The organism is Microcella putealis (genome assembly GCF_004216575.1).
Classification (GTDB): domain Bacteria; phylum Actinomycetota; class Actinomycetes; order Actinomycetales; family Microbacteriaceae; genus Microcella; species Microcella putealis.
Genome location: NZ_SGWW01000001.1, coordinates 678,152 through 791,799 on the forward strand (window position 1 = coordinate 678,152; position 113,648 = coordinate 791,799).

113 protein-coding genes, 2 tRNA genes and 2 riboswitches (2 of these 117 running past the window's edge) are annotated in these 113,648 nt (G+C 68.5%); of the genes, 27 read left to right on the forward strand and 88 right to left on the reverse strand.

The window, feature by feature from the left end:
* Nucleotides 1–457 carry the 3' end of a GNAT family N-acetyltransferase gene (locus EV141_RS03305; protein WP_130484524.1) on the forward strand. Its footprint begins 629 nt before the window's first position, so 457 of the gene's 1,086 nt are visible here — the last part of the coding sequence; the start codon falls outside the window, past its left edge; its stop codon occupies nt 455–457.
* Between the two features lie 400 nt (nt 458–857).
* Here EV141_RS03305 and mutM read toward each other — a convergent pair whose 3' ends face one another.
* The 6 genes from mutM to EV141_RS03335 all read right to left on the reverse strand — a co-directional run bounded on the left by mutM (nt 858) and on the right by EV141_RS03335 (nt 6,185).
* Nucleotides 858–1,787, reverse strand: coding sequence for a bifunctional DNA-formamidopyrimidine glycosylase/DNA-(apurinic or apyrimidinic site) lyase (gene mutM / locus EV141_RS03310; protein WP_130484525.1), 930 nt, complete (start codon nt 1,785–1,787; stop codon nt 858–860).
* Between the two features lie 30 nt (nt 1,788–1,817).
* Entirely contained in the window at nt 1,818–2,531 is a 714-nt protein-coding gene (gene rnc / locus EV141_RS03315; RefSeq protein WP_130484526.1) for a ribonuclease III, read from the reverse strand.
* Between the two features lie 20 nt (nt 2,532–2,551).
* Complete coding sequence (rpmF, locus tag EV141_RS03320) at nt 2,552–2,755, reverse strand: 50S ribosomal protein L32 (RefSeq protein ID WP_096421009.1); 204 nt, start codon at nt 2,753–2,755, stop codon at nt 2,552–2,554.
* A 74-nt stretch (nt 2,756–2,829) separates the two neighbouring features.
* Nucleotides 2,830–3,366 (reverse strand): YceD family protein, encoded by a 537-nt coding sequence (locus EV141_RS03325; RefSeq protein ID WP_130484527.1) that lies wholly within the window; start codon nt 3,364–3,366, stop codon nt 2,830–2,832.
* 119 nt (nt 3,367–3,485) lie between these two features.
* Nucleotides 3,486–4,859, reverse strand: coding sequence for an aspartate aminotransferase family protein (locus EV141_RS03330; protein ID WP_375880265.1), 1,374 nt, complete (start codon nt 4,857–4,859; stop codon nt 3,486–3,488).
* A 90-nt stretch (nt 4,860–4,949) separates the two neighbouring features.
* Nucleotides 4,950–6,185 carry an FAD-binding domain-containing protein gene (locus tag EV141_RS03335; protein ID WP_241968985.1) on the reverse strand — a complete coding sequence of 412 codons (1,236 nt, stop codon included), beginning with the start codon at nt 6,183–6,185 and terminating at the stop codon, nt 4,950–4,952.
* Between the two features lie 62 nt (nt 6,186–6,247).
* Between EV141_RS03335 and EV141_RS03340 the strand changes: the two genes are divergently transcribed.
* On the forward strand, nt 6,248–6,769 hold the full coding sequence (locus EV141_RS03340; RefSeq protein ID WP_130484528.1) for a ribonuclease FAU-1 family protein: 522 nt from the start codon (nt 6,248–6,250) through the stop codon (nt 6,767–6,769).
* Here EV141_RS03340 and EV141_RS03345 read toward each other — a convergent pair.
* From EV141_RS03345 to EV141_RS03360, 4 genes are all read right to left on the reverse strand, one after another.
* Nucleotides 6,756–9,104: a transglutaminase TgpA family protein gene (locus EV141_RS03345; protein ID WP_130484529.1), complete on the reverse strand. Its 2,349-nt coding sequence runs from the start codon at nt 9,102–9,104 to the stop codon at nt 6,756–6,758. The two genes, EV141_RS03340 and EV141_RS03345, sit on opposite strands and share 14 nt — an antisense overlap.
* The gene (locus EV141_RS03350; RefSeq protein WP_130484530.1) at nt 9,101–10,345 is read right to left on the reverse strand and encodes a DUF58 domain-containing protein; all 1,245 of its coding nucleotides are present in this window, start codon (nt 10,343–10,345) and stop codon (nt 9,101–9,103) included. The genes EV141_RS03345 and EV141_RS03350 overlap by 4 nt, the downstream gene beginning before the upstream one ends.
* A gap of 40 nt (nt 10,346–10,385) precedes the next feature.
* On the reverse strand, nt 10,386–11,393 hold the full coding sequence (locus tag EV141_RS03355) for an AAA family ATPase (protein ID WP_375880266.1): 1,008 nt from the start codon (nt 11,391–11,393) through the stop codon (nt 10,386–10,388).
* A 114-nt stretch (nt 11,394–11,507) separates the two neighbouring features.
* Nucleotides 11,508–11,732 carry a PLDc N-terminal domain-containing protein gene (locus tag EV141_RS03360; RefSeq protein ID WP_130484531.1) on the reverse strand — a complete coding sequence of 75 codons (225 nt, stop codon included), beginning with the start codon at nt 11,730–11,732 and terminating at the stop codon, nt 11,508–11,510.
* A 441-nt stretch (nt 11,733–12,173) separates the two neighbouring features.
* Here EV141_RS03360 and EV141_RS03365 point away from each other — a divergent pair, with 441 nt between their 5' ends.
* Both EV141_RS03365 and EV141_RS03370 read left to right on the forward strand, forming a co-directional pair.
* Nucleotides 12,174–12,476, forward strand: coding sequence for a hypothetical protein (locus tag EV141_RS03365; RefSeq protein ID WP_130484532.1), 303 nt, complete (start codon nt 12,174–12,176; stop codon nt 12,474–12,476).
* A 125-nt stretch (nt 12,477–12,601) separates the two neighbouring features.
* Nucleotides 12,602–13,081 (forward strand): DoxX family membrane protein, encoded by a 480-nt coding sequence (locus EV141_RS03370; protein ID WP_130484533.1) that lies wholly within the window; start codon nt 12,602–12,604, stop codon nt 13,079–13,081.
* Between the two features lie 72 nt (nt 13,082–13,153).
* Here the strand turns inward: EV141_RS03370 and EV141_RS12305 are convergent, their stop codons facing one another.
* From EV141_RS12305 to EV141_RS03385, 4 genes are all read right to left on the reverse strand, one after another.
* Complete coding sequence (locus EV141_RS12305) at nt 13,154–13,312, reverse strand: hypothetical protein (RefSeq protein WP_185740164.1); 159 nt, start codon at nt 13,310–13,312, stop codon at nt 13,154–13,156.
* A gap of 50 nt (nt 13,313–13,362) precedes the next feature.
* The gene (gene coaD / locus EV141_RS03375) at nt 13,363–13,854 is read right to left on the reverse strand and encodes a pantetheine-phosphate adenylyltransferase (RefSeq protein ID WP_130484534.1); all 492 of its coding nucleotides are present in this window, start codon (nt 13,852–13,854) and stop codon (nt 13,363–13,365) included.
* Between the two features lie 70 nt (nt 13,855–13,924).
* Nucleotides 13,925–14,611, reverse strand: a complete 687-nt coding sequence (locus tag EV141_RS03380; protein ID WP_130484535.1) for an endonuclease/exonuclease/phosphatase family protein — start codon at nt 14,609–14,611, stop codon at nt 13,925–13,927.
* Between the two features lie 3 nt (nt 14,612–14,614).
* Complete coding sequence (locus tag EV141_RS03385) at nt 14,615–16,861, reverse strand: ATP-dependent DNA helicase RecG (protein WP_130484536.1); 2,247 nt, start codon at nt 16,859–16,861, stop codon at nt 14,615–14,617.
* 43 nt (nt 16,862–16,904) lie between these two features.
* Here EV141_RS03385 and EV141_RS03390 point away from each other — a divergent pair, with 43 nt between their 5' ends.
* Nucleotides 16,905–17,486, forward strand: a complete 582-nt coding sequence (locus EV141_RS03390; protein ID WP_130484537.1) for an RsmD family RNA methyltransferase — start codon at nt 16,905–16,907, stop codon at nt 17,484–17,486.
* Here EV141_RS03390 and thiL read toward each other — a convergent pair.
* Nucleotides 17,483–18,523, reverse strand: a complete 1,041-nt coding sequence (gene thiL, locus EV141_RS03395) for a thiamine-phosphate kinase (protein ID WP_130484538.1) — start codon at nt 18,521–18,523, stop codon at nt 17,483–17,485. The genes EV141_RS03390 and thiL overlap by 4 nt on opposite strands.
* Nucleotides 18,524–18,586: 63 nt before the next feature.
* On the opposite strand from thiL, the gene EV141_RS03400 reads away from it, so the two are divergent.
* Nucleotides 18,587–19,132, forward strand: coding sequence for a DUF3515 family protein (locus tag EV141_RS03400; RefSeq protein WP_130484539.1), 546 nt, complete (start codon nt 18,587–18,589; stop codon nt 19,130–19,132).
* 264 nt (nt 19,133–19,396) lie between these two features.
* Here the strand turns inward: EV141_RS03400 and EV141_RS03405 are convergent, their stop codons facing one another.
* The 28 genes from EV141_RS03405 to EV141_RS03540 all read right to left on the reverse strand — a co-directional run bounded on the left by EV141_RS03405 (nt 19,397) and on the right by EV141_RS03540 (nt 54,991).
* Nucleotides 19,397–20,560: a D-alanine--D-alanine ligase family protein gene (locus tag EV141_RS03405; RefSeq protein ID WP_130484540.1), complete on the reverse strand. Its 1,164-nt coding sequence runs from the start codon at nt 20,558–20,560 to the stop codon at nt 19,397–19,399.
* 37 nt (nt 20,561–20,597) lie between these two features.
* Complete coding sequence (locus EV141_RS03410) at nt 20,598–22,160, reverse strand: Mur ligase family protein (RefSeq protein WP_130484541.1); 1,563 nt, start codon at nt 22,158–22,160, stop codon at nt 20,598–20,600.
* The gene (locus EV141_RS03415) at nt 22,157–22,900 is read right to left on the reverse strand and encodes an alpha/beta fold hydrolase (protein WP_130484542.1); all 744 of its coding nucleotides are present in this window, start codon (nt 22,898–22,900) and stop codon (nt 22,157–22,159) included. Before EV141_RS03415 ends, EV141_RS03410 begins: the two co-directional genes overlap by 4 nt.
* A 51-nt stretch (nt 22,901–22,951) precedes the next feature.
* Nucleotides 22,952–23,974: an NAD(P)H-dependent glycerol-3-phosphate dehydrogenase gene (locus tag EV141_RS03420; protein ID WP_130484859.1), complete on the reverse strand. Its 1,023-nt coding sequence runs from the start codon at nt 23,972–23,974 to the stop codon at nt 22,952–22,954.
* A gap of 58 nt (nt 23,975–24,032) precedes the next feature.
* Nucleotides 24,033–24,803 carry a lysophospholipid acyltransferase family protein gene (locus tag EV141_RS03425; protein ID WP_241968987.1) on the reverse strand — a complete coding sequence of 257 codons (771 nt, stop codon included), beginning with the start codon at nt 24,801–24,803 and terminating at the stop codon, nt 24,033–24,035.
* Between the two features lie 85 nt (nt 24,804–24,888).
* Nucleotides 24,889–26,265, reverse strand: a complete 1,377-nt coding sequence (gene murA, locus EV141_RS03430; RefSeq protein WP_130484544.1) for a UDP-N-acetylglucosamine 1-carboxyvinyltransferase — start codon at nt 26,263–26,265, stop codon at nt 24,889–24,891.
* Nucleotides 26,266–26,287: 22 nt separating this feature from the next.
* The gene (gene leuD, locus EV141_RS03435; RefSeq protein ID WP_130484545.1) at nt 26,288–26,884 is read right to left on the reverse strand and encodes a 3-isopropylmalate dehydratase small subunit; all 597 of its coding nucleotides are present in this window, start codon (nt 26,882–26,884) and stop codon (nt 26,288–26,290) included.
* Entirely contained in the window at nt 26,884–28,344 is a 1,461-nt protein-coding gene (leuC, locus tag EV141_RS03440; RefSeq protein WP_130484546.1) for a 3-isopropylmalate dehydratase large subunit, read from the reverse strand. The genes leuD and leuC overlap by 1 nt, the downstream gene beginning before the upstream one ends.
* Before the next feature lie 179 nt (nt 28,345–28,523).
* On the reverse strand, nt 28,524–29,015 hold the full coding sequence (locus EV141_RS03445; RefSeq protein ID WP_130484547.1) for an FHA domain-containing protein: 492 nt from the start codon (nt 29,013–29,015) through the stop codon (nt 28,524–28,526).
* Between the two features lie 68 nt (nt 29,016–29,083).
* Complete coding sequence (locus tag EV141_RS03450) at nt 29,084–29,749, reverse strand: hypothetical protein (RefSeq protein WP_130484548.1); 666 nt, start codon at nt 29,747–29,749, stop codon at nt 29,084–29,086.
* Nucleotides 29,746–30,219, reverse strand: a complete 474-nt coding sequence (locus tag EV141_RS03455) for a hypothetical protein (RefSeq protein ID WP_130484549.1) — start codon at nt 30,217–30,219, stop codon at nt 29,746–29,748. The genes EV141_RS03450 and EV141_RS03455 overlap by 4 nt, the downstream gene beginning before the upstream one ends.
* Entirely contained in the window at nt 30,216–31,880 is a 1,665-nt protein-coding gene (locus tag EV141_RS03460) for a hypothetical protein (protein ID WP_130484550.1), read from the reverse strand. The genes EV141_RS03455 and EV141_RS03460 overlap by 4 nt, the downstream gene beginning before the upstream one ends.
* Nucleotides 31,877–32,185: a hypothetical protein gene (locus EV141_RS03465; protein WP_130484551.1), complete on the reverse strand. Its 309-nt coding sequence runs from the start codon at nt 32,183–32,185 to the stop codon at nt 31,877–31,879. Before EV141_RS03465 ends, EV141_RS03460 begins: the two co-directional genes overlap by 4 nt.
* Nucleotides 32,186–32,191: 6 nt before the next feature.
* Entirely contained in the window at nt 32,192–32,800 is a 609-nt protein-coding gene (locus EV141_RS03470; RefSeq protein ID WP_130484552.1) for a hypothetical protein, read from the reverse strand.
* Complete coding sequence (locus EV141_RS03475; protein ID WP_130484553.1) at nt 32,797–33,393, reverse strand: hypothetical protein; 597 nt, start codon at nt 33,391–33,393, stop codon at nt 32,797–32,799. Before EV141_RS03475 ends, EV141_RS03470 begins: the two co-directional genes overlap by 4 nt.
* Nucleotides 33,390–33,932 carry a hypothetical protein gene (locus tag EV141_RS03480; protein ID WP_130484554.1) on the reverse strand — a complete coding sequence of 181 codons (543 nt, stop codon included), beginning with the start codon at nt 33,930–33,932 and terminating at the stop codon, nt 33,390–33,392. Before EV141_RS03480 ends, EV141_RS03475 begins: the two co-directional genes overlap by 4 nt.
* Complete coding sequence (locus EV141_RS03485; RefSeq protein WP_130484555.1) at nt 33,911–35,089, reverse strand: hypothetical protein; 1,179 nt, start codon at nt 35,087–35,089, stop codon at nt 33,911–33,913. The genes EV141_RS03480 and EV141_RS03485 overlap by 22 nt, the downstream gene beginning before the upstream one ends.
* Before the next feature lie 65 nt (nt 35,090–35,154).
* Nucleotides 35,155–35,442: a hypothetical protein gene (locus tag EV141_RS03490; RefSeq protein ID WP_130484556.1), complete on the reverse strand. Its 288-nt coding sequence runs from the start codon at nt 35,440–35,442 to the stop codon at nt 35,155–35,157.
* 65 nt (nt 35,443–35,507) lie between these two features.
* Nucleotides 35,508–35,804, reverse strand: a complete 297-nt coding sequence (locus tag EV141_RS03495; RefSeq protein WP_130484557.1) for a WXG100 family type VII secretion target — start codon at nt 35,802–35,804, stop codon at nt 35,508–35,510.
* Between the two features lie 54 nt (nt 35,805–35,858).
* Entirely contained in the window at nt 35,859–40,394 is a 4,536-nt protein-coding gene (locus tag EV141_RS03500) for an FtsK/SpoIIIE domain-containing protein (RefSeq protein ID WP_130484558.1), read from the reverse strand.
* Entirely contained in the window at nt 40,391–42,763 is a 2,373-nt protein-coding gene (locus EV141_RS03505) for a transglutaminase-like domain-containing protein (protein WP_130484559.1), read from the reverse strand. Before EV141_RS03505 ends, EV141_RS03500 begins: the two co-directional genes overlap by 4 nt.
* Nucleotides 42,760–43,941, reverse strand: coding sequence for a DUF58 domain-containing protein (locus EV141_RS03510; protein ID WP_130484560.1), 1,182 nt, complete (start codon nt 43,939–43,941; stop codon nt 42,760–42,762). The genes EV141_RS03505 and EV141_RS03510 overlap by 4 nt, the downstream gene beginning before the upstream one ends.
* A 4-nt stretch (nt 43,942–43,945) precedes the next feature.
* Nucleotides 43,946–44,914 (reverse strand): AAA family ATPase, encoded by a 969-nt coding sequence (locus EV141_RS03515; protein WP_130484561.1) that lies wholly within the window; start codon nt 44,912–44,914, stop codon nt 43,946–43,948.
* A 19-nt stretch (nt 44,915–44,933) separates the two neighbouring features.
* On the reverse strand, nt 44,934–50,483 hold the full coding sequence (locus EV141_RS03520; RefSeq protein ID WP_130484562.1) for an Ig-like domain-containing protein: 5,550 nt from the start codon (nt 50,481–50,483) through the stop codon (nt 44,934–44,936).
* Nucleotides 50,484–50,570: 87 nt separating this feature from the next.
* Nucleotides 50,571–51,296: an FHA domain-containing protein gene (locus tag EV141_RS03525; protein WP_130484563.1), complete on the reverse strand. Its 726-nt coding sequence runs from the start codon at nt 51,294–51,296 to the stop codon at nt 50,571–50,573.
* Nucleotides 51,293–52,927, reverse strand: a complete 1,635-nt coding sequence (locus tag EV141_RS03530) for a serine/threonine-protein kinase (RefSeq protein WP_130484564.1) — start codon at nt 52,925–52,927, stop codon at nt 51,293–51,295. The genes EV141_RS03525 and EV141_RS03530 overlap by 4 nt, the downstream gene beginning before the upstream one ends.
* Nucleotides 52,927–54,132 (reverse strand): FHA domain-containing protein, encoded by a 1,206-nt coding sequence (locus tag EV141_RS03535; protein ID WP_130484565.1) that lies wholly within the window; start codon nt 54,130–54,132, stop codon nt 52,927–52,929. The genes EV141_RS03530 and EV141_RS03535 overlap by 1 nt, the downstream gene beginning before the upstream one ends.
* Before the next feature lies 1 nt (nt 54,133).
* Nucleotides 54,134–54,991: a PP2C family protein-serine/threonine phosphatase gene (locus tag EV141_RS03540; RefSeq protein ID WP_241968990.1), complete on the reverse strand. Its 858-nt coding sequence runs from the start codon at nt 54,989–54,991 to the stop codon at nt 54,134–54,136.
* Nucleotides 54,992–55,140: 149 nt separating this feature from the next.
* Here EV141_RS03540 and EV141_RS03545 point away from each other — a divergent pair, with 149 nt between their 5' ends.
* A complete protein-coding gene (locus tag EV141_RS03545) occupies nt 55,141–55,482 on the forward strand; it encodes a DUF2200 domain-containing protein (protein ID WP_130484566.1) in 342 nt (113 codons plus the stop codon).
* Nucleotides 55,479–56,201 (forward strand): hypothetical protein, encoded by a 723-nt coding sequence (locus tag EV141_RS03550; protein WP_130484567.1) that lies wholly within the window; start codon nt 55,479–55,481, stop codon nt 56,199–56,201. Before EV141_RS03545 ends, EV141_RS03550 begins: the two co-directional genes overlap by 4 nt.
* A 56-nt stretch (nt 56,202–56,257) precedes the next feature.
* Here EV141_RS03550 and EV141_RS03555 read toward each other — a convergent pair.
* The 3 genes from EV141_RS03555 to EV141_RS03565 form a co-directional block, all read right to left on the reverse strand.
* Nucleotides 56,258–56,333, reverse strand: a tRNA-Glu gene (locus tag EV141_RS03555).
* Nucleotides 56,334–56,433: 100 nt separating this feature from the next.
* Complete coding sequence (locus EV141_RS03560) at nt 56,434–57,342, reverse strand: diacylglycerol/lipid kinase family protein (protein ID WP_130484568.1); 909 nt, start codon at nt 57,340–57,342, stop codon at nt 56,434–56,436.
* Between the two features lie 4 nt (nt 57,343–57,346).
* The gene (locus EV141_RS03565; RefSeq protein ID WP_130484569.1) at nt 57,347–57,628 is read right to left on the reverse strand and encodes a metal-sensitive transcriptional regulator; all 282 of its coding nucleotides are present in this window, start codon (nt 57,626–57,628) and stop codon (nt 57,347–57,349) included.
* A 69-nt stretch (nt 57,629–57,697) separates the two neighbouring features.
* On the opposite strand from EV141_RS03565, the gene EV141_RS03570 reads away from it, so the two are divergent.
* Together EV141_RS03570 and EV141_RS03575 are read left to right on the forward strand one after the other, a co-directional pair.
* Entirely contained in the window at nt 57,698–58,333 is a 636-nt protein-coding gene (locus EV141_RS03570) for an MBL fold metallo-hydrolase (RefSeq protein WP_130484570.1), read from the forward strand.
* Complete coding sequence (locus EV141_RS03575; protein WP_130484571.1) at nt 58,326–58,631, forward strand: hypothetical protein; 306 nt, start codon at nt 58,326–58,328, stop codon at nt 58,629–58,631. Before EV141_RS03570 ends, EV141_RS03575 begins: the two co-directional genes overlap by 8 nt.
* On the opposite strand, the gene EV141_RS03580 is transcribed toward EV141_RS03575, so the two are convergent.
* From EV141_RS03580 to EV141_RS03600, 5 genes are all read right to left on the reverse strand, one after another.
* Nucleotides 58,628–58,840: a hypothetical protein gene (locus EV141_RS03580; RefSeq protein ID WP_130484572.1), complete on the reverse strand. Its 213-nt coding sequence runs from the start codon at nt 58,838–58,840 to the stop codon at nt 58,628–58,630. The two genes, EV141_RS03575 and EV141_RS03580, sit on opposite strands and share 4 nt — an antisense overlap.
* Nucleotides 58,833–59,360, reverse strand: coding sequence for an ASCH domain-containing protein (locus EV141_RS03585; protein ID WP_130484573.1), 528 nt, complete (start codon nt 59,358–59,360; stop codon nt 58,833–58,835). Before EV141_RS03585 ends, EV141_RS03580 begins: the two co-directional genes overlap by 8 nt.
* Nucleotides 59,361–59,366: 6 nt before the next feature.
* Complete coding sequence (locus EV141_RS03590) at nt 59,367–59,672, reverse strand: type II toxin-antitoxin system RelE/ParE family toxin (RefSeq protein WP_157985492.1); 306 nt, start codon at nt 59,670–59,672, stop codon at nt 59,367–59,369.
* Between the two features lie 26 nt (nt 59,673–59,698).
* Nucleotides 59,699–59,917 carry a hypothetical protein gene (locus tag EV141_RS03595; RefSeq protein WP_130484575.1) on the reverse strand — a complete coding sequence of 73 codons (219 nt, stop codon included), beginning with the start codon at nt 59,915–59,917 and terminating at the stop codon, nt 59,699–59,701.
* 70 nt (nt 59,918–59,987) lie between these two features.
* Nucleotides 59,988–60,914, reverse strand: coding sequence for a Ppx/GppA phosphatase family protein (locus EV141_RS03600; protein ID WP_130484576.1), 927 nt, complete (start codon nt 60,912–60,914; stop codon nt 59,988–59,990).
* Nucleotides 60,915–61,472: 558 nt separating this feature from the next.
* Here EV141_RS03600 and EV141_RS03605 point away from each other — a divergent pair.
* Entirely contained in the window at nt 61,473–62,804 is a 1,332-nt protein-coding gene (locus EV141_RS03605; protein ID WP_130484577.1) for a hypothetical protein, read from the forward strand.
* Nucleotides 62,805–62,899: 95 nt separating this feature from the next.
* Here the strand turns inward: EV141_RS03605 and EV141_RS03610 are convergent, their stop codons facing one another.
* The 4 genes from EV141_RS03610 to EV141_RS03625 form a co-directional block, all read right to left on the reverse strand.
* Nucleotides 62,900–63,289 carry a hypothetical protein gene (locus tag EV141_RS03610; RefSeq protein WP_130484578.1) on the reverse strand — a complete coding sequence of 130 codons (390 nt, stop codon included), beginning with the start codon at nt 63,287–63,289 and terminating at the stop codon, nt 62,900–62,902.
* A 54-nt stretch (nt 63,290–63,343) separates the two neighbouring features.
* On the reverse strand, nt 63,344–63,988 hold the full coding sequence (locus EV141_RS03615; protein ID WP_130484579.1) for a Cap15 family cyclic dinucleotide receptor domain-containing protein: 645 nt from the start codon (nt 63,986–63,988) through the stop codon (nt 63,344–63,346).
* Entirely contained in the window at nt 63,988–64,878 is an 891-nt protein-coding gene (locus EV141_RS03620) for a nucleotidyltransferase domain-containing protein (protein ID WP_130484580.1), read from the reverse strand. The genes EV141_RS03615 and EV141_RS03620 overlap by 1 nt, the downstream gene beginning before the upstream one ends.
* A 282-nt stretch (nt 64,879–65,160) precedes the next feature.
* A tRNA-Gln gene (locus EV141_RS03625) sits at nt 65,161–65,232 on the reverse strand.
* 164 nt (nt 65,233–65,396) lie between these two features.
* Here EV141_RS03625 and EV141_RS03630 point away from each other — a divergent pair.
* On the forward strand, nt 65,397–66,326 hold the full coding sequence (locus EV141_RS03630) for a cytochrome b/b6 domain-containing protein (RefSeq protein WP_130484581.1): 930 nt from the start codon (nt 65,397–65,399) through the stop codon (nt 66,324–66,326).
* Here EV141_RS03630 and gltX read toward each other — a convergent pair.
* The 6 genes from gltX to EV141_RS03660 form a co-directional block, all read right to left on the reverse strand.
* A complete protein-coding gene (gene gltX, locus EV141_RS03635) occupies nt 66,323–67,822 on the reverse strand; it encodes a glutamate--tRNA ligase (RefSeq protein WP_130484582.1) in 1,500 nt (499 codons plus the stop codon). The two genes, EV141_RS03630 and gltX, sit on opposite strands and share 4 nt — an antisense overlap.
* A gap of 12 nt (nt 67,823–67,834) precedes the next feature.
* Nucleotides 67,835–69,148, reverse strand: a complete 1,314-nt coding sequence (locus EV141_RS03640; protein ID WP_241968992.1) for an MFS transporter — start codon at nt 69,146–69,148, stop codon at nt 67,835–67,837.
* Nucleotides 69,149–69,242: 94 nt separating this feature from the next.
* A complete protein-coding gene (locus tag EV141_RS03645; RefSeq protein ID WP_130484583.1) occupies nt 69,243–70,031 on the reverse strand; it encodes a fumarylacetoacetate hydrolase family protein in 789 nt (262 codons plus the stop codon).
* Nucleotides 70,032–70,090: 59 nt separating this feature from the next.
* The gene (locus EV141_RS03650) at nt 70,091–70,591 is read right to left on the reverse strand and encodes a hypothetical protein (RefSeq protein ID WP_130484584.1); all 501 of its coding nucleotides are present in this window, start codon (nt 70,589–70,591) and stop codon (nt 70,091–70,093) included.
* A gap of 22 nt (nt 70,592–70,613) precedes the next feature.
* The gene (gene typA / locus EV141_RS03655) at nt 70,614–72,521 is read right to left on the reverse strand and encodes a translational GTPase TypA (protein WP_130484585.1); all 1,908 of its coding nucleotides are present in this window, start codon (nt 72,519–72,521) and stop codon (nt 70,614–70,616) included.
* A gap of 122 nt (nt 72,522–72,643) precedes the next feature.
* The gene (locus EV141_RS03660; RefSeq protein WP_130484586.1) at nt 72,644–74,464 is read right to left on the reverse strand and encodes an ABC transporter ATP-binding protein; all 1,821 of its coding nucleotides are present in this window, start codon (nt 74,462–74,464) and stop codon (nt 72,644–72,646) included.
* Between the two features lie 83 nt (nt 74,465–74,547).
* On the opposite strand from EV141_RS03660, the gene EV141_RS03665 reads away from it, so the two are divergent.
* On the forward strand, nt 74,548–75,174 hold the full coding sequence (locus tag EV141_RS03665) for a PH domain-containing protein (RefSeq protein ID WP_130484587.1): 627 nt from the start codon (nt 74,548–74,550) through the stop codon (nt 75,172–75,174).
* A 12-nt stretch (nt 75,175–75,186) separates the two neighbouring features.
* Here the strand turns inward: EV141_RS03665 and EV141_RS03670 are convergent, their stop codons facing one another.
* From EV141_RS03670 to EV141_RS03680, 3 genes are all read right to left on the reverse strand, one after another.
* Nucleotides 75,187–76,281: an ABC transporter permease gene (locus EV141_RS03670; protein WP_130484588.1), complete on the reverse strand. Its 1,095-nt coding sequence runs from the start codon at nt 76,279–76,281 to the stop codon at nt 75,187–75,189.
* Nucleotides 76,278–77,753, reverse strand: a complete 1,476-nt coding sequence (locus tag EV141_RS03675) for an ABC transporter permease (RefSeq protein WP_311768245.1) — start codon at nt 77,751–77,753, stop codon at nt 76,278–76,280. The genes EV141_RS03670 and EV141_RS03675 overlap by 4 nt, the downstream gene beginning before the upstream one ends.
* Nucleotides 77,754–77,961: 208 nt before the next feature.
* Nucleotides 77,962–79,758 (reverse strand): ABC transporter family substrate-binding protein, encoded by a 1,797-nt coding sequence (locus tag EV141_RS03680; protein ID WP_130484590.1) that lies wholly within the window; start codon nt 79,756–79,758, stop codon nt 77,962–77,964.
* Between the two features lie 429 nt (nt 79,759–80,187).
* Between EV141_RS03680 and EV141_RS03685 the strand changes: the two genes are divergently transcribed.
* Together EV141_RS03685 and EV141_RS03690 are read left to right on the forward strand one after the other, a co-directional pair.
* Nucleotides 80,188–80,889 (forward strand): CPBP family intramembrane glutamic endopeptidase, encoded by a 702-nt coding sequence (locus EV141_RS03685; RefSeq protein WP_241969046.1) that lies wholly within the window; start codon nt 80,188–80,190, stop codon nt 80,887–80,889.
* 10 nt (nt 80,890–80,899) lie between these two features.
* Nucleotides 80,900–81,418: a peroxiredoxin gene (locus tag EV141_RS03690; RefSeq protein ID WP_130484592.1), complete on the forward strand. Its 519-nt coding sequence runs from the start codon at nt 80,900–80,902 to the stop codon at nt 81,416–81,418.
* Nucleotides 81,419–81,504: 86 nt separating this feature from the next.
* Here the strand turns inward: EV141_RS03690 and gcvP are convergent, their stop codons facing one another.
* The 5 genes from gcvP to EV141_RS03715 all read right to left on the reverse strand — a co-directional run bounded on the left by gcvP (nt 81,505) and on the right by EV141_RS03715 (nt 87,122).
* The gene (gene gcvP, locus EV141_RS03695) at nt 81,505–84,447 is read right to left on the reverse strand and encodes an aminomethyl-transferring glycine dehydrogenase (protein WP_130484593.1); all 2,943 of its coding nucleotides are present in this window, start codon (nt 84,445–84,447) and stop codon (nt 81,505–81,507) included.
* A 38-nt stretch (nt 84,448–84,485) separates the two neighbouring features.
* The gene (gcvH, locus tag EV141_RS03700; RefSeq protein ID WP_130484594.1) at nt 84,486–84,857 is read right to left on the reverse strand and encodes a glycine cleavage system protein GcvH; all 372 of its coding nucleotides are present in this window, start codon (nt 84,855–84,857) and stop codon (nt 84,486–84,488) included.
* 3 nt (nt 84,858–84,860) lie between these two features.
* Entirely contained in the window at nt 84,861–86,000 is a 1,140-nt protein-coding gene (gene gcvT / locus EV141_RS03705) for a glycine cleavage system aminomethyltransferase GcvT (RefSeq protein ID WP_130484595.1), read from the reverse strand.
* A gap of 38 nt (nt 86,001–86,038) precedes the next feature.
* Nucleotides 86,039–86,154, reverse strand: a riboswitch (glycine riboswitch).
* A gap of 1 nt (nt 86,155) precedes the next feature.
* Nucleotides 86,156–86,248: riboswitch (glycine riboswitch) on the reverse strand.
* A 53-nt stretch (nt 86,249–86,301) separates the two neighbouring features.
* Nucleotides 86,302–86,484: a hypothetical protein gene (locus EV141_RS03710; protein ID WP_130484596.1), complete on the reverse strand. Its 183-nt coding sequence runs from the start codon at nt 86,482–86,484 to the stop codon at nt 86,302–86,304.
* Nucleotides 86,481–87,122, reverse strand: a complete 642-nt coding sequence (locus EV141_RS03715) for an LON peptidase substrate-binding domain-containing protein (RefSeq protein WP_130484597.1) — start codon at nt 87,120–87,122, stop codon at nt 86,481–86,483. Before EV141_RS03715 ends, EV141_RS03710 begins: the two co-directional genes overlap by 4 nt.
* 83 nt (nt 87,123–87,205) lie before the next feature.
* On the opposite strand from EV141_RS03715, the gene EV141_RS03720 reads away from it, so the two are divergent.
* Both EV141_RS03720 and EV141_RS03725 read left to right on the forward strand, forming a co-directional pair.
* Nucleotides 87,206–87,811 (forward strand): DUF4395 domain-containing protein, encoded by a 606-nt coding sequence (locus tag EV141_RS03720; protein ID WP_130484598.1) that lies wholly within the window; start codon nt 87,206–87,208, stop codon nt 87,809–87,811.
* A gap of 46 nt (nt 87,812–87,857) precedes the next feature.
* Nucleotides 87,858–88,724: an SDR family NAD(P)-dependent oxidoreductase gene (locus EV141_RS03725; RefSeq protein ID WP_130484599.1), complete on the forward strand. Its 867-nt coding sequence runs from the start codon at nt 87,858–87,860 to the stop codon at nt 88,722–88,724.
* Here the strand turns inward: EV141_RS03725 and EV141_RS03730 are convergent.
* Entirely contained in the window at nt 88,642–89,796 is a 1,155-nt protein-coding gene (locus tag EV141_RS03730) for a calcium/sodium antiporter (protein WP_130484600.1), read from the reverse strand. The genes EV141_RS03725 and EV141_RS03730 overlap by 83 nt on opposite strands.
* Before the next feature lie 24 nt (nt 89,797–89,820).
* Complete coding sequence (locus EV141_RS03735; RefSeq protein ID WP_241969048.1) at nt 89,821–90,324, reverse strand: MarR family winged helix-turn-helix transcriptional regulator; 504 nt, start codon at nt 90,322–90,324, stop codon at nt 89,821–89,823.
* Between the two features lie 175 nt (nt 90,325–90,499).
* On the opposite strand from EV141_RS03735, the gene EV141_RS03740 reads away from it, so the two are divergent.
* Nucleotides 90,500–91,474, forward strand: coding sequence for an EamA family transporter (locus EV141_RS03740; protein ID WP_130484602.1), 975 nt, complete (start codon nt 90,500–90,502; stop codon nt 91,472–91,474).
* Here the strand turns inward: EV141_RS03740 and EV141_RS12245 are convergent.
* The 6 genes from EV141_RS12245 to EV141_RS03765 form a co-directional block, all read right to left on the reverse strand.
* Nucleotides 91,376–92,035, reverse strand: coding sequence for a DUF2461 domain-containing protein (locus EV141_RS12245; RefSeq protein ID WP_157985494.1), 660 nt, complete (start codon nt 92,033–92,035; stop codon nt 91,376–91,378). The two genes, EV141_RS03740 and EV141_RS12245, sit on opposite strands and share 99 nt — an antisense overlap.
* Nucleotides 92,032–92,610, reverse strand: a complete 579-nt coding sequence (locus EV141_RS12250) for a hypothetical protein (protein ID WP_157985495.1) — start codon at nt 92,608–92,610, stop codon at nt 92,032–92,034. The genes EV141_RS12245 and EV141_RS12250 overlap by 4 nt, the downstream gene beginning before the upstream one ends.
* A gap of 10 nt (nt 92,611–92,620) precedes the next feature.
* Nucleotides 92,621–93,049, reverse strand: coding sequence for a DUF1761 domain-containing protein (locus EV141_RS03750; RefSeq protein WP_130484604.1), 429 nt, complete (start codon nt 93,047–93,049; stop codon nt 92,621–92,623).
* A 314-nt stretch (nt 93,050–93,363) separates the two neighbouring features.
* On the reverse strand, nt 93,364–94,188 hold the full coding sequence (gene heR / locus EV141_RS03755; protein WP_130484605.1) for a heliorhodopsin HeR: 825 nt from the start codon (nt 94,186–94,188) through the stop codon (nt 93,364–93,366).
* Between the two features lie 75 nt (nt 94,189–94,263).
* Complete coding sequence (locus EV141_RS03760; RefSeq protein WP_157985496.1) at nt 94,264–94,767, reverse strand: GNAT family N-acetyltransferase; 504 nt, start codon at nt 94,765–94,767, stop codon at nt 94,264–94,266.
* Nucleotides 94,764–95,240, reverse strand: a complete 477-nt coding sequence (locus EV141_RS03765; protein ID WP_221625038.1) for a luciferase domain-containing protein — start codon at nt 95,238–95,240, stop codon at nt 94,764–94,766. The genes EV141_RS03760 and EV141_RS03765 overlap by 4 nt, the downstream gene beginning before the upstream one ends.
* 15 nt (nt 95,241–95,255) lie before the next feature.
* On the opposite strand from EV141_RS03765, the gene EV141_RS03770 reads away from it, so the two are divergent.
* Both EV141_RS03770 and EV141_RS03775 read left to right on the forward strand, forming a co-directional pair.
* Nucleotides 95,256–95,909, forward strand: a complete 654-nt coding sequence (locus tag EV141_RS03770; RefSeq protein WP_157985497.1) for an alpha/beta fold hydrolase — start codon at nt 95,256–95,258, stop codon at nt 95,907–95,909.
* A gap of 60 nt (nt 95,910–95,969) precedes the next feature.
* On the forward strand, nt 95,970–96,347 hold the full coding sequence (locus tag EV141_RS03775; protein ID WP_130484608.1) for a VOC family protein: 378 nt from the start codon (nt 95,970–95,972) through the stop codon (nt 96,345–96,347).
* Here the strand turns inward: EV141_RS03775 and EV141_RS03780 are convergent.
* Nucleotides 96,344–96,646 carry a DUF4190 domain-containing protein gene (locus EV141_RS03780; RefSeq protein WP_130484609.1) on the reverse strand — a complete coding sequence of 101 codons (303 nt, stop codon included), beginning with the start codon at nt 96,644–96,646 and terminating at the stop codon, nt 96,344–96,346. The two genes, EV141_RS03775 and EV141_RS03780, sit on opposite strands and share 4 nt — an antisense overlap.
* 73 nt (nt 96,647–96,719) lie before the next feature.
* On the opposite strand from EV141_RS03780, the gene EV141_RS03785 reads away from it, so the two are divergent.
* A complete protein-coding gene (locus tag EV141_RS03785) occupies nt 96,720–97,298 on the forward strand; it encodes a 1-acyl-sn-glycerol-3-phosphate acyltransferase (RefSeq protein WP_130484610.1) in 579 nt (192 codons plus the stop codon).
* Between the two features lie 3 nt (nt 97,299–97,301).
* Here the strand turns inward: EV141_RS03785 and ychF are convergent, their stop codons facing one another.
* Nucleotides 97,302–98,375, reverse strand: a complete 1,074-nt coding sequence (ychF, locus tag EV141_RS03790; RefSeq protein ID WP_130484611.1) for a redox-regulated ATPase YchF — start codon at nt 98,373–98,375, stop codon at nt 97,302–97,304.
* 55 nt (nt 98,376–98,430) lie between these two features.
* Between ychF and EV141_RS03795 the strand changes: the two genes are divergently transcribed.
* Nucleotides 98,431–100,272 (forward strand): gamma-glutamyltransferase family protein, encoded by a 1,842-nt coding sequence (locus EV141_RS03795; protein ID WP_130484612.1) that lies wholly within the window; start codon nt 98,431–98,433, stop codon nt 100,270–100,272.
* On the opposite strand, the gene EV141_RS03800 is transcribed toward EV141_RS03795, so the two are convergent.
* A complete protein-coding gene (locus tag EV141_RS03800; protein WP_130484613.1) occupies nt 100,269–101,033 on the reverse strand; it encodes an SDR family oxidoreductase in 765 nt (254 codons plus the stop codon). The genes EV141_RS03795 and EV141_RS03800 overlap by 4 nt on opposite strands.
* A gap of 4 nt (nt 101,034–101,037) precedes the next feature.
* Nucleotides 101,038–101,577, reverse strand: a complete 540-nt coding sequence (locus tag EV141_RS03805; RefSeq protein WP_130484614.1) for a DUF2087 domain-containing protein — start codon at nt 101,575–101,577, stop codon at nt 101,038–101,040.
* Nucleotides 101,578–101,661: 84 nt separating this feature from the next.
* Between EV141_RS03805 and EV141_RS03810 the strand changes: the two genes are divergently transcribed.
* Nucleotides 101,662–102,009: a VOC family protein gene (locus tag EV141_RS03810; protein WP_130484615.1), complete on the forward strand. Its 348-nt coding sequence runs from the start codon at nt 101,662–101,664 to the stop codon at nt 102,007–102,009.
* A 24-nt stretch (nt 102,010–102,033) separates the two neighbouring features.
* Here EV141_RS03810 and EV141_RS03815 read toward each other — a convergent pair whose 3' ends face one another.
* Genes EV141_RS03815 through EV141_RS03830 form a run of 4 tightly spaced genes read right to left on the reverse strand, consistent with a single transcriptional unit; the run spans nt 102,034 to nt 105,531 of the window.
* Nucleotides 102,034–102,546, reverse strand: coding sequence for a metallophosphoesterase family protein (locus tag EV141_RS03815; RefSeq protein WP_130484616.1), 513 nt, complete (start codon nt 102,544–102,546; stop codon nt 102,034–102,036).
* A complete protein-coding gene (locus tag EV141_RS12415; RefSeq protein WP_130484617.1) occupies nt 102,543–103,445 on the reverse strand; it encodes a GNAT family acetyltransferase in 903 nt (300 codons plus the stop codon). Before EV141_RS12415 ends, EV141_RS03815 begins: the two co-directional genes overlap by 4 nt.
* Nucleotides 103,446–103,499: 54 nt before the next feature.
* Entirely contained in the window at nt 103,500–104,552 is a 1,053-nt protein-coding gene (locus EV141_RS03825; RefSeq protein WP_130484618.1) for an LLM class flavin-dependent oxidoreductase, read from the reverse strand.
* 28 nt (nt 104,553–104,580) lie between these two features.
* A complete protein-coding gene (locus EV141_RS03830) occupies nt 104,581–105,531 on the reverse strand; it encodes a DMT family transporter (RefSeq protein ID WP_185740085.1) in 951 nt (316 codons plus the stop codon).
* Nucleotides 105,532–105,600: 69 nt separating this feature from the next.
* On the opposite strand from EV141_RS03830, the gene EV141_RS03835 reads away from it, so the two are divergent.
* Nucleotides 105,601–106,215, forward strand: a complete 615-nt coding sequence (locus tag EV141_RS03835) for a 3'-5' exonuclease (RefSeq protein WP_130484620.1) — start codon at nt 105,601–105,603, stop codon at nt 106,213–106,215.
* Between the two features lie 26 nt (nt 106,216–106,241).
* Here the strand turns inward: EV141_RS03835 and EV141_RS03840 are convergent, their stop codons facing one another.
* The 3 genes from EV141_RS03840 to EV141_RS03850 form a co-directional block, all read right to left on the reverse strand.
* Nucleotides 106,242–106,841, reverse strand: coding sequence for an OsmC family protein (locus EV141_RS03840; protein WP_130484621.1), 600 nt, complete (start codon nt 106,839–106,841; stop codon nt 106,242–106,244).
* Nucleotides 106,842–106,963: 122 nt separating this feature from the next.
* Complete coding sequence (locus tag EV141_RS03845) at nt 106,964–108,451, reverse strand: CoA-acylating methylmalonate-semialdehyde dehydrogenase (protein WP_130484622.1); 1,488 nt, start codon at nt 108,449–108,451, stop codon at nt 106,964–106,966.
* Between the two features lie 147 nt (nt 108,452–108,598).
* Nucleotides 108,599–109,513 carry a LysR family transcriptional regulator gene (locus EV141_RS03850; protein WP_130484623.1) on the reverse strand — a complete coding sequence of 305 codons (915 nt, stop codon included), beginning with the start codon at nt 109,511–109,513 and terminating at the stop codon, nt 108,599–108,601.
* A gap of 66 nt (nt 109,514–109,579) precedes the next feature.
* Here EV141_RS03850 and EV141_RS03855 point away from each other — a divergent pair, with 66 nt between their 5' ends.
* The 3 genes from EV141_RS03855 to EV141_RS03865 form a co-directional block, all read left to right on the forward strand.
* A complete protein-coding gene (locus tag EV141_RS03855) occupies nt 109,580–110,911 on the forward strand; it encodes a DNA recombination protein RmuC (protein ID WP_130484624.1) in 1,332 nt (443 codons plus the stop codon).
* 83 nt (nt 110,912–110,994) lie between these two features.
* Complete coding sequence (locus EV141_RS03860) at nt 110,995–112,731, forward strand: AMP-binding protein (RefSeq protein WP_130484625.1); 1,737 nt, start codon at nt 110,995–110,997, stop codon at nt 112,729–112,731.
* Nucleotides 112,728–113,648: the 5' portion of a bile acid:sodium symporter family protein gene (locus EV141_RS03865; protein WP_198675492.1), read on the forward strand. It continues 48 nt past the right edge of the window; 921 of the gene's 969 nt are visible here — the first part of the coding sequence; the start codon lies at nt 112,728–112,730; its stop codon lies beyond the right edge, outside the window. The genes EV141_RS03860 and EV141_RS03865 overlap by 4 nt, the downstream gene beginning before the upstream one ends.

The window sequence follows — 113,648 nt, forward strand, 5'->3', positions numbered from 1 at the left end:
CTGGCGCGAGGACATGGCGCAGCTGATCACTCGCATGAGCACCGACGCTCCGTCGGCGGGGCTCGAAGAGGAGGAGGACGTCTGGACGGTCGAGCGGCTCATCGCCGACGAGACGATCACCGCCGAGGGCCCCTCGACCGAGTTCACGACGGTCGTCGAGCACGTGCCCTCGGGCCGGCTGGCGGGGTTCACGACCCTGATCGCGCCCGATGACATGTCGCGCCCGATCGACCAGGACGACACGATCGTCGTGCGCGAGCACCGCGGGCACCGGCTGGGGATGCTGCTGAAGGTCGCCAACATCGCGTACGTGCAGGATGCGCGCCCTGGGCATCCGCGCATCGTCACCTACAACGCCGAAGAAAACCGCCACATGCTGAGCGTCAACGAGGCCCTGGGCTTCGAGCCGTTCGTGTACGAGGGGGCGTGGAGGAAGGACGTGGTGGGCGAGGTGTAAGGCGCGTCGTGCGGTGGCCGCCGCTCGTCGGCGCCGAGAGCGCTTGCACGCGGTGGCCTGCTTCCACAACAGCGGGAAGCAGAATCGCTGTCACGATCCCGCGGTTGTGGAAGGTGGCGGGCGGGTGGACCCCTCGCGGCTGTTCACGGCGATCCACCGGAGGCACAAAGTGCGGCGAAACGTCAGTTGTGGGGGTGTCTCCGCGTGGAGTGCCCCACTACTGACGTTTCGAGGCGGGTTTGGGCGGTCTCGTCCGGAGCGGTGAGTCTCGCGCGTTGCACGAGCGTGACATGAGGCACAGGCATAGCGGGGCGGGCGGGGCTGGTCGACCGCGGCGGCGCGACTCGGCCAGGACTATTCGGGCAGGACGACTCAGGCAGCGCGACTCAGGCTGCGCGCCTCAGGCCGCGCGGCGACGGGGGCGCGGCTGGCAGCGGGGGCAGAAGTGCGAGCCGCGGTTCATGAACTGCTCGCGCACGATCAGACCACCGCACCGCGAGCACCCCTTGCCCTGCTGCCCGTAGGCGCGCAGCGAGTGGCTGAAGTACCCGCTCGCCCCGTTCACGTTGACGTACTGCGCGTCGAATGAGGTGCCGCCCTCCTCGAGCGCCCGCGCCAAGACGATTCGCACCTCGGTCAGCAGCTCGCGCACCCGAGCGACGGGCAGCGTCGCCGTCGGCCGGTCGTAGTGCAGGCGCGCCGCCCACAGCGCCTCGTCGGCGTAAATGTTGCCGATGCCCGAGATCAGCGTCTGGTCGAGCAGCGCCCGCTTGATGCCGGTGCGCCTCCTTCGCAGCGCCGCGATGAACGCCGCGTCGTCGAACGCCGGGTCGAGCGGGTCACGCGCGATGTGCGCGACCTGGCCCGGCACCAACGCGAGCGCTGAACCGAACCCGCCGGCCGCCCCGTCAGGCGTCGCCTGCAACGGGTCAAGTGCCATCGACCCGAAGATGCGCTGGTCGACGAAGTTAACGAGCAACTCGCCGTGCTCGGGGTGCACGATCTCGAAGCGGATCCGCGTCAGCGGCCCGTCATCCGCACCCCGGTCGCGCAGCAACACCTGACCGCTCATGCCGAGATGCACGACGAGGGCCTCGACGGGGTCGCCGAAGCCTCCCTCGCCGACGGCCACGGGCATCCACAAGAACTTGCCGCGCCGAACGGGCGCGACGAGGCGCGCCCCGGTGAGCCGGTCAATGAAGTCTTCGGCGGGCCCGTCGTGGCGCTTCAGCGAGCGCTCGTCGAGCACCTCGACGCGCTCGATCGTCGCGCCGGTGACGGCGGGCGCGAGGCCGTGACGCACGACCTCAACCTCGGGTAATTCGGGCACGGATGCTCGCCTCGCGTCAGAAAAAGCGGCTTACGCCGACTGCGCCGACAGCACCGTCCACGCCTCCAGCGCGGCGGCCATCTCGGCCTGCTTCTTGCTGGTGCCGGTGCCCGTGGAGACGGCCTCACCGTCGACGATGACGGTGGCGGTGAACACCTTCGAGTGGTCGGGCCCGGCGTCGACGACCTCGTACGCGGGGGCGCCGCGACCGAGGCGGGCGACCATCTCTTGCAGCGAGGTCTTTGGGTCCATCGCCGCCCCGAAGCGGGCGGGGTCAGCGAGCAGCGGGTCAATCAAGCGCAGCACGAGCGCGGTCGCGTCGTCACCACCGCGGTCGAGGTAGACGGCGCCGATGATCGCCTCGACGGTGTCGGCGAGAATCGACGACTTGTCGCGGCCGCCGGTGAGCTCTTCACCCTTGCCGAGCTTGAGGTGGTCGCCGAGCCCGATCGAGCGCGCGACCTCCGCGAGCGCCACCGCCGAGACGAGAGACGCGCGGCGCTTCGCCAGCTCGCCCTCGTCGAGGTCGGGGTAGCTCGTGTAGAGCATGACCGTCACGGCCTGGCCGAGAATCGCGTCGCCCAGAAACTCGAGACGCTCGTTGTTTGCCGCGCCGCCGTGCTCGTACGCCCACGAGCGGTGGGTTAGAGCGAGCTCGAGCAGCTCAGGAACGAGCGTGACTCCAAGCGCGCGAACGAGCGCCGAACGGTCGGGCGTGTGCCCGACCTCAGCGCTCGCCGCCACGGATGGTTACCCGTCGCCGATCAGACGTCAGCGACCTTGCGGCCCTTGTACTCGAGGAACAGCGGGGTGCCGGCCGAGTCTTCAACGACCTTCGCGCGGTGCGGGAGGCTGTAGACGACCTTGCCGTTCTCAACGGTCTTGACGAGCGTGGGGACCTCGGCCTTCCACTGCGAGCGGCGGGCGTGGGTGTTGGCGCGCGACTTCTTCCGCTTCGGAACAGCCATGGTGTCTCTCTTCTCTCTCAGCCGCGGCGCGCGGGCGCACGCGGTTCAGTCTCTGGTTGGTGTGGGTGCCGGTGTCAGTCGGTGTCGGGGCCTGTGTCGCCCGCCCGGAATCCTTCCAGGGCGGCCCACCGCGGGTCGGTGACCTCACGTTGCTTCTGTTCGGCGTGGCCGCTCAACTTCTCGCCGGTCTCGGGGTCGAGGCCGGGGCAGTCATCGCGACACACGGGTTGGAACGGAAGCGCAAGCACAACCGCGTCCCGAACTACGGGTTCACAATCCACGTGATCATCGTGAACCGTGTAGTCGACAGCGTCCTCAGGAGAATACGCGAAAAGCTCCTGGAATTCGACTTCGAGGGGCCGGGAGACCGGTTCGAGGCAGCGCACGCACTCCCCCGACATGGTCGTCTCGAGCTCGCCGGTGACGAGGATGCCGTCGTGCAGGCCCTCGAGCCGCAGGTCGAGGGCGAGCTCGGTGCCCTCGGCGACGTAGGCCGCTCCGACGCCCAGCTGCTCGGGCACATCGAAATCGAGCGTGCGCTCACGCATCTCGCCGGGGCGGTGCATGAGGTCACGCACCAGAACGAGGTAGGGAGAGGTGGCTGCGGGCATAACCGTTAAGTGTAAGCGCCGCGACATCCACCCCCGATCAAACGGTGGATGCCGCGGCCTGATCAGGTTAGGCGGCGTCGCCTCCGCGTAACCCCCGACGACACTGGGAGGGCGCCTGATCAGCCCTGCGTAACCGCCGTGAACGCCTCATCGAGTGCGACGAGCGCTCGCTCGACCTCAGCAGGCGTCACGACGCACGGCGGCACCACGTGGATGCGGTTCTCGGCGGCGAACGGCAGCACGTGGCGGGCCATCAGCTCTTTCTTGAGAGCCCCGATGACGGATGCTGCCACCGGCTCGCGCGTCGCCCGGTCGGTCACGAGGTCAAGCGCCCAGAACACGCCGAGGCCGCGCACGTCACCGATCATCGCGTGCTTCTCAGCGAGGGCACGGAGGCCCGGGCCGAGGTGCTGCTCGCCGATCATCTTGGCGTTCGCGACGATTCCCTCGTCCTCCATCGCGTCGATCGACGCGACGATCGACGCCATGGCCAGCGGGTGCCCCGAGTAGGTGAGGCCGCCGGGGAAGACGCGCTCGTCGAACGCGGCAGCGATCTTCGGCGAGATCACGACGCCCCCGACGGGCACGTAGCCCGAGTTCACACCCTTCGCGAACGCGATGAGGTCAGGCACGACACCCTCGGGGTTGACGCCCTGACCCTGCCAGGCGAACCATTCGCCGGTGCGGCCGAAGCCGGCCATCACCTCGTCGGCGATCCACACGATGTTGTACTTGTCAGCAATTGCGCGCACCCCGGCGAGGTACCCGGCGGGCGGCGCGAAGATACCGGCGGTGCCGGGCACCGACTCGAGCACGAGCGCCGCGATCGTGTCGGGGCCTTCGGCCTGAATGGTGCGCTCGAGGTGCTGCAGGGCGCGCTCGCACTCTTCCGCCTCGGTCGTGGAGTGAAACTCGCTTCGGTACAGGAACGGCCCGAACACGCGCAGGTGACCCCACGCGTACTCGTTCGGCATGCGCCGCCAGTCGCCGGTCGCGGCGATCGAGGCGCCCGTGTTGCCGTGGTAGCTGCGGAAGGTCGAGATGACCTTGTGCTTGCGCGTCGTCAGGCGTGCCATGCGGATGGCGTTCTCGATGGCGTCAGCGCCGCCGTTCGTGAAGAACACCTTCGCAAAGCCCGGGCCCGCCTTCTCGACGATGCGCTTCGCAGCCTCACCGCGGGCGAGGTTCGCGTGCGCGGGAGCGACCGTGGCGAGCTCGGCCGCCTGCTTCTGAATGGCCGCGACGACCTTCGGGTGCGAGTGGCCGATGTTGGTGTTGACGAGTTGGCTCGAGATGTCGAGGTAGCGCACGCCGTCGTAGCCCCACACCTCGCTGCCGGAGCCGCCGGCGATCACGAACGGGTCGAGCGTGGCCTGCGCGCTCCACGAGTGGAACACGTACTGACGGTCGAGCTCGTAGGCCCGCGCGCCATCGGCGGGGTCGAGCTCGGAGTGGGCGGGGGCAGTGGTTGACCGGTTCATCGTGTCGGTCATGGTTATCGGTTCCTTGAACGCGAGGGATGGGAAGTGCGCCGGTGGGCACCGACGCCGCTATCGCTCATTATGACGCGACTTTTCGCCCCGTCACGCCCCGATTCCAGCGTCGCGCACGAGGCCCGCGATGCGCTCCTTGAACGGGAAGAAGCCGCGCGTCGCGTGGGGCCAGGCACGGGCATCCCACCCGCGCAGCGTGGTCTCGATCGTGACCCCCTGTGCGGCGGCCTCCGCGCGCGCCGCCGCCAGCGCGTCGGCGGCGTAGCCGACCGGCGCGTAGGCGGTCACGATGCGGTCGACGTCGTGCTCGTTCGCGAGGGCGACGAGGGCGGATGCGGTGACCTCCTCGATCACGGATTCCGCGCATCCGAATCGCTCGCTCGCGCGCTGACCCGCGTCGGCGAGCGCGCCACGCTGGAACGCCTGCACACCCGACGCCGCACCCCCGGGACCGCGGGGCGCGCCCCGCTCCGGCCGCACCACCCCCACCACCTCGACGCCACCGAGGGGCAGCGATTCGGGGTGCAGGTCATCCTCGCCGAGCAGCAGCAGTGCCCGCCCGGCGGTCACCGGCCGCGGCTCGGGGGCCGCGCTTGCGGGCGGCGGAGGCGGCCCGTCGAGGGCCTCGGCCGTGGTTGCGAGGCCGCGGGGCCGGTAGCGCCCGTCGGTGTAGCGCGCGATGTTCTCGGCGCTCGCCTGGTACGTCTTGCCGCGGGTCTGCAGGCCGGCGACCCACCGCCAGCTGAGCGTGTTCGAGGCGGGGTCGCCGTCGAGCAGGTGCCGCAGGAAGAAGTCGGCGCCGAGCTGCCAGGGCAGGCGCAGCGTAAAGATCCAGATGCTCGCGAACCACATGCGCACGTGGTTGTGCAGCCAGCCGTCGGCGACGAGCTCGCGCGCCCAGTCGTCGAATCCGTCGATGCCGGTGCGCCCCTCGATCGCGGCGAGGTACCGCTCGCGCACCCCGGCATCGACCGGCAGCGGATGCTCGCCGTCGTCCATGAGGCGCGTCACGTCGGCGTTATAGTCGCGCCACACCCCCGGCCGCAGTTCGAGCCAGCCCTTCCAGTAGGTGCGCCAGAACACCTCCTGCACGAACTTCTCGGGGGCACGCGTGCCGTGCCGCTCGATGACGGCGGCGACGAGCTCGCGCTCGGTGATGAGCCGGTGCCGCACGTAGGGCGACAGCGCGCTGACCGTGGTCTCGGCGCCGAGGCCCCTGTCGTGGTTGCGGTCGCGAGCGTAGGCGGCGCCGAGGCGCGGCACGGCGTCCATGGCTCGGCGGAGGCCCGCGACGCGGGTGGGGGAAAAGAGCTCGGCACTCGTCACGTCTCACAGTGTCAGCGAGCGCGCCGGGCGTTCGCTGAGGGGCGATCGCTAGCCTTCCGGGCATGACGCTTGAGCCCGGCTCCCCCGCCGAACTGCGCTGGCGCAAGTGGGACGGCTCGCCGCACTGGGTGCACCCCGTCATCGTGCTCGGCGAGGACGACACGGGCGTGTGGTTCGGGCAGCAGCAGGGCACCGTGAGCCGCCGGCCGGGCGCCGACTTTCACGCCTACCGGCCGAACGTGAAGGTGCTGATGCCGGGCGCGCAGTGGATGCCCGCGTTCTTTCCCGATCGCGACGGCGCCCGCATCGGGCTGTACGTCGACATCGCGGCCGAGCTGCGGCTCGAACCCTTTGGCGCTTCTGCCATCGATATGGACCTCGACGTCATCGTGCGCGCGCCGCGCCCCGCGCCCTACATCGACGACGTCGACGAGTTCTCGCATCACCGCCGCGCGATGAACTACCCGAACGCCGTGGCGGCGCGGGCTCTCACCGACGCGCGCCGCGTGCGTGAGCTGGCGGCGCGACGCGAGGGTGTCTTCGACGGGCGCGCCGAGGCGTGGCTCGCGCTTATGGAGCGCTAAGCCGCTCGAGCGCGGGCAGGGCGACGCGGGCGTCGTCGGGCTCGCGGTCGGTAAGCGACCGCGGTGCCATGACCGCGAGCACCCGGCGCCACCACGGACGCGCCGCCCGCAGGGCCGCCAACACGCCGTCGATGGGCGGAGCCTCAACGGTGCGTCGCGGATCGTCGTACGCGCGAGCCTCGAGCGCCGTCACGAGCGGGGCCAGCACGGCCACGTCGACGCTCCACCGCACCGCGAGCTCGCGCACCGTGCGGGTGGCCTCGGCGGGCAGGCCGAGGTCGCGGGCGGTGTCGCGCACCTCGCGCCAGGCGTCCAGCGGATCGCGGGCGTGCATCCGCCGCCTGCGCCGAACGGCCCGCCACACGGCGGGCGTGACGAGCAGGCCGCCGAGAACGATCACGAGGGCCGCGACAATCAGCGTCGAGCGGATCACGGGGTCGGCGAGCACGGCAGCGATGCCGGTCGCGTCGTCTCCGCCGTCAACGCTGCCGTCGACGAGTCCGGGAATGTCGCCGTCGGTGATCTCTTCGCCGGGGTCGGTGACCTCGGGGTCGACCGGGTCGATGCTCTCGGTGGGCGTGTCGGGGTCGGGTAGCGGCTCGTCCTCGCCCGGCGGCAGAGGAGCGTCTTCGCCGATCGGCACCTCGTCGAGCGCGTAGTCGGGAATCGTGCCGAGGCTCGGAGTCGGCTCGAAGCGCACCCAGCCCAGCCCGTCGAAATGCAGCTCGGGCCAGGCGTGCAGGCTGTCGGAGCTCACGATGAACTGGCCGGGTGCCTGCGGGTTCGGCACGCCGGGCAGGAAGCCCACCGCGATGCGCGACGGAATGTCGAGGGTGCGCGCCATGAGGGCCATCGCGCTCGAGAAGTGCACGCAGTAGCCGCTGCGCTCGACCAAGAACTGCGCGACGATGTCGGCGCCCGTGCCGTCGTAGCCGCCCTCGACGGGCGCGTCCTCCGAGTATTGGAAGGCCCCTCCCGTGAAGAAGCGCTGCAGCGCGAGGGCCTGCTCGTACGGCGTGCGCGCCTCGGCCGTCGCCTCGAGCGCCGCCTCTTGGATGCTCGGGTCGAGCGCGTCGGGCAGCTGACGGTACGCCGCCAACTCGGCCTCCGTCACGGTGGCCGCGCGCAACTGCTCGGTGGTCGGCGCGGCCTCGAGGCTCACGACCGTGTACACGTCGGCACGGCTGACGCCCGCGGCCGCGCGCACGGTCACGCCCTCGGGGTCGACGATCCAGCCGTCGTCGAGACCCGCGACCGTCGTGGGGGCGCTCGGCAGCGGCAGCCACTGGGTGCGCAGCGACGCCACCTCGATGCGCGTGCGCAGCTCTCGCGTCTCGACCGAGTCGGGCAGCCAGAGCGGGCCCTCGAGGGTCGACAGGGGCTCCTCCCCCGGCGCGTCGTCGAGCGGCTGCACCTCTTGCCCCTCGAAGACCGCGAGGTGCGAGAGCGTGAGGTAGACGCCGCTCTCGGCGTCGGTCGAGTAGCGCAGCGCCTCGACGGGGTTCGAGCGGCGCAGGTCGTCGCCGAGCTCGATGACCGGGTTGACGCCGGTGACGAGGCTCGCCGGCCCGGTGCCGGCGGGCGTGTCGCCGGTGACCGCGGTCGGCAAGAGCCCGGGCACCACGACGGCGGCAACGAGCACCGCGCCCACGGCGGCCGCGAGACGCGCCGTCGCCGCCCCGCCCGTGCTCGATGCTGGCCGGTGCAGGGCGAGCACAACGAGGAACGCGGCGGCCGTCGCCAGCACACTGCCGAGCGGCAGCGCCCCCGGCACGACGATCACCGGAATCGCGAACAGCCCGAGCAGGGGAATCGCGAGCAGGGCCGGCCGGCGCGTACCGGCGACGACCGCGTCGGCAATTACCGCGAGCAGGCCGACGCCCGTGACGAGCAGAAACCTGAGGCCCTCATCGGCGATCGCCGGCACCGCCTGCTCGACGATTGAGAGCTCGCCGTCACGAATCAGCACCGAAAAGCGGGCAAAGGTTTCGGGGGTCGGCACCACGAGCAGCACGGTCGTGTCGAGCGCAAACCGCACGAGCACCGCCACGAACAGCGCGACGAGCCCCGCCGTCAGGGCCCAAAAGCCCCGCCACACCGGCACGACGCGGCGAACGACGGCGGAGGCCGCCACCGCAATCGCCGAGACGATCATCGTGAGGCCGTACCAGCCGCCCTCGGCCAGCAGCACGCTGAGGCTGCTGAGCGCCGCGCCGATGGCGACGAGCACCGCGACGCTCAGCCACCACGCGGTCGGGGCCGGCCGCGCCGAGCGCGGAGGGCGACCGGCGCGCGACGTCGCTGACGGGCGCATTTCGGGCGCGAGGGCGGTCACGCGCGCGCTCCGCGCAAGATCGCCGTGGCGTCCGGGCCGACGCTCGAGCCGTCGATGAGGCGCTGCCAGGCGGCGTCCACCGAGTCGGCGGCGTGAGCAACGGCGACCCTCCACCCGGCGCGCGTGAACACCTCGGCCGTGGCGAGAAGCTCGGCCGACTCGGCGGAGGCGTGCGGGGTGACCAGCAGCAGCGAGGCGGCGGTTCCGGGGGCGCGCTGGGCGAGCATCCAGTCGATCGTCGCGCCCGAGGGCTGCGACGCGAGCGCGACGATCGGAACCGACGGATGCGCATCCAGCGGCAACGGGGACCCGTCGCTTGGCGAGGCCCGCAGCATCGCCAGCTCACCCAGCACCGCGGCGAGCGCCGCGGGAATGCCGGGGGCGTCGCCGAGCGGAGGCTGCTCGGGCTGCACCGTCGACGTGCGCAGGTCGACGGCGTAGCCGCGCTCGACGAGGTGGCCGGCGGCCGACGCCGCCATGCGCACGCCCCACTCGAACGACGGACCGCTGGGCGGGCCGTGCCGGAGCGGCCGCATGTCAATGTCGCGGTACGCGTCACGAGCGGTGTCGATCAGCAGCCGGGCGCGCGGGCCGGCCTGCGGCTCGTCTTGCCGCACCATGAGCTCACCGTGGCGCGCCGTCACCCGCCAGTGCACGCGGCGCAGCGCGTCGCCTGAGCGGTACTCGCGCGTGACGACATCGTCGTCGGCTCGTTCGCGCGAGCGGCTCGTGCGCGGCCCGGCGTCGGACGAGGGGTCGGGCACGGGCCCGGCAGCGAGCGGCACGACCACGGGCACGATCAACTGGGCGGCCTCGGCGACGGTGTCGGTGACCCGCACCGCCAGACCGATGGGGTCGCGCTCTTCGATCAGCAGCGAGCCGACGGTGACCACGCCGCGCTCGGCCGGCCAGTAGCGGTAGCTGAAGGTGGCGGGGCGCGTGCGACGCACGTCGGGCAGCCGACCCGGCCCCGCGTATCCCGGCCGCATCGGAACCCGCTCGATCCACTCGGCGGCCCGCGCGCGGCCCGACACCGTGACGGTCACTGTGACCGGCTCACCGACGGTCGCGACGACCGGGTCGAGGTGGCGCCCCACGCGCAGCCGGGGTCGCGACGAGGCCACGAACACGATCGCCACTAAGGGTGCGACGATCGCGATCACGCCGACGGCGAGCAGCTCAGGGCGCTCGAGCAGATAGGCGAGGGTCGTGATGGCGGCACCGACGAGCACGAACAGCACGCCACGGAGGGTGGGGCGGGGCACGGAACGCGACGCCCGCTCAGCCGTCAGCCTGCGGCACCGGCACCGGCGTCGTCGCGATGATGCGCTCGATCACCTCGTCGACGTGGCCGACGGGGCGGCCGTCCGGATGCTGCGCTCGCGGCACCAGGATCACCCGGTGCGACAAGACGGTCGTCGCGAGCGCATCGATGTCGTCGGGGACCACGAAGTCGCGCCCGTCGAGGGCGGCGCGGGCGCGGGCTGCACGCACGAGCTGCAGCGTTGAGCGCGGACTCGCCCCGAGACGCAACGCTGTGTCGTTGCGGGTGGCCGCGGCGATCAGCACGGCGTAGCGCTCAACCGCCGGGCTCACGTACACCTCGCGCACGGTGCGAATCATGCGGGCGAGCCCCGCGACATCGACCACGGGGCGAAGGTCATCGAGAGGGCTTGTGCGCTCGCGGTCGCGCAGCATGCGCTGCTCGTCGTCGATCGCCGGGTACCCGATCGAGATGCGCGCCATGAAGCGGTCGCGCTGAGCCTCAGGCAGGGCGTAGGTGCCCTCCATCTCGATGGGGTTCTGCGTCGCGACGACGAGGAACGGCTTCTCGAGGGGGTGGGTGTGACCGTCGACGGTGACCTGCCCCTCCTCCATGCACTCGAGCAGTGCCGACTGGGTCTTGGGGCTCGCCCGGTTGATCTCATCGCCGATGACGATGTGGGCGAAAACCGGCCCCGGGGTGAACTCGAAGGTGCCCGTCTGCTGGCGGTAGACGCTCACGCCGGTGATGTCGGCGGGCAGCAGGTCGGGGGTGAACTGGATGCGGCTGACGCGGCCGTCAACGCAGCGCGCGAGCGCGCGGGCGAGCACGGTCTTGCCGACGCCCGGCACGTCTTCGATGAGCAGGTGCCCCTCGGCCAGCAGCACGGTCAGAGCGATGTCGACGGCATCGGGCTTGCCGTCAATGACCCCGTTCATGGCCCGCCGGATGGCATCGCCCGCCTCGCGGAATTCATCGAGGGTCATGGGTCGCACGGCGTCGTGCGGGGTGGTGGTGTCGCTCATCGTCGTGCTCACTCTGCGTACTCTGCCACGCGAAAGCGACGAAACGCCCGAGATCTGCGTGTCGAGCTGAGGAAATCCCGTCTCAGCGGTGGCCGGATGCGCGGATCGGCGTGGTCAGCGCCGGAACGGGTCGCCGATGCGGCGCCCCAGCACGAACCACGCGAGGGTTCCGACGATCGGGAAGAAGAACACGATCACGACCCAGAGCACCTTCATCGGGGTGCTGAGCTCGGACGAGCGAGCAATCTGCAGCAGCGCGACCACGACCAGCACGATCCACAGCAGGCCGAGCACAAGAAAGACGACGGCGAGGCCGGTGAACCCTGAGATTGACTCCATGGCCTTGACCCTGGCACAGACGCACAGACGTGTCGAGGATGCGACGAGACGGCGCCGCACACGGGGCTCTGCGGCTCGGTCGTTCGGCGCGAATCGTGAACGAATCGCCGTATTCCTCTTGCGGGATGCGTCGAGAGCGCGCTACGGTCTAGGTCGCTCACACGCCGAAAGGAGGCCGCGCATGTTTATCACCACCACGGGAAAGACCCGTTTCACCGCCGGCTTCGTCGGCGTCCTCACCGCATAGGCGGGTAGCGCTCTCGCCACCCGATCTGCCGGTGGCGACGCTCACGAAGCTCGATTCCTCGCTCGGTGCCCCGCGCATCCGACGCGTCAGCGAATCATCGCCGCGCCTCCGCGCGCGGCGCCGATGGCGTGTGCCTTTAGCCGCGCCTCGGCTCCCCCGCAACACCCGTCTTTCTCGCAGTGAGGAACCCCCTCGTGACCATCACGACCCACACCCCGTCCCCGGTGTCGACGCAGCCGCGTCGGCCCGAAACTGAACCGATACGCCCGAGCGTTCGGCACCCGCGTAGCCGCGCCGGTCGCCAGCTCACCCTGATCGACCGCGCCGCCCTCACCATCGGCGTCGGGCTCGTGATGTGGAGCAGGCGCCCGCGCACCGTCGCGAGCACGCGTCGGGCAACGAGCACCCGAGCCCTGCGGCTCGCCGCGGTGCTCGCGAGCGGTCAGAGCGCGCGGTACGAGTACCACGCGCTCGCGCAGAGCGCACCCCCGCGATGAGTGCGCTGCCCGCCCGGGCTATCATGCTCGGGCGGGCTTACCCGCGCTTCCGTGGCTCTGCTCAGATGAGCAACCTAGCCTGAGGTCACGGAATCGTCGTCGTTAGGCTAGGAGAATCCCACAGGATGCGCGCACTCATCACCCGAGGAATCGAACTGTTTGACCGCTTCGTCGTCTGGACGATGGACAACTTCGGGGTGAAGTTTGCCCGACTCGCGATTGGCGTCGTCTTCATCTGGTTCGGCGCGCTCAAGATCATGGGCGACCTCAGCCCCGCCTACGACCTGGTCGCGGCGACCGTCTACTTCCTGACGCCCGAGATCATCGTTCCCCTGCTCGGCGTCTGGGAGGTCGCGATCGGGCTGGCGATCCTCTTCCCACCGACGACCCGACTGGCGCTGCTCATGCTGATTCCTCAGATGCCGGGCACGTTCCTGCCGCTGGTGCTGCTGCCCGAGGTCACCTTCACGGTGATTCCTTTCGGGCTGACGATTGAGGGGCAGTACATCGTCAAGAACCTCGTCATCATCGCCTGCGCGCTCATCATCGGCGGTCACGCGCTGCGCAAGCACAAAGCCGACACCGAGAGCATCGCCGTGCCTTAGCGGGTGGACGCGTAACTCCGCTCCGCGCTCCCCAGCGGGCGCGGGCGCCATGGTGCGAGCGCGCGGGCCTCACTACCTACGGCTGAAGAGTCGCGCGAAGAAGCCTGGCTCGTTCTCGTGGCCTTGGCAACGCTGCGACTGCGGGATGCCGCGCATCACCTGGGTGACGTGCTGGCCGCACCCGGTCCAGGTGGCCTTGCCGCACTTGCGGCAGGTGATCTGCTGGCACATGACTGACTCCTCGTGGGCGAGTGAACACCTCCACTATACCCCCGGGGGTATCAGCCTTCACGCGACTGCTCCAAAAACTCGGCGACCGCACGCGGTACGTACGGCGCAACGTCGCCGCCGAGGCTCGCAACCTGGCGCACGAGCGAGCTCGACACGTGCGCGTGTGCGGGGTCGGGCAGCATGAACACCGTCTCGACGCCCGCGAGGTTGCGGTTCACGATCGCCATGGGAGTTTCGTACGCGACGTCAACCTGGCTGCGCACGCCCTTGATGAGCACCTGTGCGCCGACCTCGGTGCAGTAGTCGACGAGCAGCCCGACGCTCCAGCCCGTCACACGAATCGTCGACGGCAGGGCCCGATCGGCAACGGCCTGCTCGATGAGTGAGACCCGCTGTGCAATGGGCAGCATCGCGGTCTTCCCGGGGTTGTGCACGACGACGACGTGGATCTCGTCGAAGATGTTGGCCGCGCGCTCGATGACATCGAGGTGGCCCAGGGTGATCGGGTCAAACGACCCAGGAACGACGGCGATCCTGCTCATGCCCCTCAGCCTAGCGAGGTGACGTTACCTATTCGTGACGAAACCGGTGCGAGCATCCTCAGAATCGACGTTACGCCGCCTCGACGCGCTCGGCGTACTCGGCGTTGACGAGGATCGGCATGTGGTCACTGACCCCCTGCGGGAGAGCCTTCACGGTGGTGAGCGACATACCGATCGAGGTCGCGAAGTCGAAGTGGCCGCGGAAGAACTTGTAGCGCGTGTAGGTGCGCGAGTCGGCGAGGGTGACCTCGTGGCCTGAGCGCTGCACCGTCGACGATAAGAACTCTTGGAACCACGGGTAGTTGAAGTCGCCCACCATCAGCGTCGGCAGGTGCGCGCCAAACGAGTCGAGCGCCTCGTGCGCGGCGTGAATCTGCGTGCGGCGCAGCGAGTTGAGCGCGGTCAAGGGAGCTGCGTGGAAGGAGCCGATCACCACCTCGCGCTCGTGCTTGCGGTCGTACAGCAGCGAGCCGAGCAGCCGCTCGTGCGCGGGCTTCGCGATGACGTCGTGCAGCGACCGCTTCAGCGAGAACGCCTTGGTCTCGGGGGCCGCGAACCGCTCGTGGTGGTAGTAGATGGCGAGCCCCAGCCTGTTGCCGCGCGTCGCGTCGGCCAGGTGCATGGGCCCCAAGTCGTTGGGAATTCGGTCGGTGTCGATCTCTTGCAGGCACAACAGGTTCGGCTCGTGCTCGGCGATCAAGTCGGCGAGCTCACCGATCGCCGCGTGCTTGCGCAGGTTGTAGCTGATGACACGCATCGTCTAATTCTTCGCCATGAACTCTCGGGCCGACTCATCGAGTCGGCGGGCCAGCGCCTCGGCGAGCGCGGGGTGCTCGTCGAGGGACGGATCTGCCTCCAGTATCGCCCCGGCCGCCTGGCGCGCGTCGATGATCACGTCAGAATCGGTCACGACCCGCAGAAGCTTCAGGCTTGAGCGGCCGCCCGACTGGTTTGCCCCGAGCACATCGCCCTCGCGGCGCAGCTCGAGGTCGACCTGGGCGAGCTCGAATCCGTCGAGCGTCGCGGCGACCGCGTCGACCCGCTCACGGGCGGTCGTCTCGGGCAGGGCGGCCGTGACGAAAAGGCAGAGGCCCGGATGCGCGCCGCGCCCCACGCGCCCGCGCAGCTGGTGCAGCTGGCTGACCCCGAAGCGGTCGGCATCGATCACGGCCATGAACGTCGCGTTCGGCACGTCGACGCCCACCTCGATGACGGTCGTCGCGACGAGTACATCGATATCGCCGGCCGCAAACGACCGCATGACGGCGTCCTTTTCCTCCGCGGGCATCCGGCCGTGGAGCGCGGCGATGCGGCGGCCCGCAAGCGGCGGCGCCTGCTGCAGGATCGGCAGCAGCTCGACGATCGTGCCGGGCGGGCGGTCGACGACCGGCGGCTCCGTCGCGTCGTCGGCGAGCGCATCCGGGTCGTCTTCGACGGTGGTCGGATCGATCGCGGGCACCACGACAAAGCCCTGGCGACCCGCCTCGAGCTCTTCGCCGAGGCGCTGCCAGACGCGCGGCCACCAGCCGGGCTTGTCGGCGAGCGGCACGACGTGGCTCACGATCGGGATGCGCCCCGCCGGCAGGGTGCGGATCGTCGAGACGTCAAGGTCGCCAAAGACGGTCATCGCGACCGTGCGCGGAATCGGGGTCGCCGTGAGCACCAGCACGTGCGGCGGCACGGCACCCTTGCGGCGTAGCGTCTCGCGCTGCTCGACACCGAAACGGTGCTGCTCGTCGACGACGACGAGCCCCAGGTCGACGAACTGAACCTTGTCGCCGAGCAGGGCGTGCGTGCCGACGACGACGCGCGATTGGCCGCTCGCGATCGCGAGCAGCGTCTTGCGCCGCTCGGCCGCCCCCAGCTGCCCGGTGAGCAGCACGGGGCGCAGGCGCGCGGCGCGGTCGGGGCCGAGGGTGGCGACGATCGAGCGGAAGTGCTGGGCGGCGAGCACCTCGGTGGGGGCGAGCAGCGCGCTCTGGCCGCCGTTCTCGGCGACCGCGAGCATCGCGCGCACGGCGACGAGCGTCTTGCCCGAACCGACCTCGCCCTGCACGAGCCGGTTCATGGGCACGGCGGCGGCGAGGTCGCGGAAGATCTCGTCGCCGACCGTCTGCTGGTCGGGCGTGAGCGCGAACGGCAGCTCGGCGTCAAAGCCGGCGAGCTCGGCGCCCGGCAGGCGCGGCTCGGCCGGCGAGGCGCGCAAGGCGTTGCGCTGCTGCAAGAGTGCCGCCTGCAGCAGGAACGCCTCGTGGAAGCGCAGGGTGTCGCGGCCGCGGCGCCACTGCTGGTCGTCTTCGGGCTGGTGGGTGAAGCGCAGCGCACGGCGCAGGTCGAGCAGTTTGCGCTCGGCGCGCACCTCGAGCGGCACTGGGTCGTCGAGCCCGTCGAGGCTGTCGAGCACGACCCCCATGGCCTTCTGCACGTGCCAGCTCGACACGGTCGAGGTCGCCGGATAGATGGGAATCGGTGCGGTCGCCCACTTCTGCGCCTCGGCGTCGGGGGCGCCGGGCACGAGCTCGAGGTCGTCGAACAGCTGGAAGTCGGGGTGGGCGAGCTGGCGGGCGCCACGGTACTCGCCGACCTTGCCCGCGAAGATGCCGCGCACGCCGGGCTTCAGCGTTTCTTTGCGCCACGCCTGGTTGAAGAAGGTCAAGGTGACGATGCCGCGCCCGTCGGTGATCTGCACCTCGAGGATCGAGCCGCGGCGGTTCTTCATCGTGCGCTCCGACACGGTCAGCACCTCGGCGACGATCGTGACTTCTTCGCCGACCGTCAGCTCGGTCAGCGCCGTCAGCTCGCCGCGCTTCGCGTATCGGCGCGGGTAGTGCGCGAGCAGGTCGCCGGCCGTCACGACGCCGAACGCCCGCTCGAACGCCTTCGCCGTGCGGTCGCCGAGCAGCGTCACGAGCTTGACGTCGAGCGGGCCGGTCACGGCACCAACGCTACCCGCGGCCGCTGACGCGCAGCGCGCATCCGATCCGGTGGCGGCGAGCGCTTCGCTCATCGCGCATCCGAGCCGAACGGATGCTGCCGGTAGCGTTGATCGCGTGACCCGCCTGATTGCCGGATTCGCCGGTTCGCTCAGCCTCAGCGTGCCGAAGTCGGGCACGCGCCCGACGAGCGACCGCGTGCGGGAGGCGATCTTCTCGGCGCTCGAGGCCCGCGATCTCGTCGATGGGGCGCGGGTGCTCGACCTGTATGCCGGCTCGGGGGCGCTCGGGCTCGAGGCGGCGAGCCGCGGCGCCGTCGAGGTGACGCTCGTCGAGAAGGCGGCGAGCGCGGCCCGGGTGTGCCAGGCGAACGCCCGACTCGTGGAGCAGCAGGCGGCGCGGTTCGGCGTCAACCCGGCACCGCGCATCCGCGTGGTTACGCGGGCGGCGCATCCCGCCGTCGCGGGCCTGAGCGGCGAACTCGACCTCGTCTTCATCGACCCGCCGTACGACGTCGCTGACGCGGAGGTCACCGAGCTGCTCGTGGCTCTCGTGCCGCATCTCGCCGAGGATGCGGTGGTCGCGCTCGAACGCTCGTCGCGCAGCCCCGCCCCCGCTGTCGTCGCCGGGCTTGCGCAGGACCGCACCGCCACCTACGGCGAGACCGCCGTGCACTGGCTGTCGCGGGACGCCGACTAGCTTCCGGGCGCCTCGAACGAGTCCCAGCCGCCGAGCGCGGCGAAGGGGCGACCGCCGACGCGCAGTTCGGGGCCGTCGTCGCCGGGCTCGACGACGCGGCCGATGACGCGGAACCCGCCCGGCAGCCCCGGCCCGCCGTCGGCGACGAGCTCGGCGGGAAAGGTGGCGAAGAGGCTGTGGTCTTCACCGCCGGTGAGCACGACGGGCAGGAACATCGCGTCGACGCCCGCGGCGATGCAGACGGCGGCCGCGTCGAGGTCGATCGTGACCGCGCTGGCGCGGGCAATGCGGCGGGCGTCGAGGGCGAGGCCGTCGCTGAGGTCGAGCATGGCCGTGGCTCCGGCGAGCGCGGCGGCTGGCCCGTCTGCAAGCGGCGGCCGCGGCGCGAGCTGTGCCTCGATGATGCGTGGCTCATCGGCCCGCAGCTCGGCAGCACGGGCGGCATCGGGTACGCCGTCAGCGTTGACTCCCTCGTCGAAGAGCATGCGCAGTCCGCGGGCGGCGAGCCCGAGCCCGCCCGACACGGCGACGACGTCGCCGGGTCGAGCACCCGAGCGTGTCACGGGTGCGCGAGCCTCGAGGTCGCCGAAGGCGGTGACCGCGATCGTCAAGGTGTCGCCCACGGTTAGGTCGCCGCCCACGACCCCGCAGCCCGGCGCGAGGGCCGCACAGGCATCGGCCAGCCCATCGGCCAGCTGCTCGAGCTCGGCGACAGGAGTGTCGGCGGGCGCAATCAGCGCGACGACGAGTGACGTCGGCACGGCACCCATCGCGGCGATGTCGCTGAGGTTCGTCGCGGCGGCCTTCCAGCCGAGGTCGTGCGGTGTCGACCAGGCTCGGCGAAAGTCGGGGCCCTCGACCATGACGTCGGTCGTGACGACGAAGCGGCCGTCGGGCGCGGCGACCACGGCGGCGTCATCACCCGGGCCGAGCACGGTGGCGCCGCCGCGCGGGAGGCGCGGCACGATGCGAGCGAGGGCCGCGATTTCCCCGACCGTGTGCAGGGTGTCGGGGCGGGCATCCGGGTCGTCGCTCACCCGCCCCACGCTAGCGCGCCGCGCACAGCGCGAACCGACGAAGCGGCGGTAGCGTGAGCGGTGATGTCTCGGTCACGTCTTTCTCGCCTGCTGCCGGCCGCCTCGGCCGTGGGCCTCGCCGTCGTTCTTGCCGGATGCGCGGGCACGGTCGCGCTGGAACCCGCCGAACTCGCCAATGAGGTCGACTGCGCCGAGATTAGCGTGCGCATGCCCGACACCGTTGCGGGCCTTGAGCGCCGCACGACGAACGCGCAGGCGACGGCGGCGTGGGGCGAGCCGACCGCGGTGATCTACCGCTGCGGGCTGCCGCCGATCGGGGTGACGAGCCTGCCGTGCTTCACGGTCGAGGGCGTCGACTGGCTGCTCGACGAGTCGAACGCTCCGCAGTTCGTGTTCTTGTCGTACGGGCGGTCGCCGGTAACGGAGATCATCGTCGACCCCGAACTCGCCGGAGTCGCGGGCGTCGACGTGCTGCGCGAGCTGTCGCCGGCCGTCGCCGCGATCGAGCCGACCCAGCAGTGCCTGGCCGCGACCGATGTGTTCGGCGGCGGGCAGGTGCAGGAGCCTGCTGAGGGCGACGTCGGTGAACCAGCCGACAGTAACGGTTAGCAGAACGACGCCCACTCTGTTCGTCGAGTTGCCCGTTGCGGGCTTTTCAGCGCGCGCCAGACGCACACAACCGCCCGTTCAGCGCCGCGGGTGAACCGTCGGGTCGAGGGCTGTGTGGTGGCTCCCCATCGCGTGCGCCCCTTCCACAACAGCGGAAGGTCGAAAAGTCGTCAGCTCCCCGCTGTTGTGGAAGCACACACGGGGTGTTGGGGAGTTCCGGCGCAGCGAAGCACGCGGGCGACAGCTCGCCGCCGCCGGGGAGCCCTAGGCGCGCGGGCCGTCGAGGCCGACGAGCTTGCCGGCGATGCCGCCCGCGGCGCGCAGGGCCGCTCCCCCGCCGAAGCCCGCCTGCGGGAACACGACGCGCTTGTCGCGCGCCTCGACCAGCGCGTCGAGCAGCACGGTCGCGGCCGGCTGAGTCGGGGCCCACAGGTACAGCGACATGGCGCCGGGGATCGAGTTCACCTCGTTGACGAACAGCTCGCCGCTCGCCTCGTCGAGCAGCAGGTCGACGCGCACGACGCCGGTCAGGCGCGTGACGTCGGCGACGCGAGCCGCCAGATCGCGGGCCGCCTCGTGGATGCGCGCATCCACCTTCGCGGGGAACTCGCGCGGGGCGTTCGTCAGCCCCGCGTCTGAGCCGGCACCGCCGGCCAGGTACTTCTCGGCGTACGAGTAGAGGGCGCTACCGCCCTCGCCGCGCAGGGGCTTCTCGAGCTCGGTGATCTCGAGCTCGGGGTGCGTACGGAAGCTGATGTTCAGGTCGACCAGCTCAGGGCGGTACGGCTCGAGCACGGCGCCGGTGCGCAGGTGCACGCTCGAGGCGGCGAGCGCCCACGCGGCCTCGATGTCGTCGGCAATCTCGATGCCGATCGACGACCCGCCGAAGCGCGGCTTCACGATGTAGGGGCCGGCGAACGACGGCTCGCGCAGGGTCGAGACAGCCTCGCGCGGCAGCGAGGGGATGCCCGCCGACGCCATGAGGCCGCCGAAGGCGAGCTTGTCCATGCCGACGGCGCCGGCGAACAGCGTCGAGCCGGTGGCGGGCACGCCGAGGAACGAAAACAGCGCTGCCGCGCCGCCACCCTCACCGGCGCCGCCGTGCAGGCAGAGCAGCGCGGCGTCGAGCTCGAGGCGCTCGGCGCCGAGACGCTTACGGCGGTAGAGGCCCGGCTCACCCGACAGGCGCACTTCGAGCGGCTGCGAGTCGCGCGGCGCCCCCTCGAGGTAGTCCTTCGCCTCGGTCCCGTCCGGCACGCGGAACCACTCGCCCGTCGGCGACCAGTAGATCGGCACGACCTTCTGGCCCGCGCTCGTCAGCACCCGCTCGGCCTGCAGACCCGTGAGGATCGAGATCTCGTGTTCGGGGCTGGGGCCGCCAAAAACGACCGCCCACGGGTGGGTCTGAGCCGAAGCGTGCTGCGTCATGGGCACCTATCGTCGAGAGTCGGGAGCCCGCCCACACTCACGGATAGTGGTCGGGCAGGTCGTTCTCGTAGAGGATAACGCCCCGGTCACCGGCCTTCGCGACCGCGGCCGCAACCGCCTGCTCGCGTCGGGCAACCGTCTCGGCGCCGGTGCCGAAGCCCCGAACGAGTGCCGCACGGTTCGTGCGCCCGACCGCGTACAGCACGCCACCGGCCTGCTTGATCGCCTCGCCAAACGCGCGATTGCGCTCGGCCTGCACGGGGCCCAGCTCGACCATGCCGGGGGTGACCACGACGAGCGGGCCACCCGATTCGGCGGCGAGCGCCGCAGCACCCTCGAGCGCGCGGTGGGCGCCCACCGGGTTCGAGTTATAGGTGTCGTCGATGATGCGCGCACCGCTCGGAGCGGTCTGCACCTCGGCGCGGTGGGCCGAACCGGGCAGCTCGCCGAGGCGGCCCGCGATCGTGTCCACCGGAACACCCGAGGCGAGGGCAATGCCCGCCGCGACGGCCACGTTCACCGCGTGGCCCGTGCCCGAGACGGAAACCGGCACCGGCTGGGTCGCGCGCCCGATGCGGATCGTGCCGGCCACAGCATCCAGCACGACGTCGGCGTCGGCACCCGCGGTCGAGACCGTGACCACTGTCTTCCCCTGCGCGACGCACGCGTCGGCGTGTGCGGCGAGACGCGGGTCATCGATGGGAATCACGACCGTCTTCGCGTTCTCGGTGATCTGCGCCTTCTCTCGGAAGATCGCGTCGGTCGTGCGCATCCGCTCGAGGTGTGCCTCGCCGATGACGGTGATCGCGGCGATGTCGGGCGGGAACGCCTGGCACAGCTCGCGAATCTGCCCCTCACCCGCCATGCCCATCTCGGCCACGAAGATCTCGGTGCCCGGCACCAGCTTGTCGTTCACCGCGCGCGACAGGCCCAGGCGGTTATTGAAGGATGCGGGACTCGCCACGGTCGGATACGTCGCGCTCACCAGGTGCGCCACGTAATTCTTCGTGCTCGTCTTGCCGTACGAGCCGGTGATCGCGACGATGCGCGGCTTCACCTGCTGCAGGCGCTTCTGTGCCTGTACCACGTACTTCTTGCTGAGCGCCTTCTCGATCGGCGCCATGATCGCGAGCGCCAGGTCGGTGAGCGGCGCGCTCGCGAGCAGCACGAGGGCCGGCGCGATGGCGGCCGCCTCCGCGAAGAGGGCCACCAGAATGATGACGGCGGCGACGTGCAGGGTGATCCACGCGACGGTGAGGCGCTTCATGCGCACGGTGAAGGCGAACTTCGCCGAGCGACCGCGCACGGGCAGGCCGAGCGGCGTGAAAGCCAGCGCGACGATCGCGACGATCGCCCAGTACGGCCCGAGCGGTGGCACGCCACTCGGCACGGCGACAGCCGTGAAGGCGAGCGCGATGACGAGCAGCACGGCCGTGGCGGGCTCGCGCGTGACCCACAGCCACGCCATGCGGGTGACCCCACCCGGCACGTAGTGGTCGCGCTGGGCAACGCGCAGCCAGCGGGCGGCGGTCGGCACCGCGGCGATGAGGCCGATGACGAGCGCCGCGAGCGTCGGCGGGTACGTCAGGAGGTCGATCATGCGGGGCGGTCCTGTTCGTCGAGGAGGGTCAGCAGCTCTTCACGCACGGCGAGTTCGAGGTCGCCGGTCATCAAGTGTGCCGCACCGTCCACGACGCGAAAACGCGCGCCCGGGATGCGCTCAGAGGCCACGCGGCCCGCGTCGGTGGGCGCCGCCGTGTCGTTCTCGCCCCACACCATGCGCACGGGGCAGGAAATGGCCGCCAAGTCGTCGTCGTAGTTCTCGCTGACGGCCGTCACGAGCACGTCGCGCATGACGCCCTGGGCCGCCCGGTAGTCGGCGGAGCCGCGCTGACGTCGGAGCGCCTCCATGCGCTGATCGCTCAGAATGCCGCGGGCGTTCGCCCACTTCGCCACGCGAAAGCTCAGCGGTGGCGGCGCGGCCGCCGTGAGCCGCACGAGCGGGGCGCCCGTGATGACCATGCCGCGCACGAGCTCGGGGTGCCGGGCGGCGAGGCGCACGGCCACGCGGCCGCCGAACGAGTGCCCGACGATCGTCACGGGAGCGTGCGGGGCGATCGCCTCCGCGACGAGCTCGGCGTACTGCTCGGTGCTCCAGGCGGTGTCGGGTGCGGGCGCCGGCCCGAATCCGGGCAAGTGGATGCTCACCGCATCGAGCCCCGACAGCACCGTCTCGAAATCGGTTCCGTCGCGCCCCCAGCCGTGCAGGGCGACGACCCGAGGGGGGATGGATCCGTGCTTCTCGGCCAGGACGCGGCCGCCGGCGAGAGTTGTGATCACTCCCCAACCCTAACGCGGGCTGTGCCCCGTCTGAGGGCCAAGCGCCGTCGTCTACTCGCCCTGGGGTTCGTCGCTGTCGGTCGCGAGGTGCGGCGCGAGTTCGCGCGGGTCGAGGGTGCCGTCGAGCACCTGGGCGACCTGCGAAACGATCGGCATCGAGACCCCGCGCTGGGCGGCAAGCTCAAGGATCGGCCCGACCGAGGCGAGGCCCTCGGCCGTCTGGTTCATCTGAGCGATGACCTCGGTGAAGGCGTAGCCCTGGCCGAGCAATCGCCCGGCCGTGTTGTTGCGCGACAGCGGCGACTCACAGGTGGCAATGAGGTCGCCGAGGCCGGCGAGCCCGCTCATCGTCTCGGGCCGCGCGCCGAAGGCGACCGCGAAGTGGGTGAGCTCGACGAGCCCCCGGGTGATGATCGACGCCTTGGTGTTCTCGCCGTAGCCGACCCCGTCGGCGATACCCACGGCGACGGCGATGAGGTTCTTCAGCACGCCCCCGAACTCGGTGCCGATGACGTCAGAGTTCACGAACGACTTGAAGTAGTCGTTGCTCGCGGCGGCGGCCACGTGCCGTGCGGTGTCGGGGTCGATGCTCGAGACGACGGCTGCGGTGGGCTCACGCTTCGCGATCTCGAGGGCGAGGTTGGGGCCGCTGACGACGGCGATGCGCCCCTCGTCGATGCCCAGCTCGGTGCGAATTACCTCGCTCATGCGCAGCCCCGTGCCGCGCTCGACGCCCTTCATGAGGCTCACAACCGGAACGCCCGCCGGCACGATGTCGCGAATCGAGTGCAGGTTCGAGCGCAGCGTCTGGCTCGGCACTGAGAGGTACACCTGGTCGGCACCGTCGAGCACCTTCTCGAGTGAGTCGTGGGCGCGGAGGGTGCGCGGCAGGTTGATGCCCGGCAGGTAGTCGCTGTTGCGGTGCGACTCGGTGATCTCGTGGGCGACCTCGCGGCGCCTCGCCCACAGCATCACGTCAGAGCCACCGTCGGCGAGCACCTTCGCGAAGGTGGTGCCCCACGAGCCCGCGCCGAGCACCGCGATGCGGTGGGCGCTGTCGTCGAGGCCGGGGATCGGCACGCGGATCGCCTCGGTCAGGGTCGGATGCTCGTCGCGCGACGAGCCTGTCACATCAGTGCTCAAAACGCCCCGTTTCGGCTTGGCCGTGCTTCGACGGATCCCACCGGTCGGCAGGAGGCTCCTCACCGCGCAGATCGCCGAGGAGCGCCGCGATGGCGTCCATGAGACGCGCGGTTCCCTCAGACAGCACCGCAGCATCCAGGGGGCGACCGGCGAGGTCGCTCAAGTCGATCGGGTCACCGATCTTGCAGACGATGCGTTTGCGCGGGAAGACGCTGAGCTTCTTCGAGTAGCGCCCCATCACGTGCTGGGTTCCCCAGTGCGCCGCGGGGATCAGCGGCACACCGGCGGTGAGGGCCATGCGCACGGCGCCCGACTTGCCGCGCATGGGCCACAGCTCGGGGTCACGCGTCAGCGTGCCCTCGGGGTAGATGATGACGGCAAGCTCATTGTCGACGAGCAGCTGGGCGGCCTTCAGCGGCGCGTCGGAGCGGCCGCGACCCTCGCGCTCGACGGGAATCTGGCCGGATGCGCGCAGCACCGCTCCGAGGAATTTGTTACGGAACAGGCTCGCCTTCGCCAAGAACCGCGGCACCCGCTTCAGCTTCCAGACGAAGCGACCCATGATCACCGGGTCGATCTCGCTGTAGTGGTTCGGCGACAGGATGAACGCCCCGCGCTTCGGCAGCTTGTGCCCGTCGATCACGTCGTAGCGCGCGATGACGGTAAGCGGCGGAATGAGGATGGCGGCGATCAGCCACCAGAGGGGCGTGCGCTCAGGGCCGCGGCGTCGGCGGGTGAGCGGGGTGGGTGCGGACGTCACGGCGTACAGGCTAGACCCGAACGCATGCCGGGCGGGCGATGGCTCCCCGCGCATCCGAATCGATCTGCGGATGCGCGGGGCGCGATCACGCGCTCGGCGCGACGACCTCGTATTCGGCCCCCAGCTGCGCCAGCTTGTCGAGGAAGAGCTCGTAGCCGCGCGCGATGATGCCCACGTTCGAGATCGTGGAGCTTCCGTCGGCGGCGAGCGCCGCAATGAGGTGGCTGAAGCCGCCCCGCAGGTCGGGAACCCGCACGTCGGCGGCGTGCAGCGGAGTCGGGCCAGTCACGACTGCGGCCTGCTCGAGCTTGCGGCGCGGCACGCGGCGGGTGATCGACGCGATGCCGTCCTTGTGCACGACGATGTGGGCGCCCATCTCGTTGAGCGCGTCGGTGAAGCCGAAACGGTTCTCGTACACCGTCTCGTGCACGACCGACACGCCGTCGGCCTGCGTCAGCGCGACCACCATCGGCTGCTGCCAATCGGTCATGAAGCCGGGGTGCACATCCGTCTCGATCTGCACGGGCGCGAGGGGCCCACCGGGGTGCCAGAAGCGGATGCCGTCCTCCAGCACATCGAACTCGCCCCCGACCTTGCGGTAGACGTTCAAGAACGTCATCAGCTCTTGCTGCTCGGCGCCGCCGACGGTGATGTCACCGCCGGTCGCGAGAGCGGCTGCGGCCCAGCTCGCGGCCTCATTGCGGTCAAAGATCGCGGTGTGCAGGTAGCCGCGCAGCTTCTCGACGCCCTCGATCACGATGACGCGGTTCGGCTCGACCGAGATGATCGCGCCCATCTTCTGCAGAATCGCGATGAGGTCCATGATCTCGGGCTCGATCGCGGCGTTCTTCAGCTCGGTCGTGCCGCGCGCCCGCACCGCCGACAGCAGCACCTGCTCGGTCGCGCCGACGCTCGGGAAGGGCAATTCGATGTGCGCGCCCGTGAGTCCGTTGGGGGCGGTGAGGTGGATGCCGTCGTCGAGCTTCTCGACCGTCGCGCCCAGGGCGCGCAGCGCGTCGAGGTGGAAGTCGATCGGCCGGTCGCCGATCTTGCAGCCGCCGAGGTCGGGAATGAAGGCCTCGCCCAGCTGGTGCAGCAGCGGCCCGCAGAACAGGATCGGGATGCGGCTGGAGCCGGCGTGCGCGTTGATCTCGGCGAAGTGCGCACTCACGACGTTGGTCGGGTCGAGCTGCAGAACGCCCGGCTCGGAGGCGTCGACGCGCACACCGTGCGCTTCGAGCAGACCCTTGACGACGTGCACGTCGCTGATCTCGGGAACACCCTTCAGCGTGCTGGGGCTGTCGCCCAGCAGCGCGGCGACCATCGCCTTGGTGACGAGGTTCTTCGCGCCGCGCACTTCGATGCGGCCGCGCAGCGGCTTTCCGCCGTGGATGCGCAACGTATCGCTCGTGAGCCCGACGCGGGCGGCCGACTTCTGGGAGTCCTGATCGAGGGAGGTCATGCAGCTCGTTTCTGGCCCGGGGTTACCGGGCGGGAAGGGTGGTCGGGCGCCAGGCTTCGCGGCGCCCTTCGAAGTCGGTGATCGCCTGCTCGTCGCGAAGGGTCAGCCCGATGTCATCGAGCCCCTCCAGCAAGCGCCACCGGGTGTAGTCATCAATCTCGAACTCGACGGTCACATTCCCGACCGTGACGGTGCGGGCAACCAGGTCGACCGTCGCCTCCATGCCGGGCTCGGCCTCCAGCGCTTGCCACAGCCGCTCGACGGTCTCTTCGTCAACGACACCGGTCAACAGGCCCTGTTTGCCCGCGTTGCCGCGAAAGATGTCGGCGAACTTGGGGCTGATGACCGCGCGGAACCCGAAGTCACGCAGCGCCCACACCGCGTGTTCGCGACTCGAGCCGGTGCCGAAGTCGGAACCGGCAATGAGGATGCGCGGGTTCTGGTACGCAGGCTGGTTCAGGATGAAATCCGGGTCTTGTCGCCAGGACGAGAACAGCCCGTCGTCGTAGCCCGTCTTCGTGACCCGCTTCAGGTACACGGCGGGGATGATCTGGTCGGTGTCGACGTTGGAGCGCCGAAACGGCACGGCGACGCCGGTGACCTGCGTGATCTTCTCCATTACGCGCTCACTCCCTCGATGCCGGTGTAGGCCGGGTCGACCTCGATGCCCATGGCGATGAGGTCGGCGGGGCTCGACAGCGTGCCGCGAATGGCGGTCGCGGCGGCGACCAGCGGCGACACGAGGTGCGTGCGCCCGCCCTTGCCCTGGCGGCCCTCGAAATTGCGGTTGCTGGTCGAGGCGCAACGTTCGCCCGGCGCCAGCTGGTCGGGATTCATGCCGAGGCACATCGAGCAGCCGGCGAAGCGCCACTCGGCGCCGAACTCTTCGATGATCTGGTGCAGGCCCTCGGCCTCGGCCTCGAGGCGCACGCGCGCCGAGCCCGGCACGACCATGACGCGCACGCCGTCGGCCTTCTTCTGGCCCTTGATGATTGAGGCGAACGCGCGCAGGTCGTCGAGGCGGCTGTTCGTGCACGACCCCATGAAAACCGCATCGACCGCGATCTCCTTCATGGGCGTGCCCGCCGGGAGGTCCATGTATTCGAGCGCACGCTCGGCAGCGGCACGCTCATTGGCATCGATGATCGTTGTGGGGTCTGGCACGGTCTGGCTGAGCGAGACGCCCTGGCCGGGGTTCGTGCCCCAGGTGACGAACGGCTCGAGCTCGTTCGCGTCGAGGAATACCTCGGCGTCGAAGACGGCGTCATCGTCGGTCTTCAGCGTCTCCCAGTGGGCGACGGCGGCATCCCAGTCGGCGCCGGTCGGCGCGTGCGGGCGCCCGTTCAGGTAGGCATAGGTCGTCTCATCGGGGGCGACCATGCCGGCCCGCGCACCCGCCTCGATCGACATGTTGCAGATCGTCATGCGGCCATCCATCGAGAGCGATCGGATGGCGCTGCCGCGGTATTCGAGCACGTAGCCCTGGCCGCCACCGGTGCCGATCTTGGCGATGACCGCGAGGATGATGTCTTTGGCGGTGACGCCCGGCTTCAGCTCACCCTCGACCGTGATCGCCATTGTTTTGAACGGCTTCAGCGGCAGCGTCTGTGTGGCGAGCACGTGCTCGACCTCGCTCGTGCCGATACCCATCGCGAGGGCGCCGAACGCGCCGTGCGTCGAGGTGTGCGAGTCGCCGCACACCACGGTGATGCCCGGCATGGTGAGGCCGAGCTGCGGGCCGACGACGTGCACGATGCCCTGCTCGACGTCGCCCAGCGAGTGCAGGCGAATGCCGAACTCTGCGGCGTTCTTCCGCAGCGTCTCGATCTGGATGCGGCTGGTCGGCTCGGCGATCGGCTTGTGGATCTCGAGGGTCGGAGTGTTGTGGTCTTCCGTCGCGATCGTCAGATCGGGGCGACGGACGGGGCGACCGGCCATGCGCAAGCCGTCGAAGGCCTGGGGGCTCGTGACCTCGTGAACGAGGTGCAGGTCGATGTACAGCAGGTCGGGCTCGCCGTTCTCACCCTTGGCGACGAGGTGCGATTCCCAGACCTTCTCGGCGAGAGTCTTTCCGCTCATGCGTTTTCGGTTCCTTCTGCGTAGTGACGTATCGGCCGACTGTCGGTCATCGACGGACTCCGCGACGAGGGAGGCCGGTGCGTGACTAGGCCTCGTCGCGGCGACGAAGGAGAAGGAGCCGGTCGAGTTGCACGGGTCGACGATATCACTCGCGGCTTAGCCGGTTTTCGGTGCGGACGTCAGCGACGGTCGACGCGGATGACGTAATCGCCGAGCTCGATGGATGCGCCAACAGGCACCCCCGCGCGGCGACCGGGGGCGACATCGGTGGCGTCCTCCCCCACGACAACCCAGACGCCGTTCGTCGAGTCGAGGTCGTGCACCCACAGTCCCGACCCGTCGAGCTCGATGAGTGCGTGGGTCTTCGACACCGACTTTGTGGTGTCGGCGACGGCGAGCGGGCGGGCGTTCGGCCAGTGTGTCGGCGCCTCCGGGTTGCGCCCGATGACGACGGCGCCGGTCACCGTCTCGGCCGACCCATCGGGCAGGGTCAGCACCCACTGCTGTTCTGCTGCTGGCGCCTCGACGGGCATGCCAGGAACGGTCGGCACGAAGACAACGTCGGGCTTCTCGGCGCGCGGCCGCTCGGTGCGGGCCGGGGTGCGGAAGGTGCCCGAGTCGACCATGCCGGGCGGCAGCCCAATGAAGCCGTCGTCCTCGTCGTCACCCACGATGCGCACCCCTCCCCCAGCTGTCGGCCAGGGCCGATGCTAGTGGACGGCACCGCCGCGGGGTCAGGTCAGCCGTGACCCTCGGCGGACTGCCAGTAGCTCGCGCGCAGGATCGCGTCGAAGAACTGCAGCATCGCCTCCTGCAGCTGCGCGAAGGGGGTGGAGACGCTCACGAGCACGACGCGCTTACGGGCGGGAACCGGTAGCCAGTAGTCGGCGACAAGCGTCTCGATTGTGCCGCGGTCGCTGTCGGCGCCCGCCTCAACGACGCGGATGCGGTGCTCACGAATCGCGGGAGCGCCCGCCGCGTCGACACGCGTGCGGTCCGCATCGGAGCCCTCGCGTGCATCCAACCCCTGCTCAAGCACGTCGAGTACGGCCTCGGCGCGCGTGCCGATCGCGGGGACGAGGTCGAGGTCGGGCAGGTACACGGCGATCGTGATCGGCAGCGGCACCGTCTCGACGATCTGGATGGCAATGAGGAGCTGCTGCCCTCCGCCGGTGATGGCCTCGTCGATCGCGAGACCGAAGTCCCGGACGAGGCGCGCGCGCAACGCCGCCCGATCGTCCTGCGTGCCCACGCGGTGACGCACGAGGCGCTTCGCGGAGGCGAGCGCCGCATCCCGATCGCGCAGCGACACGGCCCACCAGTCGCCCGGCAGTCGAAAGCGCAGCGTCGGGAGGGCGAAGGTCTCGGGTTGTGGGGTGGTGACGCCTGCTGTGGCGGAGATCACGGGCGCAGGTCCTCCCAGCGGCCGTAGCGCTCCTCCATGTAGTCGATGGATGCGCTGATCACGCCGTTGCTGTACCGGTCGAACAACTGCATCTCGGTCACGACGTCGGTGATGTCGAGGGGTTGCGCGGCGAGGTTCGGGTCAGAGGGCATGGGCGCGAGGGCGAGATCGAGCCCGAGGCTCGGCGGGCGGTCGGGCGAGCCGGCGATCATCGCGGTAAGCGCGGCATCGATGACCCGCTCAATGGTCTCCTCGTCCGTGTCCGTCACGTAGACGCGCGCCCGAATGTCGACGCCCGCGGGGCCCGTCGCGCCGGTCACGTAGGCATCTTCGATCGCCGGGTCGGCGGCCACCACGGCCGTTCGCACCTCGCTCCACACCTCGTCGGGGTGCGCCGTGCAGCCGGCGAGCAGGGCGGGTGCCGCGATTGCGGCCACGAGCGCGGCGACGTGTCGAGGGCGGGAGGTCATGGGATGGCCGTTTCTGCCTCGGCGAACTCATACCGGTAGGCGAGCTCGAGTTCGGAAAAGAACAGGGACTGACGGTCGATCACGCGCGCAAGGTCGGGGTACTCCGCCGTGATGGCGGGATCCGTGAAGCGGTCGGCCGAGTCGGCGTAGAACTCGGAACCGTGCGGGTAGTGCGAGGTGCCGCTCTGCACGCCCACGGTCACCCAATCTGGGTCTTGCCTCGGGGGGACCCCGTCGAGCCGCGGCACATGATCGCCGTCGTGTTGGAGCGCGATGACCGACACGTCGGACGGGATCGGCATGTGATGGATCGGTGAGCCCGCGACCGCGATCGCGCGGATGTCGAACGGGAGGGTGGGGTCGGACGCGAGCGCCCCGGCAAGAATGCCGCCCTGACTCCACCCAGCGAGCATGACGGCATCATTCGGCCCGATGCCGGCCTGGTGCATCGCCTCGATGACGGCGCGCTCGTACGCGGCACGCTGGTCGGGCGTGAGAATCAGTGCGAGGTTCGACCCCAGGTCGTTGACAGCCCCCGCATCCCCGCCCGGGATCTGCCAATCCTGTGTGCTCGGCAGCGTGACGCGCCAAACAGGGTTTCCGTTCTCGTCGACGGCCGGAGAACCGTCCACATCGAGCACCCGCACGATCTCGACAACGGTCGAGTGCGCGCCACCGGCACGATCCACCTCGCCGTTGCGGGAGAACAGGGCACCGTAGTCGGATCGGCCGCCGCGCGTTTCCAGCCGACCACCGAGGTACTCCTGTTGCGGGCGCACGCGCGGCGTCGGCGCGTTCGCTTCGCGCGCGAGCATAAGCCAGAGGGCGGGGACGAGAACCGGGATGGCGACGAGGAGAACGCTCACGAGCTGCTCGGCGATCTCGTCGAGGGTCAGCACCCCGTCGGCGAGCAGGACGGCGTACACGGGGAAGGCCGCGAGAAGGAACCCGACCGCGACGACGATTGCCGTCACGGCGACCGCGATGAGGATCAGCCCGTCGAGAACGGTGACGAGGAAATCCTCGACCCACTGCGCGACCGCGGCGATGAACGCGCCGAGGTCACTGAGCGCAGCGCCGACCCGATCGAGCACCGAATCATTGAGCGTGCCGAGCGCGGGTCGGATGCGATCAGCCGCGCGGGTCGCCGCGTCGTCCCAGTCATCGACGGCGGCGCGAGCGCGAGCGAGTGCGGCATCACGCACCGCACGGGCCTCGCTCAGCTGCGTACCGAGCCACTGGATGCGCTGCTGGCGATCGGCCACCTCGGCGGGGTCGGGCAGGCTCACCGCAAGCATCATCGACTCACGGCGAATGTCGCCCAGCTCGTACTCGAGACGGCGAATCTCGGTCTCTGCCGTGTCGATATCTGCCTGCGCGTCGTCGTACCGACGCTGAACGTCGGCGAGCTCGACGGCGTAGTCCGTGAGCGCCCCGGCCGCCGCCTCGTAGCGCTCGTGCGCGTCGCGGAGGCCGCTCGTGGCATCGACCGTGCGCGAGCGGATGGCGTCGACCGAGTCGCCCGCCGTCTCGCCGACGTCGGCGATCTGGTCGAGGGTTACCGACAGTGCGCGCAGGGTCTCGGCGATGCGCGCGAGGTCGTCGGCGCCGGCGCTGACGGCTGCCGCATCACCCATCGGAGCGATCAGCAGCGTGCTCACTGGGCCGACTCCTCGGTCGACGTGAACGCGGTGACCCGCTGCGCCAGTTCCGCGTCGAGCGCCTGGAACGTGTCGTGAATAGCGACCACCGCCTCCCTGACGGCGGCGATCTCGTCCGTCAGTTGTTCGCGGCGCACGCTCCACGCGTCGCGAAAGTCAGCGACCGCGAACTGCAGGCGGTAGTGCCCGGTCGCCTCGGGAAGTCCGGCGTGGATGCTGCGCGCGCCCTCGAATTCCGTAATGACGCTCGCGAGGCGGTCACGTGCATCCGCCAGTCGCTCGAAATCGAGGCGCAGGTCGCTCATCACGCTTTACAGCCCATCTCTCGACCGGGCGCTCACCGAGGCAGGACTCGCAGACACCGTGGCGGCGAGCCTCTCAATGCGGGGCTTGAGCTTCTCGAAATCAACGAGGTCGATCTCGCCTCCGCTCAGGATCAACAGCTCGTCGTCATCAGCAAACGCGTAGTCAACCCTGCCGTACACGACCCCGTGATCGTTGAGCGGCAAGTAGCGGACGCAGACCGCACCAACCGTGCCGTCTTCCGTCGTGAAGTCAGCGGAGTACGGTGCCCCCAATTGCGTCGGATCATCGGCACCAGCCGCGTCGGCGAGTGACCCGGCCCCCATACGTGAGCGTTCGTACGCGACGGCCTCGACGATGTACGCCGGTCCGTCCCACGCCTCGAAGGCCACGAATACTCGGGAGCGCGCGCTCTGGCCGCGCTGCGCGGCCATCGCCAGGAGTTCATGCACCCGCGCTCGCACCTCGGGCGCGAAATCGTGGAGAAGAGTGAGCTCATCAACAAGCGCGGTCAGCCACTCATCGACGGTGGCGTACTCGCCACCGTGCGCTGCGGGAAACGGCCACCGTTCGGGTACGCCGATCCACTCGTCCGGATGCCGAATGAAGAAACTCACGCGTCCCCCTCCTCTCGACGGAAGCGAACGGTGGACATCATGGCGTCGATGAGAGACTCGAGCGCGTTCAACACCTCGTCGAATCCCGGCTCATCGCTCGTCAGGATGCTGGCACCGAACAACAGCCACTCCTCGAGCCAGGGAACATGGCACACATACGACACGGTCCGGTAAGCGGGGGCATCGTCCGTCGCCGGCACATCGACGGAGCGCCGGATTGCCGCGAGTCCATCGATCTCGATAGCTCGAGAGCCCGCATTCGCGAGCCCTACCAACATTTCTAACGGCGAGCGGCCGTCGGAAGCGGGAGGTGGCACGGAAAAGGTAGCGATCGACACCGGGATGGGGAGATCGTCGACGCTCGCGAGCGAGACGATGACATCGAGCGCACCGCGGTCGCGGGCTGTGTCGATTGCATGCTGTGCGGTCCGCCCCAGCAGAGAGCGCAGCGGTGTTTGTCGATCTTTCGGTGCACGACGTGCGACATCGTCGATCAACGCATCGAAGCGTTCCTGAATCGACTCATCCACCCGCATTCGCACCCAACCGGGCGGCAGCAAGATCGTGTAGGGCGCCGCGGTGTCGGAGATCACGAGTCCCCCGCTCGCACGCCGCGGGCACGCGCTCGGCCAGTGGGGCGCCCGCGGTTGAGCTGAACTGCGCGAGTCCCAGCGACGACAGCCACGATCACAAGCAGGACAACGGGAATGAGGTACAACTCCCACCCGTCTCGGAAGTACCAGCGCGCCCACGTCCCCCCGACGACGGCGGTCACGCCCGACAACAGCGCGACGATGGAGGCCCCGGCTAGCAAAAAGATCGGCCCGACCCTGCGCACGTAATGGCGTTCGGGGCGCCACACCATGCGCAATACAACGATCCATCCGGCCGCGGCCACGAGGAACAGCCACCAGGGAACCTCGATCGGGAATCGCCCACGCCATTGAAGCCACGCGGTCTGACGCGCAGTCTCAAGCTCGTTGGGCTGTGCACCCGTCACCAGGAGTATCGCGAGGTTCGCCGCAAGCAAGAGAAGAGCGACCACGACAAACAAAGCGAGGCCGAGCGTTACATAGGCCGCGCGTCGCCCGACAACCTCGTCGTCGTGCATCACCAGTCCGCGTTCTGCCACGAATTCACTCCAGCGTCATCGGGCACGACGAGATCGGTGATCAGGTCATCCGCCATCCCGCCGAAAGCTTGGTAGCCAAAATCAGCGGCAAATGTCGACACAGCCCGCGGCATCGTTGCCGCAACGGCCGCCGACGTGTTCCCCGACAGAAGGATGGGGGTCTTTGCAAGCGCGGCGACGTTCAGCAACTCACCAAAACTCGTCGTGGCGAACGCCCCTCCTGGGTTTCGCGTCATGAATTGCGTTATGACGTTGCTCGCGATTGGCCGAGTGATGCCTGAGATGCCCGAACCAGCCGCGCTCCCCATGATCGCGTTCGTCGCCGTAGTCGTCACCGCACCGCGCGAGGCTGCCGCCACGTTGCCGAGGACTTTTCCAACCCCGAAGGGAATGATGGCGAGCGCTGTCGTCACGATCGCCTCAAGAACCGAACTTCGCCCAGTACCCGCCTTCGCCCAGGCGTTCGCGATAACCGCAGCAGCAACGACAACGCTCACGGCAAGCACGACCAGGTTGAGCCCGGGAACGAATAGAGCGATCACCGCCAGGGCGGCTGCGACATAACCCGCGATCTCGATAACGGTGTCGATCCACGGGTTATCGGTCAGAAATTGATCAACCTTGTCCCAGAAGTCATCGTTGATGTTGCCGGTGTTTTCGACCTCCTCGATGCGCCCCGCCGCATACTCAGCCGCCTGATCTCGCGCTTCGATGATCCCGTTCAGTGCCTGGATGGCCGACGAAATGTCACCGTGTGCCTCGGTGGCGCGGCTGTTCCACACCTGCCACTGCCGGAGCGCCTCGTCTGCGTCAGGCTCGCCCATCATGGCCCGGCGTTGATGCTCGTCCTGCCAGTACCGCGTTTGCTGATCGGAATTCGCCGCGGACTCGCGCGACTCCAGCGCACGCTGCAGCAGGGTGAGCGATTCGGACTGCGCAGAGCGAAGTGGCTCAACGTAGCCACGAAGGGCATCGGCCACTCCGTCGTATCGCTGTGCTGCACGGCCGATGCGCTCGGCAACCTCCACCGCCACCTCACGCATGGCGTCAATCGCTTCGCCCCGCATGTCATCGCCGTCGAACGCATTCGTCAAGTCAACTTCCGCCCGCGCGATCGCTGCGGCAACGGCCGCGTAGCGACCGGAGGCGCGGCTCACCTCAGCCCAGTCTCCGGGCACGGGGTCCGTGGACCACTGGAGCGGCGACCAGTCTGACGGGCGACTCATGATTCACCTCTTACCGAGTTGGCGAGCCCACCGTCGACGTCCGTGAACGACTGATCGAGGTGCGCAAAGTGCTCTTCGAGAGTCTGCAACTGTTCGACGAGGTCGCCGCGACGGTTCGTCCAATTGTGCGTAAAGGCGCGAACGCGTTCGGCCAAGCCGCGATGACCGACCGCCTCAGCGACGTCGCTACTGGTGTCGTCCGCCGACTCGAATTCGCGTCGGATGCGCGCCAAGTCAGTCCGCAGTCGGGCGACCGTGTCGCCGTCGTGGATCAGGTCACTCACGTCTCGAATCTCCTCATCTCGCAGAGAGCGCCGGTGGCTCGCAGGGAGCCACCGGCGCGGGACAACTAGCCGCGAATCGCGTTCGCGAGACCCTCGTCGGTCTGCTGCAGAGCGTCGGCAGCCGAGACCAGGAAGGTCGCGAGACCCTCAAGGCCGTCGACGGCCTGCGAGGTGCCGGTGCGGAACTGCTCGAACGAGTCGCGGTACGCCGCCGACGACTGCTCGGCCTGGAAGCCGCTCGCGGTCAGGTTCTGGACGAGCGTCGAGAGCTCAGCAAGCTTCTGCTGCATCTCGTCGCGGCCCATCCGCAGTCGGTTCGCCGCGTCGCGCAGCTCGTCGTAGGTGACGTTCAGATTCGCCATGGTGTGCTCCTTTTTCTCTGACTCCGCCGCGCTGGCGGGCTGGCATGCTCAACGCTAAAACGCTGAGTATCCATCGGTCGATGGGGAGGCCTCCCCATTCGGTCCCCCCACGAGGGGAAGCTGGACGCGCACGGCCTTGCCGCGCGCGATGAGGTAACCGCGGCCGGGCGGGAACTCGGCACGCGAGACGCGCGGCAGCGAGGTCTTGAGGATGGTGTCGCCCTCGATCGACTCGGGCTGCAGCAAGAAGCCCGTGCGCGCGGCCTTCACCTCCGCGAGCAGTGGCCACGACGAGCCCCACGTACCGGTCTCGGAGTCGGCGATGACGAGGTGATCGCTGCGCTTGATCGCCTTGATCAGCTCCACGAGCGGTGCGTCAGCCGTGCTGCTCAGGAAGTCGGCGAGCTGCTCGATCGCGACCACGACGCGGCCGGTGGTGGCCGGGTCGGCGATGAGCGCCGTGATCTCCTTCGCGAGGGCCGCCGCATCCTCAACCGTGACCGCCGTCGCCTCCCAGCCGGGCATCCGCCCGATCGGTGAGCGAGGCGAGCCAAAGTAGAAGCGCGTGACGGCGGGAACCGCTGCCTCGACCGACTGCACGAGCCAGGCGAGCGCGTTCGTGCGCCCGGATGCGGGTGGCCCGGCAAGCAGGAACGCTCCGCTCGGCTCAAACGCAATCGGAGCAAGCGTGTCCTCGGCGATGCCGAGAACCGGCCTGCCGTCGACCGCCGGCGGAAGGACGGAGGGGGCGAACTCGGTCGCCAGAGACCCAATGGTCTCAGCGGGCTGCCGGCCCGTGCGTTCGATCGCGCGGCCGAGTTCGATGAGGGCGGCGGCCTGCTCGGCCGTGCCCGTGTGACCGCCCACCACCGCGACCTGCGTCTCGACACCGTCGACGATCGCGCGCCCAGGGGGCGACGTCGCGGAGAGGATGTCGGCGGGCGCGTCGACCATCATGTAGCCGCCCTCGTCGGCGAGACGGTGCACGATGCGCCGCTGGAAGGCGGACGCGACTCCCGAGGGAACGCTCGCCGGCCGGTCGGCGGTCATCGCCACGTGCATGCCGAGCGCTCGGCCCTCGCTGATCAGCTGCTGGAACACCTGGTACCAGGGCGCCCGGCCCGCCCCGACCTCCCAGTCAGTGCGGAAGGACGGGAAGTTGTCGACGAGCAACAGGATGCGGCGCTCGTCGGGCGCACCGGCGATGCGGCGGAAGTCAACGATGCTCCCCGCATCGACGGCGGCGTAGCGGGCCGCGCGGTCCTCGAGAAGGCCGCGCAGCATCCGGAAAAGGCGAATGACCCGCTCCGGGTCATCGCCGCTGACGACCGAGCCGACGTGCGGAAGCGTTTCGAGCATCCGCAAGCCACCCGTGCCGAAATCGAGCGCGTACACGTCGACGGGGCCACCGCGCGGCGTGACGCCCGCGGCCGCCGCAAGCGAGCGCAGCGTGACGGTCTTGCCGCTGCCGCCCGCGCCGAAGATGACGACGTTGCCGTCGACGTCGGGGCGGAAATAGGTTTCGGCCTGGCGCTGCTGCTGCGGAAGGTCACTGACGCCGAGCACCAGCTCAGAATCGGTGCGCTGGCGCAGGCGGGTCAGGTCGTAGGCGGGGGCCAGCTCGTCGAGCCACGGGCGGCGCGGCGGAGGAATCGCGGCCGTCGACGCCGCCTGGATGAGGTTGGCGACGAGGCGCGCCTGGTCGGTGGGCCCCTCCTCATCGGCAACGGGGCTCGCCACGTCTAAGCCACCCGGGCGCTCCCAGGGCTGCTCGGTGCCGAAACGCAGCTCGGCAATATCGACGCTCGGCGGAGCGGGGGTGTCGCTGGTGTAGCCACCCGCGTACGCCGACTGGAACGGCGTGAGACGACCCGGACCGGTCTTCGCGATGCCGCGGCCCGGGATCGACGGGTCGAATGTGCCTGCGACGGGATCGCCGACGACGTCCATCGAGTCAGACTCGTCGGCCATGCGCAGTGCGATGCGGAGGTTTGTGTTCGCGCGCAGATTGTCTTTGATGACGCCGGCCGGCCGCTGCGTTGCCATGATCAGGTGGATGCCCAGCGAGCGACCGCGCTGCGCGATATCGACAACGCCGTCGACGAACTCTGGAACGTCACTGGCAAGTGCCGCGAACTCGTCGATCACGATGACGAGCGCGGGGGGCGCATCGGGATCGCCGCGCTTTTCGAGCTCGATCAGGTCTTTCGCCTTCTTGCGGTTGAAGAGGTGCTCGCGGTGGTGCAGCTCGGCACGCAAGCTCGTCAGTGCACGGCGCACGAGGTGAGGGCTCAGGTCGGTCACGAGGCCGACGCAGTGCGGCAGATCCACGCAGTCGGCGAATGCCGAGCCGCCCTTGTAGTCGACGAAGAGGAAGGTCACGCGGTCGGGGCTGTACTCGGCGGCCATGCCGAGCACCCACGCCTGCAGAAATTCGCTCTTGCCCGAACCCGTGGTTCCGCCGACGAGGGCGTGCGGACCCTGCGTGCGCAGGTCAAGGTGCATCGCGTCGAGCCCGGCCGAACCCACAATCGCGCGCAGTTTGCCAGCGCGTCGACGAGCGGGAGCTGCCCCGGAGCGGTCGTGGATCGAGTCGTTTTCGCGCCAGCGGCCCACTGCCACGCCGGGAGTCGTGGCGAGCTCGGGGCCGAGCAGCGACAGCAGCATCGCCGTGCGCGGGAGGTCACTTTCATCGCTGATCGCCGCACCCGCATCACTGACCGGCGCGAGGCGCCGCGCCACCCGAAGAGCCTCGTCGCGGGAGACCGACTCGGTGCGCACGTCGACGAGTTCGTTGCCCAGGCGGACGAGCCCGACGCGCGCGGCCGTGGGCGAGCTCGGTTCGACGAAAGTGCGCGCGACGGCGGGAAGCTCGCGCACACCGGCGGCGACCCAGATCGGATACACGCCAGCGTCGGCACCGCGCTCTGCCATCTGCACGAGGCGCGCACGGTCGACCGGCGCATCATCGGCGACCAGCACGACAACCGCGGGCGTGGCCGCCGGCGGCGGCGTGGCGATCTTCTCGGCGCCATCTCCCGCGGAGGCCCCGGCCACGAGCGCCGATCGCTCCTCGAGCGCCGCACCGCGCACCTCGGCCTTGCGCGTGCGTGCGGTGATCAGGTCTTCGAGCGCCGACAGCAGCGCGGTGCCGGTGGCCTGACTGTTCGCCAGATGCACCGCCGAGATCGGGCTGTGCGGCGAGCCCGTGTGGGGTAGCCACTTCAGCCACTCGAACTCCGGGGTCCACGCCGAGCCGACGATGGCCGACACCACGAGCTCGGCCGGCGAGTGCAGCCCGGCGAGCTGCGTGAGCACACCGCGCGCACAGTCGGCGGCGAGTGACCGCTCTCCCGCGATGCCGAGCGCGCCCGCAAAGAACAGGTTCTCGGTCACGGGCACGCCCTCGATCTGGGCGTAGGCCTCGCGGGCGCGCGTGACGCGCTCGAGGTATTCGGGCATCCCCGTGTCTTCGTTGGTGATGCGCACGGTGTTGCGCGACGCCATCGTGCCCACGCCGAGATTCACCGAGAGGAATTGCCAGTGCTCGGGCCGACGCGTCCAAACGAGGGGGCCGAGGGCGAGAACGTGATCCGAGACCTCGCGAGTCGACGGCGCTTCCCGCAGGCGGATGTCGCGCTCCCGCGTCACCTCCGCTTCGAGCTCTTCCTCGAGGCGCGCCGCCCGCGATTCAAAGCGCTCGACGTCGAGCTTGTGCTTGCGCTTTCTTTGCGCCCGCGCGGTCAGCCACGTACCGATCATGAGCAGCGGTGCGGCCGCGACGAAAATCAGCAGCTGAGCGCCACGCTGCGGGAAGAGCAGAATCATGGCCGCGCCGATAAACACCGGCGCGATCAGAATCAGCCACGGGAAGGGCTGCGCATCCTGCTCCGTCGGCGGCGCCGGGGCGATGAACTCGCGCCCCGGATACCGTGGCTCGACTCGCGGCGAGCGGTTAAAGGCCACCGGCTCGCTCGGGTCGGCGTCGTCGCGTGCAGCGGTGCCCGCGAAGTCGGCACGGATCACCGTGTCCCCGAGGCGCACGCTCGACCCGTCCTCAAGGTCAACGCGCGAGACGACGCCGCCGTCGACCTCGATGCCGTTTGCCGAATTGAGGTCAACGAGCCGCGCGGTTGTGCCGATCACATCGACGCGCGCGTGACGCTTCGAGACGAGCGGGTCGCTCACGGTCACATCGTTGTCGGCATCACGGCCGACCGTGTACGAACCAGCGGCAAGCTCGACGGTCGACCCCGCATCGGGTCCCTCAACCACACGCAGCGTCACCACCGTCGCGCTGCGTTTGTGCTCAGGCGCGCCGGCCGAGGTCACCGCGATGGTGGCGCCAGAGCCGAGGCGCGCCTCCGCGAGCGGCACGTCTCGCGTGAGCGTGCGCCGGCGCGCACCACTCGCCGCGTCGACAACGGCGAGCGTCGGATCGCCGGGGGCGACCGCGCCAACCTTCGCACGAAACGGGTCGCGCTCGGCGAGCGATTCGGCCACGTCGGCGACGGTCGCGGCAGCGTCGGCGGTGATGACGACGTCGGATGAGGGCCCGCCAGAGCGAGCAAGAGTGAGCTTGACCTTCATCGCGAGCGTCTCCGTGGGGTGCGGCGGGCGGAACTGGCCGCGCGGGCCGCGCGGCGGATGCGGTATCGGCTGAGGATGCGCCGCGACCGCGGCAGACCCTCCTCAGTGCGCGACACGATGTCGAGCGCGGAACGCCACACCTCGTCGCTCTCGTCGAACGCGACCAGACGACCCGAGAAGACCGCGTCGTCAGCGATCGTCGCCAACCCCGTGAGCCGGGCAGCATCGGCCGCCGTCGGCAGATCGGCGGCCTGCTCAACAAGGTGGGATGCGGCGCGGGGACGCGTCACGCGTTCGGGCACGGCGAACCCGAGCTCGGCGTAGCGGTCGACCACTTCCTCCCATGCGCCGGCCACGCGGTGGTGGCCCTCAGCCTGGTGTCGACGCCGACGCGCGCGGCGCGCCTTGAGCCCGGCAACGATGAGCAGCGGCAGCAGCACGAGAGCGAGCGGGATCAGGATCGACAGCGCGAGCGTAACCACCCAGCCCGGCACGACGAACGGCACCTCACGCTCGTCGTCTTCGAGCTCATCGAGTTCCACGGGAGACAGCAGCTCATCCTCGGGGTTGTCAGCGGTCGGCGGCTGACGCACCTGTGGCTGCGGCTGACTCTGAGGTGCCGGCTCCTGGTCCTGCGGGATATCGGTCTCATCGGGAGTCGGTTCGAATGCCACCCATCCGACGCCGTCGAAGGCGACCTCCACCCAGGCGCTGACATCGTCACCGGTCACCGCAACCGACTCGGCCCCCTCGGGAACGTCGGGGGCGAACCCCATCACGACGCGCGCGGGGTACCCGAGACTGCGGGCCATGAGGGCGAACGCCGAGGCGTACTGCTCCTCGTCCCCCACCATCTGCGGTCGTTCCAACAGCTCGATCATGCGATCGGCGCCGTGGCCGGCACGCGATGGCACCGAATCGGATGCGCGTCCCCGGGAGAAGAATCCGTCGCGAACCAAAGCCCCCCTGATCGACTCGAGCTGCGTAATCGGATCAACCGCGTCGGCCGCGAGGTCTTGGGCAGTCGCGGCAACGATGTCGGGCACGCTCTCGACCGGGGGCAATTCGACGGTCGCGACGGGCACACCGTCGAGGTCTTCGAGTGCGGGGGCGATCTGCACCGCGGGGTCGAGTTGGTAGGCGTCGCCGGCCGCTAGCCCGCTCGTCAGCACGAGTGATCCCGTGCCCGCGTTGTACCGCAGGTCGTCTGATCGCTCCGCCGTCTCACCCAGCAACTGGAAGTCGTCGGGGTAGCCCACGCCCGGCACCCACACATCGTCGTAGCCGACGACGGTGACCGTGATCGGCTCGCGCGGCTCCGTGGTCGCCAGAGGCGGGGCGGGAAGCGAGCGACCGACGAGCGCGAAGCTGCCCGAACCGTCGACACTCGTGTCGGCGCCAGCGACGTTCCAGAGGGTGCCGGAGTAACTATCGAGGACCGCCATACGAAGTCTGTCGCCAGGGCGTATCCCGTCGACTTCCAGGAGGACATCGTCGGTGACCTGCTTTGAGAAGTACCGGAAGCCGGCGAGCGGGCTCGGATAATCGAGCGGGTCAAACGGCGGCGTGATTTCGTCGCGCAGGACGAATCGTTGCTCAGCATCCGGAGCCAAGAGCGCTCCCGCTGCCCCGCCGGCCACCACCGCGACGACGACCAGTACGGTCGTGCCGGCCAACTTGCGCGAGCGAAGCGCCGCGGTCGACCCGGCGGCGACGCCTCCGGCTGGCGCGCGCCAGCCCAACCACACCAGCAGGATGACCGCGAAGACGACGCCCCGCACCCCCGCCTGAAACGCCTCGTCGGTGCCGAGCAGAATGGCTGCGAGGTACAGCGCAACCGGCCCCAGTGCCACGAGCGCGAGGCGCCAGCTTGTCCGTGGCCGGAACGGCAACCACCGCACGGCAAGGAGAACGGCGACCAGCGTCACGATCCAACTTGCGGCATACGGCACAACACCGATGTAGACCGGCGCCCCCACCGGGGTTCCGAGCGTCACGATGTCGGCCCAGCCGTAGACGGAACCGATGGCGACGTTGGCGAGCCCCTGCAGGGTCGGCAGGAAGCCGAGGAACGCCAGGGCTGGAACCGCGAATGCCGGGCCAGCCAGCAGGTACGCGAACAGAGCGATTGCCGCCGTCGGCAAAGCCGTCAGCCGCCACAGCGTCGACGTGACGGCGGTCGCGGCGGCGATGAGCATGCCGCCCACCCCTGCGACAAGAAACGCTGCCCCGCCAAAACTCGGCGCGAAGCCGATGATTCCGAGGCTAGTAAGGCCGAGCAGCACGGCGACATCCGCCCACGCGCGAGCCGTCGGGACGGTCTGCGCGCGACGTCGTCGCGTGGGCGCTGCGGTGTCGGTGCCGCTCACGACGCGACCCCCGCGAGCATGCCGGGCAGGTCGTCGAGCGCGCCGACGGTCAGCATCGTGGCGCCGCCGAGCGACCCGATGCGGGCCTGCTCACCCGACACCGCGCGCACGGCGAGGTGCTGCGTGTCTGTGCTGTAGAGCCGCTGCACAGCGCGCAGCTCGCCCACGTCGGTGCCGGAGCCGCCGACCGCAACGAGCACACTCGGCATCGGGAGGCGCAGGGTGTTGTGACGCACGAAGGCCCGCATCGTCGCGAACCCGTTGTCGTCGCCGTACTCGACGCGGCTCGCCGAATCGAGCATCGAGGTGACGGTCGGGCTGCGCCACACGCCCTGTTCTGTCACGACGGTGAGTTGCGTTCCGTCTCGAATCACCTGCGCGGCGATGGATGCCGTAATCGAGACCGCGAGTTCGAATTCGTCGTCGGAACCATACGCATCCGCCCGGGTCACGAGCGCGAGCAAGATTTGCGAGCGGCGCGTCTCTTGGAACTGTCGCACCATGAGCTGACCGATGCGGGCCGAGGTGCGCCAGTGCACATAGCGGCGGTCGTCGCCCGGCACGTAGGGCCGCAACGCGTGGAAGGCGAGGTCGTTGTTCGTGATGCGATTCGACACCTGGCCCTCGAGGTCGCGCACCAGCCCCGCGGCCGTTGCGTGCAGGCGGACCGTCTTCGGATGCACGAACAGCTCGACCGGTTCTGACCACTCGACGCTGCGGCGGAGGAGCCCGAGCTGATCGCCCCGCACCGAACGGGCGGGGCCCGCCACAATGACCGCACGGCGATGCGTCGGCACCTGAAACAGCTCTTCGCGCTCCTCTTTCGGCGCCATCGCGGGAAGGGCGAACTCGGCGACGCCCTGACCAACCGGCAGCTCCATCCGATGCGGGAGCACACGGCGCTGACCCGTGTTGACCACGACCATGCGGCCGAGAGCGCGGTCGCCGACCACGACCCGGCGGGGATTCAGCTCAACGTGGACCGCGTACGACGCGCGGCCGATGAGAAACAGGGCGGCGATCACAAACGCGGCGGCGAGAACCCAGCCGAGGAACGCGAACTCCGCCCAGCCAAAGAACGCTGCCAGGGCGAGCGAGGCGAGCGCGAACGCTACGACGATCCACCCCGTCTGAGTGACGGGGCGGAGACGTCGCGCAATCGCGCTCAGGAGGCGCATGCCGTCACGCGGCCCGATATGCGGGCGGCTCGATGTCGAGCAGCACGCGCTCGATGATGCTCTCGTCGGAGACGCCCGCGAATTCTGACTCGGGGTCGACCATGATCCGGTGCGCAAGCACGGGCACGGCGAGTTCGCGCACGTCGTCGGGGGTCGCGTACGTGCGACCCTTTGCGATCGCCCACGTCTTGGTCGCCCGGGCGAGCGCCAGCGCTCCGCGCATGCTCACGCCGAGCAACACGTCGGGGTGCGAGCGGGTGGCGTCGACGATCGCGGCGAGATACTGCATGACCGACTGGTCGACATGAACGTCGCCCGCGAGCTTCGCCATCGCGACAATCGATTCGGCGGTGATGATCGGCGACACCAGGGATGCGCGGGCCCGCGTGGACGAGTCCATGAGCAGCGCGACTGCCGTCTGTGTGTCGGGGTAGCCAAGGCTCGTCTTGATGAGGAAGCGGTCGAGCTGCGCCTCGGGCAGCTTGTAGGTTCCCGCCTGTTCGACGGGGTTTTGTGTCGCGATCACCAGGAACGGGGCGCCGACAGGGTGTCCTTCGCCGTCGACCGTGACGATGCCCTCCTCCATCACCTCAAGGAGGGCCGACTGGGTCTTGGGGCTCGCCCGGTTGATCTCATCGGCCAGCACGATCGACGCGAAGATCGGGCCGGGGTGGAACTCGAAACGACCCTTCGACTGGTCGTAGATCTGCACGCCCGTGACGTCAGAGGGCAGCAGGTCGGGGGTGAACTGGATGCGACTCGTCGAACCGTCGAGCGTGTTGGCAAGTGCCTTCGCGAGGACGGTCTTTCCCGTGCCGGGGAAGTCTTCGAGCAGCACGTGTCCGTCGGACACGAGCGCCGTGAGGACAAGCCTGATGACGTGGTCTTTCCCCACGATCGCCTTGTCGACGTTGCGCACGAGGCGTTCAAATGCCTCGGTGAACCACGTCGCCTGTTCTTGCGTGACTGTCACTGCGGTGCCCTTTCCGAGCTCAGTCCCATGACTGAACCGTGTTCGACCAGATGCTGCCGTTGGCGAGAACCCGGTAGTTGCCGAAGCCCGAGTAGCACCCGAGCTGTCCGTTGAAGTCGGGCTCGACCGTTCGCACGCTGGCAAAGCCGCCCCCGGAGTCGAAGCACTGAAGGGTGACGGGGCCGGTGAACCCCGACAGGCGTACGCGGTAGTAGTAACCGTTCGACGTCGACGGTTCGAAGTCGCCTCGGGACAGGAAGACCTGCTGCGGCGGCGGGGGCGGCGGCCCGACGGAGGCCGACGCGGAACCCGCGCTTCCGGGGCCCGACTTGTTCACCGCCCGCACCTCGAGCGTGTACGACCCCTGATTGAGGTTGCTGCGCGTGTACGAGGTGTTTGACCCGACGCCGGTCCACCCGCCGCTGCCGTTGAGACGCACTTCGTAGCTGATGTTCGCCGACCCACCCGGGTTCGCGGTGACGGCGTTCCAGTTCCACCGAATGGCACCGGGCTGCGATCCGTCGGTCACCGTCGCGCTCACCGACGGTCGCCCGGGCGTGCCCTGCGTCGTGACGGTGCCGGCGTTCGATGTGCCGGTGGCCCCCTGACGCCCACCCGAATTCGTGGCAAACACCCGGACCGTGTACGAGCCGCCGTCAAGGTTGCCGAGGTTGCCGGTGGAGGTGCCCGTTGTCGTGCCGCTGCGGAGGCTGGTCGTTCCGCGCAGGAGCTCCCACGTGTAGCTCAGGCTGCCACCGCTCGCCGCGACCCCGCCCCAGGTGGCGCTCACGGCGCCACCGGGCGCCCACTGTTCGCCGACAGTCAGGGTGACGGCGGGGGTGCCAGGAGTGCCGTAGGGGATCACGGGGTTGCTCACCGGCGACCATGGGCCGGCACCGTGCACATTGATGGCCCGAACGGCGAAGGTGTACGAGGTGCCGTTGGTCAGCCCCGAAATCGTGCACGACGGCGGCGCACAGTCAGTGGGAGTCGGGACCGACGGGTTGGAAACGACTTCGTAGCCCGTGATCGGCTTACCGTTGCTGGCCGGAGCCTGGAACCCAATGGTGACGGAGCCCTCGTCGCCTTGCGCGGGCACCGTCGGTCTCAGCACCTGGTCGGGCACGTCGCTCACGACCAGGGTGATCGTGCCGTTGACGGCGCGGTCCGGGTCGCGGGTGGCATCTTCAACGCGGTACACCACAACCACCGTTCCCGATTTCAGGGTCGGGCTCGGCGTGATGCTCACCGTGCTTGCGGTGAAGCTGACGGTGGCGGGCTCGCCGGTGTTTTGCACCGTGGCTCCCACGATCGTGAGCGGTTCACCTGTCGACTGATACGGGTTCGAGTCGTTCGCCAGGGGGTTCGCGACGAGTGTGCCGTCGCCGCGTTGCGCCTCATAGTTGTCATCAACGGCCACAGCTGGCGGCCGAGAAGATCCGACGACGGTGACCGTGATGGTGCCGGGCACCGTGAAGTCATCCCAGCGCAGGTTCACGTCGAGCGTGAGCGTCGTGCCCTTCTGGGCCGTGCGCGGCGCCGACACGGTCAGGGTCGACCCCGACAGCGAGGCGTCCACGCCTGATGCCTGACCGCGAAGGTCGGAGTACGTCACCTCCTGCAAGATCTGCGGGTTCGGGTGGGCCGTTGACGACCTCAGGTCAATCGTCGACTGCTCCCCCACCTCGACCTCCACACTCGGTGTGGTGAACTCCGGTGCCGTGTCGCGGAACTCGGGGTCTCCGACCACGATCGGCAGCGTCAGCGTGACCGTGTTGCCGTTGGGGTCTTCGGCCGACGCCCCGTCCGTGACGGTGAAGGTGATGGATGCGGGCCCGCGGTAATCGAGCGCCCCCTGGAAGCGGATGGTGTCGCGGTCGACGCCGGCCGGAGTTCCATCGCTCTGGGTTGCCGTCACGAGTTCGGGTTCGGGGATCCACACCTCACGCTCAGATGGCACGACGAGCAGCTCCGAGATCGACCACTCGCGCGACTCATTCATGGGCACGTACTGCACCGGCAACGCCGGGTCGAGGAACGGCGGTTCGTCGAAGCCCTCATCAACGGCGGCCGGGACGATGATGAACGCGTACGCCGAGAGCTCGTCATCGACGTTTGTCACGCGATACGTGATCGCTTGGCGGCGGTCAACCGGAGTGACGGTGACGATTCCGGGCCGTTCGGCATCGAGGGCAGCGTTGCTCGCGTTGGGGCCTTCCAGGCTGACCAGCAGCTCGTCGTTCGACCCGGATGGATTGAACGCATACCCGTCGAAGATGTCGACGGTGACGGACTCTTCGCCCGCAATCTCGGCCCGCGCGACGGAGACGTCGGTCGCCGTCGGCGGCAACAGCGGAGCATCCTCAGTGACCTGAACGAGCACGTAGCCGATGTCGCGGCCACCGCGATCGTTGGTGATCTCGTAGCGCAGCGAGAACGACTGCTCGGTGTCGGGGGCAGTCAGCACCAGGTAGCGGGCGTCAACGACCTCCGCGTCGATACCGTCTGGTACATCAAGAAGGGTGTCGGATGCGCGGATCTCGGCGCCCTGCGGGTCGGAATCATTCGCGAGCAGGTCGAGCTGGGAGACGCGGCCGGGGCGCACGGACACCGAGTCGGGCACAGCGGTGGGGTTGCTCGTGGTGTCGGGCTGCGGAATCACCGCGATGCGCACCTCGGCGTCGCCTACCGCACCGAACGCATCCACCACCTGATAGCGGAACGTGTCGGTTCCCGCGGTCGTTTCGGCCGCCTCGTAGACGAAGTGTGTCGGGCCCGACTCGACGATCGTGCCGAGTGTGGCCCCGCTCGGAGCGCGGAGCAACTCGACCGAGTCGCCGTCGGGGTCGACCTGATCGAGCGGCAGGTCAATGCGCACGTTGTTGCCCGCCAGCACGCGGCCGATGATGTCGGCCGGTCGCGGGTCGGCGTTACCCGTCGTATCGAGGGGGGTGACCGTAAAGATCACGGCCGCCGCCGCCGTCTCACCGTAGGGATCGGTCAGCAGGTACTCGGCCGTGTACTGACCGGGCTCATCGGGGGCCTGGAAGCGCACAGTGTTCGCCGACACGAATGCGATGCCGGCGGAGGGCGTCGTAATCAGCTCGTCCGCGACGATCAGGGGCGATGCATCCGGATGCACGTCATTGTCGGTGACGTCAACGGTGACGATATCGCCGGCGCGCACCGTGACGGAATCATCGCGGGCAACGGGCGGCTGGTGCTTGGTCAGCGCGGGCACCGGCACAACCGTGACGCCGGCCGTCGCCGATTGCACGCCGTCGGAGACCGTGTAGCTCAGGTCGACCTGCTCGGTAAGGGCCGCGGTCGCCGTGATGCGCACGAGGGTCGAGGCCAGCAGCTCGACGGTGACGCCCGCCGCCTCCGTCGCCGCAGGAACATCAATCGACTGGACGGCGAGAATGCGTCCGCTCGGGCTGACATCGTTCGCGAGCACCGACACAGTGAGCGGCTGATCACCGCGCAGGTATGCGGTGTCGCGCACAGCGATCGGCGGCGCGTCGTCGGTTTCGGGGCGCTCGGAGACGTCCACGCGCACGATTCCGGTGCTGGATGCTCCGCCCGCCTGAACCGTGTAGGTGAAGTAATAGATGCCGGGGCTCGAGGCCGAAAAGCGCACCTCGTCGCGGTCAGTGTCGAGCGTGGCGGCCGCCCCCTCCCCCGGCTCGGCGATCGCCGCGAGGCTGAGCACGGCACCCGAGGGCGAGAGGTCGTTCGCCAGCGGCTCGATGATGACCGTCTCGTCGACGAAAAGCGTCGCGAAGTCGGGGGTGCCGACGGGGTTGAGTGAACTCGCCGGCTCGACGGTCACCGTCAGAGTGCCGGCCACGGGGTCGCCCTGGCCGTCGGCAACCAAGAACTGCACCGTCTTCTCGCCCAGCTCGGACGTCTGGTGAGTGAAGGTGATCGTGCCGTCGGGGCTGAATCGCACGAGGTCGCCCGCGTTGGGGGTGGCTCCGACGAGGTACAGCTCGTCGCCGTCGGGGTCTCGCCAGTTCGCGAGCACGTTGTACTCAATCGTCTGATTCGCCTCCACGGCCACGCCCGAGGTGCGCAGCTCAACGGGCTGCTCGTTGCTGCCATCGGGGACGACGCGGGCCGACACCCGGGCGCTTGCCGTGCCGCCACGCCCATCGTCGACCGTGTAATCGAACGCGATCGTTCCGGCGAAGTCGGGCGCCTGCGTGAACTGCAGCGCGCGACCGCCGTCAATGAGCTCCAGCCGGCCCGTCGCCTCCGCCACCGCACCCACGGCGCTGATGACGAGCACGTCACCGTCGGGATCACTGTCGTTGTCGAGCACGCTGAGCACGGTGGTGCGCCCCGGACGAATCCCGAACTCGTCGTCGACTGCCGTCGGCGCACGGTTCTCATCGGTGCGCTCGGCCAGGGTGTCTTCGAACGACTGATTGGCGCTTTCCTCGTCACCGGTTTCGGGCGAATCTTCTTGAACGGGAGGGGTGACGTCTTCCCAGTTGTTGACGAGCCGCATCGTGTCACTCGGCACCCACGCGTTGCCCGTCGTGAGGTCGTTGAGAGCGACGACCGAGCCGTTGACGCGGAACTCGAGCCGACTGCCCGCGGTCGGTTCGGCGATGTCGAACGGTTCGGGCACGGCGCTATCGCAGGCGAGCACGTACCGCTGGGCGTGCCCCCAGGCGCCGTGCGCGCATCCATCAACGACGACAGGTGAGGCGACGGATGCGCGCTCATCCGTCGGCGACGCAACGCCCGCATCCCATCGGTCAACGTCGCCGGAATCGAGGCCGACGCGCAGCAGCGCGTCGCCCGTCGCCACCACCGCGAAATCGGCACGGGGGCCGGACTGCTGCAGTTCGAGAGCGGCATCGTCGCCCAGGGGAATGACGCGACCGTCTTCACCAACGAGCTCATTCGTCGACCGATCAAGCACCACCGCCCGATCACCAACGGCGGCGAGCTCGAAGTCGCCGACCGCCGGGAAGTCGGCCACGACCGGCTCTTCGGCGAGCGACTCGAGCTTCAGCACCTGCCCGAGCGACGGGCTCACGACGATGACGACGCCGTCGTCGCTGACCGCCACCTTGGCGTCATCGCCGACCTCTGCGGTGGGCGGCTGGCTGATGAAGTTGAACTGCAGGTCACCGGCCGCGGAAATCGCCCAGAGGCTGCCATCCGCGACGATCGCGAGCACGTCTCCGCCGTGGTCAATCTGGGCGTTGGGCGGAACATCGATGGCACTCGTGACCCGAGTCGTCGCCGCGTCAACCGACTCGACCCGGGCGTTGTCGGGGTCGAGCAAGAACAGTGCGTCACCCTGCTGCAACACGTCGAAGGCGGCGGAGGAGGCGACGACAGAGCCGTTGAGTTCCTCAATTTGTCGGTTCAAACGGCCACCCAATTGCTGAGCACCGTTCGTAACCCACACGTCGCGGGCGGTGAGGTCAACGTCGGCGACCGGGAACCCGTCGTGCAAGGCGGCGACCGTGACCGTGCCACCGGCAACGAGGGCGATCGCGAGCGCGCTCGCGAGAGAGCGCCGGCCGCGAGGTGCCAGGCTGAACGACACTGAGCGACTCCCGGTCTGATCTCTGCTCGGCTCGAGGGGGAAAAACGACAACTTCCCTCACGCTAGCAGAGGCGATACCCCTGCGTTCTACCCGTGGGACGGGGAGAACTCCCCATTCGCCTGCTGTTCACGCTCGAGCAGAGGGAGATCGTCGTGGCTAATCAGGCGGCTGGCGACCGCATATTCCACGAGACGCTGCCGGCGACCCGTTGCCAGCTTGCCCCGCTCACCCCGAAGCCCCTGGACGCCGACACGCGACAATTTTTCACACACATTGTCAAGTTTGCGATTGAACGTCGTCAGGGGCCACCCCAGGCGCTCGGCGGCTTCGGCCGACGATGGGATGCTTCCGCGGCCCGGCGAATCCTGGCGGAGGACATGTTCGGCCAGCGCCACGATGAGAAGTCTCTGCGAGGACGTGAGAGGCACGGCACCGATCGTCGTCGTGCCGCTTTGCGGGAGGGGCGCCCCCGTCGGTGAGTAAAAATCCCCCGAGGTGGTGACCGTGAGGTCGTACGTCGTGGACCCAGCAGAAAACAAGACGGTCAGCGTGGGAAAGACGAGCGGCAGTCTGCCCCCGGGCGGTAGCCAGGCCTGCACGCCCCCCGACCCGTCGGAGACCGTCGCCGACAGCAGTGACCCTTCGTTCGCAACCCACCACAGGCCGCCGTCTTCCGACAGGACGAGGAAGCGACGGTGCAGGTAGGGGTTGTCATCGATGACAAGATCGCCCTCCCGCCCGACCACAAAGGTGTCCCCCGCGGCAACGTCAAACCGCTCGCCGCAGAACTCGACCGAGAGAGCGCTCGTCATGCGGCGCACACTTCTAGCGGAGCCGACAGCTGACCGGCACGGCGCACCGACACCTCAACGCAGACCCCATCCGCTGGCCCCACGCCCTCGACGACAACCGTGTCACCGTCGAGGGTGCGAAGTGGTTCGCCCGAACTGCGGTTGCTGATGCGCCACACGAGCTGGTCGCCCTCGACAGGGTCAGTGTTTTCCACGAGGAACGTCATGCCAGCGGTGTCGAAGCTCGGCTCACCGACGAGGCGAGGAGCGTCGACCGCCTCAGGGACGACCGCCGCCTGTCCCGTGCCTCCGGGCGCCGGGGATGCGCTCGTCGACCCCTCAGGGGTCAACCCGCCGCCGAGCGCGATGCCTGCGACGACACCCCCAATGACCAGCACACCGGCCACACCCAGCGCGACCATCAGCGCGGTGCGTTGCCGCGACGGCACCTCGTCGGCGGTATCCGCCGTCTCGCTTGCCGCCGTCGACGCGTCGGTGACGGGAGTTACACGGCGCACGACCGTTTCGTCGAGCGGAGTCGCATCGGCCGACTGCGCAGCGACGCGCGGCACGGTGCGGACATGCGTCTCGTCAGCGCCGCTAGACGCGTCGGGCTCGGCAGGCGGCACGGCGGCGGCCGGCCCCGCCTGAGCGTCGATCGTCGCCACCGAGCGAACGCGCGTCTCGTCGCCCGTGACATCCGAGTGGTCGGGGGCTGGCGCCGCGATGGCGAGGTTCGGCACCTCGAGCTCGGTGCGCGCGTAGCCCAGTTCAAGCTCAACCCGCTGAAGCGCCCGCGCAAAATCGGCCGCCGTGGCGAATCGCCGATCGGGATCGGTCGACATCCCCTTCTGCAGAACGGTCAACAGCGACCGAGGAACATCGTCGCGGGCCATCGGCGTGATGGCGCCCCGCTCGATGCGGCCAATCAGATCGAGGGTTCCGTTCGGGCGACCCCGCACCTCGAACGGCGTCTGCCCCGCGAGCACCGTCCAAAGCGTGGCGGCGAGAGAAAAGACGTCGCTGCGCACGTCGGGCCGCGGATAGTCCTCAAACATCTCCGGCGGCGACCACGGGACAGAGAGACCCACGTTGCCGGTCCCCCCATCGGTTGCGCCGTCGAGGGCCTCGGCCAGCGTCGTCGTTGAGGCCGTCAGCTCGTCGTCGACGGTGGAGGAAATGCCAAAGTCGGTGAGGGCGGGCCACCCGTAGTCGTTACTCAGAACGTTTGCCGGCTTGATGTCGCGATGCAAGATTCCGGCCTGGTGCGCAACGACGATCGCGCTGGACAGCCGGACCCCGGTGCGCAGCGCCTCGACGACCGACAGCGGCGCCTGCTTGTAGCGATCGGCGAGGCTCGGGCCCGAGCAGTACTCCATGGCGAAGTAGGGGCGACCATCGCCCGCCACGGCGGCGTGGTAAATCGTCACGATGTACGGGTGGTTCGACAACTGCGCCATGAGGTTGGCTTCGGCGACAAACGCGGCACGCGACGCCGCCGTCATCTCTTCGGCGAGCAGCACCTTGACGGCAACGCGCCTCCGTGGCAGTTCCTGCTCGTACAGGAAGACGTCGGAGAACCCTCCGGCACCCAGCAGGCTGACGTAGCGGTAACCCGGAAGCTGCGGCGGCGGGGACGCTGCGCGACGCATCACCGCTCCTCGACCGTGATGGACACGACCCCGCCGAGTTCGAGGACGGCACCAGGGATGACGGGGGTCGGCTCTCCTCCGCGCAGGCGCACCGGTGCGGCACCCGGGAGGGCGACAGTGGTGCCGTTCTTCGAGTGCAGGTCGGTCACCACAACGGTGCCTCCCTGTCGGTCGACGTGCACATGGCTGCGCGAGAGATCTTGCTCCGTATCGGGCACCGTCACGAGGCGGGGCAAGGCACCGGCCGGAACGCCCGAAACGCTCGGTGATCTGCCGAGCACGAGTGGCCCGTCGATCACTTCAACGCGCTCATCGCCGAACACGAGAACAGCCGACAGCTCCTCGTCCGCGGCAGTCGGCACCGGAGCGGCGTCTTCTTCCGCCGGGCGACGTCGCGGCCGATCGAGTTTCGACACCATGATCGTGTGCCCATCGTGATCGCCGGCGACCGTTTCGCTGACCGCCGGGCTCTCACTGGCGCCAGCGAGCGAATCACCCGTCGAGGTGGCGTTCGCGGCATCGTCAGCGTCGACCGCGTCGCTCGACTCGACAGCGGCGTCGCTGACGGATCGATAGACGGTCGCACCGAAGAGAAAGTCGTAGCCGTCCTCGGCTGTTGGCTCCGGGGGACTGTCGCTGTCGCTCTGGGCGGGCGGTTCGCCGCCGACGAACCCCGCGTCGAGGTCATCATGCACGATCGTCTCTTCGGGAACAGCGAGCTCGGCGCTCGGAGGAGTGCTCTCCGCGGCGGGCGTGGCCAGCGCAATGGGCTGAACGGCGGGCTCGCCGACGCTCGTCACCCGCAGCGCCGACACGACACCGGACGCGATGGGCAGACCCGCCGACGTCGCACCGACCGTTGACGACGCGTCCACCACGACGGCCCCGTTGGCGACGATACGTTCGATCCAGGTGGCCGCGTCCGCCCCGTCCAGCGATTCGAAGCCGACGGTCACCCGCGCTGGTCCGCGAACGATGACGCGCATCCCTTCGCCCGCCGGCTCGACGAGCGCGAACGCGGGCGTCGCCGCAATTCCACCGGCGGTGAGCACCCCCATCACGTCGGCGGCGCCGCCTCGCAATGCGCGCCACAACCCGTCGACGTCGTGACTGCCCGCCACACCGTGAACCAGCAAGACCCGCGGCCCGTCGACGACGGCGAGCCACGGCGTTGTCGGAGGGGCGGGCGTGTACTGGAAAGTCATGTCAGCTCCTTGGCCGGGTGTCTTCAACCACCATCAGGGCGCGGTCAACGGTGTCATCGACGGCGATACCAACCTCGTTCGTGACCCGCGACTCGACCACGACGACGCTGACATTGTCGTGACCCCCCGCCGCGACGGCGGCACGCACGAGTCGCTCGGCAAGACTCGGACCCTGCGGGTCTCTGGCCGATTGCTGCTCGTGGAACACGATGATGCGCGCAATCTCGTCGTCGGGGAGCTCACGCGTGAGTCCGTCAGAACACAACACAAAGGTTTGCGTACCGCGCATCGGCAACAGCCACACGTCGGCTTCGACCTCGTCGTGGGCGCCGAGCGCCCGCGTCACGACATTGCGCCCCACGTGCGGCAGCAGCGCTTCTTCTGGCGTGAGCACGCCGTCGTCGATGAGTTCTTGCGTGACCGAGTGGTCCACGCTCTGCTGGACGAGGGAACGACCGTCCCATCGATACGTCCGTGAGTCACCGATGTTCACGGCCATCCAGTGCGGGCCCGCCCCCTCAACCGTCACGAGGACGAGACCGGTGAGAGTCGTGCCAGACAACCCCGTTCCCGGCACCGCACGAACGGCCACGTTTGCGTCGGCCACGCACGCCACGACATCACGCGGAGTCAGCTCGGTGGCACCCGAAAGCGCGGCGAACGTGTCAATGACGGCGCGACTCGCGAGATCGCCACGCTCGTGCCCGCCCATGCCGTCGGCGACCAACCACACGGGGGGTGCAGCCAGCACGCTGTCCTCGTTGAACGCCCGTACCGCACCGCGGTCGGAATGAGCACTGTGCCGCAGCTGCACGGGCGTGCCGTGCACCACGACCTCGTCGCGCGTTCCCTCCGGCACCCCGGCTCCCCTCGTCGCGGCCAACGCTAGCAACCCTCGCGGTTCAGCGCGGTCGCGGTGGACGGGGAGAACTCCCCACTACGAGGATGCGCGGGCTGAGTTGCCTCGGCATCGCCCTTTTTCGACGCCTCCGGAGTACCCTCGGCGTCATGAGCCGCCTGTCGGAGATGAGCGTCGCGCGGGTGTACCCGCTGTATGTGCAGAAGGTCGAGCGCAAGGGGCGCACCCGTGACGAACTCGACGAGGTCATTGCGTGGCTCACGGGCTTCGATCGTGATGCCGTCGCTCGTCACCTCGAGGCGAACAGTTCCTTCGGCGATTTCTTTGCCGACGCGAGCCTCAACCCCCGTGCGTCGCTGATCACGGGGGTGATTTGCGGGGTGCACGTGGAGGACATCGACGACCCCGTCGACCAGAAAGTGCGGTATCTCGACAAACTCGTCGACGAGCTGGCGAAAGGCAAAGCCATGGAGAAGGTTCTGCGATCATGACGGCCCCCACCGAATCACCAACACCTCCGCGCCGCCGACGGGTGGTGGTGATCATCGGCGTCACGGCGCTGCTCTTGGGGTTGGGCGCCGGTGCGCTCGGCCTGGGCATCGCGATGAACACGCCGACCGCGGCGCCGAATTCGGCGCCGAGCGGCGACCCGAGTGACGCGCCCTCCGACGAACCCACGGCTCGACCGACGCCCAGCGACACGGGCTCGGCGGAGCCCACATCGGCCCCCGAACCCGAACGGGCGGCGTTGCCGGCCGATTGCGCCAGCCTCTACAGCGGCTCAATGACGGCCGAATTGCAGAGTTATGGCGTCGCCTTGAACCCCGCCTGGACGGTCGACAACCCCGAGGCTGGCCTGGGCTTCGCCGACCCCCAGCTTGAGGCGTGGACCGCCGAGTGGCAGACGCTGCGCTGCCTCTGGACGACCCCCGACGGGGGAAGTGGCATCGGACTCGAAACGCACGTCGTCCCGGTTCTCCCCGACGAGGGCGCCGCTGTGGAGGCGCAGCTCGCCAGCCTCGGCTACGACTCCGTCGACGAGCTCGGCAGCACTCGCTACCTCTGGAGTGTCACCGACGACGAGTTCGGCGGCGCCTGGGGCGAATCGCACATCGTCGTCGGCGGCTACTGGTTCGCAACCGCCTGGATCGATCTCGGCGTCACCGGCTACACGGCCGACATGGTTCAGAACCTGGTCGGCACCGACTGAGACGCAGACCAGAGCCCGAACGACAAAGCCCCCGACATGAGCCGGGGGCTTTTCGTTGGTGACCCCAGCGGGATTCGAACCCGCGTTACCGCCGTGAGAGGGCGGCGTACTAGGCCGCTATACGATGGGGCCGCGTCGCAACCCGTCGAGTATGCCACAGCCCGCGGGCGCCCACCAAACCGGGCCGACGTCGGATGCCGCGTCGGGCATCCGCCCCGAATTTCGGCGTGATTCAGGGGGTCGGGGCGAGCACGCGAAGTGAGCGCGCATCCACCGTCGCCGTGACCGGCAGCGGAGCGACGCGCTCGCCGTCGGCGTACGCGACGACGCCCGCGGCGGCGACAGAGACGCGGGATGCGCGGTGCACGATCACGCGCGGGTCGCCCACGTGCGTTCCGGCAAAGACGCGCGGGTAGATACGCAAGAACTGTAGGCGCGACAGCGGCTTCACGAGTACGACGTCGAAGAGTCCGTCGTCGAGTTTCGCGTCGGGTGCGACCTTCATCCCGCCGCCAAACGAGAGGTTGTTGGCGACCGCGACGAGCAGGGCGCGCTCGACCCGCGTCTCGCCATCGAGCTCGAGCGTGTACTCGATGGGCCGCAGCTTCGCGAGCTCGACGAGCAGCGCGAGCGTGTAACGGCTGCGCCCCCGCGGGAAGCGCATGCGGTTCGCCCGCTCGTTGACGAGGGCGTCGAATCCGGCCGAGAGGATGCACGCGAAGCGGGTCTCGCCCGTCGCGTGGGCGATCGTGCCGGCGTCGATGACCCGCGGCGGCACATCGAGCTGCTCGGCGAGCATCCGAATCGCCGCCTCCGCGTCGTCGACGGGGATGCCCAGGCCCCGACAGACGTCGTTGCCCGTGCCGCTCGGCACGATACCGAGGGGAATGCGACTGCCCTCGAGGGCCATCACGCCGAGGGCCACCATGCCGTCGCCGCCGACGACCACGAGCGCGTCGGGCTTCTCGGTCAGGGCGCGGCGGGTGGCGTCGAGCAGCTGCGGGAAGTCGAGCTCGGTGAGGCTCACCACCTCGTGGCCGAGCCCACGCAGGGTCGTCACGACAGCAGGGCCCACCTCCCGCCCGCGCCCGAAGGCGGCGTTGGGGTTGATCGCGACGACGACGCGCTTACGCGCCCTCATGGGCTCAGCTGCCCCGGTTATTCTGCAGCTCGTAGACGGCGATGAGCTCGGCGACGGCCTTCTCACGCTCGTCGCCGCCCGCGTCGAACATGTCGGTCACGTGCGTGCGCAGGTGGTTCTCGACGAGCAGCTTGTTGAGGCTCGAGAGGCTCTTCTGAATCGCGAGCGACTGAGTAATGATGTCGACGCAGTACTCGTCGGCGTCGATCATCTTCTCGAGCCCGCGCATCTGGCCCTGCAAGATCTTGGTGCGGTGCAGGGCGCGCTTCTTGATGTCGTCGATCATGCGACTGACTTTATACCCCCAGGGGGTAGACCCCGATCGTGCACGGCGCACGGGTTTAGGGTGTCGGGCATGAAGCTGCAGAAGCACGAACATGCCTGTTTCACGGTTGAGCACGACGGTGCAACGCTGGTGGTCGATCCGGGGTCGTTCACCGAGGCTTTCTCGGTCAAGAATCTGGCCGGCATCGTCGTGACGCACGAGCACGCCGACCACGTCACGCCCGAGCACCTCGACCGGCTGCTCGACGGCCGTCCCGAGACTCCCCTCTTCGCCCCCCAGGGCGTCGCATCCGCGCATCCCGGATACGCGTGGCAGGTCGTCGACGGAGGCGACGTCGCAAACGCCGGCCCCTTCGCCCTCGCTTTTTTCGGCGGTCGGCACGCGGTCATCCACCGCTCGATTCCCGTCATCGACAACGTGGGCGTCATGATCAACGAGACGATCTACTACCCGGGCGACTCGTTCACGGTGCCCGACCGCGAGGTCGACGTGCTCGCCGTGCCGTCGAGCGCCCCGTGGCTGAAGATCGGCGAGGTCATGGACTACCTCGACTCGGTGCGGCCGCGCCGGTCGTTCCCGACACACGAGCAGGTCAACTCGGCAGCGGGGCAGGCAATGGCGAACGCGCGCATCGGGCTCGTGACCGAGCAGCACGGCGGCCAGTTCTTCCCGCTCGCCGCGGGCGACGAGCTCGAGTGTGACTAACGTGGGTGACGGCAGCCCCGGCTTCGAGTCGCGCCGCGAGCGCACGGCCCGCCGCAGTGCGTGGCTGGTCACCGCAGTCGGCGTCGCGGTCACTGCCGTCGGCCTCGCCCAGCCGGTCTCGTTTGGATGGTTTGGGTGGCTGCCGGACGACCAGCAGGTGATCGTAACGACGCCGACCGTCGTTCTGCTGCACCCTGTCGCTGCTATCGGGCTCGTCATCTCGATCACCGCTGGGCTCGCTGCTGCGTTCTTCCAGGGCCGGCTTCATGGGCGTCGCCGGCGCTGGTGCTCTCTCTAGCGACCGGCGCGAGCCGGGGTACGACGCCGACGCGTCATCGGCGTCTCTAGCGGCCAGAACGGCAACACCAGCGACAGAAGCGCAACGAGCGGCCAGAGGGTCGCGGTCGCGATCGCGGCGACCACACCGGCGAGTGCCACGACGACCGTGATCGCGAGCAGTACCCGACGAATCACGCGAAGGTCGTCCCGCTTCTGAGCGTTAGCCATACCTAAGAGTAGCTCGCTCACCGTCGCGGTACTCCGGCGGCCACACGACGGTGAAGCGCTCGAGCACGATCTCCTGCTCAGGCGACCATGTGTCGCCGCGCGCGGCGGCGGTACGGCGCCAGTAGCGCTCGTGGCCCTCGCGCCAGGTGGCCAGCGTGCGGTCGTCCTCTCCCTCGTCGAAGGCGAACCGCGCATCCACCTCGTCGAAGGTCGCTAAGCGGAATTCGGTCGAGCGCATGATGACGCGCGGCGCACCCGCACCGTCGCAGGCAATCCAGTGCGAGCCGATGCGCGGCAGCTGCTGCCCCTCGGCGATGAACTCGACCACCAGCGCGGCCGTCGCCCGCTTCGTGCCGTCGAGCACGAGGCCGAGCAGTTCGTCGGCGAGCGCCGGCGAGTCACCGAAGTATTCGACGACCCACTCCCCCGTCGCCGCCACGGCATCGGGATGCGCGGCCGCGTATTCGGCCCACATCACTTCGGCGGCCGCGCGGTCGGGTTCGGGAAGTGCGTCGTTCATGAATACCTACAGCCTCGGGTCTTGACGCTCGTGCAGAACTCGCAGAAGTGTGAGCGTCCGGTCGTCGTATCGGAAATACAGGGCGTGACGAGGGTCACTCACCGTGCGGCGGAGCACACCTCGCAGGTGAAAAGATCGCACACCCCGAGAAAGCTCATCGCGGCGCCGAGACCCCTGCACTTCTGGATTCGCGAGTAGTGCCATGATCGCCTGCTCGATCAATTCTTCGTAGTCGTCTCGCGCACCCGGGCCGTACGAGGTGCCGCTCCACTCCAGCAGCTGGCGCAGGTCGTCTTTTGCCTCGGCTGCCACCCGAAGCAGGCGGCCGGCCCCCGACATCAGAGCGCTGACAAGTACGAGCGAAAGTCGCGTGCCGGCATGTCGTCGAACCCTCCGGCCGCGACCGACTGCTCTGCGTCGGCAATCAGACGTCGAAGTTCAGCAATGTCGTCATCACCGGCGTCGAAGCTGTTCGCCAACTCACGGGCGAGCGCCATTCGGTCAGCCGGCGCCAACGCCAAGACTTCCGCCGTTAGTGCCTTGAGATCGCGGTTCATGCGGCGAGTGTACGCCGCACCTCCGACAGTGACGTTGGCGACCCCGAAGAGCGATGACGCGCTGGGCGCCTCAGTCAAGCCCATCGATGTAGCGCAGCACGAGCCCCTCGCGCAGCGCCCACGGCGACACGGTCAGCGTCGACACCCCGAACACCTTCATCGCGGTGCGCAAGAGGATCGCGCCGGCGAGGATCTGATAGCTGCGCTCGGGCGTGATGCCCGGCAGGTACTGGCGCACATCTGACGGCATCTCGCGCATTGTCGGCTCCCACTCCTTGAGGCCCGAATAGTGAATCGGCGCCGGCGCCCCCGTGACCGGGTCGGCCGGGCCGCCCACGAGCCGCCCGAGCGAGCGAATGGTTTTGGATGTTCCCACCACCCGGGTGCGCGCCGGCCGGTCGGCAAAGATCGTGTCCCGCGCCTCCGTGAAGGCGGCCCGGGCGTGCGCCCGCAACTGTGACACGGCCTCGCGCGCGGGCGGGTCGTCGCGCAGAAAGTTGATGGTCGCGCGCCCCGCGCCGAGCGGCAGCGACACCTGCGCGTCGGGGTACTCGTCGGCGCCCTGCGCGATCTCGAACGAGCCACCGCCAATGTCGAACAGCAGAATCTCCCCGGCCGACCAGCCAAACCAGCGGCGCACGGCGAGCATGGTGAGTCGCGCCTCGTCGTCCCCCGTCAATACCTGCAGCTCCACGCCCGTCTCGCGGGTGATGCGGGCGAGCACCTCCTCGCCGTTCGCCGCCTCGCGAATCGCGGAGGTGGCCGTCGCCATGACGTCGTCGACGCCGATCTCGGCGACGGTCGCCGCCGCCTTCCCAATTGCGTCAACGAGCATCCGCTGCCCCTCGTCGGTGATCGCGCCGTCGTCGTCGATGAAGCGCATGAGTCGCAGCACCGAGCGCTCCGAGTGGTACGGCACGGGGCTCGCACCGGGGTGCGCGTCGACGATGAGCAGGTGGACGGTGTTCGACCCAACGTCGATGACTCCGAGGCGCATGGGTCGAGCGTAGGCCCCGGAAACGACGAAACCCCCGCACGTTCGCGGGGGTTTTTCGCTGACGTACGCGACCTCTGTTCCAATCAATAGGAACTGCCGTTTACCCCCGATGAACTGCGGAACCTCGCATAGCGGGGCGACAGGGTCAACTACAAGAGAGTTGTTGTGAAGTACCAGGCTCACGAACCTTCACGGCGTCTTGCCGCGATCAAGTCAGAGTAGCTGTCCCAGCGGGCAAGCGCGGGTGAAAGTGCTCGTTCGCTGGCACGAGAGGTTGGTGTTGCTACGTCAGCGCTCGTTCGGGTGTTTCGCGAGCAAGGGGTCGCCGTCCGGAGGCGCAAGGTCAGTCCCGATGAAGTGCGTTCACTGGCCAACGCCTTCAAGGCGGGGCAGACAGTCGCACAGCTCGAAGAGTGATTCACGTTGTCACATGGAGCAGTGCTTCAAGCGCCACACCGCGCGGAAAATGCGAAGCGAGCGAAGCCACCGCGCAAACGCTAACTTTCATCCCTGACAGAGTGAGCACACGGGCTCATATTCAATCGCAGATGAGGATGAATGGAATTCAGCAACAGAGAGATCGCGGCCGGGCTACTTATTGCCCTTGGAGTGATTCTTCTTGTCGCCCTCCCCAAGACCCGTCCCGCTTTTCTCAAGGGTCTTGTCCATGTATCCAAGGCCCTGTTCCAATGGAAGCTTCTGCTCCTTTTCGTCCTGTACTTCGCCTACGCCGTGGCGATCGTTGCTTTCGCTGGCACGTTTGGCTGGTGGGATACATCACTACTGTCAGTGACCATCCTGGCGGTTCTAGTCACGGGGCTCCCGATCTTCATGAACGCACACAACTACAAGACGGGATCAGATCTGATTGGCAAGGTCGTGCGCGAAGTCGTCGGCATCACCGCACTGATGATCACGTATCTCAACCTGGGCGAGTTCCCAATTTGGGGTGAGCTCATCCTCCAGCTCCTACTGATGCCTATCGTCGCACTCATCGCGTTTACGTCGCACATGCCTGAGGCGAGGAAGTTTGCTCGATTCTTCGAAATCGTGCTCGGCTTGATCGCGATCGGTCTACTCATCTCCACGACAGTGACGTTGATGAGCGATACGCGGACGTTCGACTGGCTGTACGAGCTCCGAGCATTCGCGGTCTCGGTATGGCTTCCAATCGCCTTGATCCCGTTCGTCTACGTGGCCGCACTGCTCATGCAGATCGAACTTGGCCTGGTGCGCCTACGGATGCACAACAAGCAGCTGCCACCACCAATCCGCGTCCGCCTCGCACTCATCCTCGGCTTGCGCGGTAGCCTGCGGAACGCCTCACGCTTCAGTGGGCTTTGGATAACGGAGATGGCAGCCCAGCGGACCTTCAAGGGCGGACTCGCCTTCATGAAAAGGTATCGCGAGGCCGTCAAGACCCGTGTGGCGGAGCAACGCGCCCGCGACCGTCAGCTTCGCGAACGAACAGGGCAACGCGGCTTCGACGATGCAGGCATGTGGCTCGATCGACGTGAGTTTTACGAGACACGCGAGTTACTGGATGACATGTGGTGTACGCAGACCGCAGTCTTCCGAAACCGCAAGCAGTACGTCAATGAGCCATTCCTTCTCTCGTCTTTCCACTTGAAGAAGCTCCCAAAAGATCACGGAGTTAGGATCATGCTGGCGAAGAACAATCATGCTTGGTATGCATGGCGAGAGACGGCAGGCGGGTACTACTTCGGTTCCGGGGGATCAAAAGATGTCGATGCAAAGTGGCGCTACGACGGGGCCGAGCCACCGAGCGGTTTCCCGCGCCCAGGCCTACGGGGTTGGGTAGACCTCGCAGTGAGCGAGAAGTCTCAGGAGTGGGCAACCACACGGGACCAACCAATACGGACGGTCTAGTCGCGGCCGCGACCACGGTGGCGCTTGCGTCTGTCGCGGGCTCGCAGCGCCTTCTTATGTGGCTTTCCGTCGACCTCGTCTCGAGCGAGCTCAAGCTATGCCTTCGTGAGGCGGAAGACATCCGCCTTCGGACGGGATACAGAGAAAACGCCCACGGTTCGCAGCTTGTGCGCCACTTTGTACGTGCTTGTCGTGGCGGTACGGTGACGGCCCACGATTTGGTTTGAACAACCCTGACGGCTGGCGCGTAGCGCGGCGAAGACGCGACCAGCGGACTGCGGCATAGCAGGGAAAGCTCTCGTGAAGGCCACCCGGTGCGCGGTAGCCTCAGCGTCAGTAAGGTCGGCGGCCGGGGCGAAGTACTCTTGGAGCTCACGCTGCGCGTCGCCTGGGATGTTGGGGAAGGCGTCGCCGTCGTTCACCTGCCAGAGTCGTGCGGGGAAGTGCCGGATGGTGAGGTAGTCGTGGTTGGCGAGTCTTGGCATGCGGACAACTCGCGATGCGCAGCTCCTACACGATTGCAGGCATGAGCCGGTTCGTCACCGCGAATCCTTTTGACCCTTCACGTACGTGAAGATGTCGGTTCCACCCTTGAAGTCTTCTGCGTACTCGGTCGACCTGCGTTCCAGCGTCAGCTTGCCCTTGGAATCGCGGTCGGTCCAGTAGCTGCCGGCGACGCGCTGCGCTGGGTGACCGACAATCGAAAGAACACCTGATCCGTGATGAATAGGGCTTTTGGCGCGAAGGTCGACCTGCGGCTCGTTGGTATAGACGTAGTGGATGAGCCATGATCCGTCCTCCTTGATGACCCGAGCGATGGACGACTTGGACTTGGACTCGTTCGAGATCAATATGACTGATGCATTCGAGCTTGTTTGCCGGATAACGATATAGACCGTCTTGGGATCCGGGGACTTCTTCGTCTCCGGATCAATCCAGAGCGAATCGAGCGTCGCCTCCCAAGTTCCACTGACATCTCTCGGAACACCAGGCAGGAGCTGGAAAGGTCGAAGCTTCCACGCCCACTGGTCCCACAAGATAAGCAGCAGCGAACAGAAAAAGACAGCGAGCGAGAAGAAACGAAGAAACTCGATGTTCGGCGTGCCGGTGGTGATCCAGGAGCCGACCACGAAGACGGCGGAGATGATGACAGCCATTGCGGTGAGGAGCGTCTTGCCGACCATCACCCGAACTCCATGTAGTCCCACGCAGCGTTAGCGAACGCGTGAACTTGTTCGCGAGTCCACTTCTGGCTGCCGTGGAAGAGAAACTTTGCACCATTCGCCTCCAACCATCGTTCAGCCTCGTCGGCAGGTTCGCTTCGGTTCGTGTAGTTATAGATATCCGCAAGGCATCCCTGCATCGTTCCGCGCCAGGTCGCGCGGGTGAAGTATTCGTCAGGGCAGTTGTAGATGAGGCACTCCATCAGATATGAGGGCACCTCGTCGCTAAGGCCAGCATCGACAAGCACGTTCTCGAGTCGCTTGAGGATGCGGACTGTCTTTTTATACGCGCCGTTCGTGCGAGTGTTCTTCGCGCGCCCCCTTTCGAGTTGCAACTTCGGGTAGTTCACAATTGAGCCGCCAGTAGTCTTGAAGAGCTTGGTTCCTTCTTGGTAACTGCCATTCGCGAAGTACATGCGGTACGTAAAGCAGGGCACGACGTCCGCGTTCACACGTGAAGACGTTGCCTCAACTTCGAACGCTGTCGTGCCGGAAGTCACTGAGCCATTAGGGAACTTGTTCACAAGCGCCGCTTTGACTTCGGCCCGAAAGCGGTCAGGCGTCCACGGGCCCTCGTATGGGGACCCGGCAGGATGACCGCCGGCTGAAGGGTCGTAATCCTCCCAATACTCGACCTCGCGACATTCGACGACGATGTCGACGTCGCTGTCGAACTTCACGTTGGTGTTGTTCGCGTACGAGCCCTTGGCATAGATGGAAAGATTGACGCCATCAAACGCGGCATGCGCAGCAATAGCCTCCCGAATCATCCGCTCGGTCAGGTCCTGCTTTAGCTGTTCCGCGTCACTGGACGGCCCCGTCCAGCTCGCAAGCCTCTCCTCTGTAACCATGCATCTCTCCTTTGGGGCGCGTTATCGGCTTCTCGGACGCATCGGTCAACAGACGCCGGGTTAATCCTGCTCATCGAGTATCACGTCTAGGACCGACAACACCCGTGACACATGACCTCGAGCGGGACCCATCGGTACAGACGGCACCGGGCTCGCGCCGGGGTGCGCGTCGACGATCAGCAGGTGGACGGTGTTCGACCCAACGTCGATGACTCCGAGGCGCATGGGTTGAGCGTAGGCCCCAGAAACGACGAAACCCCCGCGTCATGCGGGGGTTTTTCGCTGGGGTACCTGGACTCGAACCAAGAACAACTGAACCAGAATCAGCCGTGTTGCCAATTACACCATACCCCACCGGCCACGCCAGAGGCGGGGCCAGAGAGCCCGCCCGGAAGCGAACCGAGTAGCGAGTTTACCCTACCGGCGGGGCGGCGGTGAACCGCACCGGGGCACCCCGCGCGATGCGCGTCGGCCACGCCCACGCTCTCTCCCGGGCGGGCGGCACTACGGTATGAGACGTGAGTTCGACCCCCGCCCGTTCGCGCCGACGCACCCTCATCTGGCTCGTTCCGGCGGCACTCATCGCGGGCATCGCGATCGTCGCCCTCGCCCGCTTCCTGCGACTCGACCCCGCGGTCGCGCAGTTCATCGCCACCTACCCCGGCACCTACGACCCGCCGCAGACCTCGCCCACCGGCTTCCCGGCCTGGCTCAGTTGGACGCACTTCCTGAACGGCTTCTTCCTGCTGTTCATCGTGAGTTCTGGCCTGCACATTCGCTCGAAGACGCGACCCATCGCGTTCTGGACGCGGCGCGTGCGCGAGGGCGCGACGTCCCGCCCGACGCGGCTCAGCATCCACACCTGGTGGCATCTCGTGGTCGTCGTGCTGTGGGTCGCGACGGGCCTCGTCTACGTCACTCTGCTCGCGGTCAGCGGCTACTGGATGCGCCTCATCCCCACCGACTGGGCCGTCGTGCCGAACGCACTCTCGGGCGCGCTGCAGTACGCCTCGCTCGAGCTGCCGAGCAACGACAGCTGGCGCGCGTACAACAGCCTGCAGCAGCTCGCCTACGCCTCGACCGTCGTCATCGCGGCGCCGTTCGCGCTCGTGACGGGCCTGCGGCTGTCGCCGGTATGGCCTCAAAAATGGATGCGCGCCCGCGGCCCGCTCTCGGACGGCTGGGCCCGTCAAGCCCACCGCCTCGTGCTGTGGTTCTACATTGCGTTCACGATCGTGCACGTGGGCCTCGTGCTCGGCACGGGCGCGACGCGGAACCTCAACAAGATGTACGCGGGGCTCAACGACGGCGAGTCGCCGCTCGGCTGGATTCTCTTCGCCGCCTCGCTCGCGGTGATGGCCGCGGCGTGGGTGCTGTTACGCCCGCCGGCGCAGCTCGCGATCGCCGAGAAAACCGGCGACGTGCGCCGGATGCCCGCGACCCGCTAGAGCGTCGCGCGCAGCGCCCGCAGGCGGGCGAGTGTCGACTCTTTGCCGAGCAGCTCCATCGACTCGAACAGCGGCGGGCTCACCCGGCGCCCCGACACAGCGACGCGCAGCGGGCCGAAGGCGACGCGCGGCTTCAGGCCTAGCCCGTCGATGAGGGCGGCGCGCAGCGCCTCCTCGATCGGCGCCGGCGTAAAGTCGTCGAGCCCTTCGAGCGCCGCAATTCCGGCGTCGAGAACGGCCGCCGCGTCCGCGCCCAGCGAGGCGCGTGCATCCGCCTCGATTTCGAGGTCGGCGTCGTCGGTGAAGAGGAACGCGACGAGCCCCGGAACCTCGCCGAGCAGCGTCACGCGCTCCTGCACGAGGGGGGCGACGCGGGTGAGCAGCACGCGCTCGCTCGGCCGCGGCACGTCGTTGAAGAGGCCAGCGCCGCTGCAATACGGGATGCTGCGCTCGACGAAGTCGTCAATCGCGAGCTTTCGCACGTGGTCGCCGTTGATCGCTTCGGCCTTCTTCACGTCGAAGCGGGCGGGGTTCGGGTTCACGTTCGCCACGTCGAAGGCGGCGACCATCTCGTCCATCGTGAAGATGTCGCGGTCGTGGGTGAGCGACCAGCCGAGCAGGGACAGGTAGTTCAGCAGGCCCTCGCGAATGAAGCCTCGGTCGCGGTGGTGGAACAGGTTCGACTCGGGGTCGCGCTTCGACAGCTTCTTGTTGCCCTCGCCCGTGACGTAGGGCAGGTGGCCGAAGCGCGGGATCGCGGTCGCCACGCCGATGTCGATGAGCGCGTGGTACAGCGCAATCTGGCGCGGAGTCGACGAGAGCAGGTCTTCACCGCGCAGCACGTGGGTGATGCCCATGAGCGCATCGTCGACCGGGTTCACGAAGGTGTAGAGCGGGGCACCGTTCGGGCGCACCACGACAAAGTCGACGAAGCTGCCCTTCGGGAAGGTGATCTCGCCGCGCACCAGGTCATCGAAACTGAGGTCGCTGTCCGGCACGCGGAGCCGCAGCGCGGGCTCGCGACCCTCGGCGCGGTAGGCGGCCTTCTGTTCGTCGGTGAGTTCGCGCTCCCAGTTGTCGTAGCCCTGCTTGGGGTCGCGACCGAGCTCGATGTTCTTTTGCTCGATCTCCTCCCCCGTCAAGAAGCTCTCGTAGAGGTGACCGGCATCGAGTAGCTGCTCGATGATTCCGCGGTAGATGTCGCCGCGCTGCGACTGCCGGTAGGGCTCGTTGGGGCCGCCCGTCTCGACACCCTCGTCCCAGTCGAGCCCGAGCCAGCGCAGAGCGTCGAGCACCTGGTGGTAGCTCTCTTCGCTGTCGCGCGCGGCGTCGGTGTCTTCGATGCGGAACACGAAGGTGCCGCCCGTGTGGCGCGCGTACGCCCAGTTGAACAGCGCCGTGCGAATGAGGCCGACGTGCGGCGTTCCGGTCGGCGAGGGGCAAAAGCGAACGCGCACATCGGCGCCGGAAGCGGTGGTGAAAGCGGGGGTCGTCATGGCCGCTCCAGCCTACCGGCGGGGCGCTGCCGTGTCCGCCGCAGCGGGCGCTCCCGATCGTGCCCCCGCCCGCGGCGTCGCCATCAGCAGCACGACGACGACGACGACCAGCGCGAGCGCGGCGAACGACAGCCCCGAGTAGCCGATCAGCGACAGCACGACGCCCGACAGCGCGCCCGCCGCAGCCCCGCTGCCGCTCATGACGAGGTCGCTGCGGCCCTGCAGCACGGTGCGCCGAGCGGGGGGAGCCGACTCGGTGAGCAGGGCCGACCCCGCGACCGTCGCGGCGCTCCAGCCGAGCCCAAGCAAGATCAGCCCGACAACAACCCACGCCTCACTCTCGCTGCCGAGCGCCGTCGACAGCAGGCTCGCCACGAGCAGCACCTGGCCGATCAGAATCGTCACCCAGCGGCCGAACCGGTCGCTCAGAACGCCGAACACGGGCGCGAGCGCGTACATACCCGCGATGTGCAGGCTGATCGTGAAGCCGACGATCACGAGGCTCGCCCCGTGGTCGGTGAGGTGCACGGGCGTCATCGCCATGACCGCGACCATCGTCGCGTGGCTGAGCGCGATCGCGACGAACGCGAGGCGCACGCCGGCCGGGTCGCCCGCAGCGACCGGCGGCGGCGCCGTCGATCCGGATGCGCGCGCGGCATCGCTCGCCCGCTGCGCGTCCCAGCGCGCCGCGACCCGCAGGGGGTCGGGCCGCAGAAGCAGCACGTACAGCACGGCCGCGCTCAGCTGGGCGATCGCCGTAAACACGAAGGCTCCTGACAACGGAGGCAGCCCCAGCCACGAGCCGAGCGACTCCCCCGGCCCGATCAGGTTCGGGCCACTCACCGCGCCGATCGTGGTCGCCCAGACGACGAGGGAGAGATCGCGACCGCGCGTGGCGTCGGCGGCGAGGTCGGCCGCGGCAAACCGCGACTGCAGGTTCACGGCGGTGCCAACGCCGATGGAGGCGAGCGCGACGAGCAGCAGCGGAAACCAGCCGAGCGCGGCCGACGCGATGGCGAGCATTCCGCCAACGGCAGCAACGGTGGCGCCCGTCGCGAGCGCCGGGGCGCGGCCCGCACGGCCGGCAAGACGCGCGAGCGGCACGGCCGCGAGGGCGGCGCCAAGCGTCGCCATTGTGGCTGCCATGCCCGAGAGCGCGGGGGTTCCCGACACCTCGGCCGCGAGCAACGCGCCGAGCGACAGCGTCGAGCCCATACCCAGCCCCGCCAGCACCTGCCCGGCCATGAGCGTGCCGCGCACGCGACGCTGTAGTCGCGCCACCTCTGACGCGGTCAACGCCGTGTCGACGGATGCGGGGGTGGTCACGCGCGCGAGTCTACGCCCGGCGCGATACCCCGGCCGGTATCACCATTGCGCCGCCCGCCGCACGGCCTCAGCCGGCGGCGCGACACCGGGAAACTTACGCGTCGACGCGGTCGTCGCGGTTCTTCGCCGGGTTCGACAGGCGACCGAGGCCCTCGATCTGAATCTCGACAGTCTGCCCGTCGAGGAAGCCGCCGAGCCCGTCGGGCGTACCGGTGAGGATCACGTCGCCCGGCAGCAGGGTCCAGACGTCGGAAATGAACTCGATGAGCTCGGGGATGCCGAACACGAGGTCGGCCGTGTTGCCCTTGCGGCGCAGTTCGCCGTCGACGAACGTCTCGATCTCGAGGTTCGTCGGGTCGATGTCGGTCTCGATGTAGGGGCCGAGCGGGCAGAAGGTGTCGTAGCCCTTCGCTCGCGCCCACTGACCGTCGGCGAACATGACGTCGCGCGCCGAGACGTCGTTCGCGATCGTGTAGCCGAACACGACGCTCTGCCAGTCGTCGCGCTTGACGCGCTTGGCGACCGAACCGATCACGATGGCGAGCTCGCCCTCGTGAACGATGCGTCCCTCAACCGGCGGCAGGATGATCGGGTCGCCGGGGCCCACCACCGCGGTGTTGGGCTTCAGGAAGATGAGCGGGTTCTTGAGCCCGTCGTGCCCCATCTCTTTAGCGTGCGCGGCGTAGTTCATGCCGACACAGATCACCTTCGATCGCGGGATGACCGGGGCCAGGATGCGCGCGTCAGCCAGCGAGACGCGCTCGCCGGTCGTGTCGTACCCGTGGAACATCGGGTCGCCCGTGAGGACGACCAGCTCGTCGCCATCGAGGATGCCGTAGCGAGGGTCAGAGACCTCGGCCGTAGCGAAACGCGCGATCTTCACGGCGAGAGCCTACCCTTCGAACTCGAAAACTTGATGCAGACGTATATATACAGTGCGCGCTACTGGGGCGTCACGACGTAGGTCGCCGTGACCTCACCCTGCGCGTCGGTCGCGACCGAGAGGTCGACGCGGTACTCCGCCGACGTGAAGGCGCCGTAGCCGCTCGTGGCGTCGCTCGAGACTCCGCTCGCCGTGAAGCCCGCGTCTTCCAGCGCGCCCTGTGCGCCCGCGAAGGCACCGGCGTCGTCAAGACGCGTGCGCACGACCCAGCCGGAACCCTCGGGCCCGGCCCCACCGCCCAGCACCTCACCCACGAGCGGAATGCCCTGCGGGAAGCTCGACGGTACCGAGCCGTCGGTCGTCAGCTCGACACCGCCCAGCACATCGCCCACGAGGCCGCGAATCTCTTCGTCGATGCCCGAGGTGATCTGCTCGACTCCCTGACCGACCAGCCCCTCGACGAGGTTGTCGATCGGCGTTCCGGTGCTGCAGGCGCTCGCGCCGAGCGCGATCGTCGCGGCAAGGGCGGCAACGGCAAGGGGACGACGGCGGACAACCATGGGGGGCTCCTTCGGGCGGGACTTAGGCGTTCTGGCGCTTCAGACGGCTGGTCGCACGAGCGCGCAGCGTCTGGTCGAGCTCGACCTTGCGAATGCGCACGATCTCGGGCGTGACCTCGACACACTCATCTTCGCACGTGAACTCTAGGCATTCCTCGAGAGTCAGCTGGCGCGGGGGCGTCAAGCGCTCCAGCTCCTCAGCCGTCGACGAGCGAATGTTGTTGAGTTTCTTCTCTTTGGTGATGTTGACGTCCATGTCGTCGGCGCGCGAGTTCTCGCCCACGACCATGCCCTCGTAGACCTCTTCTGTCGGCTTGACGAAGAACGTCATGCGCTCCTGCAGCGCCATCATGGCGTTCGTCGTCACCACGCCCTGGCGGTCGGCCACGATCGAGCCGTTGTTGCGGGCGACAATCGAACCGGCCCACGGCTCGTAGCCGTGCGCGATGGCGTTTGCGATGCCCGTGCCGCGCGTCGTCGTCAAGAACTCGGTGCGGAAGCCGATAAGGCCACGGCTCGGCACGAGGAACTCCATGCGCACCCAGCCCGTGCCGTGGTTGGTCATGCCCTCCATGCGGCCGCGACGGGCCGCGAGCAGCTGCGTGATCGCGCCGAGGTACTCCTCGGGCGCGTCGATCGTGAGCGCCTCAAACGGCTCGTGCAGCGTGCCGTCGATCGTCTTCGTGACCACCTGCGGCTTGCCCACCGTCAGCTCGAAGCCTTCACGACGCATGTTCTCGACGAGAATCGCGAGCGCCAACTCGCCGCGGCCCTGCACCTCCCACGCGTCAGGACGCCCGATGTCGACGACGCGGATCGAGACGTTGCCGATCAGTTCGCGGTCGAGGCGGTCTTTCACCATGCGCGCGGTGAGCTTGTGGCCCTTGACCTTGCCCACGAGCGGGCTGGTGTTCGTGCCGATCGTCATCGAGATCGCGGGCTCGTCGACCGTGATGGCTGGCAGCGGACGCACGTCTTCAGGGTCGGCGATCGTCTCACCGATCGTGATGTCTTCAATACCGGCGATCGCGACGATGTCGCCGGCCATCGCCGACTCCGCCGGGAAGCGATCGAGCGCCTTCGTCTTCAGCAGCTCGGTGATGCGCATGTTCTGGTGGCTACCGTCGTGGCGCACCCAGGCGACCTGCTGGCCCTTCTTCAGCGTTCCGTTGAAGATGCGCAGCAGGGCGATGCGGCCGAGGAAGGGGCTCGCGTCGAGGTTCGTGACGTGCGCCTGCAGCGGGTGCTCGTCGTCGTAGGTCGGGGCCGGGATGTGCTCGAGGATCGCCTCGAACAGGGGCTCGAGGTCGTCGTTGTCGGGAAGCGACCCGTCGGCGGGTCGAGTGCGGCTGGCCGCACCGGCGCGGCCCGAGGCGTAGATGACCGGCAGGTCGAGAATCGCGTCGACGTCGAGGTCAGGAACCTCGTCCTGCAGGTCGCTGGCGAGGCCCAGGAGCAGGTCGTGCGTTTCCTCCTCGACAGCCTCGATGCGCGCATCCGGTCGGTCGGTCTTGTTGACGAGCAGGATGACCGGCAGCTTCGCCGCGAGCGCCTTGCGCAAGACGAAGCGGGTCTGCGGCAGCGGGCCCTCGCTCGCGTCGACGAGGAGGACAACGCCGTCGACCATGCTGAGACCGCGCTCGACCTCGCCACCGAAGTCGGCGTGACCGGGGGTGTCGATCACGTTGATCGTGATCTCTTCGCCGCCGGAGTGCTTGCCCGTGTACGTGACCGCCGTGTTCTTGGCGAGGATCGTGATGCCCTTTTCGCGCTCGAGGTCGTTCGAGTCCATCGCGCGCTCTTCGACGTGGGCGTGCGCGGCAAACGAGTTCGTCTGGCGCAGCATGGCGTCAACCAGGGTCGTCTTGCCGTGGTCGACGTGGGCGACGATCGCCACGTTGCGGAGGTCGGAGCGGGTGGCGAGCGCCATAAAACAGCCTTACGAATTGGGGGGTGGTGGGCGGCCGAGAGCGCCGGTGACGGCGGGCCAGTTCGCCAGTCTACGCGGAGTGCGCGATTTTGGCCGCGCCCACCGCCCGCATCAGCTCGCGGCTACTCGGCTGCGCTGGCCGCCATGATGGCGCGGCGCAGGCGCCGACGCTCGCTCTGCACGTCGGGGTCGGGAATCGGAATGGCCGCAATCAAGCGCTGCGTGTACGGATGCTGGGGGGCGCGCAGGATCTCATCGCGCGAGCCCGTCTCAACCAGCTTCCCCTGATTCATGACCGCAATGCGGTCGGCCATGACGTCGACGACCGCGAGGTCGTGACTGATGAACAGACACGCGAACTGCATCTCGGCCTGCAGGTCTTTCAGCAGCTGCAGCACGGTCGCCTGCACCGAGACGTCGAGGGCCGACGTCGGCTCATCGGCAACGAGCAGCTGCGGGCTGAGCGACAGCGCGCGGGCAATACCGACGCGCTGCTTCTGACCACCCGAGAGCTCGTTCGGGTAGCGGTTGCGGTACGAGCGTGGCAGCTGCACGGCGTCAAGCAGGTCTTCGACGCGGCGCGCGAGCGCCTGACCTTTCGCTTCACCGGCCAGCATGAGCGGCTCGCCAATGCTCTCGCCGATCGGCATACGCGGGTTCAGCGACGACGACGGGTCTTGGAAGACGATGCCGACTTTGCGGCGCAGCGCCTGCAGCGTCTTCCGATCGGGGTTGGAGATGTCGACACCGGCGACCTTCAGCGTGCCGCCAGCGATCGGCTGCAGGCCGATCGAGGCACGGCCGATGGTCGACTTGCCCGAACCCGACTCGCCGACAAGACCGAGCACCTCACCGGCGTTGATCGTGAAGCTCACGTCGTCGACGGCGCGGAAGACGTCGAGCTTGCCGCGCTTGCCGTATTCAATGACGACGTTCTCGACCTCGAGTACCTTCGTCGCGCTGGCCGCGGCTCGCTCGGCACGGGCGTGCGCTTCCTCCGCGAGGCGGCGGTTTTCCTCCGCGCGTTCTTCCAGTGTCGAGTCGACGATGTCCCCGGTCACCACCGTGGCGAGCGCCGCGGTCATGTCGATGGTGGCCTTCGAGTCGTCGGCACTGCCGAGTCGCGGCACGGCGGCGAGGAGCGCCTGCGTATACGGGTGCTGCGGGCTGTTGAAGATGTCGCGCACGGGTCCCTGCTCGACGATGACACCCTTCTCCATCACGACGATCCAGTCGGCGAGGTCGGCGACGACCCCCATGTCGTGCGTGATGAGCAGGATGGCGCTGTTGACGCGCTCGCGGAGGTCGCGCAGCAGCTCGAGAATTTCGGCTTGCACCGTGACGTCGAGCGCGGTCGTCGGCTCGTCGGCGATCAGCAGCTGCGGGTCGCACGATAGCGACTGGGCGATCATGGCCCGCTGGCGCTGGCCGCCCGACAACTGGTGGGGGTACGAGTTGAACGCCTTCTCGGGGTCAGGCAGCTCAACGAGGCGCAGCAGCTCCAGCGAGCGTTCCTTTGCTTCGGCCGGCGTCACGCCGCGGTGCAGACGGATCGTCTCGACGAGCTGGAAGCCGACGGTGTAGACCGGGTTCAGCGCGGTCATCGGCTCTTGGAAGATCGCGGCGACCTTCTCGCCACGAATCTTGCGCATCTCGTTCGAGCGCAGGCCGCGAATCTCTTTTCCGTTCAGCTTGATACTGCCGCTGATGCGGGAATTCGACGGCAACAGGTCGAGGATCGCCATCGAGCTTGCACTCTTGCCCGACCCCGACTCGCCGACCACGGCAACGACCTGCTTGGGGTAGATCGCGTACGACAGGTCTTTCGCGGCGGGCACCCACTCACGCTCGACACCAAAGTCGACCGAGAGATTGGTGAATTCGAGCACCGGCACGATGCCCTCGCGTGAGGCGGCCTGCGGCTGGCTGGTGGTGTCGGTCATGCGAGTGAGTCCTTCTGCGCGAAGCCGCGCGAGATTGTGCTGTCGATTCGAATCAGGGTGTCGAGCCCTGCGATCATGTGGTCATGGCGCGTCAAGAATCGGTGGAGTTCCGCTCTCGACTCAACCAGGTCGCCGCGATCGGTGTCTGGATGCTCGGTGGCGCGATTCTGCTCGCCTCGCTGCTCGCCGGGCTCACCGAGGTGCTGCAGAATCTGCCCCTTGCTGGCGCGATCGCCATGCTGGGCTGGGCCGCGCTGTGGCGCCCCGGAGTGCGGGTCGATAACGAGGCGGTCGAGTTGCGCAACGTCACGCACACCGCGCGAATCCCGTGGGATGCGGTGATCGACGTCGACACGAAATTCGCCCTGACCGTGCGCACCCCGAGCCGTGTCTACACGGCATGGGCGGCTCCCGCGCCCGGTCGCTTCTCGAGCCGCGTTGCGCTGCGCCGCACCCGACGTCGTGCGACGGCGGAGGACGGTGACCCGTTGCGGCCAACGCCGCTCGGCGAGCGCACCAGCGACCTGCCCAGCACCGACTCGGGCGATGCCGCGCTCGTTGTCCGAGAGCGGTGGCGTCGACTGCTCGATGACGGCCACATCACGATCGGCGCAGCGGACCAGGCCGTTGCCACGCGTCGACCTCACGTCGCGACCATCGCCGTGACGACCGCTCTGGTCGCCACGTGGATCGCCATCGCGTTCGCTTAAGACCCGCATCGCCTAGACGGTTCCTTCGGGGGAACGCTTCTCGTCGCCACGCGGAGACGTCGGGTCACTCGGCCGCATTCCGGCACCGGTGGCACGCGAGCCGAACATCGCCGCGATGATCGACCGGCGACGAGGCCGGAATCGGCTCTGTCGCGGGTCGAACGCGTCGCGCAGGCCATCACCGACGAAGTTCACGGCCAAGGTCAGCAGGATGATGAACACACCCGGCCACCAGAACAGCCACGGCCGCGTCACGAACGAGCTCTGGTTCTGGCTGATGAGCCCACCGAGCGACACGTCCGGCGGTCGAACTCCGAGGTTCAGATACCCCAGCGCCGCTTCGAGCAGAATCGCGCCCGCCATGAGCAGGGTGGCGGTCACGATGATGACGCCAATCGCGTTCGGCACGATGTGCTTGAAGATGATGCGACGGTCGCTCGCGCCCGCCATCTTGGCGGCGTCGACAAACTCGCGTTCGCGCAGCGACAGGAATTCTGCGCGTACGAGACGCGCCATGCCCATCCAGCCGAAGAGTCCGAGCAGGGCGCCTAGGAAGAGAACACCGACACCGAGTCCAGCGCCGCTCGCGATCTGACCGAGCACCGCCGCGATGACAAGCGTGGGGATGATGATGAACAGGTCGGTGATGCGCATCAGGATGTTGTCGACCACGCCGCGATAGAAGCCCGCGATTCCGCCCACAATCGTGCCCAAGACCGTGGCGATCGCCGCGACGACGAACATCACCGTGAGCGAGTTCTGAATACCCCGCATCACCTGGGCGAAGTTGTCTTTGCCGATGCGGTCTTGGCCGAACGGGTGTGCGCCGAGCGAGATGCCCTCGCCTCCCGCCCACTTCGGGATCAGTGACAGCGTCGGTTGCCCGCCGTTGACCGGCGTGTTGAGTTGCTGGAACGTGAGCGGCCACCACCCGGGAATGGGGCCGAACCCGATGGAGGTGAACGCGAGCCCGGTGATCAGAAAGATCACGATGAGCGACGCCACGGCAATCTTGTGCCGCAAGAAGCGGCGCAGGATCAACCGTGACTGGCTGAGGCCAACCTCGTCCTTTTCCTGCTTCTTCGTCTTCTCAGGTGCGGTGCTCACTGCGGGGCCTTCACTCTCGGGTCGAGAACGGCGTACGACAGGTCGGCGATCAGGTTGGCGATCAGCACGACCACGGCGACGATGACGAAGTACGCCATGACGGGGTTGGGGTCGACGTTGCTGAGGGCGCGAATGAACAACTGGCCCATGCCGCTGATCGAGAACACCTGCTCGGTGATGATCGCGCCGCCCACGACGGCGGCAATGTCGACGGGGATGAACGTGGCCAGCGGAATCAGCGAGTTACGGAACGCGTGACGCATCACCACGGTGCGTTCGCCGAGGCCCTTCGCCCGCGCAGTGCGGATGTAGTCCTGGTTGAGCACCTCGAGCATGCCCGCCCGCACGTAGCGGGTATACGACGCCAGCGAGATGAGCACGAGGGCGAGGGTCGGCAACAGGAAGTGGGTGAAGCTGTCGATTCCGAGAATCCACATGTCGCCATCAAGCGTCGGTGTGCTCGCGCCAACGGTCGCAATGGGGCGGCCGTTGATGGAGCGATCGGTGAAGTAGTCATCCCACGACTGCATAAAGCGGTCGATGACGATCACGATGAACGACAGCGCGGCCGTGACACCACCGATGCGCATGTACACGCCCCGGTCGTAACCGCCGGCGAAGAAGCCCACGGCGATGCCGGCCGCCGTCAGGATCGAGCCGACGATGATGATGGTGCCGGCCGTCGAGATGTCGAACAGTCCCTGCACCGAGAAGTAGGTCGCGATGGACAGAGCCGCGGCGATCAGCCCGGTGACGAGTGCGCGACGGCTTTGGAGGCCGGCGAACAGCGTCGTGGTGAGGATGGCGATACCGATGGCGATGAGCGGCAGGGCGACCGGCCCGATTCCCGGGAAGCGGAACCAGTTGATCGCGTCCATGAGAGCAAAGACACCGGACGTTGCGAGCGCCGAGACGGCGAAGACAGTGATGCGACGTCGTCGATCACCGCCGATGATGCTCTGCCAGATGATGCCGCTGACAAGACCGATGCCGATCAGCACCGCGGGGGGAATATTCGGGTCGGCGAGGAAGTCGTTGAAGCCGATCGCGATGAACTCCTTGAGGAGCACGGCGATGAAGAAGGAAGGCAGCGAGAACATCAGGAAGACCAGGAAGGTCACCGTCAGGTCAAAGCCTGTGTTCTGGCGCAGCGCGGAAACGATGCCGATGATGATGCCGAAGACGATGGCCAGGAGCGTCGCGCCGGTGAGAAGTTGAATCGTCGATCCCAGCGCAATGGGTAGCAACTCGGTCACCTGCTGGTTACGCACATTGACGCCGAGGTCACACGCGTTGGCGAATGGGATCAGGCAGCGTGCCGCGCCGCTCAACCACAGGAAGTACCGAAGAGGCGCGGGAACGTCGAGGTTGAGTTGTTCCGATCGGATGCGGATCAACTCATCGCGGTTTGGTTCGCGGCTCTCACGCAGGTCGCGAAGGGGATCGCCTGACGCCGCTGTCAGGAGATACATGATGAAGGTCGCTCCGAGGAGCAAGAGTGTGGAGACGAAAACCCGTCTCAGGATGAAGCTCAACATGGCAATGGGGTCCTCGCTGGGTCTGAGCCAGCCACCGCGGGTGGGGTGGGTCGGGGGTCACGCGAGACGACGGGGCGCAAAGAGGGTTGCCCTTTGCGCCCCGTCAGTTCTCAGCCGAACTTAGGGGTGATGATCACCGGCCTCAGGAGGCCGGGGTCCACTCCCAGAAGTTCCAGATCGGTCCGGTCTGCCAGGCGTTGTACTCAACGCCCTCAACGTTCGGGCCGATAGCCTGAACGCCGGGCAGAATGAACAACGGAAGACCGAAGTGGTCCGCCCAGATCAGGTTCTCAGCCTCAAGGATGAGCTCGAGCTGCGCGTCGGGGTCAGCCGTCACGACGAGCTCATCCCAAATAGCGTCGACCTCGGGGTTCGAGTAGCCACCGAAGTTGCCACCGCCGCCGGTGCCAAAGAGCTGCGGGTTGCCGACGACGCCGACGCCGACGGTGCTCCACCCGAAGATGAAGGCATCCCACGTGTCGGGCTGGCCGAGCGCGGCACCCCAGACGTCGGCACCCAGTCCGCCGTCTTCAATGATGAAGCCGGCCTCCTGCGCGCTCGCCTGAATGGCGAGGAAGGCGTCCACGCGGTTCGGGTTCGCGTTGTTGTAGGCAATGCGAACGGTCGGGGTCTGGCCAGCGAGGAGCTCGCGAGCGCCCTCGATGTCGACCTCGGCGAAGTCAGCCGAACCGTTGTTGGCGATTGCATCGTCGTAGCCCGGAACGCCGATGAAGAGGGTCTGCGAGTTGAGAACCTCGGCCTCGGGGTCGAGCGGGCGAATCAGCGCCTCGACGATCTGCTCGCGCGGGATCGTCTTCAGGAAGGCCTCGCGGACGGCCGGGTCAGCGAAGACCTCGCTACCGAAGTTGAGGTCAATGTGGTCGTACGAGCCGGTGGGGCCCGTCTGAACCTCTACGCCCGAGATCGCCTCGAGGCTGGCCAGCGTGTCGGCCGATGCCTGCGGGTTGATGATGTCGACCTCACCGTTCTGGAGGGCCTGCACCTGCGCGGTCGAGTCCGCAATGAAGCGGATAACAACCTGGTCGAACGCGGGGACGAGGTCACCGGTGTACGACTCGTTGCGCACGAGGGTCACCGACTGTCCGGCGTCCCACTCGCTGACGATGTAGGGGCCCGACGCCAGGTACAGCGAGGGGTCGCTGGGCAGCGACGCAAAGTCGAAGCCGGTGTTCCAGAAGTCGGCCAGAGCGCGCAGCTCGGGGTTCGCTTCCTGCGGGTTCGCCTCGTCACCCTCAGGCAGACCCTGGAAGAACTCGACGAGGCCCTCGGGGTCGAGACCAGCCTGCTCCGCAACCACGTGGGCGGGAACCCCGGTCGGCGCGAAGAGGTTCCAGTCGGCGAAGGGCTCCGAGTAGGTCAGCGTGATCGAGCGGCCATCGTCGCCGACCTCGGGGAACGAGGTCAGGTCGATGCCTGCCGTGCTGCCGGCCGGGGTGAAGTAGACGTTGCCCGCGGTCTGCTCGCCTGCGTCGTCGAAGACGGCGTCGTCGTAGTAGCCCGACGCTGCAGCCCACGCGAGGATCATGTCGTCAGCGTCGATGGGCTCGCCGTCTGACCAGGTCACGCCTTCGTTGACCGTGTAGGTGACGGTAAGCGGGTCTTCGCTGACGAGCTCGACAGTGCCGAAGCTCTCGTCGTAGACGACCTCGGGCGCGGTGTCGAGGTAGAAGAAGCCCGCCTGGGTGAAGTACGCGACCTGGTTATTGATGTCGACGTTACCGGTGGGCGTCGCTACGTTGAAGCCGGAGAGCTCGTTGACCTCGGCGATGGTGACGGTGCCGCCCGTGGGGGCCGCGTCGTCAGTGGTGTCGTCGCCCGGCTCAGCCGTCGTGGTGCAAGCCGTGAGCGCCAGTGCTGCGACGCCAAGGCCCGCAACGCCGACAGCAAAGCGGCGCCTCCGGGGGTGAAGTGTCCTCATGGGATGTTTTCCTCCTGTGCAAGTGACCGCAAGCGTGCGTTCCGAGCGCACCCTTACGCCTATTGGGTATGACCCTAAAGAGGGGGACACACCCAGGCCAAACCCTAGAGCCATTCGTTACACACCGGTAACGCGATTGAACAGAAGTTGGGGAGGACGTGAATTTTGTGCGCGAGACGGAATGAACACGCATAAATATTGCGCGCATCCAGATTTAGCAGCGTGCTAAGCGCGTTCCTACCGTTCCGCCGCTCGGCGTGAATCTGCGGATGTTGTGGACATGCTCACATGAGCACCGGCACACAGGGCGCGAACCTCGTCGTGATTCACAATGGTGAGGTGAGCGCGCACTCTCCCGGCCCTGGAACATCGCCGAGCAACGGGCGCATTCGCGCCGAGATCGTCATCGTGCTCGGGCTGTCGCTCGGCATGAGCGCGCTGTACGCGATCGTGAACATCGTGAACCGCGCGACGCGCGACATTCCTTTGAGTCAGCAAACAGCATCCATCAATGTGTCGCGCGACCAGCGCGAGGTGTTCGATCTCATCTATCAGGTGCTGGGTATCGCTGCGGCACTCGTCCCCGTCGCGCTCGTGATCTTCCTGCTCTGGCGGCCCGAGCGGCCCCACCTCGCCCGGCTCGGCATCGACGGCCGACGGCCGTGGCAAGACACCCGCGATGGCATTGGACTCGCGGCGCTCATCGGCATTCCGGGGCTCTTTGTGTACCTCGGCGGCCGCGAGCTGGGGCTCACGGTGACCGTCGTGCCGACCGACCTCGGCGCGTACTGGTGGACGGTTCCCGTGTTGCTGCTGGCGGCGCTGCGCGCGGGAATCCTTGAGGAAGTCATCGCCGTTGGGTACCTGTTCGCGCGGCTCCGCGAGCTGGGGTGGGGGCCGTGGTCGATCATCCTGACCAGCGCATTGCTGCGCGGCGCGTACCACTTCTACCAAGGCGTGGGAGCGTTCTTCGGCAACGTCGCGATGGGCATCATCTTTGGCTGGCTGTACCAGCGATACGGGCGCCTGATGCCGCTCGTCATCGCCCACGCCGCCCTGGACGCTGTGATCTTCGTGGGATACCCCTGGGCGGCGGCGACGTTCCCAGGGGTCTTCGGGGTGCCTGAGTAACGCTGTATCGATGCCCGCCCTCGAGATTGGCCGCCCCGCCCCCGACTTCACGCTGCCCGGCGTCACCGTCGTTGACGGCCACGCGCAGCACCGGCACTTCTCTCTGCGCGACATGCGCGGCGCGCCGGTCGTGTTGGCGTTCTACCCGGCCGACAACTCGGCGGCGTGCACCGCGCAGCTCTGTTCGTACCAGTCAGAGCTCGCGGGCTTCGAGGCGCTGGGCGCCCAGGTGTGGGGCATCAGTCGACAGGACGCCACGAGCCACGAATCGTTCGCCGCTCGCCAGGGGCTGTCGTTTCCGTTGCTGGCCGATGAGAAGGGCGACGTCGTTGAGCAGTACGGCGTGAACATGTTCGGCATCGGCACGCGGCGTTCGATCTTCCTCATCGACGCCGATGGCGTGCTGCGATGGAAGCATGTCGCTCTCGTCGGCGTGCGTTTTCAGAGTGCGGCGCGCATCCAGGAGCAATTGCGGATGCTCGACGCGCGAGGCGACGCCGGCGCGGTTCGCGACGACGCCGCCTCGTAGGCGTTTCCGCGCTCTTACGCGAACGCCTCAGTCGCGCCGCAGGCGCGCACATCAACGCTGCTGGACGCCGATTGAGGCGGTCGCCGCTAGGCGAACGCCTCAATCGGCGGGCAGGCGCACACGAGGTTGCGGTCGCCGTAGGCCTGGTCGACGCGGCGCACCGGCGGCCAGTACTTGTCGGCGCGAGTTGCGCCAAAACCGCCCGAGCCTGCGGCCGCCTCGTCGCCGTCGATGAGTGACGCCGGGTAGACGGCGATCTCGCGGCTGTAGGGGTGCGACCACTCGCCGGCGATGGCGCTCTCGGCCGTGTGCGGGGCGTTCACCAGCGGATTGTCGTCGGCCGGCCACTCGCCGCGCGCGACCGCGTCGGCCTCGCGACGGATCGCGATCATGGCCTGCACGAAGCGCTCGAGCTCGGCCAGGTCCTCCGACTCGGTCGGCTCGACCATGAGGGTGCCCGCCACGGGGAACGACATGGTCGGTGCGTGGAAGCCGTAGTCGATGAGGCGCTTCGCGACGTCGTCGACCGTGACGCCGGTCTGCTCGCGCAGCGGCCGCAGGTCGAGGATGCACTCGTGCGCGACGAGGCCGTTCTCGCCCGCGTAGAGCACCGGGTAGTGCTCGCGCAGCCGCAGGGCGACGTAATTGGCGGCGAGCACCGCGTTGGCGGTCGCCTCGCGCAGGCCGTCGGCGCCCATCAAGCGCGCGTACGCCCAGGAGATCGGCAGGATGCTCGCCGAGCCGTATGGCGCCGCCGAGACAGGGGCTCCGCGGTGTTCGACAGAGCCGACCGCGCCGGTCTCGAGGTCGAACGGCGGGTGCTGGTGCATCTGCGCGAGCGGGTGGCCGGGTAGGAACTCGGCGAGATGCGCCTTCGCCGCGACGGGGCCCACGCCGGGGCCGCCGCCGCCGTGCGGGATGCAGAAGGTCTTGTGCAGGTTCAGGTGACTCACGTCGCCGCCGATGTCGCCGTAGCGGGCGTAGCCGAGCAGCGCGTTGAGGTTCGCGCCGTCGATGTACACCTGGCCGCCGGCCTCGTGCACGGCCGCCGTGACATCCATCACGTCGTGCTCGTAGACGCCGTGCGTCGACGGGTAGGTGATCATGAGCGCCGCGAGCTCGTCGCGGTGCTCGGCGATCTTCGCGCGCAGGTCGTCGAGATCGACGTCGCCGGTCTCGGTCGTGCCGACGACAACGACGCGCATCCCGGCAAGAACGGCGCTAGCTGCATTCGTGCCGTGCGCGCTCGACGGGATGAGGCACACGGTGCGGTGCTCGTCGCCGCGCGAGCGGTGGTAGCCGCGAATGGCGAGCAGGCCCGCGAGCTCGCCCTGACTGCCCGCGTTCGGCTGCAGCGAGACGGCGTCGTAGCCGGTGAGCTCGGCGAGCCACGTCTCGAGGTGGCCGATCATGACGAGCGAGCCCTGCACGTCGTCCAGCGGAGCGAAGGGGTGCAGCCCATTGAACTCGGGCCAGCTGACCGCCGCCATCTCAGTCGCCGCGTTCAGCTTCATCGTGCACGAGCCGAGCGGAATCATGCCGCGGTCGAGCGCGTAGTCGCGGTCGGCGAGGCGCTTCAGGTAGCGCATCATCGACGTCTCGCTGCGGTGCGTGTGGAACACCGGGTGCGTCATGTAGTCGGATGCGCGGCGCAGCGTGTCGGGGATTCCCGACGGCGTCTCGGCACCAGGAGACGCAAACCCTGAGCCGGGCGTCGCGCCGAAGACGCCGAGCAGGCGCGGCAGGAGGTCGCGGCTCGCGGACGTGGGCTCGTCGATGCTGAAGCGCACGGTGTCAGCGTCGACGCGGTGCAGCAGCAGCTCGGCCTCGCGCGCGGCGGCGACGATGTCGTCGGCGCGACCCGGCACCCGAACAGTGAGCGTGTCGAAATACGCATCGGTGGCGACCTCGATGCTGTTCGCCGCGAGGCGGCTGGCAACGGTGCGCGTCACGCTGGCGACCCGCTCGGCGATGCGGCGCAGCCCGTCGGGGCCGTGGTAAACCCCGTACATCGAGGCCATGACGGCGAGCAGCACCTGGGCGGTGCAGATGTTGCTCGTCGCCTTGTCGCGGCGGATGTGCTGTTCCCGGGTCTGCAGCGTGAGGCGGTAGGCGGGGCGGCCGTCGGCATCTTTCGAGACGCCGACGAGGCGGCCCGGCATCTGCCGCTCGAGACCGGAGCGCACCGCGAGGTAGCCGGCGTGCGGGCCGCCGAAGCCCATCGGCACGCCAAAGCGCTGCGTGGTGCCGACGGCGACGTCGGCGCCCAGCTCGCCGGGGCTCGTGATGAGCGTGAGGGCAAGCAGGTCGGCGGCGACCACGGCGAGTCCGCCGGCGTCACGCACGCGGGCGATGACGGCCGACGGGTCCCAGATGCGACCAGACGCGGCCGGGTACTGCACGAAGACGCCGAAGGCGTCGGGCAGCTCGGCAGGGTCGGTGTCGGCGAGCGGCAGGTAGACGAGGTCGAGGCCGAGCGCTTCCGCGCGGCCGTCGAGCACGGCACGGGTCTGGGCGAACAGGTCGTCGTCGACGAGGAAGACATTCGAGGCGCTCTTCGACGCGCGGCGGGCGAGCAGCATGCCCTCGACGACCGCGGTCGCCTCGTCGAGCATGGAGGCGTTCGCGGTGCCGAGCCCCGTGAGGTCAGCGACCATCGTCTGGAAGTTCAGCAACGCCTCGAGGCGCCCCTGCGAGATCTCGGGCTGATAGGGCGTGTACGCCGTGTACCAGCTGGGGTTCTCGAGCACGTTGCGCTGAATCACCGCGGGCGTGATCGTGCCGTAGTAGCCCTGGCCGATCAGGCTCGTGCGCACCGTGTTGTGCGAGGCGATGGCGCGCAGCTCGGCCATCACCTCGGCCTCGGTGGCGGGCGCCGGAAGCGTGCGCAGAGCGGCGGTCTGGCGGATTGCGGACGGAACCGCCGCATCCATCATTGCCTCGATCGTGTCGTAGCCGAGTGCGTCGAGCATGAGGCGCTGGGCATCGGCGTCGAGGCCGATGTGGCGCTCGGAGAAGTCGCGGGACATGCGGTGCGGTGCCTTGTCTGTGGGGGTCTACGAAGCGGTTACTCGCCGATGAGGGCGCGGTACTCGTCGGCGCTCATGAGGGCCGGGGTCGCGGCGACGCGCACCTTCACGAGCCAGCCGTCGCCGTACGGGTCGGCGTTGATCGTCTCGGGGGCGTCGACGACGGCCTGGTTGGCCTCGACGACCTCGCCCTCGACGGGGGCGAACAGCTCGCCGACCGACTTGGTCGACTCGACCTCGCCGACGACCGCGCCCGAGGTGAGTGACGCGCCCACGGCCGGCAGGTCGACGTAGACGACGTCGCCGAGGGCGTCGGCCGCGTACTGGGTGATGCCGACGGTGACGACGTCACCCTCGACGCGCACCCACTCGTGCTCGGCCGTGTACTGCAGATCGCTCGGAACACTCATGGCTTACGCCTCTCGCTTGTAGAAGGGAAGGGGGACGACAGTAAAGGGGATGCGCGTGCCGCGGACGTCGACGGCGAGCGCCGTTCCGTGCGCGGCAACATCGGGATGCACGTGCGCCATCGCGATGGGCACGCCGAGCGTGGGCGACAGCGCCCCGCTCGTCACGACGCCGACCTCGCGGTCACCGTCGAACACCGGGTAGTCGGCGCGGGCGGCGCGGCGGCCCTCGCCCACCATGCCGACGAGCACGGGGGCGCCCGCTGCGGGGCCTGCCTCGATGGCGGCCTTGCCGACGAAGTGCGGCTTGTCGGTGACGACGACGCGGCCAAGACCTGCCTGCACCGGCAGGGTCTCGCGGCCGATCTCGTGGCCGTACAAGGGCATCCCTGCTTCGAGGCGCAGCGTGTCGCGGGCGGCGAGGCCACAGGGCACGAGGCCGTCGGGCTCGCCGGCGGCGAGGATCGCGCGCCACAGCTCGGCGGCGTGCTCGACGTCGACGTAGAGCTCGAAGCCGTCTTCGCCGGTGTAACCGGTGCGGGCGACGAGCACCGACCCGCCGCGCCAGGTCATGCCCATGGCGGCGTAGTAGCGCAGGGTCTCCAGAGTCGTGCCGCCTGAGAGCTCGTCGGTGGTGTCGAGGCCCTCGACGCGGCCAAGGATGCGCTCGGCCGCAGGGCCCTGGAGCGCGATGAGCGCCATCGTCTCGGTCAGGTCGACCAGCTCGACCTCGTGCACGCCGCGGCGGGCGTGCAGCGCCTCGACGGCGGGGCCCCGGTTGCCGGCGTTCGCGACGACCAGCCACTCAGCCTCGCCCGTGCGGTACACGATGAGGTCATCGATGATGCCGCCGTCGTCGGCGAGCAGCAGCGAGTACTTCGCCTTCATGTGCGGCAAGGTCGAAAGTCGACCGGCGAGCGCCTCATCGAGGTAGGCGCCGGCGTCGGGGCCGCTGACCGTGATCTCGGCCATGTGCGAGATGTCGAACAGGCCCGCAGCGGTACGCACGGCGTGGTGCTCGGCAAGGTCGGAGCTGTAGCGCACGGGCATGAGCCAGCCGCCGAAGTCGGTGAACGAAGCGCCGAGCGCCTCGTGCTCGGCATGCAGGGGCGACGTCTGCGGCGGGGGTGTGACGGACTCGGTCATGGAGTTCCTTTGGGCGCGACGGTGCGGGGCTTCGGAACTCCCCCTCTGTCATGGTGCCTGAGAGCTTCACGGGCCGGGCGGTGCCGGTCGCGCTTTCACCGTGGGCGAGGGTCAGGCACCCAGAAAGGGATGCTCGCCCTGCTTTTCAGAGTGGCCTGCGGCGCGCGGTACGGGTGCCTGAGAGATTGGCGGGGAGGCTTGCTCCTTCGGCGCCCCGGCGTGGCCGGGGACTCTTCCGCGCGCTGTGACGGCCGAGTGTGCAGTTATGGGCTCAGCGTACCAAGCCGGTGTGACGGAGACGTTACGCCGCGTCGTCGGAGCCGGGGCGCGCATCCTGATCGTCATCGCGGTTGTCGCGGAAGTAGCGGACCGTCTGCCAGATCAGCACGACGATGGTCGTGAGCGCCATGAGCGCGAAGACCGGAATCGCCCAGGAGGCGGTCGCGGGATCGACGGGGATCGGGAAGGCGAGGCCGGGAATCACGGCTCGAGGCTATCGATGTCGTCGTCCCAGTCGCCGGTCAGGGTGAGCATTTCGGCGGCCTCGAGGGTGAGTTCGCGAGTGGCGGTGAGCAGCTGCTCGGGGGTCTCGCTGCGCAGCAGTTTCTGCTGGTCGAGCGGGCCGAGCGGGGCAATCGCCGCGAGCTGCCAGATGGCGGCGCGCGGGTCGTCGTCGAGCTGAATGTCGGCCGGCCAGGGCACCTCGACGAACTCGCTCGCCTGAGCGATGGTGGCGCGCACGGTGCGCTCGACCTCCTCCATGAGGGGACGCAGCTCGTCGTCGACCTCGAAGCCGGGAACGTCGCGCACCTCGGCAACCGGGTACGGGTCGTCGGGGCGCCAGTCGACGACCTCGATGCGGCGGTCGCCCTGCGCGACGAGGCCAATGAAGCCCTCGCTCGTCTGCACCTGCGTGATGCGGGCGACGGTTCCGATGGGAAAACGCTGCTCTCCCCCACCGACCTCGCTGCCGCGCTCGATCAACACGATGCCGAACTCGGCAGGCTCGTTGCCGAGAATCTCGGAAAGCATGACGATGTAGCGCTCTTCGAAGATGCGCAGCGCTGTCGGCATGTACGGAAACAGCACCGACCCGAGCGGGAACATCGGCATGACGGGCATGGGTCGAGCGTGGCACCGCTACCTGGCAATGCGCGGTGTCATGGCGGCCCTCACGCAGATACCCCCTGGGGTATAGTGTCGGCATGTCACCGACTCCCCTCGAGGCCCGCGCGCGCCCCGTCATCGGGCAGTGGGTTATCGGAATCGATGTTCCCGTCGTCAACGAGCGCGCCGTGCGCGCGTCGGCGGGCATCCTGTTTCTCGCCGGATTCGCCGCGTGGCAATACAGCGTGCTGACCGGCGACCTGCGGCCGATGCAGCTATTCGGCATCGCCTTCGCCCTCGAGATGTACCTGCGCCTGTTCGTCGGCACCCGCTGGACGCCGACGCTCGCGCTCGGCACGCTCATCACGCGGCCGCAGCGCCCCGAATGGGTCGACGCCCGATCAAAGAAGCTCGCCTGGATGCTCGGCTTCGGCATGGCGCTCACCGGCTGTTTCGCGTTGGGCTGGCTCGGGCTCGCGCCCGCAATTGCCCAAACCATCTGCGCGATCTGCCTCACGCTGCTGTTCGCGGAGGCCGCCTTCGGCTACTGCCTGGGGTGCGAGCTTGCGCGGCGCTTGTCTCGCGAAAAGCCGACGCTCTGCTCGGGCGACACCTGCACCTACACACCGCCCAGGCGCGGCGAGACTCATCGCGTTCACGAGGCGGGACGTTCGACCCTGACCGATCGGTCGAACGGGCTCTAGCCTGTGAGAATCGCGCTATCGCGCGGCCACAGAGTCAAGGAGCACCATGCAGATCACCGGCAGAGTTTTCGCCATCACCGGAGCCGGCAACGGCATTGGCCGCGAGGTCGCCCTCGGCATCGCGCGCAAGGGCGGGCATGTCGCCGCGCTCGACCTCAGCGAGTCGGGGCTCGCCGAAACGGCGGCCCTCGCCGAGGGACTGCCCGGCCGGGTCACGACCCACGTCGTCAACATCACCGACCGCGAGGCCGCACTCGCGCTGCCCGCGGTTATCATCGCCCAGCACCGCCAGGTCGACGGCCTGCTGAACATCGCCGGCATCATCCAGAAGTTCGTGCCCGTGAACGACCTCGACTGGGACCAAATCGACCGGGTCATCAACGTCAACCTGTACGGCGTGCTGAACACCGTGAAGGCCTTCTTGCCGCATCTCGTCACACGCCCGGAGGCGGCAATCGTGAACGTCGCGAGCATGGGCGCCTACGCTCCGGTGCCTGGCCAGGGGGTCTACGGCGCAACGAAGGCCGCCGTCGCGCAGCTGAGCCGCGCCCTGCACTCAGAGCTCATGGCCACGAACGTGTCGGTGACGGGGGTGTTCCCCGGCGCGATTGGCACCAACATCTCGCAGAACTCGGGTGTCATGACGACCGAAGAGATGGAGAAGCTCGCGGCCGCCGCCGGCGACAAGGCACGCAAGACGACCGCGCCGGCAGAGGCGGGCCGCCAAATCATCGAGGCGATCGAGAAGGGCACCTACGAGATCTTCATCGGGCAGGATGCGCGGTTCATGTCGCGCCTGTCGCGCCTGAACCCGAAGAAGGCCGCTGGTCTTATTTACTCGCAGATGAAGGATCTGCTGGGCTCGTCGCCGCCGAACGGGCCTCAGAGTCGGGAGCCTGCTTTCGGCCCCTGATGAGCCCCACCTCGTACGCCGTGATCGCGATCAGGGTGATCGCGACGAGCGGCAGGACGAAGAAGACCATGACCGTCGTGAAGCCGCTGAGCGCGTCGTGCTGCACCGCGTTCAGTATGAGGTACACGGTGTACGCGACGTAGAGGGCGACGAAGAGACCGCCCTCCCAGCGCGCGATGGCGAAGCCCGTGAAGGCGATCGGAAGCAGGGCGACCGCGGCGGCCAGTGCCAGCGGCAGGTCGAGAGCGATCGCCGACGCGGCGACCGGGATGCCCGCCGGGAAGAAGATCGCCGGCACCCCGAGCACCACACCGATATTGAAGATGTTGCTACCGACGATGTTGCCGACGGCAATGTCGCGCTCGCCGCGGCGCACGGCGATGATCGATGTCACGAGCTCGGGCAGGCTGGTGCCGATCGCGACGACCGTGAGTCCGATGACGAGGCTTGAGACGCCGAACCCGGTCGCAATGTTGGACGCGCCTTCCACGAGGAATGCCGCCCCGAGGACCAGCAGCCCGATGCCAACGAGGACGAACGCAACGGCTGCGGCGATCTGCGCGGCGGGCGAGAGCTTGGACGGGGCCGCCGGGATGTCGAGATCGCCCGCGAGCTCGGGGTCGCGCTTGCTGAACCAGAAGCTCAAGGCCACGTGCACGGCCGCGGCGGCAAAGAGCAAGATTCCGTCGAGCTGGGTGATCTCCCCGTCGAGCGACAACGCGAGCAGCAGGATCGTGATGCCGACCATGACCGGAATGTCGAAACGCACCAGCTGACGCTTGACGATGAGCGGCAAAAAGAGTGCTGACAGACCGAGGATGAACAGAACGTTCACGATGTTTGAGCCAACGACGTTACCGACCGCAAGATCGGGGTCTCCCGCCGCGACGGCGCCCACGGTGACCGCCAGTTCGGGCGCGCTCGTCGACGCCGACACGATGACGAGGCCGACGACGAGCGGCGCGATGCCGAGGCGTGTGGCGAGGGTTGAGGCGCCGCGCACGAGCGCTTCGCCGCCGGCGATCAGGAGCGCGAGGCCCAGGACGACACGGCCGACATCAAGAAGATCCACGAGCACAGTCTACTGACAAGCATTTCATGTTCTCGCAGGAAAGGCGTCGCTGGCGACGCCCGACCCCTCGAAGTGGGCGAGCCAGCGCGCGAGCCCTCCTTGCAACGCGCCCCGATCATCCTCATCAAGGGCCGCAATGAGCCGGTGCTCGTTGCGCATGTGGGCGGCGTAGGCGCGATCGATCAGGTCGAGGCCGGCCGGCGTGAGTGCGACGACCCGACCGCGCCGGTCTGACTCGGCCACGCGACGCTCGATGAGGCCGGCCGTTTCGAGGCGGTCGCAGCGCTTCGTGAGGCCCCCGCTCGTGATCATCGTGCGCTCGGCGAGCTCGCTGGGGGTGCGCTCGTAGGGCTCGCCGGCGCGGCGCAACGCGGCGAGCACGTCGAACTCGCCGGTCGACAGATCGAAATCGCGATACACCGCTTCGAGCTCGGTCGTGAGGTAGGCGGCGACCCGGTGCAGGCGACCGATGATGCCCTGCGGCGACGGGTCGATCTCGGGGCGCTCGCGACGCCATTCGGCTTGAATGCTCGCGACCCGGTCGCTGTCGCGCGGGTCGGTCTTGCGGGGGTCGGCCTCGCGAGGGTCGGCCTCGCGAGGGTCAGCCTCGCGAGGGTCAGCCTCGCGAGGGGCGTCGGCGTCGTTGCCTGGGAGATTACTCACGCCGGGAATATTACCTTCCCCGGAAGATATTATGTCTTCCATGGAAAATATCTGGCGCTGGATGCTCATCACCGCAATCGCGCCCATCGCGTGGGGCTCGACCTACGTCGTCACCTCGACGTGGCTACCCGCCGACTCCCCGCTCTGGGGTGCCGTCTGGCGGGCACTGCCCGCCGGCCTCCTACTGCTGCTCATCGTGCGCGTGCTGCCGCGCGGCGTGTGGTGGTGGCGCTCACTCGTTCTCGGTGTGCTCAACATCGGCGCGTTCTTCGTGCTGATCTACGTCGCCGCCCAGCTGCTGCCGTCGTCGATCGCGTCGATGATCATGGCCATGGCCCCGATCGCCATGATGCTCGTGGCCTGGGGCGTGATCCGTGAGAAGCCTCAGCTGTTTTCGCTCGTGGGCGCCGGCCTCGGCTTCGCGGGCGTCGTGGCGCTGCTCGCCACGGGCGCGGGCTCGGTGAACGCGGGCGGCGTGCTCGCCTCTCTCGCGGCCATGCTCATGTCGTCGGTCGGCTTCATCTTCACCAAGCGCTGGAGCGGCAGCGCTCCCCTGCTGCCGATGACGGCTTGGCAACTCACCGCGGGTGGCCTGGCGATCGTTCCCGTCGCCTTCCTCGTCGAGGGTGCACCCGCTCCCGTCACCGCGAGTGAGTTCGGCGCCTTCGCCTACCTTTCGCTCGTCGCGACCCTCGCCGCTTTCGTTGGCTGGAACATGGGCCTGCGGAAGCTGCCCGCCGCCGCCGTCGGCCTCATCGGCCTGCTGAACCCGGTGACGGGCGTGCTGCTCGGGGTGGCCGTCGCGGGCGAGACCCTCACCGCCCTGCAATATGGCGGAATCGCGCTGGTCTTCGCGGGCATCCTGATCGGCCAGGCGCCCGTGCGGGCCGCCGTCGCCAGCGCGGTGCGGCGCGTTCTACCGGGCCGCCGCCGGGTCGACCGCGGGGCCGATGTTCTCGATCAGCCACGCGTTCCAGCTCGTGACGAGGCGCCAGCCCTCCAGGATGCGGCCTAGGGCCTCATCCCCGAACATCCAGTCATCCATCGGGTGGGTTCGCGCGATCGCAAGACTCGTGAGTTGAAGAAGGGCGATCTTCGGATGCTCGCGCGGGTAGCCGCGCGGAGCCGTCGCAAGCGCGCCCTCGCGCATGATCGCGAAGCCGTGCTCCTCGAGCTCATCGAGCGTCGCCTCGAGGTCGCCCACGAGGCGGTTGTCGTCGACGAGGGCGCGGAAGCGGCGTAGCTGGTCGCGGCTCGGCTGGTAGATGCCGCCGGCGAGCATCAGCCCGTGCTCGTTGAGCTGCCCGTAGTGCGCGGTGCCGTCGGCGGGAGTCGTCACGAACCCGATGTGGTCTTTGATTGGACGCTTGTCGGCGCTGAAGCGCACGTCGCGGTGGGGGCGGAAAATCTTGACGGGTCCGAACTCCGCACCGAGCACATCGGCGAGCTGCTCGACCGGCCCGCGCACCGTCTCGGCGTAGCGCGCCTTGTTCGCCTGCCACCACTCGCGGGTGTTGTTCTCGGCGAGCTCGGCGTAGAAGCGCGGCGCGTCGGGGTGGAAGCCGGTGAAGGTCACGCGGCTCCCCCACTCGCGTCGTCGGTGAGCACCGCGTCGGCGGGGCGCAGCGCCAGTTCGGTGCGTTCGGCCAGGTACGCCGGGAGCGGCATGAGGGCGCTGTCGGGTGCCGACGGCATCCAGCGAATCAGGATGCGGCCGTCGCGCACGACGACCAGGCCGGCGGCTTCGGCAGCGCCGCTCGCGACGGGGGTGGCGTCGAGCAGCACGGTGGCGCCGTCGGGGAAGCCGACGTCGACGAGCTGCTCTTTCATCGCGCGCCGCTCGCGGGCCGACTCGGCCTGGTGCCCAGGAAGCACCTGCCGCGTGGCGCGGACAATCTGCCCCACCACGTAGAGCCGCGCATCGGTGTCGACCGCGACGACCCCGAGCCGCCAGCCCACTCCGGCCCGGCGATACGTCTGCTTGCGCGGAATGAACCCCAGACTCCTGCGCGCACCGATCGTCGTGCCGAAGTGATCGTGCGGGTGTGCGGCCTGCGTGAGCCGCGCGACGGCAACGGCGAGGGCCGCGCGGTCGTCGGCGTGCATCCATGCGACCGCGTCAGCGGCGGGTTCGGGCGGCGTGGGCGTCACGCGCGGCAGGCTAACCGAACAGGCCGATGATGAGCCCAGCGAGGGTGTAGTTGAGCACGTCGCTGCCGACCTCGATGAGCCAGACCCTGAAGCCCTGCTGGCCGAACAGGCGGTGCGACAGCGATCCGGCGGCGGTGAAGACGACGCCGAGGGTGAGGCCGATCAGTGCGCCGCCGAGCGGACCGACGGGGCCGAACGCGAGGGTCGCGACGCCAATCGCGAGGGCGATGCCGATGACCTGCACGGCGGCGGCGACGGCGGTGCTGCCGAACACAACCCCCATGTTCATCCCGGAGGTGGACATGTCATCGGGGTCTTTGCCGAGCGCACGCCACCAGACGGGGAAAAACGTCTTCGGGCCGAACCAGACGGCGCCGGCGAGAAATACGACGACGAAGGCGACGCCGACGGCGAGCCAGCTGATCGGGATGAGCTCCATGGGCGCGAGCGTAGACCCGGGGTGGGCGTTGGCACGAGAGGTGGGGATGAGGAAATGCGGGTCAGTCGCGGGCGGAACGGAAAACCCAGGGCACGACCTCTGGGGCGACGTTCGCCTTCGTGGGGCATGTGCCCCTCACGGCACGTGCCGTCAGCGGCACACTCGCGCACCGCCGCACCGCCGCACCGCACCACTGCACCGCCGCACCGCCGCACCGCACCACCGCTCACACCGCGCCTTTGGTGCAATACCGGCCGAACGAAGGCGCGGTGTTGCACCATACGACCGGTTTCGGGGCATCTTGTGCGAAGCGACTACCCCTCGGTCAGCACCGGGATTATCGCACCCGAGAACACCTGCCACGCGAGCGCCGTCTTCGCGACGAGGCTCAGCGTGATGTAAGTGCGCTCGCCGACGAGATAGTCCTTCCACTTGCCGAGCTGCCTGTACTGCAGCCACTGGTTGACGGCAAAGGTGTTGAAGAAGGCGAACAGCGAGATCACGATGCCCACCACGAACGCGGGCGTCTCGACCTCCGACTCGCTGCCGATGCGCAGGAAGTAAATGACGACAACAATCCACGGAACAATGCCGACCATTGACCCGAAAATGAAGGGCAGCATCCCGCCCGAACCGGGCTGCTCGTACTTCTCCTGCAGCGCGCCGAACAGGATCATCGCGGCGTTTGCACTGAACAGGGCGATCAGGGCGCCGATGTCGGTCACGCCGTTGATGGCCAAGATCAGCCAGATCATGATCGACGAGCTGAGCGAGTACTCGACCCAGCGGAAGTAGTTGCGGTTCTGCATGAGCCCGGCCTTGTATCGGCCGTAGAACATGGGCGACGAGATGAGGAAGTGGAAGAAGGCGCTCAGCGCGAGGAAGGCGACAACGCCGATGCCGACGTTGACGTCGAACAGCTCCACGCGCTCGGGAGGGATCGGGAAGCCGGGAGGGCCGGCCAGATAATCGGCCGTCACGGCGAAGGTGACCTGCGTGCTCAGCATCGTCAAGACGACGGCGAAGCCGATGGCCTGTACGAGGTGCAGGCTGCCGGCCACCACGTTGTAGATGCGCAGGCGGGCAATCTTCTGGTCGTCGGTGCGGTCTGCGGTCGTCGATCGGGATGCACGTGCCACAGCGGAACTCCCTTGTTCGGTGGGTGCCGCGAACGCTAGCAGTTGGGGTCGCGAAAGTGATCGCCATTCGCTCGGTCAGAGCACGCGGCTCATCACCACGCTGTCGTACGTCTTGCCCGGCCAGTGGATGGTCTCGCCGTCGGTGAACCCCCAGCGTTCGTAGAGCGCGCGGAGGTGGGCCGCTGGCGCGGCGGTATCGAGGGCGAGAATCTGCGCATCCCGGTGTTTCGCGTGTGAGGCAACCGTCTCGAATAGGCGGCGCGCGAGGCCCTGGCCGCGGTGGCTGGGGTGCACCGCCAGCTGGTTGAGCCATGCGACGCGCGGTTGGCGGGCCAGCGCGGCCAGCCGGCCGATGTGCTCTCCAGGCGGGATGCTGACGGTCGCCGTCGCTATCAGCTCGCCGCTGCGCTCGATCACCCACGACAGGCCAGCGAAGAGTCGGAGCCGGGTGGTCGCCTCGGACTGGTCGACCGCCGTGAAGTTGAGCCCGGCCGCGCCATGCTCGGCGTAGGCCGCGTGGACGAGACGCGTAACGGCGGGGATATCGCCGTCGAGGGCGGGGCGGAGCGTGTTGGTCACGATACGGAATCGGCCGGTGCCGTCGCCCACGCGATCGACTCGCGCACGATGTCGACGATGACGGCCAGCTCGCGTTCGTCGCGCGGGCCGTAGACGAGGAACTCGGTGCCCCAGTCTTCGTACTGGTGCGGTTCGGCCCACCCGAGGTCGACGAGCTCAGCGCTGCGCGCAGGGTCGAGCACGAGGTGCAGCGAGGTGTCGTCAACGCCGTGAAGGTGCACCGGCTCGAACCGCGCGTCGACCGGGGCCAGTGAGCGCCGTGGCTCGACCGGCAGCGCGATACCGGTGAGATGCACCGCTCGGCTGGATGCGGGCGACACCGCGCTGTGCCCCTCGACCACACCCGGCAGCGCGAAAACCGCGGCGACTAACTCGCCCCAGACGGCAGGCGGCGCCTGCTGGTCGAGCTGTCGCTGGGGCCCGTCGGTCGAGACCCGGGGGCGCTGGCCGTCGCGGGGGTGAAGTGCGGTCATGTGGTCAAATCTAGAATGCGAGTTTTTGTTCACGGCTCAGGGCGCACAGGTCACGCCGCGTGGCCGATGCTGACAGCCGACGCCGGCACGTTCCTCGCCATCGACCTGCTCCTTCCCGTCGAGAAGCAAGCCGCGCTCCTCGCTGGTGAGTTAGAGAGGGCCCCCGCTGCCACCGTGGTCGCCCACTCGTGGGGCGGCACGCTCGTCGGCATCGCAATGGCGCACAACGGCGCTCGACCGGCAGCCCTCGTCCTCGTCGAACCCGCGCTGTTCGATCTGGCCCCAACCAACGAGAGCGTGCGCGACCACATCTCCGTCATGACGGATGCGCGAGCTCTCGCCGACGCCGGTGATCTGCGCGGCTTCTGGAACCTTGTAAAGCCGATGATGTTTGGTGCGGAGGCGACGGATGACGCGTGGGCAGCAGACGAGCCCCACGCGGCGCGATTCGCCCGGCTGACCGTGCCGTGGGGGTTCGATCTCGGCGCGGCCCTGCGCGAACTTCCCCCGACTCTCGTCATCACCGGGGCCTGGTGGGACGGGTATGAGGCGATTGCCCACGCTCTCGTGCAACGCGGCGCGGAGCACGTGAAGCTGTCGGGTGCCGGGCACCGGCCACAGGACCTGCCTGACTTCACACGCATGCTCGACGATTGGCAATCGCACTGAACCATGCGCCACCGCGCAAGCCCCTGTTGAGGTCGCGATACTCCTCGGTACTGTCGGCCGATGATCACCGGAATCCACACCATCGTGTACAGCGACGACCCAGAGGCAACCCGCGCCTACTTCCGAGACGTCATCGGGTGGCCCTTCATCGAAACATCACCGGGGTGGCTGATTTTCGCAACCGGTCCGAGTGAAGGTGGCGTGCATCCGCGTACTTGGCCGGGCCAGGACGAGCCCTACGAACAGCGCCACGAGTTGTCGTTCATCTGCGACGACCTCGACGGCACTCTCGGCGCGTTGCGTGAGAACGGCGCGACCATCGACGAGGAGATGTGGGAGCGCGAGTATGGCCGCGGGCTCAGCATCCCGGTACCCGGGATCGGGCGGGTGATGCTGTACGAACCGAGCTACGCCCCCGCGTGGGAGGCGACTCCCTAGACCGTCGTCGCGCTGAGGAACACGCCAAGAATCGACAGCATCCAGCCGACCCAGGCCAGCACCATCATCACGATGAGCCCGGTGAAGATGGCGCTCACGATGATGGCGGCCAGCGCGAGCCCGGCCCCCTGCTCGCCCGTGCGCGCGATCTGACGCTGGGCGATGATGCCGAACACGAGGCCCACCGGGGGAACGACGAAGGCGCAGATGAGCGCCACGATGGCGAACGAGTTTGTGGGCGCTACGGGCTGGGCGGTCGACGAGTAGGCGGCGTACTGCGGCTGTTCGGGAGTCGTCACGCGTTCAGTCTCTCAGCGCGCGGCGCCGGCGGCCGCGGCCACTCACAGCGCCGCAGCGATTTACGCTTAGTCAATGCGTCTTCGCCGCCTCGTCGCCCGCACTTTCTGGGCCGTCAGCCGCTGGAAACTCGTCACCGAGCCGGCGCCCACGCGCCCAACGATCCTGCTCGGCGCTCCGCACACGTCGAACTGGGACTTCGTGTTCATGCTCGCCATCACGTGGAAGCTCGACATGCACATCCGCTGGCTGGGCAAGAAAAGCCTTTTTCGAGGATGGCGCGGGCCGATCATGACGCGTTTGGGCGGCATCCCCGTCGATCGGGATGCTCCCGGTCGCGTTGTCAACGAGGTGGTCGACCGCATTCGCTCGGGCGAGGTCTTCGGACTGGTGGTCACACCCGATGGCACGCGCAAAGGTCACTCTCACTGGAAGTCGGGCTTCTACCGGATCGCTCGCGAGACCGGGTTGCCGGTGACGCTCGGCTACGTCGACCGCACCACGATGACCGTGGGGCTCGGGCCGACCATCGAGCTGACCGGTGATGTCTCGGCCGACATGGACCGCATCCGCGCGTTCTATGCCGACAAGGCGGGCGCTGTGCCCGAGAACCGGGTCGAGCCGCGGCTGCGCGAAGAGCTCGCTACGGAGTAGCCGCTACACGTTGAAGCGGAACTCGACCACGTCGCCGTCTTGCATGACGTAGTCCTTGCCCTCCATGCGGGCCTTGCCCTTGGCGCGGGCCTCGGCGACCGAGCCGCACTCGACGAGGTCGTCGAACGAGATCACCTCGGCCTTGATGAAGCCCTTCTCGAAGTCGGTGTGGATGACGCCGGCGGCCTGCGGAGCCTTCCAGCCCTTGCCGATCGTCCAGGCGCGCGACTCCTTCGGGCCGGCCGTCAGGTACGTCTGCAGGCCGAGGGTGTCGAAGCCGATGCGGGCGAGCTGGTCGAGGCCGCTCTCGGTCTGGCCGGTTGAGGCGAGCAGCTCGGCCGCATCCTCCGGGTCGAGGCCGATGAGCTCGCTCTCGATCTTCGCGTCGAGGAAGACGGCCTGGGCGGGCGCGACCAACGCGGCCAGAGCATCCATGCGGGCGCTGTCTCCGAGCACGCCCTCGTCGACGTTGAAGACGTAGATGAACGGCTTCGCCGAAAGCAGGCCGAGCTCGCGCAGCGGCGAGGAATCGAAACCGGCCGCCGACAGGGTCGTGCCGCCTTCCAGAAGCGCTTTGGCGGCGAGCGCCGCATCCAGCACCGAGGGGTCAAGCTTGCGCCCGCGCACCTCCTTCTCGTAGCGAGTGATCGCCTTCTCGAGCGTCTGCAGGTCGGCGAGCATCAGCTCGGTGTTGATGATCTCCATGTCGCTGGCCGGGTCGACCTTGCCGGCGACGTGCACGACGTCGTTGTCGGTGAAGGCGCGCACGACCTGGGCGATCGCATCCGACTCGCGGATGTTGGCGAGGAACTGGTTACCGAGGCCCTCGCCCTCGCTCGCGCCCTTCACGATGCCGGCGATGTCGACGAACGACACCGTCGCGGGCAGGATGCGCTCACTGTTGAAGATGCCGGCGAGCACCTTCAGGCGCGCATCGGGCAGCTCGACCACTCCGACGTTCGGCTCGATCGTCGCGAACGGATAGTTCGCCGCGAGCACGTCGTTCTGGGTCAGGGCGTTGAACAGGGTGGACTTGCCGACGTTGGGCAGTCCGACGATTCCGATGGTGAGGGCCACGGGGGGCAAGCCTACCTTCGGGCGGGTGCCCGGATGCGCGGGTTACGGTGGCGGGATGCATGCGTTCACGCCGCCCTCCCCCGACCGCACCCGCCCCGAGCTGCGCGGCAGCTTCGGCATGGCCGCCAGCACGCACTACCTGGCGACGGCCGCCGCGAACTCGGTGCTCGAGCGCGGCGGCAACGCTGCCGACGCCGCCGTCGCGGCCGCGTTCGTGCTGCACGTCGTTGAGCCGCACCTGAACGGCCCGGGCGGAGACCTGACGGCGCTCATCGCTCCCGCCGACGAGGCGCCGTATGTGCTCGCCGGCCAGGGCGCCGCACCGGCCGCCGCGACCATCGAGCGCTACCGCGGCCTCGGGCTCGACGAGGTGCCGGGCGCCGGCCCGCTCGCCGCCGCCGTGCCCGGCTCGGTCGTCGCGTGGCTCCACCTGCTCGCCACCCGCGGCACCTGGGAGGTGCGCGACGTGCTCGCCTTCGCCCGCGACCTCGCCCGCGACGGCCACCCCGTGCACGAGAACGTCACCCGCGTCATCGAGCGCGTCACGTCGCTCTTCACCGAGCACTGGCCCACGTCGGCCGCGCAGTGGCTCGTCGAGGGGGCGGCGCCTGCGCCGCAGTCGCGCGTGACGAACGCCGCGTACGCGGCGCTTCTGAACGGGATGATCGCGGCGGGTGAGCAGTCCGACTCGCGCGAGGAGCGCATCCAGGCGGCCGCCGACCACTGGAGCCGCATCGTCGGCGAGGCGGTCGAAGAGTTCGCCGCGACGCCGGTGCGGCACTCGGACGGCGGCGACCACGCCGGCGTCATGACGGCGGCCGACGTGGCCGCGTTCGCGCCCGCGGAGGAGGAACCGGCGCGGCTCGCGTTCCGCGGGTTCGAGGTCGTGAAGGCGGGCGTGTGGACGCAGGGCCCCGCGTTGCTGATGACGCTCGCGATTCTGGATGCGGTGGCCTCGGCCGACGGGGACGACCGGCGGTTGGACCCGGGCACGGCCGAGGGCATCCACACGATCACCGAAGCGCTGAAGCTCGCGCTCGCCGACCGCGACGCGTGGTTCGCCGACCCGGCGGGGCTCGCCGCGCGCGGGCTATCGGTTCCGCTGGATGAGCTGCTGAGCGCGTCGTACGCCCGGGAGCGGGCGGCGCTCATCGGTGAGACGGCGTCGAGCGAGGTGCGGCCGGGGCGGCCCGGCGGGCGTGAACCGTGGATGCCGCCGGTGCGTATTGCCGCCGACGCTTCAGACGGTTCGGCGGGCGCGTTGGCGGCCTCGGGCGAGCCGACGATTGACCGTCGCACGGGCGCGCAGCGCGGCGACACGTGTCACCTCGACGTGGTCGATCGTTCGGGGTTCATGATTTCGGCGACGCCGTCGGGTGGTTGGCTGCAGTCGTCGCCGACGATTCCGGCGCTGGGGTTCTGCCTGGGCACGCGCCTGCAGATGACGTGGCTCGACGAGTCCTCGCCGTCGGCGCTGGCGCCGGGGGTGCGGCCGCGGTCGACGCTCTCGCCGACCCTGCTCGCACGGGACGGCCGCGTCGTGGAGGCGCTCGGCACCCCGGGCGGCGACCAGCAGGACCAGTGGCAGCTGCTCTACCTGCTGCGCCGCATTGTGGGCGGTTTCGAGCCGCAGCAGGCGATCGACGCCCCCATGTTCCACACGGATGCGATGGTCGCCTCGTTCGCGCCCCGCACTGTACAGCCGCGGTCGCTGACGGTCGAGTCGCGAGTCGGCGACGAGGTGGTCGCGGAGCTGCGTTCGCGCGGGCACGAGGTGAACGTGGTGGGGCCGTGGACGCTTGGGCGACTGAGCGCGGTCGGGGTCGACCCTGAGCGTGGGTGGTTGTACGCGGCGGCGAACTCGCGCGGGGCGCAGGGGTACGCGGCCGGGCGTTAGACCGAGAACCCTCCGTCGCTCGTGATGAGCTGACCCGAGATCCAGCGCCCGTCATCGGAGAGCAGAAATTCGACGAGTCGGGCCGCGTCGTCGGGCGTGCCGAGGCGTCCGGTCGGCTGCCGCGCGGTGAGGGTGTCGCGGATCTCGTCTGTCATCCAGCCGGTGTCGACGGGGCCCGGGTTGATCACGTTGGCCGTGATGCCGCGGTCGCCGAGTTCGCGTGCGGCGGCGATGACGATGCGGTCGAGCGCGCCTTTGCTCGCCCCGTACGGCAGGTTGTCGACGACGTGGTCGCTCGTGAACGCGGCGATCCGCCCGCCCGTCTCGGGCACCTGCCGCGCGAAGGCGGCGATGAGCTGCCAGGCGGCCCGCACGTTGACGGCGAAGTGCCGCTCGAAGCTCTCGAGCGTTGTCGTCAGGATGCTCGAATCGATGCTTTCGGAATGGCACAGCACCAGCCCGCTCACCGGGCCGAGGGCCTTGGCCGCGGTCGTGACGACCGATTCGACGGCGGTCGCGTCCGTGAAGTCAACCTCGATCGGATGCGCGAGGGCGCCCGCCGCGCGGATCTCCTCGGCGATGCGCATCACCCCGTCGCCCTCGTAAGGAAGCTGGGCGCGTTGCTCGTACGCACCCCAGTGCGTGAAGGCAATGTCCCACCCCGCGTGGGCGAGCCGCAGGGCGACGGCGTGGCCGATGCTGCCGCGGCGCCCCACCCCGGTGAGGAGGGCCGTCGGGCGTGCAGACGATGATGTGGCCATCGGGTCACTCTGCCGTATTCGAGTCCGCCGCGGGCGCCACGAGTGCGTACTCGGATCCGTCCGCGCGACGCTCCAGGAGCTCCTGGTCGACGAGGTAACGGCGCAGCACCGCGACGTCATCGCTGAAAACGGCGAGCCGTTCGTTGATGGCGCGCTCGTTGAGCACCTCGTCGGGGCGGAAGGCGCGGCGGGCAACCTCCGATAGCAACTCGCGCCGCGCATCCGGGTTCGCCGGATACTGCGCGATGCGACCGCCGACGAGGTACCGGTCGACGCCCCGACGGGGCGCGACCGCGTTCACCGCAAGGATGCGCGCTACGACCCGGTCGTCGAACCGCCCGGTCTCGGGGTCGACCAGTCCCGCGGCCCGCAGCGTCTCGGCAACGCGATCGCACTTCGCCAGCGGCAAAGGCTCGACGGCGTCGTCGAGTGTCGCGCCGAGCATCAGCCGCGCGGCCGCCTCGCGGGAGTGTGGTTTCGCGAGGGCGGCGATGATCGGGCGCCAGGCGTGGGGGTTGGCGCTGATCGCTTCGGCATGCGGCATACCGTCCATCCTGTCCTGGCATCGTGGCTTTCCGCGCGACGCTCGCCCCTTGACCGCGACCCACCGCAGGTCCACAGTGGCCCCATGGCAAAGGTCGAACACTTCGAGATTCCGGTCGACAACATCGAGCGCGCGCAGGGCTTCTACCGTGACGTTCTCGGGTTCACGTATGAGCCCTGGGGCGACGACATGGGCATGCTGCACCAGCCCGACGGCGAGGGCATCAGCGGCGACCTGCACATTCGTGAAACGCTCGCCCACCCCACAGTGGTCTTCACTGTCGACGATCTTGAAGGCACCATCGCGCGCGCCGTCGCTGCGGGCGGCGAGCAGGTGGGCGAAATTCAGCCGATGGGCGACACGGCTCGGTGGGTGTACATCCGCGACAGTGAGGGCAACGCGATCGGGCTGTTTCACGACACGGCCGAGTAGTGCCGGCCCACCCCACGCGGGCGACTAGCGCGGCGTCGGGACGAGCGTGACCGAGCGGATGCGCGCATCCGCGACCTCGACGGTCATCACGGTACCGACGGGCTGGCGGCGGCGATCGGTCGGCGAGCCGGGGTTCAGCAGGCGCAGGCCGCTCGGCGTCGTCGAATCCCACGGGATGTGCGAGTGGCCGAACACCAGCAGATCGGCGGGGTCGGACGAGCCTGGCCCGAAGCGTTCATCGCAGCGCCTCTCGCGCCCGGCGGCGGCACCGGTCTCGTGGATGACGGCGATGCGCACCCCCTCGACCTCGACGCGGGCAACCTCGCCCAGCCGCTGCCAGACCGCGGGCCCATCGTTGTTGCCAGCCACCCCCACCAGGCGGGATGCGCGCCCCGCAAGCGCGTCAACGGTCGCCTCATCGACCCAGTCCCCCGCGTGAATCACGAGGTCGGCCTCGTCGACCAGCCGCCACACCTGCGGTTGCAACTCTTTTGCGCGCACGGGGAGGTGCGTGTCGCTGATCAGTAGGAGTCTCACTCCGCTCCCCCGGACCGGTCGCGCGCCTCGTCGCTGATGAGGCGCTTACCCATGCTGACGACCTCGTCGACGGCGAAGCCGAGGTGGCGGTAAAAGCCGACCGCGGCCTCATTGTCGGCGCGCACCTGCAGGTTCACTTTCGGACAGCCGAGAGCTGCAAGCTCACGCTCGACATGGGCGACGAGCGCACGACCGACCCCATCCCCGCGCACCGTGCGCGCCGTCGCGAGGTAATTCATCCAGCCGCGGTGCCCGTCGAAGCCCGCCATGACCGCGCCGACGATCACATCATCCTTACCGGTCGCGACGACGAAAAGCTCGGGCTGCACCGACAGCTTGCGCGCAATGTCGGCGCGGGGGTCATTCCACGGACGCAGCAAACCTGCCTCCTGCCACAGGGCGACGACGTGATCCTCATCAGCCGGCACGAATGTGCGGATGCGAATTGCGGCGCCGCCGCCCGACATCAACCGCGCGACCTTGTCGGCGAGCTCGGCGACCGGACGTTGTCCGTCGAGCTCGTGCGTTGCGCTGCGGCGCAGCAGCGGCTCGACCTCAGCCGTGTAGCGGCGAATGTCGGCGCGCTCCTCCGCCGTGCGTCCGTACGTGTTGTTCGCGCGGGTGGCGACCCGGTCGAGCAGCACGTCGATGGGCGCGCTCAGCAGCACGACTGCGTCGAAACGGTCGTAGAAGGCGCCCTGGTTCTCAACCGTGCCGGAGACGACCAGGTCATCATGGGCGGCGAGCAGTGCATCCATTTTCTCGACACGCCAGAGGCGATCATCGATCGTGTACCCGCCGTAGTCGGTGTCGACGGCAGTGACGCCGCGACGCGCCAACTCGGCGAGGAGCGTCGACTTACCGGCCCCCGACATACCCGTGATCAGGATGCGCGCCATGGGTCGAGCCTAGGCAACAGCCACGCGCCACCGCTCAGATCGCGAGAGAACCCTCTACGCCAGCGACTCGACCGGCGCGCGCAGCGCCGGCGCGACATCACGCATGATCGCCTCGAGGATGCGCGCGTTGAAGTCGACACCCAACTGATTCGGCACCGTGATGAGCAGCGTGTCCGCAGCCTGCACGGCCTGGTCGCGCGACAGCTCCTCGGCGAGGCGGTCGGGGGTGCCGATGTACTGGCGGCCGAAGCGCGAGCGGGCTCCGTCGAGGATGCCGACCTGGTCGCGCTGCTCCGCTTGGGCGTGCAGGCCGAAGTAGTGCTCGGTCTCGTCGTCGATCAGCGGGATCACGCTGCGGCTCACCGACACCCGCGGCTCGTGCTCGTGACCAGCCGACGCCCACGCCGCGCGGAACAACGCGATCTGCTCGGCCTGCAGCTCGTCGAACGGCACACCCGTGTCTTCAGTCAGCAGCGTCGAACTCATCAGGTTCATGCCCTGCTCGGCCGCCCACACCGCGGTCGCCCGCGTGCCGGCACCCCACCAGATGCGTTGCGCCAGCCCCGGCGCCTGCGGAGTCACCGGCAAGAGCCCCGCCATGCCCACCATCTGCGGGTTCGCCGGCGCAAGCCCCGCCCCCGTGATGGCCTCGCGGAACGCCGCCGTGTGGCGCCTCGCCATGTCGGCGTCCGTCTCGTCGTCGCGCACGCCGTCGCCCGCGCCCGGAACATGGCCGAACACCTCGTAGCCGGCAATCGACGTCTCGGGTGACCCGCGGCTGATGCCCAGGTGCAGACGCCCGCCACTGATGAGGTCGGTGGCCGCGGCGTTTTCGGCCATCGCGAGCGGGTTCTCGTAGCGCATGTCGATGACGCCCGTACCGAGCTCGATCCGCGACGTTCGGGCCGCCGCGGCGGCGAGCATCGGGTACGGCGACGAGTAGTTCTTCGCGAAGTGGTGCACGCGGTAGTACGCCCCGTCGACGCCGACCTCCTCGGCGGCAACCGCCAACTCGATGCCCTGCAGAATCGCGTCGCCGCCCGTGCGGGTCAGTGAGCCCTGCACGTTGCTCCAGTTACCGAACGACAGAAAGCCGATGCGCGTCATGCTGATGCAAACGCATGGATGCGCGTGGCTATTCCATGGGACGCGCGGGCGGGGCGGGCGCCGCGGTGGCGACCGGTCCCGTGGGCGGGTGCGCAGCATCCGCCCCCTTCGTCGCGCCGGGGCGCGTCGTCAGGAAGACGCCCGCGAGCACGATCGCGCCGCCGATCAGCTCGCCGAGGGTGATGAGGTCGCCGAAGACGAACGCGATCAGCGCCGTGAACACGGGCAGCAGGTTCAGGAAGACGCCGGTCTTCGACGGGCCGAGGTTCGTCACGGCGATGTTCCACAGCAGGTACGACATGGCCGACGGGAAGATGATGATCCACGCCAGGCCCAGCCACGCTTCGCCGCTCGGGCCCGCAGCAATGCCCGGCAACCCGACCACCGCGAGCAGCGGCAGCATGACGACCACGCTCAGCGCCGCCTGCACGGCGGTCGCCGTAATCGGCGGGGTCTTGACGCGGCGGCTGACGATGACATACGCCGTCCAGACGCTGATCGCGCCGAGCATGAGCAGGTCACCCGGCGAGAAGACGAGTGCGAACTCGCCCGAGCCGGTGAAGACCACGATGAGAACGCCGACAAACGAGATGGCGATGCCGAGAGCGCCCATTTTCAGGATGCGCTCGCCGAGAAAAATGACTGCCGCAATCGCGATGACCGCCGGATTGATGGCGCTGATGACGGATGCCGTCACGGGCGAGGTGGTCGCCAGCGCCGCGTAGAGAAACAGGGTGTACCCGACCATGCCGAGGATCGCCTGCAGCGTGTGCAGCGGCCACTCGCGGAGGGCCGATCGCCAGTTCGGCTTCTCGAGCCACCAGGCGACGAGTACCAGAATCGGCACCGCGCCAAGCCAGCGCAGCCAGGTCAGCTCGATGGGGGTGAACTCGTCGACGACGAGGGCGGCGACCACGAAGTTCGACGCCCAGAACAGCTGGGCAAAAACCGGTGGGCTAAAGCGACGAAGGGCGTTCACGGTCTCCAGGCTAGGGCCGCGCGGCGAGCCCGGGCGCCCACGTCGGCGGCTCATGCGAGCATCGATGCCGTGCCCCTCGACTTCACCGCCATCGACTTTGAGACCGCCAACGGCCACGCGGCGAGCGCCTGTTCGGTCGGGCTGGTGAAGGTGCGCGATGGCCGGGTCGTCGATCGCACGTCGTGGCTGATCAAGCCGCCGTTCGGCTACGACGTCATGAACGAGTGGAACACCCGCATCCACGGCATCACGGCCGCCGACATCGTTGACGCCCCGCTCTGGAGCGAGCAGTTCGACGAGCTGTGGGGCTTCGTCGACGGCGACCTGCTGGCCGCGCACAACGCCGGCTTCGACATGGGCGTGCTGCAGGCCGCGTGCCGCGCGAGCGGCCTCGACGTGCCCGACGCGCGGTACCTGTGCAGCCTGCGGGTGGCCCGCAAGACCTACCACCTTGACTCGTACCGCCTGCCAGTGGCGGCGATGGCGGCCGGCTTTGACGACTTCGCCCACCACGACGCACTCGCGGACGCCGAGGCGTGCGCCGCGATCGTCGTCCACGCGGCAAAGCGCCACGGGGTCGACACCGCCGACGAGCTCGCCGCCGTCTGCAGCACCCGCATCGGGGCGATCGGCCGGCGCGCCGAGGAGGACGCCGCCGACCGCCGCCCCGCCGCGCTCGCCTGAGCTCGCGACGCCGCCGTCCGGCGCGGCTAGCCCTTTCGCACGCTCACCGACACGGGCGTCGGGTTCTGGAAGAGGTCGAGCACCGGGCAGTGCGCGTCGACGACCTCGCGCAGGTAGTCGTAGCGCTCGGCCGACTCGGGGCCGGTCAGGGTCACGACGAGGCGCACCTCGCTGAAACCGGCGCGAACCGTCTCATCGATGCCGAACAGGCGCCGCGCATCCAGGTCGCCCTCTGCCTCGATGGCGACGTCGAGCAGCGTGATGCCGAGCGCCTGGGCGTACAGGCGGTAGACGACGACCTGGCACGAGATGAGCGCGGCGAGCGCATACTCGACGGGGCTCGCGGCGACGTCGTCTCCGGCGAGCGCCGCCGGCTCGTCGACGACGATGCGGTGCGAGCCGGCGCGAATGGCGCTCGCGACCGCGCCCTCCCCCACGCCGGATGCGCGGAAGCTCAGCTGCGCGGTCGCCGGGTTGTCCGCAATGCGGTCTCCCCAGACGGATGCGGCGCTCGCGAGCCGCTCGGCTCGCTCGCTGATCGAGACGGCCGGGATCTCGGGGGCCGCGGGGACGGCTGCCGAAGACGCAGTGGACGGGGATACGGGGGCGCCAGTGAGAAGTGTCATGCGGGGACGCTAGAGGCGCGACCGAGCGCGCGTCGAGCATCCCTGAAACGCAGTGACACCCCGCGACGCGGAAGGTCACGGGGTGTCACGCGGCGTCACTGAACGGGGTCGGTGTGCGCCAGCTAGTTCTGCGGGAAGCCCAGGTTGATGCCGCCGTGGCTCGGGTCGAGCCAGCGCGAGGTGACGGCCTTCTCACGGGTGAAGAAGCCGATCGCCTGGGTGCCGTAGGCCTTCGCGTTGCCGAACAGCGAGTCTTTCCAGCCGCCGAACGAGTAGTAGCCGACGGGCACGGGGATCGGCACGTTGATGCCGACCATGCCGACGGTCACCTCGTTCTGGAAGCGACGGGCCGCCCCGCCGTCGTTCGTGAAGATGGCGGTGCCGTTGCCGAAGCGCGAGGCGTTGATGAGGGCGAGGCCCTCGTCGTAGCTCTTCACGCGCACGACCGAGAGCACGGGGCCGAAAATCTCCTCCGTGTACACGCGCGAGCTGGTGGGCACCTTGTCGATGAGGGTCGGGCCGAGCCAGAAGCCGTCGGCCGCGCCGTCGACCTCGATGCCGCGGCCGTCGACGACGATCGTCGCGCCGTCCTGCTCGGCGACCTCGAGGTAGCCGGCGACCTTGTCGCGGTGCTCCTTCGTGATGAGCGGGCCCATGTCGCAGTTGCGGGTGCCGTCGCCGACCTTCAGGGTCGCCATGCGCTCGCGCACCTTGGCGATGAGCTCGTCGGCGACGGGCTCGACGGCAACCACAACGGAGATGGCCATGCAGCGCTCGCCGGCCGAGCCGAAGCCGGCGTTGACGGCCGAGTCGGCAACAAGGTCGAGATCGGCGTCGGGCAGCACCAGCATGTGGTTCTTCGCGCCGCCGAGGGCCTGAACGCGCTTGCCGTTCGCCGTGCCGCGCTCGTAGATGTACTGGGCGATGGGGGTTGACCCCACAAAGCTGATCGCGGCCACGTCGGGGTTGTCGAGCAGGGCGTCGACGCTCTCCTTGTCACCGTTCACGACGTTGAACACGCCGGCCGGCAGGCCCACTTCGCTGAACAGCTCGGCCATCCAGATGGCGGCCGAGGGGTCCTTCTCGCTCGGCTTCAGCACGACCGTGTTGCCAGCGGCGATCGCCAGCGGGAAGAACCACAGCGGCACCATGACCGGGAAGTTGAAGGGGCTGATGATGCCGACGACGCCGACGGGCTGCTTGATCGAGTAGACGTCGACGCCGGTCGAGACCGACTCGCTGTACTCGCCCTTCATGAGCTGCGGAATCGACGTCGCCAGCTCGATGACCTCGAGGCCGCGGGCGATCTCGCCGAGCGCGTCGGAGGTGACCTTGCCGTGCTCGGCCGTGATGATCGCGGCGAGCTCGTTCTTGCGCGCGTTCATCGCCTCGCGGAAAGCGAACATGATCTGCTGGCGCTTGGCGAGGCTCGTGCCTGCCCAGCCGGGCAGCGCGTCCTTCGCGGCGGCGACGGCGAGGTCGAGGTCGGCCTTCGTCGCGAGCGCGACCTCACGGGCGACGGCGCCCTGCGCGGGGTTGTAGACGGGCGCGGTGCGGCTCGAGGTGCCGGCGAACGCGGCCCCGTTGACGTAGTGCTGAACGATCGACATGTCTCTCCTGTGGTGTCGGCGCGCGGCGGAGCGCTGCTGCCAGTGTGCGCGACGCGCTCTCTGCGCTCAAGGGCCAAGCACGCGCATCCAATGTGCAAAAACGCAGATTCGGGATGCGCGCCGCGCGCGGTCCGCGGGACGGGCGCGTCAGCCGCCCGGCAAGAGCTCGGCGCGACGCTCGTCGACCGCCCGAAACAGCGCATCCCGCACGATGCCGACCGCCCCCACCGCCGGGCTTTCGGGCCTGGACGACAGGGTGAAGCGCAGCCGAAACTCGACCTCGCCGGGCAGCACGGGCACGAGCGTGGTGTCACCCTCGGCCATGAAGGCGTGCACGAGGCCGATGCCGGCACCCGCGCGTACCGCCTCGTACTGCGCGAACACGTTCGTGGAGGCGAACCCCGTGCGCATGCCGCCCAGCACCGGGGCGAGGTCGAGTTCGTGCACCGTCAGGAGGGCGTCGACGTAGAAGATCAGCTCGTGCCCCGCGAGGTCGGCGACCGAGGTGATGGGCGCGCGGTCGGCGAGGTAGGCGGGGCTCGCGTAGAGCCGCAGCGCGTAGTCGGTGAGCGCCTCGGCACGCACCCGCGCACCCGTCGCCTGTCCGATCGTGACCGCGAGGTCGAAACCTGACCCCCGCAGGCTGAGGGGCCGCGTCGAGGTCACCAGCTCGATCGTGATGCCCGGATGCGCGGACCGAACGCCCGCGAGCGCGGGCGCCACGATGAGCGATCCAAAACCGTCGGGCGCCGCGATGCGCACGGTGCCCCGCACGGCGGGGTCACCCTCGGCGATGGCCTGCACCTGGTCGAGCACGTCGTCGAGCGCTGCGGAGCGCTCGACGACTTCGCGGCCGAGGGTCGTGAGCTGCCAGCCGTCGGCCCCGCGGTCGAGCAGGCGCGCGCCGAGCGCGGCCTCCAAGCGGTCGAGTCGGCGGCGCACGGTGGTGTGGTCGATGTCGAGCAGGTCGGCGGCCGCGGTCAGGCGCCCGAGGCGGGCCACGGCGTTGAGCACGCGCAGGTCGTCGGCGCTCAGCTCGGGGCGGCGCGGCGTGCTCGGCATGACGCCACCCTACGGCGCGCGTGCGGCCGGCACGACGATGTCGGAGGTGCCTGCGAGAGTGGGGTCATGGAGTTCCTTCTTCCCCTGCTCATCGGTGTCGTTCTCGGCGGTGTGGTTGGCGTCGTCGTCGGCCTGTTCCTCGGGCGCCGCGGTGCCGCCCCCGCCGGCGATGACCCGGCCGTCGTCGCCGCGCGGCACGAGGCGGCGCTCGCGCAGGTGCGGGCCGACGAAGCGGCGCTCCGGGCCCAGCTGACGGCTGAGCTCGCGGGTCTGACCGCCACGACCGAGGGGCTGCGCGAGCAGGTCACCCAGGCTCAGCAGGCCCACCGCGAGTTCGTCGAGCGCACGCAGGCCGAGCAGCGCGCTCGAGAAGAGCGCGAGCGCGCTGACAGCAAGGTCTTGCAGGCGCTGACCCCGGTGCAAGAGACGCTGCGCACCATGCAGGCGAAGGTGACCGAGCTCGAGACTCAGCGCAGCCAGCAGCACGGCCAGCTGACCCAGCAGTTGAAGACCGCGACCGAGTCGGAAGAGCGCCTGCGCGCCACCGCCGAGTCGCTCGCGAGCGCCCTGCGATCGAACAGCGTGCGCGGCGTGTGGGGCGAGACGCAGCTGCGCAACGTCGTCGAGGCGGCGGGTCTCATCGAGCGCGTCGACTTCGACACCCAGGCGAGCATCTCGTCAGATGCCGGGGCCGGTCGCCCCGACATGGTCATTCACCTGCCGGGCGGCAAGAACATCGCGGTCGACGCGAAGGTGCCCTTCAGTGCGTACCTCGAGGCCAGCCAGATCGCGGTCACCGCGACGGGCGACGAGGGTGCGCGCCGCGAGACCCTCATGAAGCAGCACGTCAAGGCCGTGCGCTCGCACATCGACGCCCTCGGCTCGAAGGCGTACTGGCAGGGCCTCGACGCCTCCCCCGAACTCGTGATCGCGTTCATCCCGAGCGAATCGCTCGTGTCGAGCGCGATGGAGGCCGACCCCGCGATCATGGACTACGCCTTCTCGAAGCGCGTCGCCCTCGCCTCGCCCGTCACCCTATGGTCGGTGTTGAAGACCGTCGCCTTCTCGTGGCAGCAAGACGTGCTCACCGAAGACGCGAAGAAGCTGTTCGACCTCAGCCGCGAGCTCTACAGCCGCCTCGGCACCCTCGCCGGGCACATCGAGAAGCTCGGGCGGTCGATCGAGAGCACCGTGAAGAACTACAACGGCTTCGTCGGCTCAATGGAACGCCAGGTGCTGCCGAGCGCGCGCAAGCTGCAGCGCCTCGACGAGTCGACCGTGCTGGGGCCGCTCGCATCCATCGAAGACGGCCCCCGCGAAATCACCGCCATGGAGCTTGTCGACAATCTTCCCGAGCTTCCGGCACCCGAAACTATCGAGCAGCCGCGAGGCGACTGAAACACCGTCACGGGTCTGGCTACGATTGCCCAACCGCCGACGCAACGATGCGCCGGCGTTCACCCCTCGGCGAAAGATCAACGATGACCCAACGCCCCTGGCTCGATCACTATCCCACCGGCGTCGAGCACGAGCTCGTCGCTCCACCCTTCCGGCACATGCCTGACCTGCTGACCGCGGCCTGCACGACATACGCCAAACAGATCGCATTCACGCAGTGCATGCCGAACGGCATGAACGGCTCGCTCACGTACGCCGAGATCGACGCGCACTCTGACGCGTTCGCGGCGTACCTGCGCGAAGAGCTGAAGCTTGAGGCCGGCGACCGCGTCGCCGTGCAGATGCCGAACTGTCTCGCCTTCCCGATCGTCGCCTTCGGCGTCTTCAAGGCCGGCTGCGTGCTCGTCAACACGAACCCGCTGTACACGGCGAGCGAAATGACGCACCAGTTCAGCGACTCGGGCGCGAAGGTGCTCGTCATCATCGACATGTTCGCCGACCGGCTGCCCGAGGTGGTCGCGGCCACCCCCATCCAGACCGTCGTGACGGTGCGCATCTCCGAGTTCTTCCCGAAGCCCGTCGCGGGCGTCATTCGCCTCGTGCAGAAGGTCTGGAACCGCTCGCTCCCGAAGATCGAGGTCGAGCACACGGCATTCCAGGCGGCCCTCGCACGCGGCCGCGCGCAGACCGGGAAAGCCGAGCACTACCTCGGCGGGGTCACCCTCGACTCGATCGCGGCCCTGCAGTACACGGGCGGCACGACGGGTGTTTCCAAGGGCGCCATGCTCACGCACGGCAACCTGGTGTCGAACACGCTGCAGATGCTGCAGATGCTCGGCACCAACATTCGCGAGGGCAAAGAGATCGTGCTCACGGCCCTGCCGCTGTACCACATCTTCGCCTTCACGGTGAATCTGATCGGCTTCTTCCACATGGGCGCGCGCAACATTCTCGTGCCCTCGCCGCGGCCGCCGGGCAACCTCAAGCGGGCGTTCGAGAACTACAAGATCACGTGGACGACCGGCGTCAACACGCTCTTCAACGCGCTGCTGAACGAGCGCTGGTTCGTCGACAACCCGCCGCGTCACCTCGTCGGCTCCGCCGCCGGCGGCATGGCGCTGCACGAGTCGGTTGCCGTGCACTGGCGCGAGGTCACCGACACCCCCATCGTCGAGGGCTACGGCCTCACCGAGACCTCGCCGGTGCTCACCTTCAACCCGCTCGGCGGGCAGGTGAAAGACGGCACCATCGGCATTCCGGTGCCCTCGACCGACATTCGCTGCGTGAAAGACGACGGCACCGACGCCGCCGTGGGCGAGCCGGGCGAGCTGGTCGCGCGCGGCCCGCAGATCATGAAGGGCTACTGGCAGCGCCCCGAGGAGACGGCCGAGTCGATGCTCGACGGCTGGTTCCGCACCGGCGACATCGCCGAGATGGACGCCGAGGGCTACTTCACGATTGTCGACCGCAAGAAAGACATGGTGCTCGTTTCGGGCTTCAACGTCTTCCCGAACGAGGTCGAAGAGCGCATCGCCGCGATGGACGGCGTCCTGGAGGTCGGCGTCGTCGGCATCCCCGACGAGAAGACCGGTGAGGCCGTGCGTGCGTATGTCGTCGCGGGCGAGAAGCCCCCGACGCCCGAGCAGATCATCGCGCACTGCCGCGAGTCGCTCGCCGCCTACAAGGTTCCGAAGTCGGTGCGCTTCGTCGACGAACTGCCGAAGAGTCCCATCGGCAAGATCCTCCGCCGCGAGCTGCGGGCTGAAGCGGTCACGAGCGAAACCGCCAGTATCGAGACGCAAGGAAGGGAGCTGTCGTGATCACGTCCCTTCTCGTCACCGCGGCAACGCAGGTGAACCCCGACGAGGTCGTCACCGACTTCGAGCAGACGCTGCTTCTGATCATGGTGTTCGTCATCATGTTCGGCCTCGGCGCCGGCCTCACCCCGCGCGACTTCAAGCTCGCGCTGAAGCGCCCGCAGGGTCTGATCATCGGCTTCGTGACGCAGTTCGGCATCATGCCGCTCTTGGCGTTCGGCCTGATCATGCTGTTCCTGTTTCAGCTCGACCCCGCCTACGCGGTTCCCGTCGCGTTTGGCGCCCTGTTGATGGGCGCCGTGCCCGCCGGCACGACGTCGAACATCTTCACGTACTTCTCGAAGGGCAACCTCGCCCTCAGCGTGATCATGACGACGAACTCGACGCTCTGGGCGATCCTGATGACGCCGCTCGCGCTCGCGATCTACGGCTCGTTCATCTTCACGCAGGAGTCGCAACTCGAGATTCCGTTCACGAACATCGTGGCGACCCTCGTGCTCATGCTGCTGCTGCCGGTGATCGGCGGCATGATCCTGCGGCGCTACAGCGCGAACGTCGGCGCGATCATGGAGCTGCTCGGCGGCCTCATCGGGGTGTTCTTCATCCTGTTCCTGATGGCCACGTGGGTGCCGCGCAACTGGAACCTGCTGGCAAGCACCCCCTGGCAGACCTACCTGGTCGCCATCGGCCTCGGGCTTTTCGGCATCTTCATCGCCTACACGATCGCGCGCGCCATTCGCCTGCACCCGGCGAACGCGCGCACCATCGGGCTCGAGACGGGCATCCAGAACGGGCCGCTCGCGATCGCGATCGTGCTCGCGTCCTTTGCCGACGACCCGAACGTCGGCCTGATCCTGATCGTGCCGGCGCTCTACTCGCTGTTCATCGTGATCGTCTCGACCTTCGTGACCTTCTGGTTC

Coding starts and splice junctions, on each gene's coding strand:
- rpmF (WP_096421009.1), bottom strand. CDS start 2,755: ATGGCTGTTCCGAAGCGGAAGAAGTCGCGCGCCAACACCCACGCCCGC.
- EV141_RS03325 (WP_130484527.1), bottom strand. CDS start 3,366: ATGCCCGCAGCCACCTCTCCCTACCTCGTTCTGGTGCGTGACCTCATG.
- EV141_RS03330 (WP_375880265.1), bottom strand. CDS start 4,859: ATGACCGACACGATGAACCGGTCAACCACTGCCCCCGCCCACTCCGAG.
- EV141_RS03340 (WP_130484528.1), top strand. CDS start 6,248: ATGACGCTTGAGCCCGGCTCCCCCGCCGAACTGCGCTGGCGCAAGTGG.
- EV141_RS03355 (WP_375880266.1), bottom strand. CDS start 11,393: ATGAGCGACACCACCACCCCGCACGACGCCGTGCGACCCATGACCCTC.
- EV141_RS03360 (WP_130484531.1), bottom strand. CDS start 11,732: ATGGAGTCAATCTCAGGGTTCACCGGCCTCGCCGTCGTCTTTCTTGTG.
- EV141_RS03370 (WP_130484533.1), top strand. CDS start 12,602: ATGCGCGCACTCATCACCCGAGGAATCGAACTGTTTGACCGCTTCGTC.
- EV141_RS12305 (WP_185740164.1), bottom strand. CDS start 13,312: ATGTGCCAGCAGATCACCTGCCGCAAGTGCGGCAAGGCCACCTGGACC.
- coaD (WP_130484534.1), bottom strand. CDS start 13,854: ATGAGCAGGATCGCCGTCGTTCCTGGGTCGTTTGACCCGATCACCCTG.
- EV141_RS03380 (WP_130484535.1), bottom strand. CDS start 14,611: ATGCGTGTCATCAGCTACAACCTGCGCAAGCACGCGGCGATCGGTGAG.
- EV141_RS03385 (WP_130484536.1), bottom strand. CDS start 16,861: ATGAGCGAAGCGCTCGCCGCCACCGGATCGGATGCGCGCTGCGCGTCA.
- EV141_RS03400 (WP_130484539.1), top strand. CDS start 18,587: ATGTCTCGGTCACGTCTTTCTCGCCTGCTGCCGGCCGCCTCGGCCGTG.
- EV141_RS03405 (WP_130484540.1), bottom strand. CDS start 20,560: ATGACGCAGCACGCTTCGGCTCAGACCCACCCGTGGGCGGTCGTTTTT.
- EV141_RS03410 (WP_130484541.1), bottom strand. CDS start 22,160: ATGATCGACCTCCTGACGTACCCGCCGACGCTCGCGGCGCTCGTCATC.
- murA (WP_130484544.1), bottom strand. CDS start 26,265: ATGACCTCCCTCGATCAGGACTCCCAGAAGTCGGCCGCCCGCGTCGGG.
- leuD (WP_130484545.1), bottom strand. CDS start 26,884: ATGGAGAAGATCACGCAGGTCACCGGCGTCGCCGTGCCGTTTCGGCGC.
- leuC (WP_130484546.1), bottom strand. CDS start 28,344: ATGAGCGGAAAGACTCTCGCCGAGAAGGTCTGGGAATCGCACCTCGTC.
- EV141_RS03455 (WP_130484549.1), bottom strand. CDS start 30,219: ATGACCTCCCGCCCTCGACACGTCGCCGCGCTCGTGGCCGCAATCGCG.
- EV141_RS03465 (WP_130484551.1), bottom strand. CDS start 32,185: ATGAGCGACCTGCGCCTCGATTTCGAGCGACTGGCGGATGCACGTGAC.
- EV141_RS03495 (WP_130484557.1), bottom strand. CDS start 35,804: ATGGCGAATCTGAACGTCACCTACGACGAGCTGCGCGACGCGGCGAAC.
- EV141_RS03500 (WP_130484558.1), bottom strand. CDS start 40,394: ATGAAGGTCAAGCTCACTCTTGCTCGCTCTGGCGGGCCCTCATCCGAC.
- EV141_RS03510 (WP_130484560.1), bottom strand. CDS start 43,941: ATGCGCCTCCTGAGCGCGATTGCGCGACGTCTCCGCCCCGTCACTCAG.
- EV141_RS03525 (WP_130484563.1), bottom strand. CDS start 51,296: ATGACGAGCGCTCTCTCGGTCGAGTTCTGCGGCGAGCGGTTTGACGTT.
- EV141_RS03530 (WP_130484564.1), bottom strand. CDS start 52,927: ATGCGTCGCGCAGCGTCCCCGCCGCCGCAGCTTCCGGGTTACCGCTAC.
- EV141_RS03535 (WP_130484565.1), bottom strand. CDS start 54,132: ATGACTTTCCAGTACACGCCCGCCCCTCCGACAACGCCGTGGCTCGCC.
- EV141_RS03545 (WP_130484566.1), top strand. CDS start 55,141: ATGAGCCGCCTGTCGGAGATGAGCGTCGCGCGGGTGTACCCGCTGTAT.
- EV141_RS03550 (WP_130484567.1), top strand. CDS start 55,479: ATGACGGCCCCCACCGAATCACCAACACCTCCGCGCCGCCGACGGGTG.
- EV141_RS03560 (WP_130484568.1), bottom strand. CDS start 57,342: ATGAGGGCGCGTAAGCGCGTCGTCGTCGCGATCAACCCCAACGCCGCC.
- EV141_RS03565 (WP_130484569.1), bottom strand. CDS start 57,628: ATGATCGACGACATCAAGAAGCGCGCCCTGCACCGCACCAAGATCTTG.
- EV141_RS03570 (WP_130484570.1), top strand. CDS start 57,698: ATGAAGCTGCAGAAGCACGAACATGCCTGTTTCACGGTTGAGCACGAC.
- EV141_RS03580 (WP_130484572.1), bottom strand. CDS start 58,840: ATGGCTAACGCTCAGAAGCGGGACGACCTTCGCGTGATTCGTCGGGTA.
- EV141_RS03585 (WP_130484573.1), bottom strand. CDS start 59,360: ATGAACGACGCACTTCCCGAACCCGACCGCGCGGCCGCCGAAGTGATG.
- EV141_RS03595 (WP_130484575.1), bottom strand. CDS start 59,917: ATGAACCGCGATCTCAAGGCACTAACGGCGGAAGTCTTGGCGTTGGCG.
- EV141_RS03600 (WP_130484576.1), bottom strand. CDS start 60,914: ATGCGCCTCGGAGTCATCGACGTTGGGTCGAACACCGTCCACCTGCTC.
- EV141_RS03605 (WP_130484577.1), top strand. CDS start 61,473: ATGGAATTCAGCAACAGAGAGATCGCGGCCGGGCTACTTATTGCCCTT.
- EV141_RS03610 (WP_130484578.1), bottom strand. CDS start 63,289: ATGCCAAGACTCGCCAACCACGACTACCTCACCATCCGGCACTTCCCC.
- EV141_RS03615 (WP_130484579.1), bottom strand. CDS start 63,988: ATGGTCGGCAAGACGCTCCTCACCGCAATGGCTGTCATCATCTCCGCC.
- EV141_RS03620 (WP_130484580.1), bottom strand. CDS start 64,878: ATGGTTACAGAGGAGAGGCTTGCGAGCTGGACGGGGCCGTCCAGTGAC.
- gltX (WP_130484582.1), bottom strand. CDS start 67,822: ATGACGACCCCCGCTTTCACCACCGCTTCCGGCGCCGATGTGCGCGTT.
- EV141_RS03650 (WP_130484584.1), bottom strand. CDS start 70,591: ATGGTTGTCCGCCGTCGTCCCCTTGCCGTTGCCGCCCTTGCCGCGACG.
- typA (WP_130484585.1), bottom strand. CDS start 72,521: ATGGCGCTCGCCACCCGCTCCGACCTCCGCAACGTGGCGATCGTCGCC.
- EV141_RS03660 (WP_130484586.1), bottom strand. CDS start 74,464: ATGACCGACACCACCAGCCAGCCGCAGGCCGCCTCACGCGAGGGCATC.
- EV141_RS03665 (WP_130484587.1), top strand. CDS start 74,548: ATGGCGCGTCAAGAATCGGTGGAGTTCCGCTCTCGACTCAACCAGGTC.
- EV141_RS03675 (WP_311768245.1), bottom strand. CDS start 77,753: ATGTATCTCCTGACAGCGGCGTCAGGCGATCCCCTTCGCGACCTGCGT.
- EV141_RS03680 (WP_130484590.1), bottom strand. CDS start 79,758: ATGAGGACACTTCACCCCCGGAGGCGCCGCTTTGCTGTCGGCGTTGCG.
- EV141_RS03685 (WP_241969046.1), top strand. CDS start 80,188: ATGAGCGCGCTGTACGCGATCGTGAACATCGTGAACCGCGCGACGCGC.
- EV141_RS03690 (WP_130484592.1), top strand. CDS start 80,900: ATGCCCGCCCTCGAGATTGGCCGCCCCGCCCCCGACTTCACGCTGCCC.
- gcvP (WP_130484593.1), bottom strand. CDS start 84,447: ATGTCCCGCGACTTCTCCGAGCGCCACATCGGCCTCGACGCCGATGCC.
- gcvH (WP_130484594.1), bottom strand. CDS start 84,857: ATGAGTGTTCCGAGCGATCTGCAGTACACGGCCGAGCACGAGTGGGTG.
- gcvT (WP_130484595.1), bottom strand. CDS start 86,000: ATGACCGAGTCCGTCACACCCCCGCCGCAGACGTCGCCCCTGCATGCC.
- EV141_RS03715 (WP_130484597.1), bottom strand. CDS start 87,122: ATGCCCGTCATGCCGATGTTCCCGCTCGGGTCGGTGCTGTTTCCGTAC.
- EV141_RS03720 (WP_130484598.1), top strand. CDS start 87,206: ATGTCACCGACTCCCCTCGAGGCCCGCGCGCGCCCCGTCATCGGGCAG.
- EV141_RS03725 (WP_130484599.1), top strand. CDS start 87,858: ATGCAGATCACCGGCAGAGTTTTCGCCATCACCGGAGCCGGCAACGGC.
- EV141_RS03740 (WP_130484602.1), top strand. CDS start 90,500: ATGGAAAATATCTGGCGCTGGATGCTCATCACCGCAATCGCGCCCATC.
- EV141_RS03750 (WP_130484604.1), bottom strand. CDS start 93,049: ATGGAGCTCATCCCGATCAGCTGGCTCGCCGTCGGCGTCGCCTTCGTC.
- EV141_RS03765 (WP_221625038.1), bottom strand. CDS start 95,240: ATGACCGCACTTCACCCCCGCGACGGCCAGCGCCCCCGGGTCTCGACC.
- EV141_RS03770 (WP_157985497.1), top strand. CDS start 95,256: ATGCGAGTTTTTGTTCACGGCTCAGGGCGCACAGGTCACGCCGCGTGG.
- EV141_RS03775 (WP_130484608.1), top strand. CDS start 95,970: ATGATCACCGGAATCCACACCATCGTGTACAGCGACGACCCAGAGGCA.
- EV141_RS03785 (WP_130484610.1), top strand. CDS start 96,720: ATGCGTCTTCGCCGCCTCGTCGCCCGCACTTTCTGGGCCGTCAGCCGC.
- EV141_RS03795 (WP_130484612.1), top strand. CDS start 98,431: ATGCATGCGTTCACGCCGCCCTCCCCCGACCGCACCCGCCCCGAGCTG.
- EV141_RS03800 (WP_130484613.1), bottom strand. CDS start 101,033: ATGGCCACATCATCGTCTGCACGCCCGACGGCCCTCCTCACCGGGGTG.
- EV141_RS03805 (WP_130484614.1), bottom strand. CDS start 101,577: ATGCCGCATGCCGAAGCGATCAGCGCCAACCCCCACGCCTGGCGCCCG.
- EV141_RS03810 (WP_130484615.1), top strand. CDS start 101,662: ATGGCAAAGGTCGAACACTTCGAGATTCCGGTCGACAACATCGAGCGC.
- EV141_RS12415 (WP_130484617.1), bottom strand. CDS start 103,445: ATGGCGCGCATCCTGATCACGGGTATGTCGGGGGCCGGTAAGTCGACG.
- EV141_RS03825 (WP_130484618.1), bottom strand. CDS start 104,552: ATGACGCGCATCGGCTTTCTGTCGTTCGGTAACTGGAGCAACGTGCAG.
- EV141_RS03840 (WP_130484621.1), bottom strand. CDS start 106,841: ATGACACTTCTCACTGGCGCCCCCGTATCCCCGTCCACTGCGTCTTCG.
- EV141_RS03845 (WP_130484622.1), bottom strand. CDS start 108,451: ATGTCGATCGTTCAGCACTACGTCAACGGGGCCGCGTTCGCCGGCACC.
- EV141_RS03850 (WP_130484623.1), bottom strand. CDS start 109,513: ATGCCGAGCACGCCGCGCCGCCCCGAGCTGAGCGCCGACGACCTGCGC.
- EV141_RS03855 (WP_130484624.1), top strand. CDS start 109,580: ATGGAGTTCCTTCTTCCCCTGCTCATCGGTGTCGTTCTCGGCGGTGTG.
- EV141_RS03860 (WP_130484625.1), top strand. CDS start 110,995: ATGACCCAACGCCCCTGGCTCGATCACTATCCCACCGGCGTCGAGCAC.